Consider the following 115343-nt stretch of genomic DNA (forward strand, 5'->3'; position numbering starts at 1 on the left):
ATGGTAATGCCTGGTGACAACGTTGAGATGTCAGTAGAGTTAATCCACCCGATCGCAATGGACCCAGGTCTACGTTTTGCGATTCGTGAAGGTGGTCGTACTGTAGGCGCTGGTGTTGTTGCTAAAGTAACTGCATAAGCCCAATACCATGTGTTACACTCAAATCGAAAGCTCCGGCTTTCGATTTGTACGTTAGGTCAGTAGTTCAATTGGTAGAGCGTCGGTCTCCAAAACCGAATGTTGGGGGTTCGAGTCCCTCCTGGCCTGCCACTTTTTTTTAATAAAAAAGCTTAATTCTGGCTGAGTTGTCATATAATAAGTCGCGAATTCTACGACGAGTAAAAAAATGTCGAATGATAAATCGCGTGACGCATTAAGCGACGCGCCAATCCCTCAAAGAAATAATGTTGCAGAAGTTGTAAGTTCTGGTTCACCGCTAGATGTTGTCTTGTGGTTGATTGCTATAGCTTTATTAGTCGGTTCAGCATTGGTAAATCAGCATTTACCTGCCTATTGGGCGCCAGCAAATGATATTTGGGTGCGTGTTGGGGTGATTTTGGCTTGTGTCGTAGTCGCTTTAGGTTTATTATACGCCACCCATCAAGGCAAAGGCTTTGTGCGTTTATTGCAAGATGCGCGAATTGAACTGCGTCGAGTGACCTGGCCAACAAAACAAGAGACGATCACGACATCGTGGCAAGTTCTCTTAGTTGTACTTGTTGCATCATTGGTTTTATGGTGTTTCGACTACGGGTTAGGTTGGTTTATTAAGTTAATTATTGGGTAAGAACGCGATGAAACGTTGGTATATTATTCATGCCTATTCAGGCTTTGAAAAACAAGTGATGCGTTCGCTTAATGATCGAATTCAGCGTAGTACTGTTGCTGAGAGCTTTGGTGAAGTCCTTGTTCCTACTGAAGAAGTGGTGGAAATGAAGGATGGTAAGAAGCGTAAGTCTGAGCGTAAATTCTTTCCTGGCTATGTATTGGTCGAAATGGAAATGAATGATGATACTTGGCATATTGTAAAAGAGTGTCCAAAAGTTCTTGGTTTTATTGGTGGTACACCAGAAAAACCAGCGCCGATTTCACAACGTGAAGCTGATGCGATCCTTGCTCGTGTACGTAATACAGGTGAAGCACCTCGTCCTAAGACGATGTTTGAACCTGGTGAAGAATTGCTCGTTGTTGACGGTCCGTTCACTGACTTTAAAGGGGTCGTGGAGGAAGTTCAATACGAAAAGTCACGTTTAACGTTGACGATTAATGTATTTAATCGACCAACTCAGGTTGAACTCGAGTTTCGCCAAGTCGAAAAAACGGTTTAATCTGCGTCGGTTGAGAAGCGCCCGATCTGATCGGGCATTGTTGTTCTAACACTTCGGTGTTGTTTAATTTTTTGGGGAGCCTAGCGGCGTCTGTACCCAGAGGTAATTTTCAATGGCTAAGAAGATTGACGGCTATATCAAGCTGCAAGTTCCAGCTGGTAAAGCAAATCCATCTCCACCAATTGGTCCTGCATTGGGTCAACGTGGTGTAAACATCATGGCATTCTGTAAAGAATTCAATGCTGCTACACAAAAACTTGAAGTTGGTTTGCCAATTCCTGTCGTGATCACTGTGTACAACGATAAGTCGTTCACTTTCATCATGAAAACTCCACCTGCATCTATTCTTCTTAAGAAAGCTGCTGGTATTCAAAAGGGTTCTTCTGTACCTAACAAAACTAAAGTTGGTAAGTTGACTCGTGCTCAGTTAGAAGAAATCGCGACTACTAAAGAACCAGATTTAACTGGTGCTGATTTAGACGCTCGTGTGCGTACCATTGCTGGTTCTGCACGTTCTATGGGCTTGGAAGTGGAGCTATAAGACATGGCAAAGTTAACTAAACGTCAAAAAGCCATTGCTGCTGCTGTAGAAGCAAACAAAGTTTACACTTTGGAAGAAGCAGTACAAGTTCTTAACAGCCTTCCAGCTGCGAAGTTCAAAGAATCTTTAGATATCGCTGTAAACCTTGGTGTAGACCCACGTAAATCTGATCAGGTTGTTCGTGGTGCTACAACTTTACCTGCGGGTACTGGTAAAACTGTACGTGTTGCAGTATTTGCTCAAGGTGCTGCTGCTGAAGCTGCGAAAGCTGCTGGTGCTGATATCGTTGGTTTTGATGACCTTGCTGAAAGCATTCAAGGTGGAAACCTTGATTTCGACGTCGTTATTGCTGCTCCTGATGCAATGCGCGTTGTTGGTAAGCTTGGTACAATTCTTGGTCCACGTGGCTTAATGCCAAACCCGAAAGTGGGTACAGTAACGCCTGACGTTGCTAACGCGGTTAAGAATGCTAAATCAGGTCAAGCACGTTACCGTGTAGACAAAGCGGGTATCATCCACGCTGCTATCGGTCAACTTGGCTTTAGCGAAGAAGCAGTACGTCAAAACGTTGAAACTTTAATTGCAGACTTGAAAAAGTTAAAGCCTGCAACGTCTAAAGGTGTATACGTTAAAAAGATCACTTTGAGCTCAACTATGGGTCCTGGTTTGATCGTTGACGTAAGCAACGTTTCTAAGTAATTAGTAAGAATTTTGAAGCCCTGAAAGCTCCCTCTCTTTATAGGAGAGGGTTGGGGAGAGGTTTTATATCCTCATCCCTACCTTCTCCCTGAGGGAGAAGGGGTTTTTAGGCAAACTTTGAATTGATAAATGAATGTTTATCAGCGTCAAAGACCTCAGGCGAGAAATATTTTCGAATGTTTTTCTTAATCATCCAGTCTGAGTAGACGCGGTGGTGTGATTTGTTGCTCCTCCGCGTGTAAGTCTGAATAGGGCTTACGAATTGGGAGTGCACTCGTATGAGTGCATAAATCACCGTTAGGAGGTTTTACGATGGCTCTTCTTATCGAAGACAAAAAACAGATCGTTGCTGAAGTAAGTGAAATTGCTTCTACAGCGTTCGCTGCCGTTGTTGCTGACTACCAAGGTTTAACTGTTGAGCAATTAACTGCTCTTCGTGTTGAAGCTCGTAAACTAGGTGTTGCTACACGTGTTGTACGTAATACTTTAGCTAAACGTGCTCTTCAAGATACGCCATTCGCTATCTTGAATGACGACCTTGTTGGTCCAACAATCTTAGCATTCTCAACTTCTGAAGACGACATGGGTGCAGCTGCACGCTTGTTCGAAGAATTTGCTAAAACTAATAAAGCATTTGAATTAAAGGCTGCTGCATTTGAAGGCAAACTTTATCAAGGTGCTGACGTTAGCGTTATCGCGAATCTTCCGAACCAAGAAAAAGCGCTTACTATGCTTGCCTCTGTTCTTCAAGCTCCTATTTCGAAATTGGGTCGCTTACTTACAGCGCTTCAAGAGAAAAACGGGTCAGAAGCTGCTTAAGCTTAAATCTACTTTCACACCATTCAATATCCATTTGGAGTTACTCTCATGGCTTTAACAAACGAAGAAATCTTAAACGCAGTTGCTGAAAAAACTGTTCTTGAACTTGTTGAACTTATTTCTGCTTTCGAAGAAAAATTCAACGTATCTGCTGCTGCTGTAGCTGTTGCTGCTGGTCCAGCTGCTGCTGCTGTTGAAGAACAAACTGAATTCAACGTTGAGTTGACTTCTTTCGGTGCTAACAAAGTTGCTGTAATTAAAGCAGTTCGTGAAGCTACTGGCCTTGGTCTTAAAGAAGCTAAAGATCTTGTTGAAGGCGCTCCTGCAGTTCTTAAAGAAGGCGTTTCTAAAGAAGAAGGCGAAGAACTTAAGAAGAAGCTTGAAGAAGCTGGTGCTACAGTTACACTTAAGTAATGCTGTAGGGAGTCGATTTTTTGAAAATCGGCTCCAAAAAATGGCTGATGGCTCTTGGGTCATCAGCCTTTTTGCGTTACAATAATCGGCTCGTTTTTTGTTAGTTTTACGTTTAACGTGCGTATTATTTAGGCAAAACACATAAAATCAAACGCTTACCAATATTTTTTTGCTTATAAAAATATTGTTAAGCGTTTTAATACCACTAAAAATTGCAGCATTTGTAAACAGTGGTGGCCATATCGGCCTGCGTAATTCCTTCTAGACCCGTTCTGCAGGCGGGTTTAGTTTACTTTCCGAGGACTCCAGATGGCATACTCATATACCGAAAAGAAACGGATCCGTAAGAATTTTGGTAAATTGCCCCACGTAATGGAAGCACCGTACTTACTTTCGATTCAGGTCGATTCGTACCGTACATTCTTACAAGGCGGTAAAACTCCAAAAAATCGCGAAGATATCGGTCTCCAAGCCGCATTTCGTTCAGTTTTTCCTATTGAAAGTTATTCTGGCAATGCTGCTTTAGAATTTGTTGAGTATAGTCTTGGTAAGCCTGAGTTTGACGTACGTGAATGTATTTTACGTGGTTCAACTTATGCAGCACCAATGCGCGTAAAAATTCGTTTGATCATTAAAGATCGTGAAACGAAATCAATTAAAGACGTTCGTGAACAAGAAGTTTACATGGGTGAAATGCCACTCATGACCGATAACGGTACTTTCGTTATCAACGGTACAGAGCGTGTAATCGTATCTCAATTACACCGTTCACCAGGTGTATTCTTTGACCATGACAAGGGTAAAACCCACTCAAGTGGTAAAGTGTTGTATTCAGCACGTATTATTCCTTACCGTGGTTCATGGTTAGACTTTGAATTTGATGCCAAAGATTTAGTCTTTGTACGTATTGACCGTCGTCGTAAATTATTGGCAACGGTGATTTTACGTGCCTTGAATTACAGCAATGAACAGATCTTGAATTTGTTCTACGAAAAAGTGCCTGTATATCTTGATATGGGTAGCTATCAGATTGACCTTGTTCCAGATCGCTTACGTGGTGAAATGGCGCAATTTGATATCTTAGACAATGATGGTAAAGCGATCGTTGAACAAGGTAAACGTATTAATGCGCGTCATGTACGTCAAATGGAAGCTGCTAACTTAGCGAAGCTTTCTGTACCTGATGAATATTTATATGAGCGTATTACAGCTGAAGACATTCCATTGAAAAATGGCGATGTAATTGCTGCGAATACTGTACTTAGCCATGAAATCTTGGTGAAGTTGGCTGAAGGTGGTGTTAAACAGTTTAACATCCTATTCACCAATGACATCGATCGTGGTTCTTTCGTTGCTGATACATTACGTGCAGATACAACAACAGGTCGTGAAGAAGCACTTGTTGAAATCTATAAAGTAATGCGTCCAGGCGAGCCACCAACCAAAGAAGCTGCTGAAAACTTATTCAACAACTTGTTCTTCTCTTCTGAGCGTTATGACCTATCTCCAGTGGGTCGTATGAAGTTCAACCGTCGTTTGGGTCGTCCTTACGAAGTGGGTACGGATCAGAAGTCTCGCGAAGTTGAAGGTATTTTATCGCACGAAGATATCATTGATGTACTGCGTACATTGGTTGAAATCCGTAACGGTAAAGGTGAAGTCGATGATATCGATCACTTGGGTAACCGTCGTGTACGTTCTGTTGGTGAAATGACAGAAAACCAATTCCGTGTTGGTTTAGTCCGTGTTGAACGTGCTGTTAAAGAGCGTTTAAGCCAAGCAGAAACAGATAACTTGTCTCCGCAAGATTTGATCAATGCAAAACCAGTTGCTGCTGCAATCAAAGAATTCTTTGGTTCTAGCCAGTTGTCTCAGTTCATGGATCAAAACAACCCATTGTCTGAGATTACACACAAACGTCGTGTATCTGCGCTTGGTCCTGGTGGTTTGACACGTGAACGTGCGGGCTTTGAAGTACGTGACGTACATCAAACTCACTATGGTCGTGTTTGTCCAATTGAAACGCCTGAAGGTCCAAACATTGGTTTGATCAACTCGCTTTCTGTTTATGCAAAAGCAAACGATTTCGGTTTCTTGGAAACACCTTACCGTAAAGTTGTTGATGGCCGTGTAACTGATGATGTTGAATATTTATCTGCAATTGAAGAAGTAGGTACTGTCATTGCACAGGCCGATTCTGTTGTTGATAAAGATGGTCACTTGACTGAAGAAATGGTTTCTGTACGTCATCAAGGTGAATTCGTACGTATGTCGCCTGAGCGCGTAACACATATGGACGTTTCTGCTCAACAGGTTGTTTCTGTTGCTGCATCATTGATTCCATTCCTAGAACACGATGATGCGAACCGTGCATTGATGGGTTCGAACATGCAACGTCAGGCTGTGCCTACCTTACGTGCTGACAAACCGCTTGTTGGTACAGGTATGGAAGCAAACGTAGCACGTGACTCTGGCGTGTGTGTGATTGCTGACCGTGGTGGTGCGATTGAATATGTAGATGCATCTCGTATCGTTATTCGTGTCAACGAAGATGAAATGATCGCGGGTGAAGCAGGTGTAGATATCTATAACCTGATCAAATACACACGTTCAAACCAAAATACATGTATCAACCAAAACGTTATCGTAAACTTGGGTGACAAAGTTGCTCGTGGCGATATCTTGGCTGATGGTCCATCGACTGATATGGGTGAACTTGCGCTTGGTCAAAACATGCGCGTCGCGTTCATGACATGGAACGGTTATAACTACGAAGACTCGATCTTACTTTCTGAGCGTGTACTTCAAGAAGACCGTTTAACCTCGATTCACATTCAAGAATTGTCATGTGTAGCGCGTGATACTAAGTTAGGTGCAGAAGAAATTACTGCCGATATTCCTAACGTTGGTGAAGCTGCACTGTCTAAGTTGGATGAGTCTGGTATTGTTTACATCGGTGCTGAAGTGACTGCAGGTGACATCCTTGTTGGTAAGGTAACCCCTAAAGGTGAGACTCAGTTAACACCAGAAGAAAAGCTACTTCGCGCAATCTTTGGTGAAAAAGCAGCTGACGTTAAAGACTCTTCTTTACGCGTTCCATCTGGCACTAAAGGTACGGTGATTGACGTTCAAGTCTTCACACGTGATGGTTTGGAAAAAGATGAACGTGCTCAAGCAATTGAGAAAGCTCAGCTTGACGCATACCGTAAAGACTTGAAAGAAGAATACAAAATCTTCGAAGAGGCAGCACGTGAACGTATTGTTCGTTTGTTGAAAGGTCAAGAGTCTAACGGTGGTGGTTCAACTAAACGCGGTGATAAACTTTCTGAAGACGTATTGTCTGGTTTAGAGCTGGTTGATTTACTTGAAATCCAACCGACTGATGAAGCAATTGCAGAGCGTCTAACTCAAATTCAAGTGTTCTTGAAAGAGAAGAGCTATGAAATTGATGAGAAGTTTGCAGAGAAGAAGCGTAAACTTTCTACAGGTGATGAATTAACCACTGGCGTATTGAAAGTTGTTAAGGTTTACCTTGCTGTTAAACGTCGTATCCAGCCTGGTGATAAGATGGCGGGTCGTCACGGTAACAAAGGTGTTGTATCAAACATCTTGCCTGTTGAAGACATGCCGCACGATGCGAATGGTGTACCAGTCGATATCGTATTGAACCCATTGGGTGTACCGTCACGTATGAACGTGGGTCAGATTCTTGAGACTCACTTAGGTATGGCGGCCAAAGGTCTGGGTGACAAACTCGAAAAAATGTTGAAAGAGCAGCGTACAGTGTTAGAACTACGTGACTTCTTAGACAAGATTTATAACAAGGTTGGTGGTGAGCAGGAAGAGCTTGATAGCTTGACTGACGCAGAAATCTTGGCACTTTCAGGCAACTTACGTGCTGGTGTTCCATTGGCAACACCTGTATTTGATGGCGCTGAAGAAAGCCAGATCAAAGACTTGCTTGAACTTGCTGACATCTCACGTACGGGTCAAACAGTATTGTTTGACGGACGTACAGGTGAACAGTTTGACCGTCCTGTAACTGTAGGTTACATGTACATGCTCAAATTGAACCACTTGGTTGATGACAAGATGCATGCGCGTTCAACGGGTTCTTACTCACTTGTGACTCAACAGCCGCTTGGTGGTAAAGCACAATTCGGTGGTCAGCGTTTCGGTGAGATGGAAGTATGGGCACTTGAAGCATACGGTGCAGCATATACTCTCCAAGAAATGCTTACTGTGAAGTCGGATGACGTCGAAGGCCGTACACGCATCTATAAGAATATTGTAGATGGTAACCATTATATGGATCCGGGTATGCCTGAATCGTTCAACGTATTGACCAAAGAGATCCGTTCTTTAGGTATCAACATTGAACTGAAAAATGGTGACTAAAAAATCTCCCCCAACCCCTCTTTAGGAAAGAGGGGAGAAAGTCCTCCTTTGTAACGGGGGATTTAGGGGGGATTATAGATTCCCAAATTTCAGTAAAAACAATATTTGTGACCCAGTCGGGTGAGCTTAGCTTCCCGACACACGGAGAAAAAAATTGAAAGACTTGCTCGATATCATGCGTAAGAAAACGGATTCAGAAGGTCATGCACCTGTTGAATTTGACCGTATCCGTATTGGTCTTGCGTCGCCAGAGATGATTAAGTCATGGTCTCACGGTGAAGTTAAAAAGCCTGAAACCATTAACTACCGTACTTTTAAACCTGAACGTGACGGTTTGTTCTGTGCCAAAATTTTTGGTCCAGTAAAAGATTACGAATGCTTGTGTGGTAAATACAAGCGTATGAAATATAAAGGCGTCATTTGTGAAAAATGTGGCGTTGAAGTAACAACTGCGAAAGTTCGTCGTGAACGTATGGGTCACATCGAGCTTGCTTCTCCAGTTGCACACATCTGGTTCTTGAAATCATTACCGAGCCGTATCGGTTTACTTCTTGATATGACATTACGTGATATCGAGCGCGTATTGTATTTCGAATCTTATGTTGTTACTGATCCTGGTATGACTCCGTTTGAAAAGTATCAACTTTTAACAGACGAAGAATACTACAATGCACTTGAAGAACACGGTGATGAATTCGCTGCGAAAATGGGTGCAGAGGCAATTCAAGATCTATTGAAAGATATCGATCTTGAAGCAGAGATTGCGCGTTTACGTGAAGAAATTCCTCAAACAACCTCTGAGACGAAACTTAAGAAATCGTCTAAGCGTTTGAAATTGATGGAAGCTTTCAACGATTCGAACAACAAGCCAGAATGGATGGTGATGAATGTACTGCCAGTACTTCCACCAGACTTACGTCCGCTTGTACCACTTGAAGGTGGTCGTTTCGCGACTTCTGACTTGAACGATTTATATCGTCGTGTGATTAACCGTAACAACCGTTTGAAGCGTCTTCTTGACCTTGCTGCACCAGACATTATCGTACGTAACGAAAAACGTATGTTACAAGAGTCTGTAGATGCATTGCTTGATAACGGTCGTCGTGGTCGTGCGATTACAGGTTCGAACAAACGTCCATTGAAATCTTTGGCAGATATGATCAAAGGTAAACAAGGTCGTTTCCGTCAAAACTTGTTAGGTAAGCGTGTTGACTATTCTGGTCGTTCGGTCATTACCGTTGGTCCTACTTTACGTCTTCACCAATGTGGTCTTCCGAAGAAGATGGCACTTGAGTTATTCAAGCCATTCATTTTCGCGAAACTACAAGCCTCTGGCCAAGCAACAACCATTAAAGCTGCGAAGAAAATGGTTGAGCGTGAGACGCCAGAAGTTTGGGACGTTCTTGCTTCTGTGATTCGTCAACATCCAGTCATGTTGAACCGTGCGCCAACACTTCACCGTTTAGGTCTTCAAGCATTTGAACCTATTCTGATTGAAGGTAAAGCGATCCGTCTTCACCCACTCGTTTGTGCTGCGTTTAACGCCGACTTCGATGGTGACCAAATGGCGGTACACGTTCCATTGACACTTGAAGCACAGTTAGAAGCGCGTGCCTTGATGATGTCGACCAACAACATCTTGTCACCTGCAAACGGTGAGCCAATCATCGTTCCTTCTCAGGACGTTGTCTTGGGTCTTTACTACATCACACGTGATGCGGTAAATGCCAAAGGTGAAGGCATGGTGTTTGCGGATACACACGAAGTTAACCGTGCGTTAGCGACGGGTAAAGTTGCGATCCATGCACGCGTAAAAGTACGTGTACACCAAACTGTAATCGATGAAAATGGTCAGCGCGAAAAGCAAACTATTATTGTTGATACAACACCAGGTCGTTGCTTGTTGTGGGAAGTGGTTCCACAAGGTTTAAGCTTTGAATCGATCAACCTTGAGATGACCAAGAAAAACATCTCTAAGTTAATCAACTCTTGCTACCGTAAATTGGGCTTAAAAGATACTGTTATCTTTGCTGACCAATTGATGTATTTGGGCTTCCGTCAAGCGACGCGTTCAGGTGTATCTGTAGGTATGGAAGACATGCTTATTCCACCAAATAAGCACACCATTATCGACAAAGCTGAAACTGAAGTTCGTGAAATCGAACAACAGTTTGAACAAGGCTTCGTAACTGCGGGTGAGCGCTATAACAAAGTGGTCGATATTTGGGCACGTACCAATGACCAAGTTGCGAAAGCGATGATGGACAACTTGTCTTATACACTTGTTAAAAACAAACAAGGTGAAGATGAAAAACAGAAATCATTCAACTCGATTTATATGATGTCTGACTCGGGTGCCCGTGGTAGTGCGGCGCAGATCCGTCAGCTTGCTGGTATGCGTGGTTTGATGGCTAAGCCAGATGGCTCGATCATTGAGACACCAATTAAAGCAAACTTCCGTGAAGGTTTGACGGTACTTCAGTACTTCATCTCAACACATGGTGCACGTAAAGGTTTGGCCGATACGGCATTGAAAACTGCGAACTCTGGTTACTTAACTCGTCGTCTTGTAGACGTAGCACAAGATTTAGTGATTACTGAATCTGATTGTGGTACAGCTGGCGGCTTGGTGATGACACCATTCATTCAAGGTGGTGACGTTATCGAACCATTACGCGATCGCGTATTAGGTCGTGTAACTGCTGAAGATGTACGTCGTGCATCTGATGATGAAGTGGTACTTCCACGCGGTACCTTAATTGACGAAAAAATTGCTGCTCAGCTTGAAGAAGCGGGTGTCGATGAAGTTAAAGTACGTTCAGTTATCGCATGTGAATCTACATTCGGTGTGTGTGCACGTTGTTATGGTCGTGACCTTGCACGCGGTCACTTGGTGAACCCAGGTGAATCTGTCGGTGTAATGGCTGCACAGTCAATTGGTGAACCAGGTACACAGTTAACAATGCGTACCTTCCACGTAGGTGGTGCTGCGAGCCGAACTTCTGCTGCAAACAGTGTTCAAGTCCGTAACAAAGGTACTGTACGTTTCCACAACGTGAAAACTGTACAACATGCTAAAGGTCACTTGGTGTCTGTTTCACGTTCAGGTGAAATTGGTATTGCGGATGACTTAGGCCGTGAGCGTGAGCGTTATAAACTTCCTTATGGTGCAAGCATCTTGTTGAAAGATGGTGAAGCTGTAGAAGCTGGCGGTATCGTAGCGACTTGGGATCCACATACACATCCATTGGTAACAGAAGTTGCGGGTAAAGCACGTTTCAGCCAAATCGCTGATGGCGTAACTGCAACATCTAAAACTGATGATGCAACAGGTATGACCACTGTTGAAATCTTGCCTGTAACAGCTCGTCCTGCTTCTGGTAAAGATTTACGTCCAGCAATCGTGTTAGATACAACCGATGGCGGCGAACAGTTCTACTTCTTACCACAAAACACGATCGTTACTGTCCGTGATGGCGCAACGATTGGTGTGGGTGATGTACTTGGTCGTGTACCACAAGAAACCTCACGTACCCGTGATATTACCGGTGGTCTTCCACGCGTAGCTGACTTGTTCGAAGCACGTAAGCCGAAAGAACATGCGATTCTTGCAGAAGTATCAGGTGTTGTAAGCTTCGGTAAAGAGACCAAAGGTAAGAATCGTTTAGTGATCAGTCCGGATGATGGCTCTGAGATTTATGAAGAGTTAATTCCAAAATGGCGTACGATCAACGTGTTCGAAGGTGAGCATGTGAACCGTGGTGAGACCATTTCTGATGGTCCACAAAACCCACATGACATCTTACGTTTGAAAGGCGAAGTTGCGTTAACGAACTACATCGTGAATGAAGTTCAAGACGTTTACCGTCTCCAAGGTGTAAAAATCAACGATAAGCATATTGAAGTTGTTGTACGTCAAATGTTGCGTAAAGTTGATATCACTGATGGTGGCGATACAAGCTTCATCAAGGGTGAGCAAGTGGATTACATCCGCGTTGTTCAAGAGAACCAAGCTGTCTTGGCTCAGAACAAGTTCCCTGCGAAGTTTGAACGTCTGCTTATGGGTATTACCAAAGCATCGCTTTCTACAGACTCGTTCATTTCTGCTGCATCGTTCCAGGAAACAACACGTGTGTTAACTGAAGCTGCTGTAACAGGTAAAGAAGATGATTTACGTGGCTTGAAAGAAAACGTTGTTGTGGGTCGTTTGATCCCAGCAGGTACAGGTCTTGCGTATCACTTAGAGCGTCGTCGTCAAGAATCAGAAGCTGCTGAATTTGAACTTCATAACGATTTCAGTGAAGTTGACCAAGCATTTAGTCAAGCGTTGAACTCAGACCAGTTCTAAGTCTTAACGAATTAAAAAGGCACCTTCGGGTGCCTTTTTTTGTGGAAAAATACAGCAGTTGTTACAAAAACACATTACAGCATCAGTATTTGATTACTTAATCAAAGTAAACAGTTCATTAAACAATACTATCCTATGCACATCTGAGAGAGGAGTAGTACGAATGAAAAAAATGATGATGGTTGCAGGCGTTGCTTTAATGTCAAGCACGCTTTTTGTGGGTTGCCAGAATGCGAGTCCAGAAAGCAAACGTATTGGTTCTGCTGCAATTGGTGGTGGTGCAGGCGGTGCGGTAGGTAAGCACGTTGGCGGTAATTTGGGCGCAGGTCTTGGTGCTGCAATTGGCGCGGGTGTTGCTGCGAATGCCAAAGGCTCAAATAGTAAAAATACCAGAAACAGTGCGATCGGTGCTGGCTTAGGTGCGGTGATTGGTGGTGCAGTATTGGGTGGTGACTCTGGTGCTGCGGTAGGCGGCGCACTGGGTGGTAGTGCTGGATCTGCTTATGGTGAGAAAAAAGGCAAATACTAAGCCTGAGCTTAAACTTGCTGATGACAGTGCTGCCGATTTAACGATTTAAATCAGGTTATTTCTATCGCTGTCATTTTAAAAGCGCCTCTCTCAGTGATGAAACTAAGATTGCTGAGAGAGCTTTAAGCAGAAATATTTAGTATTTATCTAGTCTATTTGCTATTTTTTAAGCATTCTGAATACACCAAATTTTTAATTCAGTATATCCAAATTATTTCTACTTTTATGTATTTCCCAGTGCTAAGCCGCTTTAATTGGCTGGAGCCGACCATCTACCTTTACAAAATATCAATCGATTGGGACATAGCGATAACACAATGTGATCAAATTTCCCATAAAAGAAGATTATGCTTTTCTATAGAACGTATAGAAGTGAGTATAGTCATGAAAAAAACAATTGGTTTAGTTTCAACTTTAGTGTTATCGGCGGTAATGTTCACGGGCTGTCAAAATATGAGTGCCGCTGACCAGCGTATTGGTACAGCAGCCCTTGGTGGTGCTGTCGGTGGCGGTCTAGGTAACCATGTTGGTGGTGGATTAGGTGCGGGTGTTGGTGCCGCTGCGGGTGCGGGTGTTGGTGCCAATGCGAAAGGCGCGAATAGTAGCTCTACCACCAGTAGCGCGATTGGTGCTGGTATAGGTTCTGTGGTGGGTAAAGCAATCTTTGGTGGTGACTCAGGCGCTGCAATTGGTGGTGCAATTGGTGGTGGTGCTGGTGCCGCAATCCAAGAGAAAAAGAGATAATTTCTGATCATCAGATTCAAAAATGCCTGCAAATGATTGCAGGCATTTTTATGTGAATGGAGCTAAGCACTGGCTTTGGGTTTTTTACGACGGATATAAAGCACCTTTTCGACTTCTGCGATTCGTGTTCCTGCATCATCCACAATATTTAATGTGTAATGGCGTAGAACCGGCTCATGGTTCTCAGCCAACTTCTTGATTTCAATGATTTCATCGCGACCTAATTTAATCTCAGCATACACTGTATTACGCCCCGGTGAGAGAAAATTAATGGTGGCACTTTTATCCCAGACAATATATTTATGCCCTAAATGATGAATCAGAATCAGCATATAAAAGGGATCGACCATCGAATATAGACTACCGCCAAAATGTGTCCCGACAATATTTCGATTACGTCGAGTCAGTGGCATTTTGACCCGGATGTAATAATCATCCAGATCAATGGTTTCAATCTCAATACCTGCACCGCGATAAGGTGAGTAATGATTCAGCATAAATTTGGATATCGCGGGAATGGTTCGAATTTTTTTGAAAAAGTCTTTCATGGTCAATTTTTTTTCTTGCAACTCTATTCATACTCCATAAGTATCATTTTTATTGCATCGCTGGCAATGGCTGTTTTATGAACAGCCGATAGAAAACAAAATGGGAAAAATTATGCAAGCACAAGTCAAAACAGTCACAACATCGGATCAGCAAACATTATGTGTCAAAACATGGGGAGATGAGAAAAAAACGCCTTTGGTTTTAGTACATGGTTATCCAGATAATCAGGAAGTTTGGGAGCCGATCATTGAAAACCTGGTCAATGAATACTATGTGGTGACTTATGATGTGCGTGGAGCAGGTCTGTCTTCGATTCCTAAACGCATCAAAGATTATCGTCTGCCACGTTTGTCATTGGACCTTCAAGAAGTGGTTGATGCTGTGATCCCAGGCCGTAACTTTCATATGGCAGCGCACGATTGGGGCTCGTTACAATCTTGGGAATCTGCGACTGAACCAAAATTAAAAGGTCGCTTATTATCTTATACGACGATTTCAGGTCCTTGTTTAGATCATGCTTCTTTGTATCTGCGTGAAAAATTTAAATCAGCACCAAGCAATGTATTAAAAATGCTGACCAAATCTTGGTATATCGGTGCTTTCCATTTACCTTTCGTTGCACCAACGGTATGGACATTCTTTAGCCCTGAGAAATGGGGCAAGATTTTGAGTGGTTTGGAAAAGAAGAAAGATTTACCTCTGAATGCCAATATTGTGGCGGATGGTAAATACGGTATTAACCTGTATCGCGCCAATTTTATTCCTTCATTGACTCAACCACGTCAACGCTATGCGCAATGCCCTGTACAAGCGATCGTATTACAGCGTGATGCTTTTGTGAGTCCAGAGTACATTACGGAATCGATGCCAAAATGGGTGGAAAAATTTGAATATGTTGAACTTGATGCCAACCATTGGGCTGTATTGAGTCAGCCAGAAAAAATTGCTGAACTGATCCGTCAATTCGTGCAACGCCAAGCTGCTTAATGCTTTAGTGGATTTATTAAGCTAAAAATCACTTGAGATGCAGCACAATTCGGCGATATTTTCAGCTTCATGATTATGAATCTGCTAGAATATCGCCTTTTCTTTGCTCCTGAATTTGTTCATGAATGCTGTCGTAATTGCGATTGCCGTGATGTTTATCTTGTCACTGGCACGAGTTTCTGTTGTTCTCACTTTGGTGATTTCAGCCATTATTGGAGGCTTGGTCGCTGGTCTAAGTCTTTCTCAAACTGTAGAAGCATTTAATGCTGGCTTGGGCGATGGTGCTGAAGTTGCTTTGGCTTATGCGGTATTAGGTGCATTTGCATTGGCACTTTCAAAGTCTGGATTGCCAGATTTACTGGCGCATAAACTGATTGGTTTATTGGGGATGGAAGCAGGTAAAAATCAACAGAAAAAGGTGAAATATCTGTTATTAACCATTCTGCTGATTGCTGCAATCTTTTCTCAAAACCTGATTCCTGTGCATATCGCGTTTATTCCAGTCTTGGTTCCACCTTTATTAAAAGTGATGAATCATTTAAAGCTGGATCGACGTGCGGCAGCATGTGTGATGACCTTGGGTTTGGTGGGAACCTATATTTTCCTGCCTGTTGGTTTCGGCGCGATCTTCCTTGAACAGATTCTGATGGGCAATATCAACAAGATTGGCGCAACTTACGGCTTGCATGTGGAACGGGGCATGATGCCAATCGGTATGGCGATTCCAGTCTTAGGGATGGTGATTGGTACTTTGGTGGCGGTATTTATTAGCTATCGTAAGCCGCGTATTTATGTTGATCGTTCAATTACGCCAGTCAAAACCATTGACCTAGATAAGCCACTGAAAGTGACTACCCAAGCAGAATATGATCTTAAAGCTGATGCTGAAGAACTCAAACAAGAAGCTGAGAATGTACCGTATATCTCCAAAAAAACCATGTTTATGGCTATACTGGCGATCGGTTTAACTCTGGTTGCACAGTTGTATTCGGGTTCGATGATCCTCGGTGGCTTAGTCGGCTTTGCTGTGTTATCTGCTTCTGGGATTTTTAAATGGCAAGATGCTGATGACGTATTTGTACAAGGGATGCGTATGATGGCGCTAGTGGGCTTTATCATGATCTCTGCAGCAGGTTTTGCCTCAGTGATGACCCATACAGGCGATATCACGCATCTGGTCAATGGCGTGGTGCATATCATCGGAGATAACCATGCATTAGCCGCGTTCCTAATGCTCTTTATAGGCTTGTTCGTGACGATTGGTATTGGTTCATCATTTTCAAGTGTGCCTGTACTGGCGGTGATTTATGTCCCTTTGTGCGTACAGTTCGGCTTCTCACCATTGGCAACGATTGCTTTAATTGGTACTGCTGCGGCATTGGGTGATGCGGGTTCACCTGCATCTGATTCGACCTTAGGACCTACAGCTGGTTTAGGTGTAGATGGTCAACATGATCACATTTGGGATACGGTTGTGCCGACTTTTATACATTTTAATATCCCATTGCTTATTTTTGGCTGGATTGCCGCAATGATTTTATAATGAAAAATGGCTCGTTAAGAGCCATTTTTTATGCTTATATATTTTTTAGTGTTAAAATATAAAAATAATCAGTATTTGACATTTTTTGTCTCTTTTTTAATCTAATTTTATAATGTGTTTTTAATATTAAGTTTTGCGTAATTATATTTTTAAATTCACCTAAAATGAATTTTTCTAAAAACTTTATTTGATATTTTGGAATACCTTATCCCGATAAAAATGCTAGGTTTTATAGTGATTTAACTTGATTGAAATAGTCTGAATTAATGATTTTTACATATTTTAACAATTATATTTTATTAATATTCAATATATTACAAAATAGATTTAAAAGGTCGGAATTAATAAGTATTGCATAATGTAAAAACCCGTGTTTATTATGTTGAACAAGAACATAAATTGTTAAAGAGGTTGTTTAAATGTTAAAGAAAGTATTGGTTGTTGCATTATTGGGGTTATCTTCAACTGCATTTGCAGGGGGTTTTCAAGTTAAAGTGGGTGCGAGTGTTATTAACCCGACTGCGGATACAACGTTGGCCCCAGGCGCAACGGTTAAAGGTGATGATGAGTTTGCATTTACACCGTCAGTTGAATATTTTTTTGGTGAAACACCGTTCTCAGCAGAATTATTATTAGCAACTCCAATTAACCATGACGTATTATTAAATGGTGAAAAAGTTGCTAGTGTTCGTCAATTACCACCTACGATTACAGCAAAATATAATTTCAAAAATTCAACTCGTTTTACACCTTATATCGGTGTGGGTGGCACAGCCTTCATCCCTTGGAATGAAAAGGGTGTAGCGAAAGATGTGAAAGAAGCATTTGGTTTTGCTGGTCAGTTGGGTTTTAACTTCCAACCTGCAGATGCTAAAAACTGGGGTGTTTATGTCGATGTACGTTATGCAGATATTAGCCCAGAAGTGACATTGGTGGATGGTACTAAATTTGATTTAGATCTCAATCCAGTGGTGTATACATTAGGCTATAGCTACAAATTCTAAGTCAGTGAATGATTGAAGAACCTCACCTTGTGTGAGGTTTTTTATTTTTGCAATTTGAATATAAAACCGATACAGGCTTCAACACTTGAGTTTTGTATGCTGAGACATAAGCTTAAATAAAAGTGAATGATTCATGATGAAAAAATTGATAACGACAGCATTATTACTGACACCCTTATTCTTTTTGTCCCAAGCTCAGGCAGCCAGTTTCTCTTGTCAGGCTGCCAAGCTAAAAGCTGAGCAGCAGATCTGCAATGACCGCAGTTTAAATGATGCCGATGTCAAACTCGCGACGACCTACCAAATTATTCTGCATGCTTTACCTATGGGTGGGCGTGATGCAGAGAAAGATCAACAATTTAAATGGCTAAAACAACGTAATTCCTGTGCTGCCAATAGCCCTTGTCTGAAGCGTGCTTATGCACAAAGACAGCAACAGTTAGATCAGCTTCTACAAACACGCGTCTTGAGCCAAGGCCCATTCTAATTGTAACTTTTGTGCGATTTTTAGCTTAAAAATAAGCATCAAGGATTGAAAAATCCAAGATATGCACCATTCATAAATCATTCCAAAGATATAAGCACAGATAAGGAGTGATTTATGAGTGAGCAAGTCGCACAGAATTATAGTTTCCAAGCTGAGGTTGCTCAGTTATTGCATTTAGTGACCCATTCACTGTATTCCAACCCTGAAATTTTCTTACGTGAATTGATTTCAAATGCATCAGATGCTTGCGATAAGTTACGTTTTGAAGGAATTAATCACCCTGAATATTATGAAAATGATCCAGACTTACGTGTTCGCGTAACTTTAGATAAAGACCCTAAAACTTTAACGATTTCAGATAACGGGATTGGTCTGAGCCAGCAAGAAGCCATTGATAACTTAGGGACCATTGCAAAGTCAGGTACCAAAGACTTTATGTCTAAGCTGACCGGTGACCAAAAGTCAGATGCCCAGTTGATTGGTCAGTTTGGTGTTGGTTTCTACTCAGGTTTTATTGTTGCCGATAAAATTACCGTTGAATCGCGTCGTGCAGGGCTGGATGCAGCTGAAGCTGTGCGTTGGATCAGTGGTGGTACTGGTGAGTTTGAAGTTCAAACGATTGAGAAAGCAACGCGTGGTACTGACATCATCTTGCATTTACGTGATGATGCACTGGATTATTTAGAGTCGTGGAAAGTTAAACAAATCATCAATAAATATTCTGACCACATCAGCTTGCCAATCGAAATGCAAAAAGAAGTGTGGCAAGAGGAAGAGGTCGCTGAAGGTGAAGAACCGAAAGGCGGTCAAATGGTCAAGACGGATGAATGGGAAGCGATTAACTCTGCCAGTGCGTTATGGACGCGTAACAAGAATGAAATCACTGATGAGCAATACATCGAGTTTTATAAAAACCTGAGCCACGATTTTGCAGAACCTTTGGCGTGGGCACATAATCGTGTTGAAGGTAGCACCGAATATACCCAGTTACTGTATATTCCAAGTCAGGCCAAACAGGATTTATTTACTCGCGAAGCAAAAGCAGGCATCAAGCTGTATGTAAAACGCGTATTTATCTTGGATGAAGCTGATAACCTGATTCCAAATTATTTACGTTTTGTTCAAGGTGTAGTTGACAGTGCGGATTTACCGCTGAACGTCAGCCGTGAACTTTTACAAGAAAGCCGTGATGTGAAAACCATTCGTGAAGGTAATGCGCGCCGTGTATTGACCTTACTGGATGGTTTAGCAAAATCGGAAGATGAGAAAGACCAAGAGAAATTTAAAACCTTCTACACTGAATTTGGCTCAGTATTGAAAGAAGGCTTAGGTGAAGACACGGGCAATCGTGAACGTATCTTAAAATTATTGCGTTATGCAACTTCAAATCATGATGAGATCAGTACTTCTTTTGCTGATTATAAGTCACGCATGAAAGAAGGGCAGAAAGCGATTTATTACGTGACTGCGGATAATTTAACGGCTGCGAAAAATTCGCCACAACTTGAAGTGTTCAAGAAAAAAGGCATTGAAGTGTTACTGATGGCGGACCGTGTTGACGAGTGGGCCATGAACTTTGTATTTGAGTTCGATGGTACGCCATTGCAGAACGTGTCTAAAGGTGCAGTCGATCTTGGTGATCTACAAGATGCTGAAGAGAAAAAGGCCTTAGAGCAAGCAGCTGAACAGTTTAAGCCTGTGGTGGATCGTTTAAGTACATCGTTAAAAGACAAAACCAAAGAAGTTCGTGTGACCACGCGTTTGGTGGATTCTCCTGCATGCTTAGTCACCAGTGAAGGGGAGCTTTCACCACAGCTGATTCGTATGTTGAAACAAGCAGGGCAAGCTGTTCCTGAAATTAAGCCTACTTTGGAAATCAATCCTGAGCATCCGTTGGTGAAAAAATTAGAGAACTCAGCGCAGTTTGATGATTTGGCCAATGTGATCTTTGATCAGGCTGTAATTGCAGAAGGTGGCTTACCAGAAGATCCAGCAGCTTATGTTAAACGTATTAATAGCTTGTTATTGAAATAATTGTTTTGATCACAAAAAACCTCTGCTTAGGCGGAGGTTTTTTGTGTGTATGGATAACTTTAAAGTTATCCACAGTGGTGTTGCTATTTTCATCAGAAGTGCGCTTCAAAGCTCATTTGATAGCTGAAATGATTGTCCTGTTTATCGGCAGGAACATTTAAATAGTTCAGATCATTTTGCATATATAACCAGTTACGCCAAATCGGACGTTTCCAAGAAAAATAAGGACCCCATTGATTGACGCGAAGTTCTTTCTTTTCATAATCACCTTCACTGACAATGCCATAGCTGAGGTTATCTTTGGAGAGCAAATGCAATTTTTGGAAAGTCCGATTACGCCAAGTGTAGTCTTCATCTTGGGTCTTCGACAGATTGAATTGAGTCGAAAATAGTGCTTGTTGCTGAAACTTCTGGGTTAAATTTAGATTGGTTTCGGCATAGTTTTTACTGCTTGAGCCATAACGAAAGATCTGTGCCGTATCCAGATTCAGTCCTGAATGTAAGTCCCATTGCTTCTTGGCAAGAAATTGCACATAAATATCAGTATTGGAGTTCGAACCTAAGTCCAGATCATTGTTAAAGGGTAACCAACTTGAAATCGTACTCCAGCTCGCGCTGACGGGATTGGGCGTATTGATATTTTTATGCGATGGGTGCTTGCTGGTTTTACCAAGCTTTTTTAGGAGTGGAGGCTGTTGTGCACGTTGCCATAACGAGTCTTCACCAAAAACGGCCATCAATTCCTGGCTTAGTTGTGCATCACTGAGTTGATCTTCAGGTCTTTCTGTTGCAGCATCACAAGTAAGCGTTTTTTTAGCTTGTTTTTGAGTATGAGGATGCCAAGTCTTTTGATCTAAAAATACATGTGATGCACGGGTGAAATGCCTGCTGAGCGGTAAGAACATTGGAAAGAAGGGTGTAAGTAGCTCACCGAGGCAAAGATTGCCTACAATCAATAAATACACAGCCAGAGCGTATCGTTGATCCATGTTAAAGTGAAGAAAAATAAAAGAAAACAAGCATAGCAGTTTAAGCTTAATCATTTATTTACTGAACTTAATTTTTTTAAATAAAAATGCCCAATCGGAATTCCAACTGGGCATGATGACAGATCATTTCAGTACTAGAATAAAGTCTCAAGCCGAACGAATGTACTCACAAAATGATTACGGTCTTCTCGATGATCATTAAAATAATTCAGATCGCCTTGTACATAGAACCATTCACGCCAAAGCGGTTGTCGCCAGGACACAAAAGGTCCCCAACTGTTTAAACGGAGTTCATCTTTGTTGTAGTAGCCACCGGTATAGATGCCATAATTGAAGTTGTTATGCGCAAAGAACTGGTGTTGACGGAAAAGACGGTTATCCCACCATAGATCATCATCCTGCTTGTCCGCGTAGGTCAAACTGAACTGATTGGAGATAAAGGGTTGATTTGGACGCGCGTGGATCAACTCTAAATTGGTGCGCAGATAATTTTCACTTTTGCTGCCATAGCGATAAATTTGTTCTGCATTAAAGCGGAAATCATTGCGTAGATCCCAATGTTTTTCCGCTCTTAGGCGGGCATAAATATCGCTGCCTGAACGAATACCAAGGTCAGCATCGGTTTCAAAAGGCAGCTTCTTGGAAAAATTTGACCAACGTAAGGCTAAGGAGCCGTTACTGTCTCTAGTTTGTTTGGAGTCAAACTTTTTATCCGGATCCGAATTGGGCTGGTTATTGGTATTGGCAACATTATTTTTAAACTCATCGTCTAAAGAGTCATCCCCAAATACCACGCTGACTTTTTTCTCTAAGGTTGGTAATTTAATTTTACCGCGAATACGTGGCTTAACTTCATAACCATCATGCTCATTCCAGTAGTTATCTAGCATCACCCGAATGGTGGCTGAGGCCGGATTTTCAGGATCGACATCACCAAACCAATCATCAATTTTGACTGAAGTACGATCCGCCCACTCGCGGATGCTGCGTTGCTTTTTATCCGCCCAAGTTTTGTCTTCAGTTTCGGCAGTCGCTGGGACCGTGGATTGATTGGATTGCGCGGGAAAGATCGTTGGCGTGGCATCGACCCAGCGTGGAATATAGTCTAGGGCATTTTCAGCATTATCTGCTGCAGTTTGGGTCTGCTGCTTTTGAGCATTGGTTTCTGCATTTGCAACACTTAAAGAGCCAATTGACAGTGTGAGCAAAGCAAAAAAGATACGCGATGGCACCATTTGCTGTAAATTATTCATAATAAAGACTTATATATTGTTCTTATGTTAACTTTTGATGATTAAGGCAATAAAATCAAGTATTAGAAACAAAAAACAGCAATTTAGCTGTATAAAAATGCTAGAAATCATAAGGGCTTAGTGAAATAAAAGTAGACTAGCTGATCCAAATCCTTTTGGAAAAAACAGCCAATAGTCGAGTTACAGCATAAGACTGCCTGAATTAAAAAGTATAGCTCTGCCTGATTTAAGATGATTCAGGCAGAGCGCTATTTTCGAGTGCCTGATACAGGTCATGTACCGAAATGGGTTGCGGTAAACGGCTAATGACTTGACGAATCAATTGCCATGTATAGCCATCGGTACGATCGAGTAATAGATATGGATAGGCTTGATCTTCATTGGACAGCTTCACACGTTCTAAGCCATGGATGACACGTATTTTTTGTCGCTCTCGTAGCAAAATCACCGGCGTAAAGAAGGTCGCAGCAGTTTCATCAAAGGGAATGAATTTCTGTATGTTAATAAAGGATGCCGGAATATATGGATAGACACGTTGATCACGCTGCCAGACCAAAGTGCCATTCATGATGCATTCATTAAACAAGGTCTCATGTTGATGATAATGTTGTTTAAAATTATTCCAGCTCGTTTGATGAATAGAACTGGTTCGAGTATGACGTTGATCGGTATAGGCCTGTAAAATCGTGGTTGCATATTCAACACTATGCGTCCCGACCAAGACCACGTAATGTGAAAATTGGCCTTGTGCATAAAGTTGCTCAGCAATAAAAATTTGTGCTGATCCCCAAAGTGGTTGTGCTTCATTCTCAGCTTTGAGATAGAGCCAATCAATTTTTATATTCTGATCGATCTCGTTATGCAGATCGACCCGATATAGCGATGGAAAGGTGCGTGCATCAATCCGCTCCAATCTACAGAGTAAGCCATCTAAACTAAAATCATTCAATGCCAATGGTTTGGCTTTGTTAAGATGTGCAGAAGCAACAGGACTTTGTCTAAAACTTGGTTTGACACGTGCTGTGGCTTGAGCAGAAGGTGTGATCTGAGCCGGTTGAATTTTTTCTTGAATAATGGCATTGAGTTGCGACTGAAACTGAGCTGTTTGTTCCTTAATAATAGATAGGCTATCTTTATTTGCAGCTTTTTCAGCATCATCAGCTTGAATGGGGTCTAATATTGGGATTAAATTCTGTAATTCGTCGTCTGTTTTAACATACTCATTGGCATGGTGCTGTAACCATTGTAAGGCATCTTTAGATGAGTTGAGCCAAGGGCTTTTCAGGAATGAGAGTGCAGGGCGAATCACCCAAACTTGCCAATGCTGTGCTTGACGTAATGCGGCCCAGCCCATATCTGCCGAAGCAAACAAGGCATTTTCTACGCGTCCCATAAAGTTATAAGTACCGCGGTAAGTCAAGGTGTAGCCATAAAGCGCTAAGTCATCGGCAGAGAATTCTTCATTCAGAATAAATTCTTTAAATGGGCTGAGCTGATCCTGAAAGTGAGGATCGTCGCAAGATGCGCAAATGTCTTTGATGCGTTGTTTTGACTTCGCAATTTCAAAAAGTGATGTTTTATCATCATTCAGCCCGTCGACGAGGGTTTTGAGCTCATCAACCAAGAGTGCTTTCTCTAATACGTCCATCGATTGTTTCCTTAGAGATAGGCTTGAGCCTGTTTTTAAATCATGAATTAGGACAAAGTGACAGCAATTTCAAACAGGTTGTAATCAGTTATAGTCGATAAAGTATGCTGTCTTATACGTGTGACAAGTGCTTTGATCTTCGGATCTATTTGTAATTTGACCTGTGTTAAAAGAGATCGCCACACAACATTTTCATCACAAAAGATTGTCACTTTATGACGATTATAGAAGAAAAGGAGGTAAAATCTATAGCGGTCAAGTTAGTATAAAATCTCATTTACGTATTCTAAATCGAGATATAGATCATGGTTTCTCTTTGAAAATAAAAACATTTTAAAATAATGAATCGAATAAATAGATCATAAGATAAAAAATTATCTATAAATTTATGGATGAGTTGTGATCACTTTCACATATCTATTGGTGAAAAGCTCAGCAAATGAAAATATGTCATTATTGAAATAATCATGACTGTCGATAAACGGTATTTATTCAAAGATAAAAGACTGAAACCAAAGGGGAATATGAAAATTTAAAGATTAAAAAACCGCTTTCATACAGAGGTGAAAACGGTTTTAGGATTAATCCAGCTTAATGCTTAATTTCGCATTGATCATCATGACATTGAGCTGCATCGGTTTGCTCAATTTCTTCAGTTGATTCTGACTGTGCTTGCTGCATCGCCTGTAAGAAAATCTCACGAGGTTGAGCACCTGAAAGTGCCAGTTTTTGATCAAAGACAAAGAATGGTACGCCAGTCACTTTGAGTTGTTCATGGGCAATTTGCTCATCATGACGCACAAAATCTGCAAGTTCATCCGAGTCCAGTACATATTCCACTTCGGCATTGTCTAGACCGATACGTGAGGCAATTTCTTCAACCACTTCACGCTCACCAATCGCCAGACCTTCGGTCATATAAGCATGGAAGAATGCTTCTTTCGCTTCATTTCCTAAACCCTTACTTTGTGCAAGGTGAATAATGCGGTGTGCATTGAAGCTATTGCCTGAATTGGCTTTCTGCCATTGAAAGTCGATACCTTCTACTGCGGCCATGGCTGCAACATTACGTTCCATTTCTTCCATTTCAGCATAACTACGACCATACTTTTTGGCTAAGCGTTCAGTATTTGAGGTGTCGTGTTTTGCAGGTGCATTTGGATCCAGTTCAAAGCTATGCCAGTGAATGTCTAATTCAATACCAGCTTCTTCAGCCACATGTTCAAGACGTTTTTTACCGATATAACAAAACGGACAGACCACATCTGACCAAATATCTACACGCATGGTGGATCTCTTCAATTCTCGTTAAATAGATAATAGGGGCGAACGTGTAGAATTTAAAGCGATGAAAATGTAATGCTCCGTTACGACAAGTGAAATAAAAAGGACTATAACTGCATGTGTTTTATCAATTAAACTCAGATCCAGAACATAAAAAAATATAATGATACTTGGAGGCAATATGCGCCGTTTTTTAATCTTTGTGACTGTTGTAGTCCTTTGTATTGGTTCATTTTTCTTTTATCAGCATAGCCTGAAACAGCGTGCCATCAATAATCAGCAGATGTTTGAGGTGGTTATGTCTGAGAAAATGCGTGAACTTTATGATCAGGCACAAGACTGGTCGACGCCTGTGCAACTGGATATTCATGATGATCGATTATCTGGCGATTATAAATTGATGTCTGAGTTTCTACTGAACTACTGGATGCAAAATGTAGAAGCGCGTAATCACTATTTACGTGAGCTCAAAGCCGCCAATTGGGATACCTTTTTAGATGTTGAGCGTCTGGATCAGGACCGTAAGCAGAACTATAAGGACACGGAGCAGATGTTTGTGCAGGTGCGTAAAGCATCCGCTGAATATGAGCAGGCACGGCAACAAATCCAGACCAGTTCTATGCAGCAGGCAAAAAGTCTGGCGATCCAGAATGAAATGAGAAGTTCGCTTCAAGCCAAATTGGAGAATAATCTGAAAGCAGATAAAGCGCATGATATTTTCCCAATCGAGCAGCAAATCATTGAAAAAGCACAGGCCATGTTCGATATGCTGAAGAAATATCAGTGGCAGAGGAAGGATAAAATGATCTTGTTCCGCGAGACGGCTCAAGTGAAAAAATTCAACACACTTTATCAAGATGTGCTAAAGCTGAATGCCAAGATGGAGAAGATTAAACAGAATAATGCTGAGGTTTTAGAAGAAGAACTGTAATTAAGATCGATCAGGTAGTTTTCAGCGTAGACATCGAAGAGGTAGACCTCAACACTATGAATTTATGGCAGCTGTTTCATAAAGTAAAACCATTTGTGCTCCCCTATAAGTGGCTGGTTGCAGTCACTTTAGTGCTGACCTTGATTGGCGCATTAACCGCACAAGTGAATGCGCTGACCTTGCAATATGCAGTCGATCAGATCAATGCGGTGGTTGAGTCAGGTCAGGGCTTAAATGCAGGCTGGCATATTCTGCTCACCATCAGTGTGATTTTATTGAGCAAAGAAGTGCTGAATATTTTTCTTCAGTTTGGACAAAAGTTTTTTGGCGAGAAATTACGAATTTTGATTTCACAAGATGTGGCTCAGTCGATCATCGTGAAGTTTCTACAATACCGTCTGGCCTTTTTTACCCAAGATGATAACCAAGCAGGAAAATTACAGACTCGGATTGATCGGGGAATTGGTTCGATTACCCGATTGGTACAAATCTTCTTTATTGATATTTTTCCCTTGTTTAGTAGTGCCATTATCGCCCTGTGTCTGATGTTCTATGCCAATTTTTGGATTGGTTTGGTGGCGTTGAGTATTGTACCAATTTATTTCTGGATTACCTTTAAGCAGGCGCAGAAACTTAGTGGCACACGACGTAATTTACGTGATGGTCGGGAGCGTAAAAGCCAAGGTACTTTAAGTATCATTCAGTCGATCACGGTGATTAAGTCATTTAACCGTGAGCAAATTGAGGCGGAAAAACAGCTGACCTTGCAAAAACAACTGACCGATGACCAGATGCGAACCCGCCAACTCAGTTTTCTGTTTGATGGCTTAAAAACCTTCATTGAACAGATCGGTGTCGTGTTTATTATCATTCTAACGGCTTATTTTGTTCTGGTTGGTGATATGAGCATTGGCATGATCATGTTCCATATCTTGCTCTTTAATAATGTCTCAGCACCGATTCGCTCCTTACATCGTATCTATGATGAGGTAAATGATGCGATGATTTATGCGGAAAGCTTTTTCAAAATTTTAGAAGCCGATAATGAAATAGAAACCTCTGGGCAGCTGAAACCACAACCCCTGACAGGCAAGTTTGAACTCAAGCAGGTGAACTTCTTCTATCCGAATGGTTTCCATGCGCTGAAAGATATCAATCTCACCATACAACCCAATAAAATCACGGCCTTGGTGGGCTTGTCTGGTGCGGGTAAATCAACGTTGATCAGCTTGCTGGACAAATTCTATTTACCACAGTCTGGTGAGATTCTACTGAATGGCTCTTCGTTAACGGAAATTGACACCCAGTATCTACGTGATCATATTGGTTTAGTTCTGCAAAAGAATCATATTTTTCAGGGTACGATTGAGGAAAATATCCGTTATGGCAAGATGGATGCGACTCAGGATGAAATCATTCAGGCTGCGAAGAAAGCCTCGATTCATGAGCAGATTCTCAAATTACCATTGGCCTATCAATCCGATGCGTTATTACTCTCTGGTGGACAGCAACAGCGTATTGCGATTGCCCGCATGTTCCTGAAAAACCCACCGATTATTTTTCTGGATGAGCCGACAGCAAGTCTGGATGCGATTGCAACCGAACAGATCAAGCATAGTCTGGATGAGATCAAGCAGGGGCGGACGGTGATTATCATTTCACATAGCTTGTCACAGATTATTGATGCCGATTATACCTATGTGATGCAGGATGGCAGGATCGTGGAACATGGTGAGCACCATCAGCTTTATCAGCAACAAGGGGTGTATAAAGATATCTTTGATGCGATGGCCAAGAGTCTCAATATCGAAAAAATTTCCAAGACTTTTGAGGGAGATGATGAAGAGGAAACCCATAGTTAGCCGCTCTTCATCATGCGATTTGAAATGGTTTAGCTGACGACTAGTCAAAAATTTTGTCTGCGGCTTGGAATGGCAGGCTCACCACATCAATTGCGACTGCAAAAGGCAAAAGCACCAGTTTTTCTAAAGGATTCAGCCCTGATTTGGATTTATAACTTTCCTCTTTCTGAGTATAAATGGTGACTTGATAGGGTTTACTTAACGCCTTTAACGAGCTGAGATTGTTTGCTACTGGATAGACCACGCCTTTCAATTTAAGATCAAAACAGAAGCGTTGTGCCTGCATACGCTCATCACTTGATGAAGAACATTCTTTGGCACCATTTTCAATAAAAAACTCAAGGTCTTTCTTGCTTAAGTCTTCTTTGAGTTTCACATAAGAAAGCGGCAAAGTACCTGAAAAATGACCATCATTTTTTTCGGAATAGAAATTGAGATCACGGGTGATTTGAATATTTTTAGGATCAAGCTTACTGATCAGAGTAACGAACTGAGTCCCGCCCTGAGTGAGGATATAACTTTTTTGTTGGCCTGCAATCACGATGCTGTCTTTAGGCAAGTTGGTAGCATTTTGTGCAGGTCGGCCAAAAGCCACCACATTGTCTTCAATCAAAGTTACTTTTGTGGTTCGAGTATAGCTTCGATTGTCTTTCTTGATCAGGGTTGAGGTGGCACAACCAGTAGAGAGTGCGGCTATTGTTGCTAGTGCAATTACTGACTTTGTTTGTGATGTAAACATCCATGTATTCCTTATATTTTAAAGCTTAGATCTATGTCTTCGATTTGATTTGTCATCATTTTATGCTGAGGAATGATCCTATTAAGGCTGATAAATAATACCCAGAACTTTAGAAGGCAAGACAATTGCATCAAGCGTTAAAGTAAAGGGAAGCAGCGGTAAATGAGCCAGTTTTTCTTTAGTCGATAACTGAACTTTAGCACTTTTATAGTCAAGATATTGAATTTTAACTCGGTAAGGCTTGGAGAGTGGTTGTAGTGATTTAAGGTTACTCACCACAGGATAAACAGTGCCTTCAAGACCGAGTTCAAAGCTATGTGGTTTTTGCGTATCGATACAGTCACAGGGAGCAACACCATATTGCTTAAATAGAGCTTGCTCTTTTTCACTGAAATTTCCATTTGGTGGAGTATAAGTAAATCTAAATTGGCCTCTAAAACGATTGCTATCGGGAGCGGGTGCAATAAAATCTAAATCACGACTGATCTGAATATACTGAGGATTAAGCTGGTTAAGCAATTGCACAAATTCGGCTCCGCCTTTGTTAATCACATAGCTATATTGTTTTCCTGCAATGATAATGCTATCTATCGGTTCATTGGGCAGGGCAATAGCGGGTTTACCAAAGGCAATCACATCATCTTCGATGAATGTTGTCCATTGATGACCAGATTCATATTTTGTAAATAAATCCCGTGTAGTTTCACCAATGACTCGGTTACTTGAACAGCCTGTAAGAACTAATCCAGATAATAAACAGCAAATGAACATTTTATGATTCAATATTTTAAAATTCATTCTTTCTTTTAGGAACTGGTTGGACGAGAAAAACCACTATAAACAAAAATCTAGGGAATATGAACTACACGCTTAAATTTGTCTGACTGGTAAAATATTCTATGGGCTGAATCCAGATTTGGATGATCTTTACCGTTTATCTGACCTCTACTGAATCAAATCACACTTTGTTGTAGCCTATTAGATAACTGCTTTTATTTAACTCATTATCTTCTTATGGATGAGGGATGTTTGGAGCAAACGATGAATTTTCTAAAACGATCCGCCCTGATCACTATATTGGCTTTTATGGGCATACCTGTCGTACAGGCAAATGATGAAGTGACCTCTTTGCCGACCATTCGTGTGATGGCTGAATCTGAATTGCGTGAAGAAGTGGGATTTGTGCCTTACCAGGAGGATAAGCAAGTCCGCCAAGCACTGCAGCATCGTGTCTATAAAATTCACAATGATATGCAGAATGCAGGTGTAAGTGAAAGTCCACTGGTGGTGAATTACCAACCTATGGCAGCACAGCCTGATCTGTCTCAATTTTCACCAGTATTACAACAATATATTTTAGCGGTTGCTTCTGGTTTACAGTCTTCGGACCCAACCAATGGCATTTTTAAAATGCTAGAACCATTAAATATTAATCGAAATAATATTGATGGAATTCGTAATGGTACGATTAAGTTGAATGCCGATGATATTTTGAGATTACAGCAGCAAATTCAAGATGGGTTAAGAGGCTTTAAACAGCCATATTAAATTATCTGATTGAATAAATTAAAAATCCCCGCAATATGCGGGGATTTTTTATTATTGCTTCAGATAGCGTTCAAAAATAGTCGAAAAATCATAGTCTTCAATTTGTTTACGTCGCTCGGTAAATTTGTTCTCAACCTGAAGAGTAGTCTGCGAAATAATATCTGGTAAATTCAATAATACCTGTTCTGGCAGTTCACGCAGCGAGAACATACTGTTTACGGCTTGCTGGGTTTGAACCAATGTGGTGTATTGGCGCTCGATTTCTTTACATGTTTCGCCAATACTAAACAAGGCTTTATATAAGTCGCGTACTTTTTCGATTTGTGCTTTCTCAATATCAATTGAATAAGCCGCACCACCCAATTGGAATTTGATCTCGACATCGCGATCAATGGTTCCGGCGGTTTCAAGCAGTACGCGGCTAATTTGGTAGTGTTTATAAGGATAACGATTGAGGGTTCTTTTCTTACTCACCGCACTGGTACCATCAAGGTGGATAAATGCCGTGTTGGTAAAGCAATATTCATCTGTTTTTGCTTTGATGAGGAAGAAGATTTTTTCATTGTCTTCATGGAAAATATAGTCATCAATATCCGTTTTATCATAATCTTGAGGTTCAATAATCTTACCGATATCACTGGTTCCCATTAGATCGGCTGCCATATTTTTAAACATTGTTAGAACCTTATTATTTGTTGGAACTGCGATCATAATTTGCCGTGTATTGTTCTGTCTACAGTGGGCATTTGTATTTTAAGAATTTGATACAACGATGAAACGAATTTCTATCACATAAAAAAATCCCCGCTTAGCACGGGGATTTTTCGTTTATCTCAGTGTCGATTAAACACGTTCGATAATGGTCGCGATACCTTGACCAAGACCGATACACATGGTCGCAAGACCGATTTGTGTATCTTGTTGTTCCATCACGTTCAACAAGGTTGTTGTGATACGCGCACCAGAACAGCCCAATGGGTGACCCAATGCAATCGCGCCACCATTCAAGTTGATGATGTCTTGTTTGTCATAAACGCCTAGGCCTTTCATCACTGATAAGCCTTGAGCAGCAAATGCTTCGTTTAACTCGATGGTTTGGATATCCGCCATGGTTAAACCCGCACGTTTCAGCGCTTTTTGAGTTGCAGGTACTGGACCATAACCCATGATTGCAGCATCACAACCCGCAATCGCCATTGAACGAATCACAGCACGTGGTTTTAAACCCAATGCTTGAGCACGTTCAGCAGACATCAGCAACATTGCAGATGCGCCGTCAGAAAGCGCAGAAGACGTTGCTGCTGTGACTGAACCACCTTTAGGATCAAACACTGGTTTCAATGCTTTGAATGCTTCAAGGTTGGCATCAGCACGAATGACTTCGTCGATGTCGCAAAGGATTTTGAAGCCATTAGCATCATGACCTTCAACACCAACGATTTCGTTCTTAAAACGACCTTCTTGTGTTGCAGCCCAAGCACGACGGTGAGATTCAACACCGAATGCATCTTGTTCATCACGTGTAATACCATTCATACGACCTAACATTTCAGCGGTTAAGCCCATCATGTTCGATGCTTTGGCATAGTGTTTAGATGCTTCTGGGTTCAGGTCGATGCCGTGCATCATACCAACGTGGCCCATGTGCTCAACACCACCAATGATGAATACATCACCTTGGTTGGTGGCAATCTGTGCAGCAGCCGTGTGGATTGCTTGCATTGAAGAACCACAAAGACGGTTTACTGTTTGACCGCCAGCAGTTTTTGGAATGTCAGCCAATAAACCAATATTACGAGCAATGTTCATCCCTTGCTCTAAAGTTTGGTTGACACAGCCCCAAATTACATCTTCAACTTCGTTGGTATCAAACTGGTTACGAGCAACAAGTGCACGTACTAATTCAGCAGATAAACTGTCGGCACGTACATTGCGGAACATACCGTTACGTGATTTGCCCATGGCAGAACGAACGCCATCAACAATCACAACGTCACGTGGATTTAAAGTAGCCATTCACGTCGCTCCTTAACCGTAGAATTTTGTGTTGTTAGCAGCCATGTCACGCAACATTTGTGGCGCTTCATAAGCCTTACCTAAGTGTGCATATTTGTCGCAAAGCGCAACGTATTCAGCAACACCTGTTTGGTCGATGTAACGGCATGGACCACCACGGAATGGAGGGAAACCTACACCCATGATCATCGCCATATCTGCTTCAGACGCAGTAGCAACGATGTTGTCTTCTAGGCAACGAACAGTTTCGTTACAGAAAGCAAGCATCATACGGTCGATGATTTCTTGGTTGTCAAACTCGCGTTTTTCACCAGTCACGAACGGTGCAATAATTTCGTATGCTGTTGGATCAACAGTTTTCGCTTTCTTACCTTTCTTGTCTAACACGTATTTGTAGAAACCAACGTCATTCTTTTGACCAAGACGTTTTGCTTCATACATCGCTTCGATCGAACCTTTGTAGTCTGGCTTCATACGGTCAGGGAAACCTTCTGCCATCACTTCTGCACCATGAACACCTGTATCGATACCAACAACATCGATCAAGTATGCAGGACCCATCGGCCAGCCGAATTTCGCCATCACATTGTCCACTTGTTGGAAATCTGCACCATCTTTTACAAGCAGGTCGAATGCACCAAAGTAAGGGAACAATACGCGGTTAACCAAGAAACCAGGGCAGTCGTTAACAACGATTGGTGTTTTACCCATTTTTTGAGCAAGTACCACAGTTGTTGCGATTGCTTCTTCAGAAGTCTTCTCACCACGAATCACTTCAACCAATGGCATCATGTGTACTGGGTTAAAGAAGTGCATACCCACGAAGTTTTCAGGGCGTTGTAATGCTTTCGCTAAACGAGTAATTGAAATCGTAGAGGTGTTAGATGCAATGATCGTGTTTTCACGAACATGTTTTTCAGTATCAGCAAGTACGATTTCTTTTACTTTTGGATTTTCAGTCACGGCTTCGATCACGATATCCACTTCTTTAAACTCGTCATAGCTTAAAGTTGGACGGATGCGAGCAAGTGTTTCACCCATTTGTGCAGGTTTCATTTTCTTGCGTTCAACTTGCTTGGTCAGCAAGCCATTTGCTTCTGTCATACCCAATGCAAGTTGTGGGTTACCAATGTCTTTCATGATGATTGGTGTGCCTTTGCTTGCCGCTTGGTAAGCAATACCACCACCCATGATACCAGCACCTAATACAGCTGCTTGGTTAACAGGATGAGCACCTTTCTCATATTTTTTCGCAGTTTTCTTCACCACTTGGTCATTGATGAATAAACCAATCAATGCACCCGCTTGTGGTGTAATTGCCGCTTTTGCAAAACCTTGTGCTTCAGCTTTTAATGCTTCATCACGTGTTAAGCTTGCACCTGCTTGTAAAGAATCAAGCAATAGCTTTGGAGCAGGGTATTGTGCAGGATTTGCTTTTGCAAGGACCGCACCTTTCGCCGTATTGAACGCCATCATTTGTTCAAGCGGGTTCAATTTAATCGCATCTAATTTTTCTTGACGCTTTGCTTTCCAGTTCAAACGACCAGCAAGCGCCTGTTTAACTAAATCAACAGCAGCTTCTTGAAGTTTGTCAGCAGCAACAACCGCGTCTACCGCACCATCTTTTAGTGCAGCAGCTGGTTTTTTAGGATTCGCCATTGCCATCCATTCAACGGCATTGTCGATACCAATAACACGGCTTAAACGTACGCTACCACCAAAACCAGGATAGATACCGAGTTTGATTTCTGGTAAGCCAACTTGCGCTTGTTCTGACATCACACGATAGTCACACACCAAGCACATTTCAAAACCACCACCAAGTGCTGTACCATTGATTGCAGCAACTTTAGGTAGATCTAAATCTTCAAAGCTGTTGAAGACATCATGTACAGGCATAAGCCAATCAACAATCGCTTGCTCACCCGCAGCGAAGTTATCGCCAAATTCAGTGATATCAGCACCAACGATGAAAGTTGATTTGCCAGAGGTAACAACTAAGCCTTTAATATCGTTATTGGCTTTCACTGCAGCAATCGCTGCTTGGAAGTCTTCGATGGTTGCACGGTTAAATTTATTAACCGACTCACCTTGTAAGTCAAAGCGGAATTCTGCAATTCCGTCCGCAAGCATTTGGACGGTAATGGCATTGCCAGCGTGGATCATGCCTGATCTCCCTTGTTGTGGAGGATTCTGAGTGGATGTCATAAAGCGTATGTGCAGTTCAGCACACAAAAAATGCTTCGCTAATCTTACGATAACTATATCCAAAAAGGACATAACAAGTTGTATCAAGCCGTGACGCTAGGGTCATCAATTTATTGTAAGCTTAGACTTGAATTGCTAAAGCATGAATAAAAATAAATTTTTTGGGAAAAATAGAATGTTTACTCTTTGATTGTGATGGGAAAACTGAAAAGCGCTTTTGTCCGATTTAGGTAAAGCAAATTGGTATTTAAGTGGACAAATTTGCTAGAATAGCCAGCTTGTTTTGAGTGCGATTTTGAGATTTGGTTATCAAATTGGCATTTGGTTTTCAGCTAAGAAGATAGAGTAATCTATGATTAAGTGGATCATATTAGCGATTTTTATCATTTCGGCTTTGTATATTCAGCGCCGTGGTAAAGTAAAGCATTCGTTTTATCGTCAGTTTTTTGACCATTCTACGATTCTCGCACCCATTAACTTTTTAATGTACATGTTTTCTAAAGTGCCGAATCAGCCGTATATCGACACCCAGCATTTTCAGGATCTAAAAGTTCTGGATGAAAATTGGGAAATGATTCGTGATGAAGCTAAAGCGTTGTACGACAAAGGTGGTATTAAAGCTTCAAGTAGCTATGATGACTTGGGCTTTAACTCATTCTTTAAAACAGGTTGGAAGCGATTCTATCTGAAATGGTACGACTCGGCACATCCATCAGCGGCCGAACTTTGTCCAAAAACAACAGCTTTGTTAAAGACATTGCCAACGATTAAAGCAGCAATGTTTACTGAGCTGGCACCAGATAGTCGTTTGGTTCGTCACCGTGACCCGTATGCAGGTTCATTACGTTATCACTTAGGTTTAATCACACCGAATGATGATCGCTGCTTTATCGATGTTGATGGTGAGCGCTATTCTTGGCGTGATGGTGAGAGTGTAGTTTTTGATGAAACTTATATCCATTATGCTGAAAATACCACAGACCAAAACCGCATTATTTTCTTCGCAGATGTAGAGCGTCCATTAAAGACCCGCTTTATGGAGAAATTTAATCACTGGTTTGGTAAAAGTGTGATGACGGCTGCGAGTTCACCCAATGAAGCGGGTGACCAAACAGGTGGTTTAAACAAAGCATTTGGTTATATTTATCAGATTCGTATTAAAGCCAAAGCTTTGAAGAAATCGAACCGTTCCCTGTATTACTTTTTGAAGTGGTTCATCATGCTCGGCCTATTCTTCCTCATTTTTATTCGTCCTTATGTATTTTAAGTTTGAATAATATGAACGCCCGAAAGGGCGTTTTTTTTATGGAATTTGGCTTAGAATATTTTTAATTCATAACAATTCACTTTGAAAATCTATGCAAACGTTTCGTTCTAAAATTGATTGGTGGTTCTGGGGGATCGTGATTGCAACAACAGGCTTGTTACTGCAATTTTTATGGACGATGTATGTGAAAGGCACCATGCAGGAGTATCCTGAACATGCCGTCCTATATTTTCTGACCATTGCATTATTATGGTGGCCAATTTTCAATACCCGCTATCTGGTGACCGAACAACACTTAACGATTCATTCAATGCTATTTAAATGGCAGATCAATCAGTCAGATATTACTAAAATCTCCACGAGCCATAATTTAATTTCATCTCCTGCTTTATCCTTAGATCGTTTACGTATTGATTATCAGAAAGATGGTGTTGTTAGTCATATTCTGGTGTCACCTAAGAATAAGCAAGCTTTTTGTAAGGCCTTAAATCAAACCCTTTCGTAGCATTAAATCACTTATAAACTTGGCGCTTACATGATATTCACATTTAAGGCTTGAAAAAAATTGGGCAAACATCACATCATGTGATGTAAATAGAGAGAATAGGCATGTCGTGAACCCAAACGCTCGAGAACACATTGAAAAAATACTGACGCATATGACTCAGTTACCTGGCGTTTATAAAATGCTGGGTAAAGATGGGGAGTTACTGTATGTGGGTAAAGCCAAAAATCTAAAAAATCGTGTGTCGAGCTATTTTGTAAAAACCATCGAGCATCCGAAAACACAGGCCTTGGTTGCCCGTATCTATGATATTGAAAGCTTGGTGGTACGTTCCGAAACCGAAGCCTTATTGCTTGAACAAAACCTGATTAAGCTGCACCGCCCGCCTTATAACATTATGTTGCGGGATGATAAATCCTACGTCTATATCTTTGTTTCCTCAGACAAGCCCTATCCTCGAATCGCCAGCGGACGAGGTAAGGGCAAGCATCAAATTGGTAAGTTTTTTGGGCCCTATCCAAGTGCCTACAGTGCGCGCGATACGCTTTTAGTCTTACAAAAACTGTTTAATGTACGCCAATGCGAAAACAGCTATTTTTCACAGCGCAAACGTCCGTGTCTGCAATACCAGATTAAACGCTGTACCGCGCCTTGTGTCGGCTTGATTAGTCCTGAAGAATATAAAGAAGATGTTGATAACTCGATTAGGTTCCTTCAGGGCGATACCAAAGAGCTGAATCAAGAATTGATTGGGAAAATGGAACAGGCGGCTGAAGCACTGGAATTTGAAAAGGCAGTGTTCTATCGAGATCGTTTGTCTTTACTTCGTGAAGTACAGGCACAGCAAGCGGTGTTTAAAATCAAAGGTGAAGCCGATATTCTGGCGATTGCTTATCAAGCCGGGGTGACCTGTGTCCAAATTATGTATGTGCGGAATGGACGAATGCTGGGAGGGAAAAGCTATTTCCCAGATATGTTGAGTGATGATTTGGGACAGATGCTCAGTGACTTTATGGCCAACTTCTACTTCCAAGTTGCCGATGAAGTGCCGACAGAGTTGATTGTGAATGTTGATGTGCCAGATCAGAAACAATTGGAAGAAGCGTTACAGCAAACTTTTAATAAAAGGGTACAGATTAAACATAAAGTCCGTGAGACTCGAGCCGAATGGTTAGAGTTGGCTCAAATGAATGTACAACATGCGATTAAAGGTAAGCTCAGTAATCATTTAGAGTTAACTGAACGTTTTCATCAGCTTGAACAGGTGGTGGGACGTCCGATTGATCGGATTGAATGCTTTGATATTAGTCATACCATGGGCGAAGCACCCATTGCTTCCTGTGTAGTGTTCGATCAAGGTGGATCACGAAAGAGAGACTATCGTCAATTTGCCATTCAAGATATTACGGGGGGCGATGATTATGCTGCCATGCGGCAAGCCCTGATCCGTCGCTATAAAAAGAATATGTTGCCTGATCTTCTGTTAATTGATGGAGGTAAAGGGCAATTGCATATGGCGATGGAGGTTATGCAAGAGCTAGAGCTGGATGCCTTTATGATCGGAGTATCTAAAGGTGAAGGTCGTAAGCCGGGATTGGAAACACTACATTTTACCGATGGCACCAAGATTCAGCTTCCAGAAGATCATAAAGCGCTACACCTCATTCAACAGGTACGTGATGAAGCGCATCGTTTTGCGATCACCAAGCATCGTGCCAAACGAGATAAACGTCGCAGTAGCTCTGTATTAGAAGCCATTCCCGGACTTGGACCAAAGCGTCGTCGTGACTTATTGACCCATTTTGGTGGGATACAAGGGGTACTCAGAGCATCGGAAAAAGAGTTGATGTTAGTCCCGGGGTTAGGTGAGGTTCTGGCGCGGACGATTTATAAAATCTTACATGAGTAATTTGACCGATTGACACAATCTTCCCTGTATTGCGGTGTAAACGATCATTCACAAATGGCGAAAAACATTCAAAGATAGTGTATTTCGATGATAAAGGAAAAATGATGTCCTTGCTTCCGCTCTATCAACAGGTTGAACAACAAGAATGGATCGATATTCCATCAGGTTGGCTACAAGGCCGAACAGTGTTTGGCGGGTTGATTGCCGGACTGATGATCCAAAAGGCGCTGAGTACGGTACAAGATGCAGCAAAACAACTGTTAAGCTGTAACATCACCTTTGTTGGCCCGGTGCAACAAGGACGGGCCAGACTCAGTGCTGAAATATTACGTGAAGGAAAATCAGTCACGACTTTAGAAATCCGACTCTGGCAGGATGATGCGGTACAAAGTATTTTGGTGGCCAGTTTTGGTCTACAACGTGAATCGCGGATTCATGTGCAAAACTTACCTACAGTTCCTGACTATCCAACGGCCGAACAACTGGATAAAACCTTCTATATTGAGGGGTTAATGCCCGAATGTTTACAGCAATTTGAATTGTGTTGGGCAGAAGGGAGTTATCCAATGGCAGGCAGTAAGGTGCCTGATTTTGGTGGTTGGGGGCGGTTTTCACCTAGTTTGCACCCAAACCGTAATATGCAAATGGCAGATCTGTTTGCACTGATGGACGTCTGGCCACCTGGGGTATTACCAATGTTTAAAACGCCTGCACCAGCGAGCTCATTGAGTTGGCAGATTACCTATTTGCAGCCGATTGTGGATCAAATTCAAGATTGGTTTAAATACAAAGTCGTGACTGAATATGCAGAACATGGTTATTCGACGGAATATGCGTATATCTGGGATCGTGAAAACCGCTTAATTGCGGTACTTAGACAGACAGTTGCCGTTTTTGCCTAGTCGACACTGCGGTGCATTTCGTATAAAGTTGCTTACACATGGATAATCTCGGCACATCCTTTGTGCGACATGCATATTTGATGCGAACAACATGGCGGTGTTTATGAGTACAGGGCAAATCCTGAACATTCCTAATATTTTAACTTTGGCACGTATTGCCCTAATTCCTGTTTTCTTGGTGATTGCTTATTGGCCACCGGCAATTGGAATTGCTGAGCATCATGGGGGAATGATGCGTCATCTGATACTGACAGCGGTATTTGTACTTGCTGCGGTGACAGATTGGTTGGATGGCTATTTGGCACGAACTTTAAATCAAAGTTCTGCTTTTGGGCGGTTCCTTGATCCAGTAGCAGATAAGTTGATGGTTGCCGCCGCACTGATTGTATTGGTGCAGTGGCAGCCGAATATTTCAATGGCTTTTGCTGCGATTGTAATTATTTCGCGAGAGATTACTGTTTCTGCGCTACGTGAGTGGATGGCAGAGTTAGGTGCTCGTACCAGTGTTGCGGTTTCAACTGTTGGAAAATACAAAACAGCTTTCCAAATGATTGCGATTAGTGTGTTCTTATTGAACTGGAAACCATTGGAAATCTGGGCCTATGCTTTACTGTATGCCGCAGTGATTCTCACCCTATGGTCGATGTTTATTTATCTGAAAGCAGCATGGCCGTACTTAAAACAGCCTTAATCGTGTTACAAAGCTAATATTTAAAAAGCCTTCTATAAAGAGGGCTTTTTTATTGCCTGATGAATGGCTAGACAAGAAAAAAGCCCATACAACGATGAGCTTAGTTCTCTGAGGAAAGCCATGCTCTTTTGGGAGAGTATGCTGAAGAACATAATCATAATATGAGAATTTGCTGAAATTTACAACCGTGTAAAATGTAAATGTTTTTTAATATTCTCAAATCGGGTTGCCTTGGCTCTCAGACAGCGTTGCAAATTTATGTTCAATTTGAGTCGCATTATTTTGCAAGATTTCAATTAACTTTTGAATGTTGATGAAGTCAAAACGATTCTTTGAAGCCACTAATGTGAGTGCAATCGGCGCCTCTTTGCTGGAGAAACGGATCGGCACAGACAAACTGCACAGTTGAGGATCGATTTCACCTTGGGATAGGTAGAAGCCCTGTTTTTTGATTTTCCGCATGTGTTGGATGAATTCATCCTGAGTCTGCGCAAATCCAACTTGTGCCAATTCTTTTGAAAACTGCTGATAATAGGCTTGAATACGTTGCTTGCTTAAATGCGCAATCACGATCTTGGGCGAAGCACCGACGTAAACGGGTCGTGGACAACCTCGGCCAAAAGAGAGTAATTCGGCATCTTTAAAGGTCTCATGATGTAGGTCGATACAATAATCATGATTTAAATAGGTTAATAAGCAGCACAGTTCGGTGCGTTCCACGATATCGCGCATAAAGGGAATGCTGATTTGAATCAGTGGGTCAGTGCTGTGAGAAATATAATCTAAAACGGCAATTTTAGAGCCGAGTGTATAGTCACCCGATGTGCCACTAATCCGCTTTAAGATGTCCGTCGAAACCAGTTCTTTGAGATAACGATAAGCGGTAGGTTTGGATAGCGCAAGCTCATCACAAATGATATCGACATTGATAATCGGACGTGAAACTGAAAATAAATCCAGCACAGTAAGAATTTTACCAAAACTCGAAATGGCCATGATGGGACGCCTACTCCTTACAAAATAACGTGAAAACCGAACTTTTATTGCTTTATAACAGAAAAGCGAAAGGTCGTGTATGTACTTTTAAACCTGATCATCCGAGATCAATCGTTTAGCATGAATACTGAGAAAAATGATAAATTTTATAGTGATTATTTTAAATTAAAATGAAAAATTATCAAATGGTGATAATTTATGTTGACTAATTTACTCGATTTTGAAAAAATAAGCTATGCAATGTCTTATGTGGATAATTATTTTTAGGTGAAAATGCCTAAAAATGCTAAGTATTGCAGATCACTCCTTATATCCAGTTTCACTCATCGCACTTGCCCTGATCTGAATGCTTTCAAATCAGTCTGGACAGCTTGTCACTTTTTTAGTGATGGTATGCGTGATTAAACTGACGCTGAACTGAGACATATTCATGCTATTTAAACAGCTGTTGGCTTTTAGACCGAGTCGACTTGACCTCATCTTTGCCTGCAAAACCTTTGTAGCAGGTATGCTGGCACTGTTTATTTCGTTTGAGTTGGATTTGATTAATCCGATGTGGTCGATTGGTACGGTGTTGATTATTGCCAGTCCCTATTCGGGTATGGTGTCTTCAAAATGTGTGTATCGCTTAGTCGGAACGGTCGCAGGCGCCATGATTGCCTTGTTTCTGACCCCTCATTTTATTAATACCCCTTGGTTGTTTACCATTATTTTGTCCTTATGGGTGGGCTTTGCACTTTATGTCTCTTTGCTCGACCGGACACCACGTAGTTATGTATTCATGCTAGCGGGTTATTCAACCGCCATGATTGTGTATAACGCGATTACCTATATTGATAGCTATAATATTTTTGATATTGCCTTGGCGCGTGTACTTGAAATTTCCGTGGGGGTGATTTCAACCGCCGTGGTTTCAGCAACCTTTTTCCCTGTGCATGTCGGTGCAATGATTAAACAGCGGGTCAATAAAACCCTGAATGATTTGGAAAGTACTTTTGAAAAGCTGATTACTGTTCAAGAAACGCCAGAAGACTATACACAAATTTTGTCGGTGATTACCCGTGATACAGCTGATATTCATGCTTTAGCCGTACATTTGGCTTATGAAAAAGGTGAGTTAAAGGGCATGACCAAAACCTTGCAGGAAATGCTGCATCAGGTGTCATTGGTGGTGGCCAATCTGGTGGCTTTATCGCAAAGGGTGAAACAATTGGAACAAATGCAACTGAGTAATCTTAGGCCGCATTTAAATCGTATCCGCCAAGATACCTTGGCTTTTTTAAAGCAAGAGCGCATTGTCCAATCCAGTGATTTGCAGGGTTTACCGATAAAATTCGAAGAAGATTTTGCCGAGCTGATTGCACAAGCCACAGCTGAACAGCAAATTGTATTGGGTGCCTTGAAGATGGATGTTCGTCATTTTATTGCCAATATGTTGGCGGTGAAATTGATTTGGCAGCAAATTCAGCAAGGCAACAAAGAGATTCCAGCTGAAATTACTGCAATCACCACCAAGTATCCGAGTTTGCATCGCGATCATGGCATTGCCGTTCGTGGCGGCATCAGTGCGGTGTTAATTACCTTTATTGTGACCGCAGCTTGGATTCTTTCGGGTTGGAAAGCAGGCTTTATGATGGCTCAAATGGGGGCGATTACTGCCTGTATCTTAACGGCCTTGGATAATCCAGTGCCTGTATTACGTATTTTTATCTGGGGCAGTATTGTCTCGGCGGGTTTAGTTTTCATCTATGCTTTTGGAATCTTTCCACATATCACTCATTTCTGGCAATTGGCACTGGTACTATTTCCAGTATTCCTTGTTGCTGTGACCATGATGGCCAATCAAATGCTGATGCCTGTGGGGATGGTGCTCGGGATTAATACCATGATGGGCTTGAACCTACACAACAAATATACCATGGATGCTGTCTCTTATCTGGATAGTTCCTTTGCCATGGTGTTAGGCGTTTTGGTCTCCCTGATTGTGATTGATTTGGTCCGTGCTGTTTCACCAGATACCAGTGCAACGCGAATTTTAGCTTTGCATTATCAGGCGATGCGCCAAGCTTTACATCTGTCTTATGGCACTGATTTTAAAATTCATTTACGTAGTATGTTGGACCGTGTCGGGGTGTTAAATACCAAGATGGTACAAAATCCAGACGTGAAAACAGCGATTCACAATGCATTGGTTGAAAGTAGTTCGATTGTTGATTTAGTCCGTTTGCAAGAAATTAGCCAAAAATTGCCACAGTTATTGGAACTACAAAATGGCTTGAACCAGTTACAACAGCAGTTGGCAGATTATTTTCAGAGCCAAGAAAAGCAACTTTCAATTCATCATTTTCCGATTCAGATTGTGCAACAAATAGAATGTTTACAAGACATCTCTCAACAGATTGAAGATGTGCAGTTGCGGCAACGGCTGCTCATTTCACTGAATAATATTTGTGAAAGTATTGGTCATGTCTCAATAGAACAGATGTATTCGGACAGCTATGGTTTAGGGGTATCTCATGGGTGAAATGAATCTTTATGGGGTTTATATCCCAATCCTTTTGGTACAAGCCATTGTTGCTTATGTGCTGTTTAAGCTACTCAGTCCCTTGGTTGATCGTTTGGTCATCAAAGGCTGGATTGCATTGCCCAGTATTTTCAATTTGTGCTTTTACTTGGGTTTGATGCTACTGGTGCATTGTCTATTTGTTTGGCTGTGGGCCTGAGGTTTTGGACGAAATGCTCATTCTAAAATTTAATGATTTAAAGAAAGGTGGTAGAGGTAATAAACATGAGTGCATTTGATGTAAGAAAAGTTATACGTCCAATTGTATTGCTGGTTGTAGTTGTGATTGCCGTTTACACCATCGTGCATTTATGGAATTACTATAATGCAGCACCGTGGACACGTGATGGGCGTGTCCGTGGTGATGTGATTCAAGTTGCTTCGGATGTGAATGGTTTGGTGACTGAAGTCTTGGTACAAGATAACCAGACGGTAAAAAAAGGGCAGGTGCTGTTCAAGATTGATGTCGCGCGTCAAGCCTTGGATGTTGAACAAGCCAAATCAGATCTTGCCAAAGCCAAAGCCGGTTTAGCACAAGCACATGCAAATTTAGCAGGTTCGAAAGCGAGCTTAGTGAAAACTGAAGCCAATATGAAACTGGCTGAGAAAAATGCAGCACGCTATGCCAGCTTAATGGATGGTGCGATTTCTAAACAAGAGCAAGATCAGGTTTTTGCGACTCGTGATCAAGCTGTTGCTGAGCGTGAGCAGCTCACCGCCAGTATTGAGCAAGCCAATGCAGCCATTCAACAGCAGCAAGCATTAATCGAAGTGGCAACCAGCAGCTTACATTTGGCTGAGTTGAATCTTAATCGTTCTGAAGTGGTTGCACCTGCGGATGGCACCTTGTCGAACTTTGATTTGCGGGTTGGTAATTATGTGAAGGTAGGACAGGCAGTTGCTGCTTTATTAGACCGTCATCAGCTCTATGTCGTCGGTTATTTTGAAGAGACTAAACTGAACCGTATTCATGTGGGTGATGCTGCAACCGTACAGTTGATGGGAGATAAGCAACGTATTCGGGGCCATGTACAAGGCATAGCAACGGGGATTGAAGATCGTGAACGTTCTGGCAGCTCGAATTTATTGGCCAATGTGAATCCAACCTTTAGTTGGGTGCGTTTGGCACAGCGCGTACCAGTGAAAATTGTATTGGATGAGCAGCCGAAAAATCCATTGGCCTTTGTTTCTGGGCGTACGGCAACAGTTAGAATTATCGAGAAGTAATTCAATTAAGGTTAAAAATTTTATTTTATTCGTGAAACGTGCTTTGAGTTTGACATCATCGCCTAGTGGTATTCATAGCACTAGGCGATTGAATCTTATGGGGGATATTTTTAAGGGGTAATTCCAACTGGGTTGCGATACCAGCTCTGAATCAATAGCGCCGCTGCAAAGCTATCAGCCGATAAACGTTTTGCCTGACCTTTACTTTGATAAAATTCGAGTTCTTCTCTGGCTTCCCGTGTGGTTAAGCGCTCATCTACCATCCATGTTTCAATATTGGTTTGGTGGCGTAAACGACGGGCGAATTTTCGCGCTCGGGCAGAGAGCTCAGATTCACTATCATCCATATTCAGTGGTAAACCCACGATAAATAAATTCGGTTGCCATTCTTTGACAATCTTTAATAATTTATCCCAGTCTGGAATACCATCTTTCATCGGAAATAATGGTAGGGGATTGCTACTTTCAATACTGGATTGACCCATCGCCATCCCCATTTTTTGGGTACCAAAGTCAAATGCCATGATGGATTGGGGTGTTTGTATATCAGGCATGACCAATCTCAGAAGCAAACCAAGTGCGGTCTACCCCAATTTTTTTGTAAGCGGCATCCCAACGATCGTGATAAGGCAAATTAAAAATTAAATCCATATCCGACTCACAAATCAGCCAATCTCCCCGTATCATTTCTTCTTCGAGCTGATTCTTACTCCAGCTGGCGTAACCCAAAGCAATTTGATAACGCCCTACACCTTCGTTATGTGCAATTGCATCCAAAATGTCTTTACTGGTGGTGATACAGACATTTTCACCAATCGCAATGGATGAATGCCATGTCGGCTGACCAGTATGCAGCACAAATCCAGCTTCAGGGCGCAAAGGACCGCCTTGCAATACAGCATGAGGATGTACGTTATCTGCATCAATCTCTAAATCATTGAGTAATTCTTTGATTTGTAAGTCTGAAGGTCGGTTGATAATAATGCCTTGAGCGCCGTCTTCGTCATGGCGAGCAATATAGATGACTGTATTGGCAAAAAAGTCATCTGCCATGTCTGGTGGAGCGATGAGACAACGGTGAGTTAAATATTGTTTCGTCACCTAGGCGATTCTCCATCAATGTATTGTGTTGATTTATCTATATAGGTTCTTTTTATCAACATACAAGAGTTAATCGGATTTCGCCAATCTTTTTCTGAAATTTTATCGCTTTAATTAGGCCGTTTGGAACTTAAGCTGACGCAGTTGGCGTGCATGCTGTAAGGTGGTTTCGCTAATTTCGACCCCGCCAGACATGCGGGCCAATTCGAGGATACGCTGTTCCTCTCCCAACTCGATGATGGTACTGCTGGCTGGATCAGTCTGTTGTTTTTTCACCAATAAATGTTGATCTGACTGTGCTGCAACTTGCGCCTGATGTGTGATACACAATAATTGGACATGTTGTGCCAGATCAGCCAGTAAGCGACCCACCACTTCTGCTGTGCCACCACTGATCCCCACATCAATTTCATCAAAGACCAGCACTTCTGCATCTGTTTTCTCTGCATTCATCACTTGCATGACCAGTGCAATACGAGATAACTCACCACCTGATGCAACGCGTGCCAATGGTTGCGGTGGAATCCCTTTATTTGCAGTAAAGAGAAGCTGAATAAAGCTCAGACCTTCAGCATTAGGATCCTGTGGTTCAAATTTAAATTCAAAATGTGCTTCAGGTAGTGCCAATGGTTTAACTTGTTCAGTCAGTTGTTTCGCCAATGGAATTGCGGCCGCACGTCGAATATCATCTAGATGTTGCGCAGCTTGTATAAATGCCTGATAGGAAGCTTCAACTTGTTCGGCCAGCGTTTCTGGATCTTCAAGTTGATGGAGTTGCTCTAAATCGTGCTGCCAAGTTTGATATTCTTGTTTCAGTAATTCCGGTTGAGTGCGATGTTTACGTGCTAGACGATGGAACACTTCGAGGGTTGCATTCAACTGTTCCATGCGCTCAGGGTCAAAGCTTTGACGATCAATAAACTGACGCAAACTCGCGGTTGCATCGTCTATTTCGCTTTGTGCATTTAATAAAGAGTTATAAATATTGGCTAACTGTTCGCTCCGACCTGCATGAGATTCTAAGCGACGGATGATTGAGGCAACTTCTTGAGTGATATTTTGCTCCGCTTCATCCAAGACATTGAGGCTATAACTACAGTCCTGCATGATATGTTCATGATGGCTGAGACGATCAAACTCTTGTTCTGTTTCGCGATAATCGGTTTGAATAACCTCTTCAAGCTCTTCTATTTGGGACTCTAGGCTTTGTATTTTTTGAATACGTGTCGCTTGCGCATCTAAAGCGGCTTGATGTTGACGAATATTTCGTTGCCATGTGCTATACGCTTCACGTACTGCTTGTGAAGGTTCTGCGAAATTATGATAACGGTCTAGCCAGCGTCTCGGATAAGGCGGTTCGAGTAACTGTTGTTGACTATGTTGACTATACAGTTGTACCAGTAAGCGTCCGATTTCTTTCAACTCGGCCAAACTACTCGGACGTCCATTAATCCACGCTTTGCTGCGGCCAGTAGCGAAAATCACACGTCTTAAATGGATTTCACCAGAATCATCATCCAATTCATGTTCGGTGAGCCAATGTGCTTCCGCACTTTTGGGCTGATAACTAAACACAGCGGTAACATCGGCTTTGTCTGCACCATAACGCACATAATTGGTATCAGTGCGTTCACCTAAGCACGCTGAAAGTGCATCTAACAGTAATGATTTGCCCGCACCAGTTTCACCAGTCAGCACATTGAAGCCTTGTTCAATGTCTAAAGCCAGATGGTCGGCGAGTGCAAAATTAATTAAAGTTAAATGGGTGAGCATAAACGCATCCAATGCACGGAATCTTTTGCTTAAAGATAGAGAAGTTTTAAAGTGACGACAAGAGCGGAATACAGGATTTTCCTGATTTACTGAGGAATTACTGATAGTTTGTAAGTTTAAGAGAAAGTTTCACTTTGTATTTCTTAATCGTGACTAGAAAAGTGGTTGGTCTTATGCTTAGCCATTGCGATAAGTAAAAAGTTGCTTGTCTTGCGTGTGGGTATACTTAGCTTTGTTAATCCTCGCCACTCGCAGCATATGAGCTATATATGGCGCAAGGTCTAAATTCACGTTATTTATCTTCGCCACTCACAGCAAAGCTGTTCGTCTTGCGCCCAGACAAAGCGTTGCTTTGTTAATCTGGGCTCAGGTATGAAAATTGCTATGTTTAGTCTAGAAAATGGATTGATTAGTTGTCACGGCACAATTAAACTACGTCCAGCATAATCTAATATAAATGCGGCATTATTTGGAGAGTACGCATGAGTTCAGTGCAATTTGATCATGTAACGGTCATTAAGAAATCGAATGTGTATTTTGGTGGGGCGTGTATTAGCCATACTGTACAATTTGAAGATGGTACAAAAAAGACTTTAGGGGTTATTTTACCTACTGAACAAGCTTTAACGTTCGAAACACATGTTCCAGAGCGTATGGAAATTATTTCTGGTGAATGCCGTGTCAAAATCGCAGATAGCACTGAAAGTGAATTATTCCGCGCAGGTCAGTCTTTTTATGTACCTGGAAACAGCATGTTTCACATTGAAGCAGATGAAGTACTCGATTATGTTTGCCATTTAGAAGGTTAACCTATTCCTTCTTAAATCGAGTACACTACGCTCAAAGAAAATCCTGTAAAGTTGCTTTGCAGGATTTTTGTTTTTTTAAAATTCCCTAATATCCTCTTGATAAAAGAGGAGCTTCTAAACGAGGTCGTTCATGGCAAAACCCGAATATTATTATGGCGTTCATTCAGTGGAGTCATTGTTGGAGTTGGAGCCTGAACGCGTTTTGACTTTATTTACATTGAAGGGTCGTGATGATCAGCGTTTGCAAAAAATTTTGCAGTTGGCAGAACCTTTTGGGATCAGTGTACAAAAAGCCAGTCGTGATAGCTTAGAAAAGCTCGCAGGGCTACCATTTCATCAAGGTGTAGTGGCCGCTGTGCGTCCACATCCAACCTTAAATGAAAAAGATTTGGATGAGATCATGCAACAGTCGCCAGATGCATTGTTGTTAGCACTTGATCAAGTGACTGATCCGCATAATCTGGGCGCATGTATTCGTACTGCGGCTGCGATGGGCGTTCAGGCGGTGATTGTTCCCCGTGATCGTTCAGCCAGTTTAACCCCGACAGCACGTAAAGTTGCAGCAGGCGGCGCTGAAAAAGTCAAATTTATTCAAGTCACTAACCTCGCTCGAACCCTAGCGCATTTAAAAGACACGACCCATACCCGTGTGATCGGGACGATGCTGGATGAGAAAGCATTGCCGATACAACAATGTGATTTCAAAGGTCCTGTAGTGATTGTTATGGGTGCAGAAGATACAGGCCTTCGTCCAATTACTCAGTCACAATGTGATCATACCGTTTATATTCCAATGTCTGGTGATCTACAAAGTCTGAATGTGAGTGTGGCAACAGGTATGGCACTTTATGAGGCGTGTCGTCAGCGTAGTGCTGTATAATTTAGCCAAATGTTGGCAATGTAAACTCAGATGACCATCCGTACGCAAGGCTATTTCTTTGTCTTTATTACCATGTGTATTTGGGGCGGATTTACCATTTTTTCCCGTCTCAATGCACATTGGCATGTCAGTGTCTGGGATCTGGTGGCAATGCGCTTTGCAATTGCCTCTTTGATTCTACTTCCAGTCTTAATCTATAAAAAAGATTTTGCCTTCTTATGGCATCCGCGTCCTGTTATTTTGGCGCTTATTGGCGGCTTGATTTACTGTTTAACGGTCTATACCGCCTTTTTACATGCGCCTGCAGCCCACGCCGCTATTTTTCTTAATGGCTGTATTCCCTTGTGTACCGCTGTAGCGGCTTATCTGTTGTTTAGACAGCCTTTTGATAAACACACTTGGTTCAGTCTATTGATCATGATGGCGGCTTTGATGCTGATGAGCTATTTGATGCTGCATCAGCAAGCTTCGGCATTGGGTGTTGGAGATCTACTGCTTTTTATTAGTGCGATATGGTGGGGGATTTTCACGGTACTGTTAAAGCAGTGGAAGCTATCTGCGTGGCATGCAACCGCTGGCGTGGTGATTTGGTCTGCAATCATTTATTTACCGATTTATCTTTTATTTATTCCCAAGCATTTTCAAGATGCTGCACCGATCCATCTGCTGATTCAAGGGCTTTTTCATGGCATCTTGGTGGTGATCGTGGCTACTTTAAGCTATGTGGCAGCGATTGAGCGTTTGGGGGCATTTAATACGGGGAGTATTGTGACCTTGGCACCGTTTATTGCCGCAGTAGTAGCAGTCCCTTTATTAAATGAGCCACTCAATGCTGCAATAGTTTGTGGTTTGATTGGGATGGGAATTGGTGCTTTGCAGCCATGGCGATGGCTACGTAAAGACAGCTTGAGCGTACAATTAGAAAAAAAGAAACAAGGTTAAGCGCTGTGTTCTGCACGTTGTAAGTAGCTGAAATGCAGCGGTTTGAGCTGCTGGTGCAAATGTTCTAACAGACCATCATTGATCACGATATCATCTGCCAACTGTTGTTTTTGAGTACGCGACATTTGCGCAGCAATGATTTTTCGGATTTGTTCTTCACTTTGCCCATCACGTTGGCTGGCACGTTGTAGTTGTGTTTGCTCATCAGCATCGACCAGTAAAGTATGTTGGACCAGTTCATGCTGATTGGTTTCAAACAGTAGGGGCGAAACCAAGATCACATATGGGCTTTCAGCTTGTTGTAATTGCTGAATAATCGACTGACGAATGGCCGGATGGGTAATTTTTTCTAGGTCTTGACGTGCTTCTGGAAATTGGAAGATATGTTCACGCAGGGCACGCCGATCGAGATTACCATCTTCCAATAAGACCCAATCCCCAAAAGCATCTTGAATTGACTTTAAGGCCGGTTGGCCGGGTTCAACCACTTCTCGTGCTACGATATCAGTATCGACTATGGTAATTCCTTGGGATTCAAACCATTGTGTGGCTGCCGACTTACCACTTCCAATACCGCCTGTAATACCCAAGATAAAACGCATATTAACCACCTAGATAAACTTTCATAATCTGATCACCCCATAAAAAGGCAATCCAACCTGCAATCGCAATATAAGGACCAAATGCAAAAGGTTGATTTTCACCGCGCACTTTTATCAAAATAATACCAATAATTGCGCCAAGCATTGAAGAGAGTAGCACAATTAAAGGCAGCAGCATTGGCCCCATCCAAGCGCCTAAGGCTGCGAGGAGTTTGAAGTCACCGTAGCCCATACCTTCCTTGCCTGTAATTAGTTTAAAAATATAATAAACAATCCAAAGGCATAGGAAACCAATTAAATAACCCCAAATTGCGGCGCCGGCTGTAGTATAAATCGCATAGCTATTTATTCCCAAACCTAACGCGGCTAAGGGTAGGGTAAAACGATCAGGCAAAAGTTGGGTATCAAAATCAATAAAAGTTAAGGCAATCAGTACCCACGTTAAGATTAAGCCAAACAGCATTTGGATGGTTGCACCAAATACGGCGACCACAACCAAAGAACAGACCATCGTGAGTAATTCAATTAGTGGATAGCGAATACTAATTGGATTCTGACAAGTCCCACATTTGCCACGAAGTACTAACCAACTGAGCACTGGAATATTTTGATACCAACGAATGGGCGAGTCACATTTTGGACAGGTTGAGGCTGGTTGGCTTAAAGTCAGTTTACTTTGATCGATGATGGGTTGTTCTGGGTGTAACAGCATTTGACATTCTTGCTGCCACTCCTGTTCCATCATACGAGGGGTGCGAAAAATGACAACATTTAAAAAACTGCCAATACATAAACTAAAAAGCCCAACTGCAAGGTAAAGTGCAGTTAGGTTCTCGATAAAATAAGAAAATAAAGATTGCATTTAAGTACCAAATTATCCGACAACTGAGCCCATTTGGAAGATTGGTAAATACATCGCAATCACCAGACCACCCACTAGTACACCAAGAATCGCCATGATTAAAGGCTCCATCATTGAAGTTAAGCCATCCACCGCATTGTCGACTTCATTTTCATAATGCGTTGCGACTTTATCAAGCATGCTGTCTAAAGCACCTGACTCTTCACCAATTGCCACCATTTGAATCGCCATAGAGGGGAAACGATTTGAAACACGCATCGCAAATTGCAGTTGTTGACCTGTTGCGACATCTTCGCGAATTTTCATCACTGCTTCTTCATAAACGACGTTATTGGTTGCGCCAGCAGTAGATTCAAGTGCATCAATCAGCGGAACCCCAGCGGCAAATGTCGTCGCAAGCGTACGACTATAGCGGGCAATAATGGCTTTGTAGACCAAATCCCCGAAAATAGGCGCTTTCAGTGCCATTTTGTCCAATAAGTCACGGAATTTCTTACTCCGCTTTTTTGCCTCCATGAAAGCGGCAATGATCGCACCAATGACGATGATCAAAATGAACCAATATTCTTGCATCCACTTTGACATTTCTACCACCATTTTGGTAAAAGCGGGGAGGTCAGCGCCAAAAGAACTAAATAAATCTTGGAATACGGGGACCACTTTGACCATCAAAATAATTGTCACCACCACAGCCACGACTATCACCGAGATTGGATATTTCATGGCTTTTTTAATTTTTTGCTTGAGTAATTCACTTTTCTCTTTATAAATCGCGACGCGATCTAACATGGTTTCAAGCGCGCCCGACTGTTCACCCGACTCAACCAAAGAGCAAAATAAATTATCAAAATACTGTGGATATTTTTTCAGTGCACCAGCAAAGGTATTACCCCCTTCGACTTCGCCTTTAATCCCGAGTACCACCTCACGCATGGATGGATTTTCTAATCCTTCCGCCACAATTTCAAAACCTTGAACTAATGGGACACCCGCTTTCATCATCGTCGCCAATTGGCGGGTAAAGATCGTAATATCGAGTGTGGTGACTTTTTTCTTCATCAGACCTTCGAGAATATTCTTACGTTTTTCCCGAATGTTTTTGATGGTCACGCCTTGTTTACGCAAAGTGACTTTTGCCAAGGCCATATTGCGTGCTGGTAATTCCCCTTTAATTTTTGCTCCTTTCCGGTCGACCCCTTCATAAGCAAAAGTTGGCATCATTTGCGCTTTTTTAGCTGCCATGATTATTAATCCTTTTTATTAATTTTATTCACTAGTCACTCGGTTGACTTCCTGCAAAGAGGTAATTCCTCGCATGACTTTTTTCAAACCTGAACGACGGAGATTGTTAAAGCCTGCTTGTTCTGATGCTGCTGCAATTTGTATTGCATTACCATCCTCCATAATCAATCTGGAAATTTCAGGTGTAACTTTCATCACCTCATAAATCCCCACACGGCCTTTATAACCTTCGCGACATTCAGCACAACCGACAGGTTGAAAAATTGTAAGCTCAGGGTTCGCCAAGTCTTGCTCAGTAAACCCAAGCTCCAATAGACTTTGTCTTGGTATTTCAATGGCTTCTTTACATTGATTACATAAACGACGCGCTAAGCGTTGCGCAATCACCAGATTGACAGAAGTTGCAATGTTGAAAGAAGGCACCCCCATGTTACGTAAACGGGTTAGGGTTTCTGGTGCGCTATTGGTATGCAGGGTTGACATCACCATATGACCCGTTTGTGCGGCTTTAATGGCAATTTCAGCCGTTTCCAGATCACGAATCTCCCCGACCATGATCACGTCAGGATCTTGACGTAAAAACGCTTTCAGCGCTGCAGAGAAGGTAAGTCCTGTTTTCGGATTGACGTTGACCTGATTAATCCCTTCCAAGTTAATTTCAACTGGATCTTCGGCGGTCGAAATATTAGTGTCTTCGGTATTCAGGATATTCAAACCTGTATACAAAGAAACGGTTTTACCTGAACCCGTTGGACCTGTGATGAGGAGCATGCCCTGTGGCTTATCTAGGGCATCCATAAATAAGGCTTTTTGCTCATCCTCATAACCGAGTGCTTCAATCCCCAACATGGCACTGGATGGATCGAGAATACGTAACACCAACTTTTCGCCAAACAGGGTGGGGAGTGAGTTGACACGGAAATCGATGGATTTGGTCTTGGAAAGTTTAAGTTTAATACGCCCATCTTGTGGCATTCGTTTTTCAGAAATGTCCATTTGAGACATGACTTTTAAACGTGAGGCGAGACGGGTTGCCATTTGTAAGGGGGGAGTGGCGATTTGACGGAGTACACCATCAACACGGTAGCGTACACGATACATTTTTTCATAAGGTTCAAAATGTAAGTCGGATGCACCCATACGAATCGCATCAATCAACAGCTTATTGATATATTTGACAATCGGAGACTCATCGCCTTGTGGCGTGTCATCCTCTTCTTTGTTTGGATCTTGGCTTACATCAATGTCGAGATCAAAGTCTTCACTTTCACCAAAATCGAAACTACCAGAATCTCCAAACTGCTGTTCAATCAGTTTTTCGAGTTTTATGTGCTCAACAATGATGGGCTCAATATTGAGTTTGGTATTAAAGCGAATGGCATCTAACGCTTCAATATTGGTGGGATTGCTGGTCGCGACATATAAAATTTGCCCACGTTGTAGTAATGGCGCAACTTTATGCTTCTGAATGAGTTTGTTGTCTGCCAGATCGCGAGGTAGCAAAGCCGTATCGTATACAGCCAGATCGAAAAGTGGTTCACCGAATTCGGCTGCAATCGTTTCAGCAATGGTTAGGGGAGATAAACGATGCTGTTCAATCAGATGTACAACGATGTCTTGTTGTGCTTTTTTAGCCGCGTCAATTGCGGTTTGCATAGTTGTGGTGGACATGTGTCCATCTTCAACTAACCGTCGAATAAACCCCGAAAACTTTGGAGACGTATGTAATCCTGACATCTGTCCGCCTTATGACAATAAATGTTTATAATATGTATTCTAAAAATTATACTTTTGTTATGCAAAAATACTACTACAGAAAGTGTTGTTTTTGCCTTGATTCATAGCGAAAACTTTGAACTGATCGAGTTTTTTGCAAATTAATTTTCTTTCATTGAATTAAATCTTGCCAATAATCAAATCAATTCAATTGTGGCAAGCTTTAAATTTTACACTGAAACACCATAATATTATGACGGTAGGAGAGCAGCTTTTACTGATCTTCATGATTTTTAGTCATTTATACACCAGTAAAAGAAAAAACTGAATTTTATAAAAATCCGTGTAAAATATGCAGCATTTTTGAGAAATTAACAGTGGGTGGGCGAAGTATGTCGAACTCGAGCATTACTCCTTGGGTTGTTGGCAATTGGAAAATGAATCCAATGCATGCGAATGCTTTCCAATTAGTAGAAGAATTTAAACAGTTATTACAACAGGAAGATATTGCAGCTGAGCAATGTCATATTGGTGTTGCGCCAATTGCAATCGCGTTAAGCGGCATTCAGACACAATTTAAAGATGCAGTGAGAACGATTTATACGGTTGCGCAAGATGTTTCTCGTGTCGCAGGTACAGGTGCCTATACAGGTGAAGTGAGCGCCGAACTGTTAAAAGACAGTGGCATTGAATTTGTTTTAATTGGGCATTCTGAACGTCGTGAATTATTTGGCGATGATGTCGAAATTTTAAAAGCTAAATTACAAAATGCATTAACTGCTGGTTTGACTGTTATTTATTGTGTGGGCGAAAGCTTAGAGCAACGTGAACAGGGTGCAGCAGAACAAGTGGTATTACAACAAATTTGTGATATGGCAGCTGTAGTAAAAACTGAACAATGGCAAAATATTGTGATAGCGTATGAGCCTATTTGGGCAATCGGAACAGGGAAGACGGCTTCTCCTGCTGATGCTCAAGCCATGCATGCAAAAATTCGTGAAGGTCTAAAGCAAATCACGGCATTTGGTGCTGAGATGGCGATTCTTTATGGCGGCAGTGTAAAAGCTGAAAATGCAGTTGAATTGGCGGCATGTCCAGATATTAATGGCGCTTTGGTCGGTGGTGCATCTTTAAATGCGCAATCGTTTTACCAAATCGCAAAAGCATTTGCACAAAGCAAATAACGAGGAATTGAGATGTATAGTTTTATACTCGTTGTACACATCATTTTGGCAATCTTAATTATTGCTTTGGTTCTGGTACAACAAGGTAAAGGTGCAGAAGCAGGCGCATCATTTGGTGGTGGTGGTGCTGCTACCGTATTTGGTGCTTCGGGTGCGGGTAACTTTTTAACTCGTTTAACCGCGATTTTTACCGCTTTGTTCTTTGTCACTAGTTTAACGCTCGCCGTATTTGCTAAAAAACAAACGACAGATGCATATAGTTTAAAAACTGTTCAGACATCGATGTCTGCACCAGCGACATCGCCTGAAACTTCACCAACTGCACCAAAAACAACTGAATAAGTTGAATTAGCGCTTTCCTTTTTGCGTTTAAGGGAATAGAATGCGTCCCACAATACTGCGGTGGTGGTGGAATTGGTAGACACGCTACCTTGAGGTGGTAGTGCTTTCGGGCGTGGGGGTTCAAGTCCCCCCTTCCGCACCAAGCTTAATAACCAGTAAGTTTGGTGTGTGCAGTGTTTGTATTGTTGCGGGATGGAGCAGTCTGGTAGCTCGTCGGGCTCATAACCCGAAGGTCGTTGGTTCAAATCCAGCTCCCGCTACCATTTGATTAAGGTGCAACTTAATCAAGCAAATATGAAAAAACTTAAATTGACTTTTTTTCATATTTGTATATAATTTTTGCACGTTGATGCGGGATGGAGCAGTCTGGTAGCTCGTCGGGCTCATAACCCGAAGGTCGTTGGTTCAAATCCAGCTCCCGCTACCAAGTTTCTAAAAAGAGGCTCACAATAAGGTGGGCCTTTTTGCACAGTGGGCATTGCTTTTCTGTGTAACATAGGGGCGATTTACGCCCTTTTTTATTGGTTGTTTAGCTATATCGTGTAGTTGTTCGACATCAATTGGTCAAATAGTCGTGCTTCACTATACGGTTAAGATTGATTGGCTCGTATGAGAGCGACGAGAGTAAATGAAATTATCAAATAAATCTCAAGCATTGCATGATCTAATTGCACCAGCTGTAGCTGCGTGTGGTGTAGATTTGTGGGGAATTGAATTCCTACCACAAGGTAAACGTTCTTTATTACGCATTTATATTGATAAAGCGGTCGATGAGAATGTTGAACCTGTCTTAACAGAAGATGGTGAAGTTGAACTCGGGCGTGGTATTGGTGTTCAAGATTGTGTCTTAGTGACACAACAAGTGGGTGCAATGCTTGATGTCCATGATCCAATTTCGGGTGAATATGCTTTAGAAGTTTCTTCACCAGGTTGGGATCGTCCATTTTTCCAATTGAACCAACTACCTGCCTATATCGGGCAACAAGTGGCTTTACGATTAATTGCTGCTGTCGAGAACCGTCGTAAATTTCAAGCCAAATTACTTTCTGTAGACTTAGAAAATGAAATGATTCAAGTCGAAGTTGAAGGTAATCATGTGCTTGAAATTGATAGTAATAATATTGATAAAGCAAATTTAATCTATCAAGACTAATATTAACTTAATTTTATAAGAAATCGGTAGGTGACTTATGGGCCGCGAAATTCTTACCGTTGCAGAAACGGTTAGTAATGAAAAAGGTGTTAGTCGTGAAGCGATCTTCCAAGCGTTAGAGCAAGCACTTGTTGCGGCAACGAAGAAAAAGTTTTACGAAGGTACACGTTCAGAAGAAGCTCAACTCCGTGTTGAGATTGACCGTAAAACGGGTGATTACCGTACTTTCCGTCAGTGGACTGTGGTTGCGGATGAAGATCATGAAATGCCAGCATGCCAAGACGCGATTTCTGATTTAGACCCTGCTCAGTGGTCAATTGGTGACGTGCGTGAGTTGGAAGTTGAATCAATTGAATTCGGTCGTATTGCTGCACAAATTGCAAAACAAGTCATCGTACAAAAGATTCGTGAAGCAGAACGTGCACTGGTTGCGGATGCTTATGAGTCTAAAGTCGGTGAGTTGATCTACGGTGAAGTGAAAAAGCAAACTAAAGATGGCTTTATCATTGATCTGGGTGACAACGCTGAAGCTTATTTAGCACGTGAAGAAACCATTCACAAAGAAATTTTACGTCCTAAACAACGTATCAATGCGATTTTGTATAACGTGAATCGTGAAGGCCGTGGCGCACAATTATTATTGTCTCGTGCGCGTCCTGAAATGCTGATTGCATTGATGAAAAAAGAAATTCCAGAAATTTCTGAAGAAATCATTGAAATTAAAGCGGCGGCGCGTCAACCCGGTGTTCGTGCTAAAATTGCAGTGAAAACCAATGATCATCGTATCGACCCAGTGGGTGCATGTATTGGTATGCGTGGTACACGTATCCAAGCGGTGCAACAAGAGTTGAACGGTGAGCGTATTGATGTGGTGGTGTGGTCTGATGACCCAGCACAATATATTGCAAGTGCATTAGAGCCAGCTGATGTATCAGGTATTGTTTTGGATGAAGATGCACGTAGTGCAGATATTATCTTTGCAACCAATGATCAGTTAGCGCGTGCAATTGGTTCGCAAGGACAAAATGTTCGTTTAGCATCGGAATTGACGGGTTATAAACTCGACATGATGTTAGAAGAAGAGTATCGTGCTCGTCAGCAAAATGAAGCACAACAATATTTAGATATGTTTGTTACACGTCTGGATATTGAGGAAGACTTGGCAATGGCATTGGTAGAAATGGGCTTTACTTCACTCGAAGAGATTGCTTATGTACCAGCTGAAACATTCGACGAAATCGAGCTTGAAGCAGATTTAGTGGAACTGTTACAAAGTCGTGCGAAAGAAGCTGCTTTGACGGATGCATTGAAACAGCAAGAAAATATTCAAGAGCCAAGTGCAGAACTTCTCGGTATGGAAGGTATGACGACTGAGATTGCGTATGCATTGGCGGCGCGTGGTGTGGTTACTGTTGATGATTTGGCAGACCAAGCAACTGATGATATCTCTGATATCGAAGGTTTAGGTCATGACAAAGCGGGTCAGTTAATCATGAAAGCACGTGAATCATGGTTTAACTAGGAGATAATAGATGACGGACAAGTCGATTCAAGAGTTAGCGCTCAGCGTAGAACGTCCTGTAGAGAAACTCCTAGAGCAGGTTCGCGAAGCAGGTCTACCACAGCGTAAAGCAGATGACATTATTACCACTGAACAGCAAGATACTTTGGTCAATCACTTGAAAAAAGTACATGGTCAGGAAAGTGGTAACACAGGAAAAATTGCGTTGAAACGTAAAACAACGAGTACTGCTAAAGTTACAAGTACTTCAGGTAAAGCAAAAAGCATTAATGTTGAAGTTCGCAAGAAACAAGTTTTTGCTAAACCAAATCCAGAATTACTTGCAGCTGAAGCAAAAGCGCGTGTAGAAGCAGATGCAAAAGTACGTGCCGAGCAAAAAGTACGTAATGATGCTGAGCAAACTGCACGTCATACGGCTGAACAAAAAGCCAATGCAACTTTAGAAGCAATGCGTGCAGCGCATACTTCTGATAATGCAGCTCAAGCACCAGCAAAAACTGCTGTTGTGGTGAAAAAGCGTAATAGCGACAAGGTGATTAAAGCCCCTGTTATTCGCCCGACAGAAACACCAGAGCAAAAAAGAGCACGTGAAGAGCAAACTGCTCAGTTGAAAGCGACTGAAGAAGCAGTACGTCGTAAAGCAGCTGAAGAAGCGCAGCAACGTACACTTGAGCAAATGCGTCAGATGGCATCAAAATATTCAAATGATGATGCGACTGCAACGATTCGTGTGATTGATGATTCGCCTTTAGCCGCAGGTCTTGTTGGCCAAGCGTATGAAGATTCCTTTAATAAGGAAGACCGTGAAATCAAACGTGGTGGTGCAACTGCAAATCCACGTGCTGGTAAGAAAGGCGGTCGTGGTGGCGATGCTCAATCTGAACAAAGTTTTAGCAAGAGCCATCATAAGCGTGGTTTGAAAACCAGCCAAGCCAATAAACATGGTTTTGAAAAACCAGTTAAAAAGCAAATTTATGATGTTGAGATCGGTGAGAAAATCATCGTTGCTGATCTAGCACAAAAAATGGCGGTTAAAGTTCGTGAAGTGATCAAGACCCTCATGAAGATGGGTGAGCTTGTTACTCAGAACCAAGCCATTGATCAAGATACGGCTGTACTTGTCGTTGAAGAATTGGGCCACAATCCAGTTTTAGTTTCGGATACGCAAGCCGAAGATAACTTATTGGTTGCTGCTGAAGAAGCACGTGGTGAGCAAACAACTCGTCCGCCAGTTGTAACGATCATGGGGCACGTTGACCATGGTAAAACATCGTTACTGGATCGTATCCGTCGTTCTAAAGTGGCTGCGGGTGAAGCGGGTGGTATTACTCAGCATATCGGTGCTTATCACGTTGAAACTGAGAAAGGGATTATCACCTTCCTCGATACACCAGGACATGCTGCGTTTACATCAATGCGTGCACGTGGTGCAAAAGCGACTGATATCGTGGTCCTTGTTGTTGCTGCTGATGATGGTGTTATGCCACAAACAGCTGAAGCAATTGACCATGCGCGTGCTGCAGGTACGCCGATTATTGTTGCCATCAACAAGATGGATAAAGAATCAGCTGATGTAGACCGCGTATTAAACGAATTGACCACCAAAGGTATCGTACCTGAAGAGTGGGGCGGTGATGTTCCAATTGCAAAAGTATCGGCACACTCTGGTGCAGGTATCGATGGCTTACTTGATTTAATCTTGATCCAAGCTGAATTGATGGAGCTTAAAGCTTCAGCTGAAGGCGCGGCACAAGGTGTTGTAATCGAAGCACGTGTCGACAAAGGTCGCGGTGCAGTAACGTCGATTCTGGTACAAAACGGTACATTGAACATTGGTGACTTGGTACTTGCAGGTTCATCTTATGGTCGTGTTCGTGCGATGGTTGATGAAAATGGTCAACGTATTACTTCTGCAGGTCCTTCGATTCCAGTTGAAATTTTAGGTTTACCTGATGCGCCAATGGCGGGTGATGAAGTTCTTGTGGTGAATGATGAGAAGAAAGCACGTGAAGTTGCTGATGCTCGTTCTGACCGTGAACGTCATAAACGTCTAGAGCGTGCGAGTGCAATGCGTCTTGAGAACATCATGGCATCTATGGGTAAAAAAGATATTCCTTATGTGAATGTCGTACTCAAAACTGATGTACGTGGTACTTTGGAAGCGTTACATGTTGCGCTTGATGAGCTTTCTACTGATGAAGTTAAAGTCCGTGTAATCGGTTCTGGTGTTGGTGCGATCACCGAGTCAGATGTCACTTTAGCTGAGTCTTCAGAAGCGGTATTATTAGGTTTCAACGTACGTGCGGATAACACTGCTCGTCAAAAATCTGATCAAGATGGTATCGATATTCGTTACTACAGCGTCATTTACCACTTAATTGATGATGTGAAAGCTGCAATGAGCGGTAAGCTTGCACCAGAACATCGTGAAACGATCTTGGGTGTTGCTGAAGTACGTGAAGTATTCCACTCAAGCAAGTTTGGTGCAGCAGCGGGCTGTATGGTGCTTGAAGGTGTATTACACCGTAACAAACCAATTCGCGTATTACGTGATGATGTGGTTGTGTTCCAAGGCGAGCTTGAATCTCTTCGTCGTTATAAAGAAGTGGTTGAAGAAGTTCGTGCTGGTATGGAATGTGGTCTTGCAGTTAAGGGTTATAAAGACATCAAAGCACAAGATAAGATCGAAGTGTATGATGTTCAATTGATTAAACGGAGTCTTTAATGGCGGGTAGCCAACGCTTAAAGCGCATGGCGGATTCAGTACAACGCGAGTTGTCTGAGCTTATCCGTCAGGAGCTTAAAGATCCACGTCTGGGTGGTCTTGTGACCATCTCAGCCGTGAAAGTCAGTGCAGATATGGGATATGCTGAAGTATATGTCACTGTAATGGGTCGTGAACTGGGTGATGATCAAAGTGAAGCAGCAAATAAAGAAACTTTAGATGTCTTGAATAAAGCGTCTGGCTTCTTGCGTCATGAATTGAGTCGTCGTATCAAGACACGTATTACGCCAAGATTGCGTTTCCATTACGATAAGACCAATGCCTATGGTAACTATATGTTTGGTCTGATTGCTGAAGCGGTTAAGGATTTGCCTGAACAAGAGCAAGATGAACAAAAGTAAATCGATATAAAAAAAGCCACCTTCGGGTGGCTTTTTTATGCTTGATGCGATTAATCTTTTTTCAATGGATGGCGACGATAACGTTGCCAAGGCAATGGGCGATTTAAAGCTTCTGGTACATCACCACTGGTTGAGCGTAAGCGTAAGTGAATGGCTGCTTGTGCCATCAAATTTGCCGATACTGGCGCAGTGATAAATGCAAATAGAGTAATTAAAAGTTCAGCAAAACCAAAACGACCATGCATTGCAGCGAAAATCATGGCTGCGATCAGAAAGCTACCAAGACCTAAAGTACTGGATTTGGTCGGTGCATGCAGGCGCATAAATAAATCGGGTAGGCGGATCATGCCAATCGAACCGATCAGCATGAAGAACGCACCAAACACCACAAAAAATGAAACGACAATCTCAAGAATCAGTTGCATGGCATTGCTCCTTAATCAATTACATGGCCCGTTGTGAAATAACGGGCAAGTGCAGCAGTAGAGACAAAGCCAAGCATGGCAACCAAAAGTGCACCTTCGAATAGATTGGTGCTGACCCAATAAATGCCTAATACTACAATCAGACAGGTCGCATTTAGAAATAAAGTATCGAGTGCCAAGAGTCGATCAATCACTGAAGGGCCCGCAATCAGGCGAATCAAGCACAGAAACATAGAGATGGTAATGGCAATTAAACCGATACCCAATGCATAAGGCAAAATGGTCATTTATTTGCTCCTTCTGTAATCTTGACATCAAAGATTTCGATTAAAGGCGTTTCATAGCGTTTTTTAATCTCTTGAATATCCAGTTCAGTATCATCTGAACTGAGTGCATGCACCAGAATATCCCCACGTTCCTGATCAATTCCTGCTGAAACTGTTCCGGGTGTAGTGGTGATAATCATCGCCAGCAAAGTATTCACTTGTTCATGTTCAGTTTCTAAGGGTACGCGATACCATTTAGGGTGTAATTGATCCATTGGACCAAGCACCATTTTGGCAACACGGAAGTTGGAAATGACAATATCCCACAGCACGACAAAGACTAGTTTAATGGCAGGAAGCCAATGAATATGTGGCGTTCTGGCAATAAATGGACTGACTAAACGGGCAATCACCACTGCCAGAATCACTGCCATTAAGATGTCAGTCAGATCCAGGCTATGTGCCAGCATCAACCAGCTTAAAAAAATCAGAACAGACACAAATGGATGGGGGAACCAACGCTCAAGCAAAGATAATTTTTGCATTAGTGATCCTCCATAGGCTTTAACTGTGTGCTATTCGGAATAGTCGGTGCTTCGAGGACTTGCTCTGCAATTTGACGTTGCTTATATTCAGAAATATGTTCGCCTTGTAGAGTTGGCTTAGAAATAATATCTGGAATCAGCAAGGCATTCGGATCTTCAACCTCACCGCCATATTTGGTTTCAGGTAAATAGCTTGGATCATAAGGCTGTACGCTGATCGGACGACCTTGTGCATCATGTTTCAGAATGGTCTGGTTATAAAGCGCATGATTCTGAATTTGCTGTGCTGTTGCAAGCGTATAGTTCTGAATCGGTGCAGCACAAACCACATAAAGCATTAATGCGCCAAGTAAAATATAGATCGCAGTATCATTACGCTTCGGTGCAAGCTCGGGTAGGGCTTGATACTCAGCATAAGCCGCTTGTTTCTGATCTTCTTCAGGTGGTGTTGCACGCCAGAACAGGATAAAGCCAACGCGTGTCATGGCAATGATGCTGAGCAAGCTCACAATCAGAATCACTGCGATGATCCAGCCTTGATATGGTGTCTCAGCAGTGGCTTGCAGAATAAAGACTTTACCTAGGAAGCCGCTGAATGGGGGTAAACCTGCCATCATTAAGGCGATGGTAAAGTAAGTAAAAGCAGCCGCTTTTTCCTGTTTGATTCGCGGTGCAACTTTTAAATGATCTTTAAAAGCACCACGTTGCGAAGTCATCCAGCCACAGAACAAATAGAAAGCTGCTGCGATCAAGGTACTGTGAACTAAATAATACAGCGCTGCGGCCCATGCCTGTGTATTGAACATGGCAATCGAAATCAGCAAAGTACCAATCGATGACAACACCATGAAGCCAACAAAACGGCGCAAGCGTTCAGCGCCAATTGCACCAATCACGCCATAAAGGGAGGTCACCAAGCCAATGATCAATAAGCAGTTCTTGAAAATGCTTTGTGCCATGGCATCATCAAACACAGTGCCATTCACACGTAAAATGGCATAAATACCCACTTTGGTCATAATAGTGAAAATCGCAGCGACAGGTGTGCTTGCAACCGCATAGGTTTTCGGCAACCAGAAGCCAACAGGCAACATTGCGGCCTTAATGCCAAACACCACAAACAGCAGGAGTCCACCTGCAACGGTAAGTTTGTGCTGATCGCCATCTAAGCTTGATACCAGACGACCGACATCTGCCATGTTCAAGCTGCCGACACTGCCGTAAATCATGCCTAGACCAATCAGGAATAGGGCAGAGGCAAGCAGGTTAATGGTGACGTAATGCACGCCAAGCTGGAAACGTGGACGACCCTGACCGTGCAATAACAGCACATAGGAAGCCATCAACAGGATTTCGAAGAAGACGAATAAGTTGAATAAGTCGCCTGTCAGAAATGCGCCCGTGATTCCCATGAGCAGGAAATGCACCATGGTATGGAAATAACGACCACGCGTATCCCAGTTCTCGCTGGCGTACCAAATCACGGGTACTGCAAGAATATAGGTCAGTACCAACATAAAAGCGGAGAGGCGATCAAGGACTAAGACAATCCCAAATGGCGCCGACCATTCACTGAGTTGATAAACCGTAATTTGGCCTGTGCTAGCGATACTCAGATAACTGATTGCCGTGATTAAGCCTAAAACTGCCGAAGCAATACTAATCCCGCGACGCCAAGGTTGACGCCAATCTTGCTTTAAAGAACCCGAACCTGGATTGCCCAATAACACCAGAATAAAACTGGTGAATGCTGGAATTAAGATACTGATAATTGGAGCGTGAGCGTGCCAGAAACTGTAAAAATCAAACATTATGGCTCATCCTCACGTGGGTCATAAGTCAAAGTGGGTTCTTCTTTCGAGTCGACATGGTCTGTACCAGATTCATAACGACTGCGTAAGGCAAGTTGCACGATAAAGGCGGTGGTGGCAAAGCCAATCACAATCGCCGTTAATACCAGTGCTTGAGGGAGTGGATCGGTCACTTTGGTGGCCTGAGTCAACACGGCAGGTGCATTGATTTGCAGGCGTCCCATGGCAAACAGGAATAAGTTCACGGCATAGCCAATCATGGCTAAACCAAGGACCACTGGAAATGTTCTGGCACGCAGAATCAAATAAATACCTGTTGCGGTGAGTAAGCCAATCCCTGACGCGAGTAAAAATTCAATACTAATCATTTTGATTATCTCCACCTGGGATCGGACCAGCCATACTAGAGTGACGAGAGTCTCCGAGTACGGAGATCAACAACATGGCAGCACCCACAACGGTAATGTAGACCCCTGTATCAAATGCGACTGCAGAGGCAAGATGCATTTTTCCAAGCAATGGCGCTTCGACATAAATATGTGCACTGGTGAGGAAGGGGCGAGCCCACAACCACGCGAGAATACCGGTGAGACCTGCAATGGTTAAACCAGAACCAATCCATAATTCATAGAGACGACCTGATTTGGCTTTGATCATCTGCTCGGTTTGATCTTGCCCCAATACGATGTACTGAATAATCAGTGCCATTGAGGTAATCAAACCTGCAATAAAGCCACCGCCCGGAAGATTATGCCCACGCATGAAGATGTAGACACTGACCACCAATGCCAATGGCAAGATCCATGACGCCGTGATACGGAACATCAACGGTGAAGGGTTAAAACGATAGGTTAAGCCTTGGGTCATGGTAGTCCCGTGTGCACGCATACCATCCATCAGACACAGTGCACCAATGGCGGCAATGCCGAGTACGGTAATTTCACCGAAGGTATCGAAACCACGGAAGTCAACCAAGATTACATTGACTACGTTTGAACCACCGCCTAGCGGAATCGCCTGTTGTAAAAAGAACCATGAGATTGAGTTATGATCGCGGGTTAACAACAACCAAGTAATCCAACCAATACCTAAACCACCTGCGATGGCAAGACTAGCATCTCGCCAACGACGTGAACGGCTTGACTCGTACGGCGTGAGTTGCGGTAATAAAGACAAGCTCATCAGTAATAAAACAGTGGTCACTACATCAACCGTAATTTGGGTTAATGCCAAGTCGGGTGCAGAGAGGGTCACAAAAACCATCGTGACCACCAAACCGACTGCACCACTGATCAAGACTGCTTTGATACGTTCGTGATGGAACCACAGCATCATCCAGCAACCTGAGAACAGGGTCAGCCAGAGTACAATTGCCACCCAAGGTGCATGGGTCAGTTCACGTGTGCCTGTGGTTAAACCTTGGTTGAATAGCGGTAAGCCGACCATGATGATGCTAAACAACACAATCCAGAGGATATAGCTTTGCAAAGAACCATTTTCGGTCTTTTGCTTAATCTTGCGGCTGATGAGTAATAAATTTTTCAAGAATAGATCAAACAGAATCTTGCCTTGGAATTTTCCAAGATAAGGATCTAAGTCGATTTTACGAATGCGCCCATCTTTTGCTAGTGCAAAGTAGAAGATTGATCCACCGATTAAGGCAATTAGACTCATGATCAGGGGGGCGTTGATGCCATGCCAAATCGCAAGATGAACGCCTTCAAATTCAGGCTGTGCCAAACTTGCACGAGTGACGCTGTTGACCATTGTCCCTGCAAATAGGGCAGGGAGAATACCCACTAAAATACATAAGGTTGCCAAAATAATGGCAGGTAAGCGCATGCCTAAATGTGGTTCGTGTGCCTCTTTATTCGGTACGTGTTTGCCAATCGGGCCATCAAAAAACACACCATGAACGAGACGAATTGAATAACTGACTGCGAAAATACCGGCTAGGGTTGCGACGATGGCTGAAATCACCATCACTGGACCAGACAAGTTTGCCAATAGCTCAGTAAAGAACATTTCTTTCGAGATAAAGCCATTGGTCAGTGGTACACCCGCCATTGAGGCAGCGGTGATCATGGTGAGAGTGCCTGTAAATGGAAGCAGTTGCCAGATGCCACTGAGCTTGCGTAAATCGCGTGTGCCAGTTTCATGGTCAATAATCCCTGCAATCATGAACAATGCCGCTTTAAAGGTGGCATGGTTGATGATGTGGAAAATTGCGGCAGCAACCGCCAATGGCGAACCAATACCGAGTAAACATACGATTAAGCCCAAATGGCTAATGGTTGAATAGGCCAAAAGTCCTTTCAGATCTTCTTTGAAAATTGCAAAACCTGCGGCCATACACAAGGTGAACAGACCGACAAAAGTCACGATATTGTGATACAGCGCAGCACCAATAAAAATAGGAGCTAAACGCGCCAACAAGAAAATCCCTGCTTTGACCATGGTTGCAGAATGTAGATAGGCTGACACAGGGGTCGGCGCTGCCATCGCATTCGGTAACCAAAAATGGAACGGGAACTGGGCACTTTTGGTGAATGCACCTAACAGGATCAGCAATAAGGCTGGAACAAATAGCGCATGTTGCTGAATGGTATCCTTCATCAACACCAATTCATCAATCTGATAAGTGCCAGTGATTTGTCCAATCAGCACAAATCCACCCAGCATGGCCAAACCGCCCATGCCTGTAATAGTGAGAGCCATACGGGCGCCACGTTGAGCTGCCTCGTATTGACTCCAGTAACCCACCAATAGGAAAGAGGAGATACTGGTTAGCTCCCAGAACACCAATAAGATAATCAGGTTATTTGAGAGCGAAATCCCCAGCATGGCTGCCATAAACAGCATTAATAATTGGTAGAGTTTACTCAGAGAATTCTTAGGGCTGAGATAGTAATAGGCATAAATATAAATCAGGGTGCCGATACCGCTAATCAGCAGACCAAACAATAAACCTAATGCATCTAGGCGAAAACTCAGATTAATTCCAAGCTGTGGAAGCCAGTCCCAGCTTTGTTGCAGGGTATTGCCCTGCAGAACCGTTTCTGCTTGAGTTAAAAGTAAAATAAAACAACTAAGGCTGATGCCAATCGCCCCAAGTGCCGTCACGCCACGCGAAATACGCTGTAATTGTGAGACAAGGGTGGTGCCGAGTATGAGCGGTAATAAGATAATAATCGGTAGCACACTGGTATCCATGTCGATGATTTAGGTCGAAGACCTAAGGGGTGAATTTTCTTTCAAGACTTACAGGCACTCAAAGAGAATACCAAAAACTTTAAATCTTGAAGCCCAATCAAGTTAACGGAGGCAGCAAGTTGTATTGCACAACTTGAAAATAAAAAATACGATTTATTTTACTATAAAATATCAGCAAAAATCTGATGTTATTACATGAAACAAACAACATCATTTGATTGAAAACATTTCAATTTCTGTTTTTCGATACGCCTTTATAACGGGGTTTCTTGCGGTGTATCATCTATCTTGAGCAGGTGGAGTAAATTGTTCTTTTCTTGTTCGTTTAAATCCTGAATTTGTTGGAATAAATCATCGACTTTGCTGGTCAGTGGATCGGCTTGCAGCAAGGTTTGCGCTTGCACGGAATGTGCTGTTTCGGTCTGGGTGAGGCCTTGATATAAATTTGAAAGCTGTTGTTGAGATGCCTCTAAGTTGAGTTGGTAAACACCTTTTTGATCTAATTTTAAACACTGGTAATGTAAAGCATGCTCAAGCAAGGCATCTCGGTTGCCTGTGACGATGATTTGTAGACGTGGAAAAGCTTGATGTAGGCGCTCCAAAATTTCCGCACAGTGATTCTGATCGAGTTGATGGTCAACTTGATCAATCAGCAAAATCCCTTCACCTTCTAAACATGGATCAAAGCAATGCTGATTCAGCAAGCAAAGCCGACGACTAATGTCTCCAACTAATGCAATCCAAGTTTTGAGTGAAGCAGATAACTGTTGAAAGGGAATCAACTGATCGTGATAACGCACCATTAATTGTAACTTTGGCACATATTGAATATAAATATCGCTTAATTCAGGGAAAACCGTATGTAAGCTGTTTTTCAAAGCATAAAGATTGGGTGCAGAGAGTTGCTTCGGATGATTAATCAGTTCTTGTTGTAATTCTTGCAGCACTTCTGATTGATTTTGTTGATTAAAATCATTGCCCATCAAGCGCCTAACAATATGGGCTGAATGTGCATTTTCGACATCGCTGATTTCACGTAGCCACTCAAAAAAACGGGCAAACGTTGTATAGGGTACAGCAGTTAAATCATAGGCCGAAATTTCCTGTAATGTCCCTGGGGTATTTTTGCTTTGTAAATTGATGTCTTGCACGAAGCGTTCGGCAGGATAATAGGCAATCAGTGGAAGTCCGAATAAAGGATCTTGCAGTCCTGTTTTCTGATATAGCGTGACCATCTGATCAAGCTGTTGGGTCTCCACTTGGCTAATCCCAACGCCTTGACTGTTAAATGTTTTATAGAGTTTCCATGTACAAGCTTGCGTATCGGTTTGTTGTGATGAACTACTTTCAGCCAAAGAGCCACTCAGTTCACTGCTCATTCTGACTTGAATTTGAATTTTTGCCTGTAAGCGATTCAGCATAATATCTTGATCAGCAATTACTACGCCTGCAGTACGAATATCCTTATAGCGTGCAGAAAACCAAGTCAGGCTTTGATAGATATTTTTTAAAATCGTACTTTTGCCTGTGGCTTGATCACCCAAAATCAGGGTAATAGGAGATCGCTCAGGTTGAAATTCGAGATTTAAATCTCGAAACATCCCGATGTGTTTAAATAGAACCGATACAAGTTGCATAAGCTGACCTCAATCATAAGCGCTTTAACCTGCTGACTGACGAAGACTTGCGGGGGCGCACCGTTTTAATTGTTGTATTAAGTCGTATAAATGATGAATATTTAAACTTACTTTAGCACGCGTACAAGCCACGTAAAGTAGTCTGAGCTCTTCATCTGTAATTTTATGTTCTAGTCCATTTATTTTAAATTGGTAATCGTCTTCGATATGTACCCGATTCCATTCCAAACCTTTGGCTTTATGCGCGGTTGAAATCACATAATCTGCCTGTTCAATTGGCGTGATTTTTGCCAGTGCCTTTTTCAGTGGATCGGTACCATGGTCATCAACTAGCTTGACTAAAGGTTTGATATCACTGCCATCATTGGTTTCACAATATTCGTGTACATCATGCCAAGAGTTAAACCACGCCAACTCAGGAACATCGGTAATCCGTTTACCTTGTTTCAATAGACTTGCAGCATCGACAAAACGACTCAGTTTCTGCTGGTCCGCTTGTAAGCCGACTTTATCACCGTTGACCAGACCAGAAAGTAATAACTCCATTGCACGGGCATTAGTCCGACATAGAATCGCATCGCGCATCTTGGTATGTGGCTTATTCACCACACTAGATTTTTGGTTTGGATTACCAAGTAGGGGCACGGTTTCATTTAATGCGCCAAGCAAGCTGTTGGCGACATCTGCAATGGCATCGCCAAAACGGAAAGAGGTGGTTAAACGACTTTCAGGCAATGGCATTTGCTGCATGGCATTGATTGCACCACGCCATGCATAAATTTGCTGGTGTGCATCACCAACATAAATCACTTGGGTACTTTTTTGACGCAGTAAAATACCAAGCATCAATGGATCGGCATCTTGTGCTTCATCAAACAATACATAATCGGCAGGAATATTCGGTTCCGATAAAGCCCAAAGCTTTAAGTAGATATCGTGCCCAATACCTGCTTGATGATTGGGATCAATCGATTCGAGCCAACGGCGTTCTACCGCAGGGTAAAGATGCTGTTGTAAGGCGTCGATATCGTCTAGATGTAACCAGCTTGGTGCTTGAATATGCCGAGGAGCAGGATACTGTGAGCTGGTTGAACAGAAATAGCTCACGGCATTGGCAACCAGACTGGCCAAGCGGCTCGGCATCAGTACATATTTTTCATAACGCCCACCCATGAGACGACGGAGCGTAATGGGTTCCAGTCGATATTCTTTGGCAATGAAACTTGGGCTTAAGCGCGGTAAGCGTAATTTGTCGGTCACGCCACGCGGTGCACTGCGAAATGCCAGCGAGTGAAAGGTTCGACAGTTTACATTGCCGTGAAATTTATTTTGTGCTTCTGAAGCGATGGCTTTGTTAAATGCCAAGTACATACCACGCCGTTCAGGCATGGCATCACTGATCATCTGCAAGGTTGTGGTTTTACCTGTGCCAGCATAGGCAATCACTTTAAAGGATTGACCGAGACGAGCATTGTCTATGGCAATGGCTTGCTCATAGGTGGCTTTGGGTTTCTCTATATTTGACACAGGCTCTGATTACGCTTCTTGACTACGGTTGGCTTTTTCAACTAAACCCGATAAACCTTGGCGACGAGCTAGCTCATCGAGCACCACTTGCGGGTCAAGATCGAAGTAACCCAACATCACAATACTATGGAACCATAAATCAGCGACTTCATAAATCAGATCGTGTTTATTTTCCAGTGAAGCAAGAATGGCATAGTCTTTGGCAGCGATGATACTTTCAATGCTTTCTTCGCCGACTTTTTCTGAAATTTTATTAATGCCTTTTTTATACAGACTGGCGATATAAGAACTATCCGATTCAGCTGTTTTACGCTCCTGCATTAAGCGACCTAAATAGCTGAGTACATCGACTTGTTCACTTTGACCATGATCATGTGCTTCGGTTTTTGCTGCTGCGCCATAAATCGCCGTTGGATCTTTGAGCTGAGCATCAACAATTTCCCAGCCTTGTGGGGTGAGTTTACGATAGAAGCAAGATTCACGACCTGTATGGCAGGCAATGCCGCCATGTTGTTCAATTTGTAGAATAATCACGTCGGCATCGCAATCCAGACGAATTTCATGCACGGTTTGAAAGTGTCCTGATTCTTCGCCTTTATGCCAGAGTTTTTGACGTGAACGTGAGTAATACACGGCCTGATTTTTTTCAGCCGTCAGTTGTAATGCCTCGCGATTCATCCAAGCAACCATTAACACTCGACCAGTTTGATGATGTTGTGCAATGGCAGGAACAAGACCATTGGAATCAAATTTAACTTCATCTAACCAGTTTGACATGAGTGAAAATCCATTGAGTGGAGAGCAGCTAGTGTAGCGGTTGTGGCAAGGGTTGGCTATGCTTGTTGGGTAAAAACATTTAAGAATGCGGGCGAATATAGGTATTCATTAGCTGATTTTGTTCTTGTTTTAAAGAGGCAAAAGAGAGTGTAAAAAGTAGAATTGTGCTGTAGGGATAACTGGCCCAAAACCAAGCATTAATCAAGAAAAAACTCACTGCGATTAATAACCAAATTTTTAATAATATAAGCAAATATCGTTGCCTGACTGTCGCTAATAAAAGAAATGGAATACAGTCGAATAAAATGACCCACCAAAAATGAGGTCCTGAGATGAGTCTTCCCACTGAAGATTGGGGACTGACTTGCCATTCAATAAGTTGATAATGAAAGTTTAGAAAACAAAGCAGGTTAAAAAGGCTAGGGAGTAAGAACCAGCAGCCTTTGCGAATTGCCTTGCCTTTATTCTGTCGATACAAAGCCCATAAAAAACTATATTTCATATTATGTGTCTTATTTTTATTGATGAATTTTGATTTTCTTTAACTATTGATGTAGTTCGAAATTTCAATCAGGTTCTGATCGGGATCTCTTAAATAAACCGATAAAATTTTCCCCATCGCACCAGTTCTTTCGATTGGACCTTCAACGATGTCAATGTTCTGCGTTTGAAGATGGGCAATAACCTGATCTAATGGGGTTTCGGCAATAAAACATAAATCTGCTGAACCCGCTGTTGGCTGTAGAGCTTTAGGTTCAAACTCTTTACCTACTTGATGCAGGTTGATTTTTTGATTGCCAAATTGCAGTGCTTTGCGGTTTTCAGCAAAAGTAATTACTTCAAAATTCAGGGCAGATTGATAAAACTGACAGGTGATTTCAACATCGGCTACAGTTAACACCAAATGATCTAAATGACGAATTTTCATATTAAACCGCTCTTATTCATATTCAGGTAGAGATGCAGTTTTAGCATTGAAAGCATGATCTTTCTCAGCATATTGCGCCACTTGTTGGTAATCAAGTTGCTCAAACAGACCTGTTTTTAAGCCTGAAATGGTGATTGCCATTTCTTTACGAAAATAGGGGATTTGATACATCCACGGAAAGGTCAAGTCACGTAAGCCACCTGCCCACCAATGATCAGATTGATACAGCGGAGTGAGTAGGCGACTTAAAAATTGATAGAACTGGGTCGAGGAACGACGATGTTGATGATAGTGCTGCCACAGTGCTGACCAATCAATTTGCTGATTTTGTTTTGCTGCGTGTAGTGACTGTGAAAAGGCCCATGCATCCAACAAAGCCATATTGGCTCCTTGGCCCAGTTGAGGACTCATGGCATGGGCAGCATCACCGATGACACCAATTCGGCCTTGTCCAAATTGAGACATCACCACATCCCGATATTGAGCAGATAACCAGTGTGGCTGATGATGTTGATTCGACAACAGCTGTTTGAACCATTCTGCGACATCAGGCCAACGATCTGACACTTGCTTTAACCATTGCTGTTTAGCTGACTCATCTGTTAAGAATGATTGTAGTTGTGAGCTTGGCAAACTCCAGAACACACTGGAAAGTCGTTGTTGCGGTGCGGTTGGGATTGCACCTGTAGGTAATATACCCATCATGATTTTAGAGCGGTCATAGAACTGATGTAGGATTGCAGGATCAAGCGTTGGACATTCAGGTACGATGCTCCATGCCGCCCCCCAAGGATAGGCTTGATCAACTTTGACCCATGCCTGTGGGCGTAATTGACTGCGTGCACCATTGGCAATTAATACAGCATCGAAGCAGGCATCAAAATTTTGTTGCTGCTGAGAACCGAAGAGACGAACTTCATTTTGCTGTTCTTGAATACGTTCAATGCTATGACCCATTCGCCATGTCACATGACTGGCATATTCAGCCAGTTTGTGGGTCAGCACATGACATAAGGTAGCACGATGAATACCGAGGCCATAGAGATTGCTGCCTGCCTGATGATAATGGCTATTCACCAAGAGTCTTTTATTGGGAAGTTGACCTTCCAATCCTGTGACTTTGGCACCCAACTTTAAAGCATGTTCAAGTACACCGAGATGTTCAAAAACGGCTAAGCCGGCAGGCTGTAACAACAGACCTGCACCGACAGGGGAAAGTTGATCCGCTTGTTCAAAAATAGTGACACGATTGCCTGTACGTGCAAGCAGGATTGCGGTTGCCAATCCTGCGGTGCCAGCGCCAACAATGGCGAAATGAGGTGTTTTCATTCTTTGTTCTTTTAAAGTGTTTATAGATCAGTCAATCATGATCTTAACTGATCTCAGGGATTTTTTTAAATGAAATCTATCGCGATACAAGGCTCATGTTCATCCTATAGGCATTGAGTAAACGTCAGAGTAGATTATTTTAACTGATCTTTGCCTGTGGTCATTTTGATCAGGGTACGATCTTTCTTGATATAGTGATGATAAAGTGCCGCAGCTGCATGCCCTAAAATCAGGATCCAAATCAGCCATTTTCCAAGAATCTGCTTATGAATGAAATCAATCGGTTTCTCGAACTGTTCAAAACTTAGGCCCATGCCTTGTGCCACCCAGCTCTGGAACAGGGCTGTATGTTCAAATTTCGGAATCTCAAACAAGAAGAAAAACTCAGTATTGACGCCTGTGCCTAAATAACCTGTGAGCGGGGCAATGATCATGATGGCATACAGGGCAAAATGTCCTGCATGTGCCGCAAAGTTTGCCAAGGGACTGGCAGGTTCTAAATGGGGCTGTGGATTGGTCAAACGCCAGATAATGCGCAGACTAATAATCACGGCAATGCTGATACCGACAGAAAGATGAAGTTGTAAAGCCGTCCAGTTCTCAGGTGTCCCTTTTTCGGTAAACCACTGGCGGTAGTAAACACTACAATAAGCAAGTAAAAACAGGATTGCTGTTGACCAGTGCAGCCATTTCGCAATCGAACCATAGTTATTGATGCTATTTCTTAAACTCACGCTTCTCTTCCTTTAAAAATCTGTGTTGATGCACCTCAATGTTAAGTCGATGATCGTCTATCTAGTTAAAGATGAAAAGTCTTTGCCTGATGTGGATGGAGATCTTGCCTAAAATGTAATGGTTCTGCCAAAATTTCAGAAAGTATGTAAATGGGCGAAAGTGTTAGCTAGAAATGTTCAATTACATAAAAATAAAGGCCGTATCGATGGATACGGCCTTTGCTGTGTATATCTACTTATTTAGCAATGCGCCACAGTGCAATCAAGCTACTTAGTACAATCAGAATGACGGAGATAAACCATGGGCTAATAATCGCGATAGTCAACAAAATAAGCATCGTGCTACCAAATATCCAGCTACGACGTTGCTGTTGTTGCATTTGTAAGCGCATTTGTTGGATTTCACGAAGTTGTTTGTCATGCCAAGCTGATTGGTTTTTTAGACCATTTAAGCTGTCAATCAATAAACCTGGAATATCTTGGGCGCCGAGTAACAGGTCTGGAATCTGCTGCCCCAGTTCTTTTACGTTTTTGACGGGGTTCATATTGGCTTTGACCCATTCGGTTAGAATCGGCTTTGCCAGTTTCCAGATATCCAGTTGCGGGTAGAGATCAGTCCCTAGACCTTCAACGTGTACCAGTGTTTTCAGCAATAACATCAATTGCGGTGGAATTTCTAAATGGAAGCGACGAGCAATATCCATCACTTGGATCAAAATGCCTGCAAAATCGAGTTGATCCATTGGTTTGGATACCATTGGACCAACGGTACGGCGCATTTCGCGTGATAAGGCATCTTGATCTGTACCCGGTGGAATCCAGCCTGCCTGATGCACAATTTGAATCAGTTGCATGAAGTTGCTATTCATCACTGCCAGTAGCATCCGCGCAATCGTCATTTGATCATGCTTGGACAATTCACCCATAATGGCACAGTCCAACGCAATAAAGCGTGGATTGCTTGGGTTAATGGTTTCAACAAAGACATTGCCTGGGTGCATATCGGCATGGAAGAAGTTATCGCGGAACACTTGGGTGAAGAAGATGGTTAAACCCTTTTCAGCCAGATCCGCACGATCCATACCTAAACGATCAAAAGTGGCCGTATCAGAAATAGGGACCCCAGTAATACGCTCAGCCACCATCACATCTTTACTGTCCATATAGACTTCAGGCACATACATCATGCTTGAACCCGTAAAGTAATGGCGCATACGGCGGGTATTATCCGCTTCTAAACTGAGATCAAGCTCATTTAAAATGATTTGACGATAGTCTTGAATAATTTCAGTCAGATGCAGCGCACGCGCTGCTTCTAAACGATTCTCTAGCCAATCCCCTAGCCACGCCAAGATTTCAAAATCTTGCAAAATTTGACTGCGAATATCGGGACGAGTGACTTTTACCACCACTTCACGGCCATCATGTAAAGCGGCGGTATGTACTTGGGCAATCGAGGCTGCGGCAAGCGGTTGCTCATCAAAGCGTGAGAATAAGGTTGATACATCTGCTTTGAGCGATTCTTGAATGCGCTGTTTTGCGAGTTGAGTGTCATAAGGTTTGACGCGATCTTGCAATAATACCAGCTGTGATAATACTTCAGGTGGAATCAAATCACGACGCGTAGACAGCAATTGGCCGAGCTTAATCGCTAAGGGCCCCATATCCTCTAAGGCTTCTTTCAGCTTAAGCGGATTCTTTTTCTCACGAGTCGACCAAGCCGCAGGATGCATTTTAATTAGGCTTAATGCATGACGTGCTTTTACTGGTAATTCTTCCGCAGGGAACAAGGTATCAAGGCGATAGTGTGCTGCAATACGCCAGAGTTCTAGTAACCGTGTAACATGCGGAATCATATAAAGTCTTACCTAGTCTTGTGTGGGGTGTTTGGATGGATTGAATTGAGCATTGAGTTGTTGAAGTTTTGCCTGTAGACGATCAAGCTCTTGATTGAGTTGACGTGTCTCGCGATTGAGATCGTCCATCTGCCAACGTGGGGCAAATAAACCGCTATCTTCTTTTAAGGCATCTTCAACAAAAAATAAATGACTTTGTAGTGAACGTTTCAACTGCTTCGGCACACGTTGAATTTTACCCAACTCATGTGCCAATTGAGGGCCAATCCATGGCGATAAATGCGCTGCGAGATCAGGCTCAGCCTGTTGCATAATTTTTTGAATATCTTGCAATAAGTGATAATCACCTTGCAGTGGAATATTACCAATTTGATCCATATCACTGAGCAATAATTTAACCAGTTCCACTACATTTTCAACATGGAGTGTTGCAGTTGCATCCGTGATTTTATGTTGAGGATCAAATGGGCGTTGTTCAAAAATAGAAGAAGTTTGACTCTGTCCCGTCACGGTCGGTTCTAGGCGAACTCTATTTTCATCAAAAAACACATCAACCGAGAGTTGTGGACTATCGATCACAACACGTAATAATTGACCTTGTAACTGATTGATTTGAATACGAGTGATCGCATCCAAATCAATCACATGATGAATGATACGTTCGACTGCACCGAGTGCTAAAATCGACCACATATCTTAAACCTTAAAGTTTGAATCCGCGGTGAACAGCAACGATACCACCAGTTAAGTTGTGGTAATCACAGCTTTGGAAGCCCGCATTTTCCATCATACCTTTGAGGGTACGTTGGTCTGGATGCATACGAATTGATTCAGCAAGATATTTATAGCTTTCAGAATCATTGGCAACTAATTTGCCCATAATTGGTAATGCGGTGAATGAATAAAGATCGTAGAGCTTTGAAAATGGTTCAAATACAGGTTTGGAGAATTCGAGAATGAGTAAACGACCACCTGGCTTCAAGACACGGTACATGGCTTGGAGTGCCGCATCTTTATCGGTCACATTACGTAAACCAAAACTGATGGTCAATAGGTCAAAGCTGTTGTCTGCAAATGGTTCGAGGGTTTCAGCATTGGCCAGTACGAAATCAACATTGGTACAGCCTGCATCAATAAGACGATCACGCCCCACATTCAACATGGATTCATTAATATCTGAAAGAACCACATGACCTTGAGGACCGACTTCACGGCTAAATACTTTCGCTAAATCGCCTGTACCCCCTGCGATATCCAGCACGTGTTGACCACGACGAACACCTGACATATTAATGGCAAAACGTTTCCAAATACGATGGATACCAAATGACATCAGGTCATTCATGATGTCGTATTTGCTAGCAACCGAGTGGAACACTTCTGCAACTTTTTGTGCTTTATCATCACTATTTACGGTTTGATAGCCAAAGTGTGTGGTTGCACCGACATTGCCAGTATTGGCACCACGCGGTAAGTTATATTTTGGGATTGAAGCTGTTGAGGTCTGTACTGCACCTTGTTGGATAGGCTGCTGCTGACCTTGAGGTGTGCCTTGTGGAAGGGGCGTGTTTAAGAAAGGGCTGACTTTGTCTGAACTTGGGTTTTGCTCAACTTCTGGGGTGGGCTGTTGGTTTTCGTTAGACATAGTTTTCTCCTAAACTTTCGCTCTAGCGGCACGAATCAGCAAGCATGATGACAGATTTTGTATTTTTTTACAGGCTTTCACATGTAATTGTTATGAATAATATACAGAAAGTCACTTTCTCAAAAGTGTTTTTAATCGCGTTGTTGATTTGAATAAATAGCGTGCTCTGAGCTACTTGAGAATAGCTCAGAGAGTGAGACATGTATTAATTGCGGAATGGATTCGGGTGTCCTGCATGAACGCGATCAATGATCTCACGCTCTTTTTCAGTAAAGGTTTGAATAAAGACAGCAGCTGATTTCATTGGTTTCATTGCATCGAAACCTTCTTGGATAAACTCGTACATGCCGTCGAATTTATATTTATGTGCCAAGCCTTTACACATTTTAAAGGTCGCATACATCATGGTTGAACGCATATATTTATCGAGTGTTACACCCAACTCATCGAGTAAACGTAATTGTTCATAGCGTACTTCACCTTGATCAAGTTTAACCAACGTATCGCGCATGATCTCATCGGTAAGTGGCGTATCGGCAGGATAGTCGGCTAATAACTGCTGTGCAACTTGTTCATCTAATTGAGTCGCTAACACAGCCAGACTAACGGATTTGGTTCCTGTCTTAATCCCATTTTCAGGGACAAACTTTTCGACTTTATGTGCGAATTTTAATAAACGTTCGATTTGTTGTGCCAAAGCATCGAAATCGGGTCCACCATAGAGGCGTTTGAGGAAGTATTGTGCCATCAATTGGTTTTTAGGGCGAGCAAAAAATTCTTGGTGAGTATGCGCAATACGCTCTTTCATCCAGGTTTGAACTTCATGTAAACGTTGTTCAAGCACAGCATCATTATGATAATTAAAAGCTTTGTATTGGAGTAATAGATCATCAAAGGCAGAGAGTTTTGACATATATAAACTTAATTAAAATAAAACAGTAAAATCATAGGCTGCATCATAACGGAGAACCATGACAGCATAAACTCTAAATGTTTAATAATTGGTCACTATAACAGTACACCTAAATGAATCTACAGAAACTGTACAAGGGTTTTTCTGGGATCAACCTAGTTTTGGCTATACTCATTTTTAATATTAATAATTAGCCGCTTAGAGCAATATATGAGTAAACAACAGCCAGTATTTGAATTGCGTGATGAAGATGAACTTTCTTTAGAATTGATTGAAGCACAATACGCCTTAAAAAATAGCCGTGATAAGAAAAATGCCAAAAGTGTACTGGTTTTAGTGAGTGGAATTGAGCTTGCTGGTAAAGGTGAGGCGGTTAAACAATTACGAGAATGGTTAGATCCTCGTTATTTACGTGTGAAAGCGGATGCTCCTCAGCTCTTGTCAAATAATCAAACCTTCTGGCAGTCTTATACCCGTTTTATTCCTGCGGAAGGGCAAATCGTGGTGATGTTTGGTAACTGGTATAGCGACCTTTTAACTACCGCGATGCATGTGTCCAACCCTTTGGATGAAAATTTATTTGATGCTTACATTGAGCAAATGCGGGCATTTGAACATGATCTGCAAAATAACCACGTTCATATCGTCAAAGTCTGGTTTGATTTATCTTGGAAATCGCTACAAAAGCGTTTGGATCAGATAGACGCTTCTGAGCAGCGTTGGCATAAATTGCATGGTTTGGATTGGCGTAACAAAAAGCAGTACGACACCTTACAAGGTTTGAGTCAGCGCTTTACCGATGATTGGTATATTGTCGATGGTGAAGATGAAAAACACCGTGATCAATGTTTTGCTCAGTATTTACTACAGACTTTGCAAGAGCTGCCTGAGCATCAAACCAAAGTCACGCAGAAATGGCAGCAAGCTGCGATACCCAAAGCCTTACTTGAACCTGAAAAAGCCAGTTTAGAAAAAGAAGACTATAAAGACGAATTAAGTAAGCTCACCAAAAAAGTGGCAGATAAGTTACGTTATGACGAGCGTAAAGTGGTGATCGCCTTTGAAGGGATGGATGCGGCGGGTAAAGGCGGCGCGATTAAGCGCATCGTGAAAAAACTCGACCCTAGAGAATATGAAATTCATACTATTGCAGCCCCTGAGCGTTATGAGTTACGCCGTCCATATTTGTGGCGGTTTTGGAGCAAATTGAATGATGGTGGCAAGATCACCATTTTTGACCGTACTTGGTATGGTCGGGTATTGGTTGAGCGGATTGAAGGTTTCGCTTCTACAGTTGAGTGGCAACGTGCTTATAACGAAATTAACCGCTTTGAAGAAAACTTAGTAGATAGCCAAACCGTGATTGTGAAAATCTGGTTGGCAATTAGTAAAGATGAGCAAGCGCTACGTTTTAAAGCACGCGAACAAACACCGCATAAGCGTTTTAAAATTACTGAAGAAGATTGGCGTAACCGTGACAAATGGGATGATTATCTTAATGCCGCAGCAGATATGTTTAAACGAACCAATACGGATTATGCACCGTGGTATGTGATTGCAACCGATGATAAGTATTCAGCGCGAATTGAAGTATTAAAAGCAATTCTAAAACAACTCAAGGCGGATTAATCTGCCTTGAGTTGTGCTGCATTTAAATTAATGGTTATTTGCCAATTGTAGCGCTGTACGCCGTTGTTGGCGGAAAACAATTAAGGTGGCAATGAAGCTGGTGATTGCGGCAAACATCAGCCAGAAGGCGGGCATACTTTTATTGCCTGATGTTTGTACCAAGAAAGTGGCAATCATTGGGGTCAGCCCACCAAAAATAGAGGTGGCGAAGCTATAAGCCACCGAGAATCCTGCAATTCGCACTGAACTTGGCATCATTTCGGCCAGCGAAACTACCAAAGCACCATTATAGAAGCTATAGAGCAGTGAGAACCACAATAACACCATCAACATATGGGATAGGCTAATGGTATGGGTCAGCCATGTGAGCAGTGGATAAGCACTGATAAAAATCAATACAGTCGTGGCGATCAATAACGGTTTACGTCCAAATTTATCCGAGAGATGCCCACCAATCGGTAACAAAATAAAGTTGCTCAGCCCGACCATAATGGTGGCAATTAAACTTTCGCTACGGCTTAAATTTAGAACCTCTTTGCCATAGGTTGGGGTATAGACGGTAATGAAGTAAAACATGGTGGTGGTGGTGGCAACCATACACACACCAGCCAATACAATTTTCCAGTTTGCTGCTAAGGTGCTCAGAATCTGTCGTGTGGTTGGATGTTCTTTGCGTGAGGCAAAGGCTTCTGTTTCAGCCAGTGATTTACGCAACCAGAAAATAAAGGGAATGATGGCACAGCCGATAAAAAATGGAATCCGCCATGCCCAAGCATCAACTTGAGCTTTGGTAAACACTACACTGACGATATAACCCAATACGGCTGCAAAAATGACGGCAACTTGCTGACTGGCCGATTGCCAACTGGTAATAAAACCACGGTTATGTGGCTCTGCAATTTCAGCTAAATAAACAGATACACCGCCCAGCTCAACTCCTGCGGAAAAGCCTTGGGCCAAACGACCCACGAAAATCAGCACGGTTGCGGCAAATCCAATACTGGCATAACTAGGCGTGAAGGCAATAATTAATGAACCGAAGGCCATAATGCTCAGGGTTACCATCAGACCACGACGACGACCGATGCGATCGACATAAGGCCCAAGTACCAAGGCACCGATTGGCCGCATCAGAAAACTGACAGCAAATACGAGGAAGGTTTTCATCAGTGCGGCATAGCTGCTGTCTGAATGGAAAAAGGTTTCACCTATGGCTTGTGCATAGAGTCCGAACAGAAAGAAGTCGTATTGTTCAAGGAAGTTCCCGCTGGTCACGTTAAAAATTGAACGGACCCGAGAAGGAGATTGGCTAGTTTGCACAACGACGCTCCATCATCTATTTATCATCGAGATGTGGAGATTAAAAATACAATCTTGATTGAAACTTAAAAAATTAAGTGAATATTAACGTATTTGTGTGGTTTTTTTATTGATCTGTTACATCACTGTAAACACCAACATCTTACAGTGATGTGCAGAGGTGGTCTAAATTGTATCAAGCCACAATGGTACTACAACTTTTTTGCTGAATACGTTTGGCAAGGTTATAGCAATCTTGCACATGTGCTTCGGTGATTTTACGCATCATGAAATAGCCTAAACTAGCTGCAACAAGTTGCCCGCCTAAAGGAATAAATTTAGTCACTTGTTTAGTGGCGATTTTGGTAAAAAAACCATTAAATGATTTTTTCATGGCAGTACGTGCCACCACAAAACCTGAAAACTCAAAACCACGTTTACGTAGTTCATCCCAGTGAACTTTTTTAGTTTCAGGATCATAAACACTGATATGTTCAGGTGCTAAGCCAAAACGTGCATTAATATCTGGAATGATTTGTGTCAGCATGCCTAAATCGACCACAACATCAAAAAATGGAATCGGTACAATCGCTGCACCCGCTGACCAATAGGCACGCTTCTTGGCGAGCTCCAAACATTCATCACGAATCTGTTCCAAGTTCAAACTTGGGTCAATTGCATCAGGAATTTTTTCAATTTTCATAAAGTTATACCTAAAGTCTATCCCTTGATAGTACATTCAATCGTATTGAGTGGTGAAATTCAAAACAATTTTTTTATTGGATTGTGTGTTTAGCGTGACATAGTGATCTGAAGTTGTATAGTGATGATGATAGACATTTTGGTAGAGCAAAATGGTGATTTATTGATGGGGTTATATTAACGCATGGGTATTCATGTTATTCAAAGTCAACGCCTTGACGTGTTATTGCAAGGTGTGATGGCATCAATCACTCAGCCGAGTAATTCACCCTTTCAGGTGTTTAAAACCCAGCATTTTATTGTCCCAAGTCCCGCACAAGAACAATGGCTGACGCAAAAAATTGCGGAACAACAAGGCATGACCGCCAACTATCAATTTCACCAACGCATTCGTGGTTTTCAGTGGTATGCCTATCAACAGGTATTGGAGAATAAAGAACAGGTTCGGAAAGCCAATATTCCACGTTTGATTTTAAAGTGGCGTATTCATCAAGCTTTACAGCCTTTTATTCAACCCGAACAGAATACTATTGCGAATGAGCACCCTTTATATTCAATTGTGCAACGGATTTATGCCAGCGCCGATCAACTGCAACAAGGCACTGAAAAACAACTTAAAAAACAAAGTATGTTGTATTGGGTGGCGGAGCAGGTTTCACAACTGTTTAACAACTACATGATTTATCGCGGTCATTGTCAACGCGGCTGCCAAAGCAATTGTACCTGTGCGGGGAATTGGCTGGCGACTTGGGGACAGAACAAAGCCTTAAATATCGAACAATTGATTGCGCAAACAGATCAACAAACTTCAGCCTTTAGCTTACAACAAACCGAACAATTAGAAGCTTGGCAGCGTTGGTTGTGGCAAAACTACTTTCATGATGATTTTGTTGAAATACAAAGCATTGATGCTGATTTCTGGCAGCTGCTAGACAATCAGCAGACACGATCACGAGCTTTGGCACAACTGCCGAGTCAGGTGGTTGTATTTACAATTCTGGATTTACCACCGAGTCAGCTGCAATTTTTACGTCGTTTGGGGCAGTATCTGGATGTGGTGATTCTGCACTATAACCCATCGCAGGAATATTGGGCCGACAGTGTTGATCCTCTTTGGAAAAAGCGTTATGACCTCGGCGTGAAAGAGCGTTATATCGCCAAACATCCCCATGCCAGTGATGCAGAAATTGCCGCATTTTTTGACAGTTTTAGTTTAGGTTTTAATGCTTTAAATCGAGAATCTCGGCATCCCTTACTGACTCGTCTGGGTAAACAAGCGCGTGACCACTTTTCGCTGTTGTCACAACTGGCAACAGGAGAGGAGGGGAAATGGGTTGATGCCTTTGTAGAGCAGTTTCCTGAAACGCTACTGGGTAAGATTCAGTCTGATATTTTCTATTTAGCTGAACCTCAGGCTCAGCAATATGAACTTGCGCCTGAGGACGAGTCAATTCAGATTCATGTTTGTCACTCCAGTGTGCGACAGCTCGAAGTCTTAAAAGAGCAGTTGCTGCATTGGCTGTCTCAAGCAGATACGACACCGCGTCGCCCAAGTGATGTGCTGGTTTTGACCCCGAATCTAGCCGAGCTTGAGCCTTTAATTCGCAGTGTCTTTCCAGCGGTTGCAAATGAACATCAAGTATTTTTACCCGTTAAAATTGCAGGGGTGGCGCAGTTAGATGCCTTAAATGCTTGGCGTGCAGTGCTTGGACGTTTGCAATTGACCCAAGGGCGTTTTAGTCAGGATGACTTTGCTGATTGGTTAAATTTAGCTGCGACCCAACAACGTTATGGGTTGGATTACACACAGGTACAGCGGATTTTAGCGTTATTGGGTGAGGCTGGTTTTAAGCGAGGGTTGGATGCTGAACATTTAAAACAGAGTCTCAGTGCTGATGACCAAGACTACCGCTATAGTTTTAAATTTGCCCTCGATCGTTTGGCGCTTGGGATTGCCGTGCCAGCCCATGTGATGGTGCAAGACATCTTAAGTTATGCGCTGGTGCAACCCAGCGATTTTGAACTGATTGGGATTTTGATTCAGATTTATCACGAGTTATCGGCACGGCGAGACTGGTTGGTGGCACATGAGCAAGGACAGCGTTTGCCTGTTGAGGTCTGGTTGCAACGGATCAAACAGGATGTACAAGAGTTTGAACAAGCCGATGTGGTGGCTTTAAAAGCAATCCGTGAAATTATTCAGAAGCAAGAGCGGATGCTGACTTTGGCCAGCTATTATGAGGATGCCGAAACCCAATTACGTCAAATTTCCTTGCCTTTGCCTTATATTGTTGAAGAAATTCAACGCACTTTAGAAAGCCAGTCCGCACAAGTTGAACCGACAGGACAAATTACTTTTAGTCAGATTGGACAGATTCGTCCGATTCCTTATCGGCTGATTGTGTTGTTGAACTTGGATACTGGCAAATTTCCAAATCGGGACAGTCATATTCCGTTTGATTTGATGGATGCACTGCGTCAGCAATTGGGTGATCGCTCTCGTTTGGAAGATGATCAAGGGGCATTTTTGGATGCCATCCTATTGGCACAAGAACAGGTTTGGCTGTTTTATAATGGCTTTGATCTCAATGATGGCGAAGTCAGAGAGCCCTCCAGTGTGTTGCAGGGCTTCCGTGATCATTTGGCTTTGATTGTCAAACCAGTGCCCTCTAAATCTCTCCCTGACGGAGAGACTTCATTTGAAGACAGTCTTCCTTTATCCGAAGCGGACTTGGCTGGATTGGAGGCATTACAAATCCCAGCACAGCTTTATCCACTGTACCATTTACATCGGTTACAGCCTTTTGATCCACTCGGCTTTGTTTCGAATCGGCCTGTGCGCTTCCAAGATCAATGGTTTAAGGTCGCCTCACAGATTCAGCAGGTGAAAGGTGAGCGGCAAGCATGGGTCAATACCGCCTATCCTGTTGAACAGAATGAAATGATCATTTTGGAGAGCCAGCAATGGATTCAGGATGTTACTTTCCCTGCGCGATTGTATTTAAAAACCTTAGGTGTGGAAAATTTAACCGCACAAGGATTGGTCGATCAATCTGAACCGTTATTACTTGATGGTTTGGGTAAATATGCCATTCGGTATTTTTTACAGCAGCAGGATGAGTCGATATCACCGAGTATTTTGCAAGATCAGTTGCCCGTTGGCAAAGTTCAGCACAGTGCTTGGCAGCAAAGTCGCTTAGAGCAGCAACGTTTGTTGGAGCGCTTGCAGCAATATGCCCCAGCACCGACTGAAACCACGCAACGGGTTTGGCGCGTCTCGAAACAATTACAAATCGCGTGTGTGACCCCGAAACAGCTGAGCCAAGATTGGGTCAGTTTGGATGCTTCCAGTGCACGTGCCAAGCGCTTTGCCAAAGTCTGGCTGGAATATCTGCTTTGGCTGGCGCTAATCAAGAGTGATGCAGCCACAGCGAAGCGCCGAATTGTGGTGTTTAGCGATCAGACCGTGATTTGTGAAGGCCTAAGTTCACAACAGGCACAGCATTATTTAAATGCATGGTTACAGCTTTGGCACGATGCACAGCAGCAGCCTGTGGTCTTGCCTGCAGCCTTAGTGTTAAAGCCTTTAGAAAAGGGCAAGCAATATGAGTGGATTGAGCTGGATGCAACTCAGATTTTAACTGAAGACAGTCAAAAGCAAGTATTAAAGGACTGGAATGATACGGGGGATTTCTCGGGTTTTGATATGACTCAGAATGAAGCCTGTAAATTGCACCGCGATTGGCAGTTCATTTTGCAAGAGCAAGATGCAACCGCTTTATTGCAATATGCCTGTGATCATTATTCCTATGCGTTGTATCAACCGATTTTTGAATTTTTACGGGTGGAGTAAGACATGAGCACGCAGAAACCAGTGTCTTATCAGCCGATTGGCGATATTCAATTTGAGGGCTTACATCTGATTGAAGCCTCAGCGGGGACAGGTAAAACCTATACGCTATCCAGTTTGATGGTACGGATTTTTTTAGAAAAATATCTGCCCAATCAGGTGATTGCCACCACCTTTACTCGTGCTGCAGCCGCAGAACTTAAAACGCGTATCCGTCTACGTCTGGTTGAAATCCTTGAGTTTTTAGAACCTTTTCGTGAGGTATTGGAACAAGATATTCAGGCCAAGGCATTACAAGAGTCTGATCCATTAAAACAACAGGTCTTACAAAACTTTGCACCGCGGATTGCCTATGCCTGTGAACGGCTCAAATTGGTCATCGATCAATTGGATGAATTGTTTGTTGGAACCTTGGATAGTTTTAGCCAAAAGCTATTGCGTGAGTTTGCCTTTGAAAGTGGCAAAATTGAACGCGCAGAAATTACTGAGGATGCCAAAAGTTATACCCGTCAATTGATTCATGATGTGTTGCGTGAGTGGATTCAGACCCAACCCCAGCAAGTGATCAATGCGCTGTATAGTGTGGGGGGGCTGAAAAGTGTCGATCATTTTGTCGGGATGGTGGAAAGTTCGCTGAATTTTAGTTCGGCACAATTTAAGCTCCCTGCCATGCCTGAGATTGACTTAGCTCAGTTGCAGCAGTGGCAACAGCACGCACAGCAGATTGACCTGAGCAGCTTGGCTGAATACTTCCAGTTAGAGGGTGCCTATTATGGGCATATTAATGGCGCTTCTTTCCGCAACAACGCCTTTCATAAACTGTTTACAGAATCCTTGCCACCATTATTAACTGCACTCAACAGCCCAGAGAATATACAGATCTTTGATGACTATTTTGCCGATGCGCGTGATGCGGTATTTAAGTTTTTAGACAAACTCGAAGGGCAAAAAATTTTTAAGAAATGTCCTGCGGAAATTGTCGAGGGCTTCTATCAACATCCATGTGTGTTGCAATTGCAAAAGCTGTTTCAAGCTGTACAGCAGACTCAGCAAGAATTTGAGCAGTTACAGGTCTATTTAAAAGCCTATTTGTGTGTTGAAGTCAAAAAGCGCTTGCCGCAAGTGTTGCAGCAAAAAGGGGAGACTACTTTCGCCCAGCAAATCAAGACCTTGTCTGAAGCCTTAAAAGGCGAGCAAGGACAACGATTTGCGGTGTTTGTACAAGCACGCTATCCCTTGATTCTAGTGGATGAATTTCAGGATACCAACCAAGACCAAGATGATATGTTGGCCAGTATCTGGCGCCATCCTCAGCGTTATCAAAAAGGCTGCATGATTATGGTCGGCGACCGTAAGCAGGCGATTTATGGTTTCCGTGGTGGAGATATGCTGACTTTCCTGAATGCCTATCAGGATATTATGGCCAAACAGGGGCGTGAGTATAAGTTGATTCATAACCATCGTTCAGTCAAAGAGCTGGTGGAAGTGGTGGATCTCCTGTTTCAGCGCCAGATGGATTTTGGTGAGCAGGTCAGCTATGACCCGATTCAAGCGGGCTCACGTCCACATCCTGCTCTTATTGAAAATACTCAACTCAATCCTATGCCTTTGCGCTGGCTGCAATTGCAAGAGGGCAATGAGCAGGCCACACAGGTGGCGTGGCAGATTCAGCACTTACTCAACCAGTCTTATTTACAGCAATTGTACCTAGAGGGTGATGTCCCGACTGCGATTGATGAAGATGATATTGCCATTCTTTCGCGTAGTCATCGTCAACTGGATGAGGTGCAATATGTGCTGGAACGCATGGGGATTCGGGTTAACCGACCTTCGAAACGCAGTGTGTTTGATTCAGCCATTGCACAGGATGTGGGGGCCTTGTTGACGGCGTTGCTTCATCCTTATGATGAAGCCAAGCTCAAACGGGCTTTACTCAGCCGTTTATTTGGCTTTGATCTCGCTCGATTACTGGCCTTAGAGCAAAGTGCAGAAGGCTTGAGTGATTATATTCAGCAGTTTGATGATATTCGTGAAATGTGGCTGAATCAGGGCTTTTTATCGGCATGGCAGCGTTGCCTAAATCAGTTTGGTCTTTGGCAGCAATTGGTTGCCACACAAAGTAAAGACAATGAACGTGCCGTGGTCAATTTACGCCATCTCACAGATCTCTTGAGCCAGCACAGTGAACATGTTCAAGGGATGCAAAACCTGTATCACTGGTATTTAAAACAATTAAATTCGCCAAGTGACCGCGATTGGGAGCTTGAACACAAGCTGTCGAGTGAAGCGGGTGTGCAACTGATGACGATTCATCAGTCCAAAGGCTTGGAGTTTAAAATCGTGTTTTTACTGGGGGCGAATAAGGCCTTTGCTGAAGCGCAGAAAACACTGAATTTTTCTACCACTGAAATCCAGTTGCCTGAGACGGGTCAAATACGGACGCAACGGGTGGTGGCCGTGGCGGATAAAAATTTTTTACTGCAAACTGAGCTGGATCAACATCAGCAACGCGCTTTAGCGGAACAAAACCGGTTGTGGTATGTGGCGCTGACACGTGCCAGCCATCGGGTCTATGCGGTGTTTGAACCAGAAAAAGGCGATAAAAATAAGTTTTCAGGCTTGGCTTTTTGGAAGAATCAAGGCGATCACTTTCAACATCCTTATAGCGTCGATGCTGCGCTGATTTTAGAGCGACCACAAGCCTTACAGATGCAACAAACCCAACAACAGCGTGTGCTGTTGGCCCAAACACTACCGACACAACGTTTTTATGCACGAGGGAAAACCAGCTTTAGTTATTTGGCACAGCATTTAAAGCATAAGGCGACTCGCACTGATCGATTGGCCAATATCGATACCGATTTTGAGCAAGCAGAAGATGAACTGAATCTTGCAGAATTGGAAGATAAAGCCACGGCTCAGCCAATTGCTTGGATTAAACAGTATTTCCCGAAAGGGACTTTGGCGGGCAATTTCTTGCACGAGATTTTTGAGCAGATTGATTTTCAGCAACCCCACATGTGGGTGGAAGAAATTCGCCGTCGTTTTAAAAATACCTATCAAGGTTTATGGTTAGAGCTGTTACAGCAGTATCAATTACATTTTTCAGAACAAGAGAATGCTGAGCAGCAACTGTATCAATGGATTGCTGATTGGCTTGGTGAAGTATTACATACGCCACTCAATCAGGACTTTCAGTTAAATCAATTAGCAGCAGGACAATACTTGTCTGAATGTCCATTCTATCTGGCTTTATCTGATCGAGTGCTGGCGATGCAGCGGGTACAGCAGCTATTTGAGGAATACGGCATCGAAATGCCTGAGTTACTTGAAGCTAAATCTGCCCGTTACTTGAATGGCTCAATTGACTTGGTCTACTTCGATGGTCAGCGTTACCATATCGCCGATTATAAGAGTAATTATCTGGGGGCAGCGCAACTGGATTATCAGGCTACTCAAATTGCAGAAAGTATGTCGCTGTCGAGTTATTGGTTACAAGCGGCGTTATATCTGGTGGCATTACATCGTTATCTATCGGTGAAATTGCAGGATTATGAGATGCAGCAGCATTTGGGTGGTGCATCTTATCTGTATTTACGCGGCATGAATGGGCAGGCGCAGCAAGGCTGTTTCTACTGGAAGCCTGAGGATGAGTTTATCTTGCGTTTGGATGCAATACTTGGATATTTTTCTGAGGATAAAGCTGGAAAAATGGTGTAGATAAAGTGCGTGATTTTAAATTAAACAAAAGCTTAGCTTGTGAATAACTCTGTTTATAACCTTGTGGACAAGCGTGTGGGTAAGTTTGAGGATAACTCTGTGGACAAACAAGTTGATGATCAGTCAGCACAAATGACATGGTTAAATATGTGGAGTGACTATCTCTCACAAGCACCATTTTCTCAATCTACTCAATCAGTTAACGCTGCACAGGTACTACAACAACTGGTTGAAGCCAGTTTACAAGGCGACAGTTGTATTGAGGCTGATCCAGCACAGATTGAAGCACTGGCTGATTTAGCAGTTTCTAGTGAAATTGCAGTGACGCAAGTCGCGCCGTGTGTCTATGATCAGCAGGGCTTGGCATTATACCGATATTGGCATCTAGAGCAACGCCTCGCACAGCAGATTTGTCGATTAAAGCGACAAACGATTCAGGTTGTTGATACCGAACATTATCAAGACTTACTCAGCGATGAACACCAGCAGGCTGCACTGAAAATGGTGTTGCAACAAGGTCTGAGCATTATTACCGGCGGGCCAGGGACAGGTAAAACCTATACTTTGGCACGTATTATTGCAGCCCTCAACCAGACCATTCCCGATATTCGTATTGCCATGGCAGCGCCTACAGGCAAGGCTGCACAACGTATGCAGGAAGCATTACAGAACTCATTTAATGATCCAAAATTATTAGCATCAGGTCTCATCACTGATGAGTTGCGTAATCAAACCACACAGACCTTGCACCGTTTACTGGGCATGGGCAATCGACAAATACCACGCTTTCATCTCAAACAACCTCTACCCTATGATGTGATTGTGGTGGATGAAGCCTCAATGCTGGATTTGAATTTGGCAACCCTGTTATTCGAGGCAGTCCCAGATCAATGCCGACTTATTTTGCTTGGTGATGCCAATCAATTGGCTTCTGTTGATGTCGGCTCGGTTTTGGCTGATTTACAGCAAGTACAGGCATTGGCTGAAAATCGAGTCCAGCTACAGACCAGCCGTCGTTTCTCTGGTGAAGCCAAGATTGGACAATTCGCACGATTTATTCAGGCACAGCAACATCTAAGCGACCCCGATTTAGTCTTATCAAAACTAGAGACGGAAATTGTTCAGGCTGCACCTTTACAAGCCATTTGCTTGAATAAAGATATGCCTGACCTGATCCAGCTGGAATATCTACCCGAGCAGCAGGAGGTGGATATTGAACCTTATCAACATCAGTTAATGGCTGGATTTCAGGGCTATGTGGATGCTTTGAACGCTTATATCAATGCAGATGAACCTGCCGAACAGATTCAGAACGTGATTCAAGCCTTTGATGATTATCGAATCTTGACTGCAGTTCGACATGGGCCACTGGGGATTGAACAACTGAATCGTTATGCCGGACATTGGCTCAATCAGCAACTCAAACAAATCGCTGTTGGAGACTGGTATATCGGGCGTCCTGTAATGATGAGCTATAATGACTATCAGCTTGGAATTTCCAATGGTGATATCGGAATCTGTTTTAAACATCGCACCCAGTCACAGCAATTTGAAGTCTTTTTCCCGAGCTTAAATAAGTGGATTGCAGCACATCGACTGCCACGCAGTATGCAAACCGCCTTTGCTTTAACTATTCATAAATCACAAGGCTCGGAATTTACCCATACCGCGATTGTTTTAGATGCGCATGCCGAGAAGCTGTTGAGTCAGGAATTGATCTATACCGCAGTCACCCGTGCTAAAAAAGTGGTGAGTATTTTGGCTGATTCAAAGGCTTTGCAGCAGGCATTGACGATACGGACTGTTCGGCGTAGTGGTTTAGTGCAAAAGATCAATTTGAACAGATTGTGAACTTATTCTTTAGAATTCACTATTTTGTAAGTAAAAGCTTACAAGGATTCGAGATATTGTCGCTAGAGCAAGCGCAAGGTTTTTGAGATTATGTACACACAAAGAGCCTAGCATGGAAAGCTAGGTAAATCGCAAAAATATAATAATAACGTCGTATGACAGCGAACTTACAGTGAAGTAAGTGATAAAAGAGGAAACTTACAGCCGCTAAGCCTTGTAGTTTTGGGAGAGACTACAGGGCTTTTTTATTTTCATGTCAAAATTCACTATAAAATCAAGATAATCCATATACTATTTAGGGTTTTTGAGCATAGGTGAATATTCACGCTTTAAAAATCTGCATTGGTTTTACTTCAATTGCGTCTTCAAATAAAAGGAAGAAATATAAATCTTCTTGTCTGACAATTTTTTGTTATTATTAAGTTAAATGTTATACAGACTTGTACGTTTTTTCTTACACAGAGATAAGAGAAATGCTATTTTTCTCCATAATTGATTCTGACAGAATAGTCGGTATAGAGAAAGCGAATATGTGTTAAAAACAATAAAGAAAAGGATGGGTGATGAGCATTCAGAGGGTTTGAATGGTGTAAGAAAAAAGAATAAAAAACAACAAAAAAGAATAATGATAAATCTAAGCGCAAAAGCCCAAGTTTAACTTGGGCTTTTTTATGCGCGGCGTTTTGGTTGTGGATGCTTAAACTAGGTCGGCTTCAGTACGATCGGTTGCAAATAGGGAGCGACGTTGATTTTTTGGAATCTTTGGGCAGTTGGTTGAGATTTGATAAAGTGTTTTTGCCAAGGCTGGTAAGTGGGTACCTACCACAGATTTGCCTGTGGTTAAGAGCGATACACTGATATCCCGTTCAGGGTCAGCCCAACACAGAATATTCGAGAAGCCAATATGACCAAAAGCCTGTCCTGTCATTGGACCAAATAGACCCACAGGGTTGCTGCCAAGCATTGGACCCAGCGCATAGCGCATTGGAGCTAATAAGGTACGATCTAAGCTAACACCAGAGGTTGGCAGGGTGGAGCGGAATACAGTTTGAGCACTCATAATTTGTTTGCCCTGATATTCTCCGCCACTTAATAGCATTTCAAAAAAACGTCCTGCTTGTTCAGCACTGGTATAGATGTTCCCCGCAGGGCAAATGGTGTCCATGAAACGGGTATCATTGGTGACATCGACTGCAAGCTGTAGACCGCCACCGAGTACATGATTGAGATAATGATCTGTACCTAAACTTGGATGGATACCTGTCGCATAGTTCAAGGCAACATCAGCGCGATATTCAGGTTTTAAACCATAATTGAAATAATCCAAGCCCATTGGTTTTTCAATATTTTCAGCCAAAAACTCTCGAACGCTTTGACCTGTTACACGTTGAACGATTTCACCCAGAATATAACCTGCGGTAACAGCATGGTAGGCAAGATGAGTCCCTGAAGGAGAAACGGGTTTGGCGGCACAGAGCAGTTTTAAAATATCATCTTGGTTAAACAGAAGTTCTGGTGTGACTTCAGTGTCGATACGTGGAATACCACCACGATGGGAGAGTAGATGGAAAATCGTGGCACGACGTTTACCATTCACGCCATATTCCGGAATGTAATAACTAATCGGATCAAGTAAATTTAGCTCACCACGTTCATCCAACATATGAATCAACATCGCCGTGACCATTTTGGATGCAGAGAACAGGCAGACTGGTGTATCTGGGCTGCCGATTTTGGCATTGGTTGCTAAGCCATCTGGGGAGTTGCCTTGCGCATAGCCGATGCTACGATTTAAAAGAATTTTCCCCTGACGACGTAAACATAAAGTAATGAGTGGATAATTGCCTGTTTTATATAGACCTTCAACACTGTTCCATATCTTTTGAATCTGTCTCTCAGTCATACCACCCGATTCGGCTGAGACTTCTTCTTTACTGCGAATCACTTGATTTAAGTCATGTGGTACATAACAGGTATTGGTTGATAAAATTTTCACGATTCCCTCGCAATATTTTCGTTTTCTTTCTTCTCTGTCATAAATTGAAAACAGAACAAGGGTAGTGTGCCTATTTTGTTCAATGCTGTCAGCTGCCGAATTGCCGGCAGATATAAAACAATTTTGCAATATAGCGATAGATCACTTAAAATGGGCGCCTTGCTGTAGTGATGCACGGCAGTCGGTTGGTTTCAACTGATCATTATCATTTTATTTTTGTAAGCATCTCGGAGAAATCGAATGGCTTTAACTAACACTGATCGCGCAGAGATCATCGCTAAATTTGCTCGTGCTGAAAACGACACTGGTTCACCTGAAGTACAAGTTGCTTTATTGACTGCTCAAATCAATGATTTGCAAGGTCACTTTAAAGAACACAAACACGACCATCACAGCCGTCGTGGTTTGATCCGTATGGTTAACCAACGTCGTAAATTACTTGACTACTTAAACGGTAAAGATCACGGTCGTTATGTTGCTTTGATCGGCGCATTAGGTTTACGTCGTTAATTCGATTTTACTTTGTTTTCGCTATTTCGCATGTTGCTATGCTTTATTGCTGAAAAGAGAGTTTCATCTAATTTATCTTAGATGACTTTAGAAGGGGCGCTTGTTCGCTCCTTCTTTGTGTTTAAATTTATTTAAAATTTTGATCTAGTGCGATGGCTTCTAAGCTTTGTCATTTATCTACACAGCAGTTGTAGTCTGAATGCCAAACCTTAGGGGTCTCACTAGAATAAAACTAGGAAAATATAATACATGTCAATGTTTAATATCGTTCGTAAAGAATTCCAATTTGGTCAACACCAAGTTGTTTTAGAAACGGGTCGTGTTGCACGTCAAGCAAATACAGTTTTAGTTACCATGGGTGGCGTGACTGTTCTCGTTGCGGTTGTGGCTCAGCCTAAAGCAAAAGCGGGTCAAGATTTTTTCCCGTTAACTGTTAACTATCAAGAAAAACAATATGCAGCTGGTCGTATCCCTGGTGGTTACGGTAAGCGCGAAGGCCGTGCGTCTGAAGCTGAAACTTTAATTTCACGTCTGATTGACCGTCCAATCCGTCCATTGTTCCCAGAAGGTTATTTCAACGAAATCCAAGTGACAGCGACTGTTGTTTCTTCGGATAAGACGATGGATGCAGATATCGCTGCAATGTTGGGTACTTCAGCTGCATTATCGATTGCAGGTACACCATTCCGTGGTCCGATTGGTGGTGCGCGTGTTGGTTTAATCAATGGCGAATACGTACTTAACCCGAACTTTGAACAACTTGCACAATCTGATCTTGACCTTGTGGTTGCGGGTACAGAATCTGCTGTGCTTATGGTTGAATCTGAAGCGAAAGAACTTTCAGAAGATCAAATGTTGGGTGCAGTTCTTTTCGGTCATGACGAAATGCAAATTGCGATTCAAGCAATTAAAGAGTTTGCAGCAGCAGCAGGTGCAGTTGAATCAACTTGGGTTGCGCCAAGCAAAAACGAAGCACTTCTTGAGCAATTAAAAACTGCTTTTGAAGCGAAAATTTCTGAAGCATATACGATTGCAGTAAAGCAAGATCGTTATGCAGCACTTGATGCGCTTTATGCAGAAGCAGTTGCACAGTTTGTTCCTGAAAATGACGAAACTGGTATTGCGGATGAAGTAAACGAATTATTTGAAGATCTTAAATACCGTACTGTACGTGACAACATCTTGTCTGGTAAGCCGCGTATCGATGGTCGTGATACCAAGACTGTTCGTGGTATTGACGTTCAGGTTGGTGTACTAGGTCGTGCGCACGGTTCTGCATTATTCACACGCGGTGAAACTCAAGCGTTAGTTACAACGACTTTGGGTAATACACGTGATGCGTTGATGGTTGATACGCTTTCTGGTACCAAAACTGACAACTTTATGTTGCACTACAACTTCCCAGCATATTCTGTAGGTGAAACGGGTCGTGAATCAGGTCCTAAACGTCGTGAAATCGGTCATGGTCGTTTAGCACGTCGTGGTGTTCAAGCTGTTCTTCCTGCGGCTGACCGCTTCCCGTACGTGATTCGTATCGTATCTGATATTACTGAATCTAATGGTTCATCTTCTATGGCTTCTGTATGTGGTGCTTCATTGTCACTTATGGATGCTGGTGTACCATTGAAAGCACCAGTTGCGGGTATCGCAATGGGCTTGGTTAAAGAAGGTGAGCGTTTCGCAGTTCTTTCTGACATCTTAGGTGATGAAGATCACTTGGGCGATATGGACTTTAAAGTTGCGGGTTCTGCCAACGGTATTACTGCACTTCAAATGGACATCAAGATCGAAGGGATCACTGAAGAGATCATGGAAGTGGCATTAAACCAAGCATTTGCTGGTCGTATGCACATCCTGAATGAAATGAACAAAGTCATTTCACGTGCACGTTCAGAAATCAACGCACATGCGCCGACGTTTGAAGTGATCAACATCAACCCTGATAAGATCCGTGACGTGATTGGTAAAGGTGGTGCAACCATCCGTGCGATTACGGAAGAAACTAAAGCGGCGATTGATATCGAAGATAACGGTACTGTACGCGTGTTTGGTGAAACTAAAGCGGCTGCGAAAGCTGCGATTGCGAAAATCCAAGCGCTTACTGCAGAAGTTGAACCAGGTACAATCTATGCGGGTAAAGTTATTCGTATCGTTGAATTTGGTGCATTCGTCAATATCATGCCAGGGACTGACGGTTTGCTTCACATTTCACAAATCTCAAATGAGCGTATTGCGAATGTGACTGACGTATTAAAAGAAGGTCAGGACGTTAAAGTACAAGTTGCTGATGTCGACAACCGTGGTCGTATCAAGTTGACAATGAAAGACATTGAACAAGCTTAATGCTAGCAAGCATTTTGCTTAAAAAAAGCGCATTGTTTTAACAATGCGCTTTTTTATTAAGTGAATGATTGTTAAGAACATAAAAAACAAAAACTATAAACATAAAATTTCTTGATATTAGACATTAGTCTAATGCTTTAATTGTGTGCCTCACAATTAACGTAGAATTCCCCAAATTTCCGTGCCTGCCTGCGTTTATGTGGTTTTAGATAGACAGTCGGAAGTCTATTTGTTCATCTCAATATGAAGGAATATCGCACATGCTTGTCGATCATGTCGCCACAGGTCAAGATGACCAACAGCCTCCCAAGAAACCAAAGTTTTATCAGATTCTCTATGTGCAAGTGATCTTCGCGATTGTCGCGGGGATATTGTTAGGTCATTTCTTCCCAGAATTGGGTGAAAGCTTGAAGCCACTCGGCGAAGCCTTCATTAAATTAGTTAAAATGATTATTGCTCCTGTAATTTTCCTGACTGTTGTGACAGGGATTGCAGGCATGAAAAACCTCGGCAGTGTAGGTCGGGTGACCGCGAAGGCCATGATCTACTTCCTGACATTTTCAACCTTGGCCTTGATCGTAGGATTGATTGTCGGGAATGTGATTGAGCCAGGTCACGGTTTGAATATTGATCCAAGTAGCTTGCACAGTACCAAAGTTGATGAATATGCTGCCAAAGCACATGAGTCGACCATTACCGGCTTCTTGATGAACATTATTCCAGATACATTGGTCAGTCCATTTGTATCCGGTCAAATTCTTCAAGTCCTGTTTGTCGCGGTATTGTTTGGTTTGGCGTTGGCAAAATCAGGTGATTTAGGTCGTCCAGTCACAGATTTTCTACAGCAGCTCACTACGCCAGTATTTACCTTAGTCGGTATGTTGATGAAGTTTGCGCCGATTGGTGCATTCGGTGCCATGGCCTTTACCATTGGTGCTTATGGGATCAGTTCAATCGGTAATTTGATGTTATTGATTGCGACCTTCTACATTACCGCTTTGCTGTTCGTGATTATTATTTTGGGCGCAGTGGCTCGCTATAATGGTTTCTCGATTATTGATCTGATTCGTTATATTAAAGACGAACTTTGGTTGGTACTCGGAACAAGCTCATCAGAAGCAGCATTACCGTCATTGATGGCAAAAATGGAAAAAGCGGGCTGTGAAAAGTCGGTGGTTGGTCTGGTGATTCCAACGGGTTATTCATTTAACCTTGATGGTACCAATATTTACATGACATTGGCGGCATTGTTCATCGCCCAAGCCTGTAATATTGAATTAACCCTCACGCAACAAATCACGATTCTATTGGTCGCGATGCTGAGCTCTAAAGGTGCAGCAGGCATCACAGGTGCAGGCTTTATTACTCTGGCTGCGACACTGTCGGTTGTTCCTGCAATTCCAGTCGCAGGTATGGCATTGATTCTGGGTATCGACCGCTTTATGTCAGAATGCCGTGCATTAACCAACTTGGTGGGTAATGCTTGTGCCACAATCGTGGTGGCAAAATGGGATAATGCGTTGGACAAAGAGCAACTTGACCAAGCCCTTAAATATGGTGTGGTTGAAAAGAAAGAAGTGTAATCTTCCTGAGATTCGGAAAAGCCTCCATGCTGTGCATGTGAGGCTTTTTTATTGGATGTCGTTTCAGTCCTGTAATAGCCGTAGCTTTTTATCTGGCTTCGTGGCAGCATTTCTATCGCCATTCTAATCTCTATTGTCCTATGCAACTTTATTATTTTTATCGTCATAACAGTGAAAATACGATTTTTATCAGTGCGGAACAACAAACAGAACATACGCTTGAATTTTTATGGGTGGATAGTCTTAGACAAGATCTGGTGAATCATACAGAGGCTTGGCAGAAGAATATTTATGAGCATACAGAATTGGTACTGAATGAATTCCATTTGCGGGATTTACTGAATATCGAGCATCCTTGTGCATTTGATACGGTGGAGCAATATGACCTGTTGGTATTCCGCAAACTGATTAGCCCAGATGACCAGATTTTGGCAAATGAGAGTGCTTTAGAATCGCATGAAAGTGTTTTTGGTTTGGCGACCACACCCATGAGTTTTATCTTAACCCCCACGGTTTTGGTGAGTGTGAGAGAGCAGGGCAATCAGGCGGTAGAGAGCTATATTCAGCGTATTCAGACCATTATGGGACGACCGAGTACCGAGCAGAATAAACCACGTAAGTTAGCCAGCACCCCCGCAGATTTATGCCTACGCTTATTGAATAGCATGATTGATGGTTATTTGAATTTACGCACGCCGTTAACGCGTCGGGTTGAATATTGGCAACAACAACTTTTACAGGGCAATCGTCGTTTTAAGCAATGGCATCAATTGTTCCATGAAGATATGGCCTTTCAGCAAATCGAAAATCTCTGCGAGGAGCAGATCGAAACGCTGCAGGAATTTAGAGATGAACTGGTCGATAATTATCATCATGTGGTCGGTGAACATAAGCACAAAGCGCAAGATATTCTGTTGGTACGTCTGAACGATTTGATGAGTCATGTGGAGCGGGTGCAAAAGCATACTTTGCGCTTAAGAAATGCCATTCAATCGGCCATCGATTTGCATTTCTCTGCTATTGCCAATCAAACCAATGAAAACATGCGCATCTTGGCGATTATTACCGCCATCTTTGCACCACTGACTTTATTGACTGGGGTCTATGGTATGAACTTTGAGTTTATCCCTGGGCTGAAGTCACCTGTTGGCTTCTGGATCATGCTGGGTGTGATGCTGATGAGCACAGTATTTTTACTGTATTATTTTTATCGACAGCATTTGGTTGGACGCGGTGAGCGCAGTGTGATTGATTTACTGGCACAGCAGCATCGGCAGCGTAATTTTAATCTGTTGTGGTTTTTGGATTATGAACCGATTAAGCAAACGCTGAAAGAAGTGGAGAAAATGACCAAGCTGAAATAGGATGGGCTTGGTCATTTACAGGATGGCTTAATGAAAATGCTTGAGCTGTTTACGCAGCTGTTGCACTTCATCGATTAAATCCAGCATCACCGCTACGGCTGATAAGCTTGCATCGAAGTCACGTTGTAAACGGTAAGCACGTCTAGCCCGACTGACATCTTCACCAATAAACTGATAGCTTTGCGGTTCCACAGAAATCTGCAAAATATCGTAATCAATCAGTTTTAACACCCAGTCGGTACTTTGACCGCATGCCTCAGCGAAGTGCTCAAGATCAAGTGCCAATTGTTCATCAATGATTTCAACTTGGCTATGACCGTCATATTGAATTTCTTTGTATTGAATGGTTGTCATGATCTTACTCCTTATGAGGCGCGAGGTCGGAATGAAGCAAAGGCATCGGCAAATTGTTGGTAGGCCTGTTGCTCTTGCTCATTGTGCACTGGCGGTAAAACAATATTAATAATCAGGTATAAATGTCCCGCAGTTTTGTTTGGAATGCCTTTGTCTTTTAAACGCAGTTGTTGCCCATTCTTGGCATTTTTTGGTAAGTTAACTTTGAGCTGCCCAGCAGGGGTACTGAGCTCGATGCTTTGCCCTATACCAGCTTCCCAAGGACTGACATCAATGGTTTGATACACATCGGCACCTTCGACACGAATTCTATCCGTGTCTTTGTATTGGATTTCAATGTATAGGTCACCATTTTCGCCGCCATTAATACCACTCTGACCTTGACCATTTAAGCGAATTTGTTGACCTTCCTTCATTCCTTTTGGAATTTTAACCTCTAAGGTTTTACGTTGTACCTCAGGTTCACCATAAACGTTATAAGTCGGAATCTGTAGGGTAATTTGTTGGGTTGAACCGTGATAGGCAATATCTAAATCAACTTGAATGCTGGCGTGCTGATCTTCACCACGATAGCTACGTTGTTGACGCTGAGAGCGTTGCTGCCCTCCACCAAAGCCAGAACCAAAACGGCCAAATAAGTCCTCAAATCCACTAAAGTCAGTACCATCGCCTGAACTTTGGCGATAGAATTGTGAACCGTCAAAACCACTTTGATTGCCTTGTCCAAAATTAGAGAAACCTTGTGGATGATCCAGCATCTGGTCATATTCAGCTTTTTTGGTACTGTCACTCAACGTGTCATAGGCGACATTGATCGCCTGCATTTTGGCTTCAGCATCGGCTTCTTTGCTAATGTCAGGATGATATTTACGTGCCAATTTTCGATAGGCTTTTTTGATTTCATCTGCTGAGGCGTCTCTTGAAACACCTAGCTCTTCATAATAATTTTTTGCCATGATCTATAATAAATATAATGATGTGTTTGTTTTATTATGAAACGAATCCAAGAGATTTCAATGGATTCGATTGTATAAGACTTGTTCTGTTTGGCTAAAAATGTACATCGTTAAGGTTTTTAATGTGGACTTGATGTCAATTTTATATAAAGGTATCGACCAGTCCATAAAGGGCAATCAAGATCAGTAGAACACCACATAATCCCAGAATCTTCGGATAGATGCTGCTTTGAGATAGGCTACGAAAGAACAGATACACCAAAGACAGGGTTAGGAAATCCAAGACAATCCACGTCACAGTCAGTAGGCTTAAACTGAAATTGATATTCGATGAGATGTTAATAAACTGCGGGAAAAAAGCCGAAAAGAAAATAATATCTTTCGGATTGGAAATTCCCACGAGAAAGCCTTTTTTAAAGCCGCCACTTTGTGCTGACACAGTTTGGATGGCAGTTGGATGTGGTGCCTGAAGCACTTCTTTAATAATGCTATAACCCAGATAGGCAATATAAAGGCAACCTAATATGCGAATGGCTTTTAGGTAGTTTTCATCAATGGTGAGAAAACCCTTGAGAATGAGTACGGAAATAAAAATCAGGATTAAAGAGGCGAGGTTGGTTCCAAAAATTGTCTCTAGTGCTTTTTTATAGCCACCCTTAAGGCCAGCACTGGCGACCAAAATCATCACAGGACCAGGCGTGGCAATCAGTACAACCACACTGATGATAAACAGCAAGTATTCGAAGTAATTCATAAGTCAAATTTTAGGTCTATGTTATTGGGAGATTTGAAAATTGTTTTAGCGCATAGACCTTAATACAAAATAAAAAAAGACGGAAGTCCGTCTTTTTTTATTTTTTAACATTTAGTCAATTAACTTAAATGTTCACCGAACAAACCTAAAGCTTCTTCTGCTGTAAATTCATAACGTGTATTACAGAACTGACAATCCATTTGGATTGGGTTTTGCGCTTCCAGTGTTTCATGGACTGCAGTAACACCAATTTGGATCAAGGCATTGGCACAACGTTCTTTGGAACAAGTACAACCAAATTTTAACTGTTCGACCTCAGGCAAACGCACTTCCTCTTCGTTATACAAGCGATAGAGAATTTCATTTGCTGATAGATCAGTCAGCTCTTCCGGCTTAAGGGTTTCAGTGAGCATGGTCAAACGTGGCCATAGATCTTCATCAACCAACTTTTGCTCTTCTTCATCATTACGAGGAAGTAATTGAATCAATAGACCACCCGAACGTTGGTTATTGGTTGCCAATACAATGTGGGTTGGGATCTGTGCAGACAAATCGTAATACTGTGTCAAACAACCTGCCAAGGTCGGTTGATCAAGTGGAACGATCCCTTGATAGCGTTCGCCGTGTTCAGGTTCAATGTTGATGAACAGCACTGGATTGGTTAAAGCCGCAAGCACAGTACGACTGTCGCTACCTTCAACGAAACGAGGATCTTCTTCGTAATCCGCCAATGCGCGAACTTCACCTAAATGGTTGCACTCAGCCATGGCCCATTTAAATGTTCCATTTGCTTGGATCTGTAAGCTAATACGACCACGAATCTTGAGTGTACTGGCAAGTAAGGCTGTTGCACTGAGCATTTCACCTAACAGGCTTTGTACCGCAGGCATATATTCACGTTGCGCCAAAATCGTTTGAAGCGCTTCTTCTAAATGCACTACTTCACCGCGAACAGGGCAGTCTTCGATAAAAAAGCGTTGGCGTAAATCAGACATATTTTTCTCCAGTACCCCCTAAGGGGAAAACAAAGCAACGCTTTGCCTTGTAAAGCACTTCAGGCTTTATAAAAAGGTGCATGGTTATGCAGTCAATAATGGTGTCAGTTTGCCAAAACTCAAGATGTTTCATTGAGGGAATTTGCATCACTTTGTGTGTTTTGATCATTGATCAAGCGATCTAATCTTAAAGTTTTTGTGTTTTCAAACAAATACTCAAGCTCTGCAATCGCACTAGGATAGTTTTCAAGGACATCTTGTTGATCATGGGACCAATGTTGCTGCATGAGCAGCTTTTCATCGTCCTGTTTAAAACGCTCAATTTGAATATGTGCATCTTCAACGGAGAGACCCGTTTCAATCAATGCCTGTTGTGCCATATTTAACGATGAAGCATAGGTTTCACGCCAAATATGTTGTATGCCTAAATCATTGAGTAAATGCGCATGATGGCGGTCACGTGCTCGTACAAACAGGGTTAAATCTGGATAGTTCAAACGTAGATGCCGCGCCAGATTCATACTGTCTTCAACATCATCAATTGCAATAATCAATAATTTACAATATTCAATGCCTGCAGCACGTAAGTTCTCGACTTGGGTGACATCGGCATCAAAGAAACGGTGCCCATATTGTTCGATAAAATCAGCGTCGGGTTGATTGCTATCAATGACACTGAATTGTTTGCTTTGAGCGTGTAAGGCCCGTGCGATGACTTGTCCAAAACGGCCAAAGCCCAAAATAAGAATCGGGTGTTGAGGGACATCGTCAATCTGTACTGACACCCTCTTCTGCAATTTTGGTAAAACTTTTGAATCAAATAACCAATACAGCAGTGGGGTCATTAGCATTGAACCACATACAATGAGTAAGGTCAGTTGCAGAAGATCTTTGGTCAGCAAGTTCTCGCTTTCTGCCAGTTTGAGTAAAATAAAACTGAGTTCACCACTTTGAGCCAAGATGATTGCAAACAGGGTACTGAGCTTGGCATGACGTTGTTGGTAATAGCTGATTGCTGTAACAACAGCAGCCTTGATCACAACTAAACCAAAGATTGATGCGATGATCAATAATGGTGTTTGGATAAGGGGTTGCAGTGAAAGCCCCAAGCCGATGGCCAGAAAAAATAGACCTGTTGCAGCATCTTTAAAGGGTTCAAGAATGCGTTCAACTTCACTTTTAAATTCTGTCTCTGCGAGTAATAAGCCTCCCAGAAATGCACCAATTAGAATATGGATATTTAAAATATCCATGATGAGGATGACAGAAAGAAAGACCAGTAAACTGAGGACAGGAATCAAATGAATACTGTGTTTACGGGCTAAAAAACGGAATGCCGGACGAACTAAATAGCGGCTGGCTAAGAATAATCCTGAAAATGTCGCGATGATTGCTGCAAAATAGGCAATGCCATGCCGTGTAGAAGCAGTGTCTTCAAGTAATGGAAATAACACAATCAAGATGACGGCAACAAAGGCTTGAAATTGCAAGGTTGCTAAAGTCGCTTGTCCTAATTTGTTATTGAGTTGCTGTTTTTTTTCTAGGAGTTGTAATGGTAAAGCGACTGCGGATAGCGCTAAAGCACATCCGAGAATCAGACTGGTTAGCACATCATTAAACAGTAAAAAACATGCGCCAATCACAACAAGAGTAATGATTAGGAGTTGTAATCCGCTGTTTTTTAGAATGCCTCTACGCTCGAGCCAAAGTTGTTGTGGTCGAAAAGCAAAACCGACAAATAACATGATTGCAATCATACCAAAATGTAGCAATTGCTCGATGAACTGAGGATTTTCAATCAGACCCGAAACACTGGAGCCAAGTAACAGTCCTGCAATCAGATAACCCAGAACAGTATTGGCGGCATAGCGTTTTGCTAATGGAACAAGAATTAAAGCCGCAGCCAGTAAAAAAATAATCGGTAGCAGTAAAGACATTGAATGCCTCAAATTTTTCTATTTTGTCTAGACTAACTCAAATGAGTCGTCTGTAAAAATATGATCTAAAAAGATGATATTGGAAAACGTTCGATGACTTGAACACGCTCAGACTAAGCCTCTAATTAAACTCTTGCGGATCAACATCAATCGATAGCCTTAGTAGATGCTGGCGAGGTAAGTGTACGACGTGTTGCCACCATTGGCGCAAATAAAAATGCAGTTTTGCTCGATCGCTAGACAAAATCACCATATGTGCACGATAACGGCCTGCTTTACGTTCCATCGGTGCGGGAATCGGTCCCCAAATGTCGACTAAATCTCCAGCCATTGTCCGTAATTGTTGTGCAATATCCGCTAAGAATTGCTGACTATAATCCCGATCTTTAGATTCAACCCGAACCAATACCGCATAGCGATAGGGTGGAAGGAGTGCGATTTTACGATCAGCCAGCATTTGTTTGGCGACTGTACGGTAGTCATGCTCAATTAAAGTGGTCAACATCGGGTGATCGGGGCGTAGGCTTTGTAAATAGACACTGCCTTTATGCTCGCCTCGACCAGCACGGCCGGCGACCTGTACAATCAGTTGTGCGGTACGTTCAGGCGCGCGCGGGTCAACACTGAGCAAGCCTGCATCAATATCTAAAATCGCAACGAGCGTCACATGTGGGAAATGGTGACCTTTGGCCAGCATCTGTGTACCCAACAAAATATTGGGTTTATTTTGCTGAATGTGATCATAAATTTTCTGCCAGCTACCCACTTTGCTGGTACTGTCACGATCGACCCGAATCACTTCATGGTGTGGGAATAACTCTTGTAAGTGTTCTTCAAGTTTTGCTGTGCCTGCACCAATGGTTTTTAAGCTTTGTTTCTGACATGCAGGACAATGATCAGGCAGGCGATTGATGGTGCCGCAGTGATGGCAATGTAAATAATGATAGGGCTGTGAATGCAAAGTAAAATGCGCATCACAATGTGGGCAGTTGGCTTGCCAACCACAGCTTTCACACATCAGGATCGGTGCATAGCCGCGTCGATTTAAAAAGATCAGCACTTGTTCTTTACGCTCCAAAGTATGCTTGATCTGTTCAATCAGGGTTTGACTGAGTCCGTGCTTCTTTTTTGCGATTTTTAAGTCTACGACATGCATCTTTGGCAGTACCGCCACGCCCGCCCGTTGATTTAACTCAAGCAAATGTAACTTGCCCGATTCTACCAAGTGATAACTGTCGATACTCGGTGTGGCAGAGCCGAGGATGACGGGGCAATTCTGCAAATGTCCACGATATAGGGCCACATCACGGGTATGGTAGCGAAAACCTTCTTGCTGCTTAAAAGAGAGATCATGTTCCTCATCCAAGATAATTAAACCCAGCTGAGGGAGTGGGGTGTAAATTGCAGAACGTGTACCAATAATAATCGAGGCTTTGCCCGTTTGCGCATGTTGCCACGCCTGCATGCGTTTTGAATCATTTAAGCCTGAATGTAGTAAGGCAACATCACAATGAAAGCGTGACTTAAAACGAGCGACCGTTTGCGGGGTTAAGCCAATTTCAGGTACCAGTACCAGCACCTGTTTACCTTGTTTTAATACCTCATACATGACTTGCAAATAGACTTCAGTTTTACCACTGCCAGTCAAACCATCCAATAAAAATGCTTGGTATTGATGCTGCACTTTGAGGATCTGTTGAATCGCTTTCTTTTGATCTTCGTTCGGTGTCAAAGGTACTTGCGCCAGTTGTACGGGCGTTGGGGTAAAATCATGCGGTTCAAGGCAGCATTCAACCAAGCCCTTTTTCTCCAAGGCTTTTAGGGTTGAGGTTTCTACACCACTTAGATTGAGCACATTTTCAGTGGTGCCATTGGGATGCAGTTTGAGAACCTGATAAGCATCATATTGTTTTTGTGAACGTTTTAATAAGGTATTGGGATCATCATGGGGAATGATCTTCCATAAATGAAACAGAATATCCAAGGCACGCCCTTGTCTTAATAAGGTAGGTAGAGCGCTTTGCATCACTTCACCAATCGGGAATTGGTAATATTGTGCTGACCATGTCAACAAAGTTAAAACTTGTTGGTCTAGAATCGTTTCCTGATCGAGTAATTCTGTGATGGCCTTAAGTTTGAATTGTCCTGTAAATACTTCGTGAGGATCTACTTTTTCAGTAATAATTCCCACGAGGTTTTGCCGCCCAAAAGAAATGGCAACGCGTGCACCGATTTGTGCCTGTGCATATTGCTCAGCACTGACTGTATAGTCAAAGGTGTCATACACATAGACGGGTATCGCGACTCGAATACGGTAGAGAATAGCGTTAGAATTTTGGCTAGGCATATAGGCTTCATTCATGGGTAAAATGGCATGACTGCATGTCATGGAATTATGCTAAAGTGCGAAGTGTTATGTCGATGAATTTCTTGTGAAACGCTCAGGTTTCACTTCAAACACGGATGCAACGGTAACAACAACTATTTTGGGACAATTAGAACAGAACCATGCCTGCTTATCAATTTACTGCGCTTGATGCCTCAGGAAAGCAACATAAAGGTGTGCTGGAAGGGGATTCTGCACGCCAAATTCGTCAACAGTTACGCGATAAAGCATGGACACCCATTGCAGTCGATGCGGTTGAGCAAAAAGACAAACAGCAACAACGTTCATGGTTTAAAAAAAGCTTTAGTGCCTATGATTTGGCATTAATGACCCGCCAGCTTTCTGTGTTAGTTGCTGCAGGTATTCCATTGGAAGAAGCCTTGCGTGCAGTGAGTAAACAAAGTGAAAAATCACATGTGCAAAACCTATTAATTGCCGTACGCTCTAAGGTTCTGGAAGGACATTCACTGGCGAAAAGTATGCAGCAATCGGGACGCTTTCCCGAACTGTATATTGCCACCGTTGCTGCAGGCGAGCGCTCAGGCCATCTTGATTTAATCTTAGATCAGTTGTCGGACTACACCGAAAATCGTTTTGCCATGCAGAAGAAAGTGCAGGGTGCAATGATCTATCCGATTGTACTGATGCTGATGTCTTTCGGGATCGTGATGGGTTTGATGACCTATGTCGTACCTGAAATCGTCAAGACCTTTGAACAAAGCAAAGAAGCCTTACCTTGGATTACGGTTGCCTTGATGAAAGCCAGTGCCTTTATTCGACATACTTGGTTGGGCATGCTTATTCTGGCCTTTATCGCGATGATCTTGTTTACCCGTTTTTTAAGAACCACGGCAGGACATTATGCATTTGACCGATTAACGCTCAGACTGCCACTATTTGGTAAACTTTCGCGTGGTATAAATGCGGCACGTTTTGCCAGTACCTTATCGATTCTAACCCGTTCAGGGGTGCCTTTGGTTGAAGCCCTCCGTATCGGTGCTGAAGTCAGTAATAACTGGGTGATTCGTGATGCGATTGAAGTGGCGATGGAGCGTGTAACAGAAGGTGGTAATTTGGCAACGCAATTGGAGCGTTGCGGTTATTTTCCACCAATGATGGTACAAATGATTCGAAGTGGTGAAGCGTCTGGTGAGCTGGATCGGATGTTGGATCGGGCATCGACCATGCAAGATCGTGAGGTCACTACCTTTATTTCCACATTACTGGCGTTACTCGAACCCTTGATGCTGATTTTTATGGCAGCAATTGTATTGGTGATTGTGATTGCGGTAATGTTGCCAATTATTAATATGAACAATATGATTTAATGAGTGACATGTAAGAGATGAATATGAATAATTCAATGAATAAGCACAATGTTGAACAAAGCTTGAATCCTGCCACTCGAAGCATAGCTTCTCGTCTTACGACCCGACCGAGCGCTGCTCGGTTTAATCGGGTCTCAGGATTTACACTCATTGAAGTGATGGTTGTTATTGTAATTCTTGGTGTTTTGGCTGCACTGATCGTTCCGAACGTGATGGGTCGTGGTGAAAAGGCCAAAGTGGATACCACCAGTATTACCTTAAAAGGTGTTGCGGGTGCTTTAGATCAATATAAGTTGGACAATGGTCGTTACCCATCGATGCAAGATGGTGGTCTAGATGCGTTGGTGAATCAACCTGCTTCTGCAAAGAACTGGTTACCGGGTGGTTATGTCAAAGGTGGCTATCCAAAAGACAGTTGGGAGAATGATTTACAGTATGTGATCCCAGGTCGTGAAGGTCGTGCATTTGATTTATATTCGTTTGGCGCGGATGGTAAAGAAGGTGGCGAAGGCAATGATGCGGATATTTATTATCAGCCATAATGCTTGAATAAAATATCACTTCACTTTTGTATTAAATAAATAGAGAGTGAAGTGATAATGTTTCTTAATTCAATAAAATAACATAACTATTTGAAAAATATAAAATGAATAAAATATTAAATATGTGAGAGTTATAATAAGAATTATTCCCATATTTGATAGTTACAAGAAAAAGAAATTATGCAGAAAAATAGACTATTTCTTTAGATCAAAGCTTTGCATAATAAATTAAAGCCATTGAAAAAAGATGTGGAGAAATCAGATGAAAGCATTCTTTATGTTGGATGAACTGAATCAGTTTCATTGGGCAATGCTTAAATCTGTATTGCTCATTTTAAGTTTATTGCCTTTTAGTGAAGCTGCTTTAACATTGTGGCAAGCTTCAGAAGGAAGTAGTCAAATCATGATCGGCTTTTTTGCACTGAGTATGTTGAGTGCATGGTTTGTATTGTGTTTTTTAAGTGCCTTAAAAACCAGTGTCTGGGATAACCATGAGCTGATTTCTAAATATGAACAGCTTGTATTTAAAGCCTATCGATATATTCCGATGCTGTTTTTATCGAGTCTCGTGGCGTATTTATCGGTGCAATTATCGATTAATTTCTAAGCCGAAGATATTCAAAAAAACGTAGACCAAAGATCTACGTTTTTTTATGGTCTAAAGTTAAATTGGTCGCACCAAGAGCATTGTCATTTTACGCACGATAGGTAGCACCAAGAGCAGCACAGGAAATGCGATCAGCCAAGAAATTCCCCATGCCGACATCCACGTTGCAAAAGAGAACTGCTCAAAACCCATACTTCTGAGCGTACTAATACAAGACACAATAAAAGTCATAATAATGGACAAGAAGAAGGGTAAAACAATGGATGCGTAACGATTAGGAATTTTTTGAAAATTAAAAGAAGAAGATTTTGAACTCTGCATTTTTTACTCCGTAAACCAACAAACGCCAGTGCCTGATCAAAGATAAAAATATCTTGATCAAATAGCTCCAAGCCTTGTTGGAGATATGTTGGCACGTTGATTAACGTAAACGTTTACGGCTTTATGATCAGCAAAATTAATTTAGCATGAAGTTGCTCAATTGAAAATAAAAATAAGCGTATTTATTGAGTCGGATAGATTCGCTATGCTGCAACTGGGCTTAAAAAGAGAGAAAAGGAAAAAGCATGCAACAGATCGAATGGAATGACTTTACCAAGGTTGAATTACGTGTGGGTAGAATCATTCAAGCGGAAGTGTTTCAACAAGCGCGAAAACCCGCTTATATTTTGCAGGTGGATTTTGGTGAAGAGCTGGGGATCAGAAAATCCAGTGCACAAATTACCAAGCTGTATCAGCCTGAGAGTTTGATTGGAAAATTGGTGGTTGCTGTGGTGAATTTCCCGAAAAAGCAGATTGGACCGATTCAGTCCGAATGTCTGGTGACAGGTTTTCATAATGCAGACGGGGATGTCGCGCTTTGTGTCCCAGAGTTTGATGTTCCTCTGGGCACAAAGTTACTGTAATTTATCGACGTGATTTGAAGCTAATATCAACTTTACGTGGACGATAGATCCAGCCTACGATTAATAAAAGCAATGAGAAAATCAAGATTGGGTAATCACTTAAACGATTGTAGAGTGTTTGCCCTTGCATGGCAGGTAATTCGCCACGTAACACGGCTTCTTGATCCATTGGCGCCTGTTTAACAATATGACCATGCTGATCGATAAATGCGGTCACACCTGTATTGGTGGCACGAATAAACCAACGACCATTTTCTTTGGCACGCATCTGTACCATTTGTAGATGTTGCCAAGGTCCCGCCGTCCCCGTGAACCATGCATCATTTGACACGGTGATTAAGAAGTCACTATTAGCGGCATTACGACGGGTCAGGTTTGGATAGGCTACTTCATAGCAAATGGCGGCTGCCAGTGCATGACCTTTTACAGTCAGCGGTTTTTGATTGGCTTCACCGCGTGAAAAACCACTCATGCTGACATCGTTCTGCATCGCAGGCAGTACCCATTTCAGCATGCCTGACAATGGAATATATTCGCCAAACGGTACTAAACGTTGTTTCTTATACAAGCCAAAGGAGTCGCTACCCGATGCCATAATACTGTTGTAATATAACGGCTCACCCACTTGCTGCGATTTGGCTAGATCCCAATAGGGAATACCTGTGACCCAAGCGCTATCGGTTTTCTTGGCTTGTGCCGACATTGCATCTAAGAACTCTTGAATATCGGTCTGGAACATTGGAATTGATGATTCAGGCCAAACGATGAGATCACGGCCCCATTCTGCGCGCGTCAGAGTGGCATAGATTTCTAAAGTTTTAATCTGATATTCAGTAAGCCATTTCAGATCTTGCGGAATATTCCCTTGAATCAGTGAAACACTCAGCGGCTTTGCTGCTTTAGGCTGCACAAATTGAATAAAACCAGCGCCCCAAGCACCTAATACGAGAAGTGCAGAAGGAATGGCCCAGAACCAACGACGGTTTAAAATCTCAACCAAGGCACAGGCCAATACAATCACGACAAATGAAACGGCATAGACCCCGAATAAAGGTGCATAGCCATCGAGTAAGCGTTCAGTAAAGGCATAACCTGCAAATAACCATGGGAAACCTGTGAATACCCAAGTTTTGGCCCACTCAAACAACACCCAGAGTGGCGCGAAAGTCAGCGGTGTTTCTGGGAAAAAGCGACGATACAACCAGGTTTGAAATGCGGTAAATAAGCCCATTGCGGCTGCCATAAAGACAATCATCAAAATGCTTAGAAAGGCATTGGTATCGCCATAGGTATGGATTGAGGTATACAGCCAGAACGCGCCGACAAACCATAAACCAAAACCATAGGCCCAACCGAGCGCAAAAGCTTGGCGTGGACTACGTTGACGTAATACCGCATACAATAGTGCAGGCGACAGAATCGCAAGCCACCAAAAGTAATAAGGGGCTAAAGCCAAACTAAAGATTGCACCTGAAATCAGTGCAATCAATAGGGGGAAAATAAAAGGAAGCTGAGTGTGTGTTTGAGATGGATTTAACAGCTTCTCAAAATAGGTTCTCATTGACGGACAGCTCGAATCAGATGGATAGTGCGTGCATCTGCTTCAATAATGGTAAATTGCCAATCGCCAAGCTCAATGGTTTGACCTTGTAAATCGCTCACTAAACCAATCTCTTGCAGCAGTAAACCGCCCATAGTTTCAACTTCATCGTCAGAAAAATCTGCATCTAAAATAGTGTTGAAGTGTTCGATTGGTGTAAGTGCCTGCACAATCCAAGTATTGGCTGTGGTCGGGTCATTGTCTGGGACGATATACAGTGCTTCTTCATCTGCAATATCGTGCTCATCTTCAATTTCACCGACAATCTCTTCGAGAATATCTTCGAGGGTAACCAAACCAGAAGTCGAGCCATATTCATCGATAACAATCGCAATATGGGTTTGGGTATTTTTCAACATGCGCAACACTTGGTCTGAACGTGCACTTTCAGGTACAAATACAGGCTGACGCATCAATGAACGAATATCGACTTTGACATTGCGCTCGGTTAAGAAGGGCAATAGATCTTTTGCTAATAAGATACCAACGACATTATCCGTTTGATCCGCAGAGAATACTGGAAAGCGTGAATGTGCAGAATCAATCAACACATGCAGAATATCAAGTAATTGATCATCTTCCTGCAAGCTGATAATCGCTGTACGCGGCGTCATGACTTCTCGAATCTTGGTTGCTGGCAGATCGAGAACACCCTCAAGCATAGCAACAGTATCTGGCTCTAAAAAGCGACGTGAGTCTTGAACTAACTTGAGTAATTCATCGCGGGTTTCAGGTGCGGTACCTAACCATTTTCTTAAGCCACGCATACCCCACGATGGACTGGATTCCTCGACCATGATCTTTCCTAAAGACTCTCTATATCAATTAGATGATTTTCATCATACCGAAGATAAAGCGGATATGCATCAATAATACTATGTAAAAAACGTACAGTTTTTCAAAACACTGTTGATGATTTTTATATGAGCGGTTTATGCTAAAATGTGAATCTTCGAATATTTGAGTTTTATGATGTCTGAACAACCAAAACTTCCTGCTGTTCAAATCAATACGCGAGGTTTACGTTGCCCTGAACCTGTGATGATGTTGCATCAAGCCATTCGCAAAGCCAAGTCGGGCGATATTGTTGAAGTATTGGCCACAGATCCGTCTACATCATGGGATATTCCAAAGTTTTGTATGCATCTCGGACACGAGTTGGTGTTAAAAGAAGAAAGCCAAGATGAAAATAGCAATACGGAATATCGTTATTTGGTGCAGAAGGGTTAACTGTCATTTCAGCCAAATAAAACAAAAGCATAAAAAAATCCGAGTCTAAACTCGGATTTTTTATTTTGAATTACATATTCGGATAGTTTGGACCACCGCCGCCTTCAGGGGTTACCCACGTAATGTTTTGTGATGGATCTTTGATATCACAAGTCTTACAGTGGACACAGTTGGCTGCGTTGATCTGGAAGCGTTTAGAACCGTCATCATTTTCCATGATTTCGTAAACACCTGCAGGGCAGTAGCGTTGAGCTGGCTCATCCCATTTCGGTAAGTTCACGTTCACTGGAATTGAAGGATCAGTTAACTTCAAATGAGCAGGCTGGTTTTCTTCATGTACGGTATTGGATACGAATACAGAAGATAAACGGTCAAAAGTTAACTTGCCATCTGGTTTTGGATAGTTTGGCTTAAACGTAGAAGCATCCACTGTTTTAAGCACGGCAAAGTCTTGTTTAAGATCATGCAAAGTGAATGGCACTTTAAAGATGTTTTGATCGATAAAGTTAAATGCACCACCCACCCATTGACCAAACTTGTGCATCGCTGGACCAAAGTTGCGTGAACGATATAACTCTTCTTTTAACCAAGAATTGTTATATTTGTCAGTATAAGCGGTCAACTCTTTGTCGAAATGGTCGTCGCCTTCGAGTACGCGTGCAATCGCAAGATCACCACCTTTGGCAACACCCGCCGCAATCGCTTCAAAGACTGCTTCACCACACAACATACCTGATTTCATTGCTGTGTGAGAGCCTTTGATTTTTGCGAAGTTCAAGAAACCAGCATCATCACCAATTAAGCAACCGCCCGGGAAAGTGAGTTTAGGCAATGCATTGAAGCCGCCTTTCACCACAGCACGTGCGCCGTATGAAATACGTTTGCCGCCTTCAAGGAATTGCTTGATGGTTGGGTGTGTTTTCCAACGTTGCATTTCCATGAATGGGTACATGTGTGGATTTTCATAAGATAAATCTACGATCATGCCCATGGTAACTTGATTGTTTTCTGCGTGATATAACCACCAACCACCAGTAGAACCTGTTTCAGACAAAGGCCAACCAGCGCCATGCATCACTA

At 42.5% G+C, this 115343-nt stretch carries 96 protein-coding genes, 4 tRNA genes and 1 pseudogene (1 of these 101 running past the window's edge); 53 read left to right on the forward strand and 48 right to left on the reverse strand.

All coding sequences use genetic code 11. The annotated features are described in order from the left end of the window. From MN869_RS08360 to MN869_RS08415, 12 genes and pseudogenes are all read left to right on the forward strand, one after another. Window positions 1-138 (forward strand): annotated as a pseudogene (locus tag MN869_RS08360) (elongation factor Tu); the annotation flags it as partial. Window positions 139-194: 56 nt separating this feature from the next. Then, window positions 195-270 (forward strand) — tRNA-Trp (locus MN869_RS08365). A 76-nt stretch (window positions 271-346) separates the two neighbouring features. Continuing rightward, on the forward strand, window positions 347-787 hold the full coding sequence (gene secE / locus MN869_RS08370; RefSeq protein WP_004802225.1) for a preprotein translocase subunit SecE: 441 nt from the start codon (window positions 347-349) through the stop codon (window positions 785-787). Between the two features lie 7 nt (window positions 788-794). Further along, window positions 795-1328 (forward strand): transcription termination/antitermination protein NusG, encoded by a 534-nt coding sequence (nusG, locus tag MN869_RS08375; protein WP_171551596.1) that lies wholly within the window; start codon window positions 795-797, stop codon window positions 1326-1328. A 112-nt stretch (window positions 1329-1440) separates the two neighbouring features. Then, complete coding sequence (gene rplK / locus MN869_RS08380) at window positions 1441-1869, forward strand: 50S ribosomal protein L11 (protein ID WP_004637639.1); 429 nt, start codon at window positions 1441-1443, stop codon at window positions 1867-1869. Window positions 1870-1872: 3 nt separating this feature from the next. Then, window positions 1873-2568, forward strand: a complete 696-nt coding sequence (gene rplA, locus MN869_RS08385; protein ID WP_004656290.1) for a 50S ribosomal protein L1 — start codon at window positions 1873-1875, stop codon at window positions 2566-2568. 312 nt (window positions 2569-2880) lie between these two features. Continuing rightward, window positions 2881-3387, forward strand: a complete 507-nt coding sequence (gene rplJ / locus MN869_RS08390; protein ID WP_004802230.1) for a 50S ribosomal protein L10 — start codon at window positions 2881-2883, stop codon at window positions 3385-3387. Window positions 3388-3435: 48 nt separating this feature from the next. Further along, on the forward strand, window positions 3436-3801 hold the full coding sequence (gene rplL, locus MN869_RS08395; RefSeq protein WP_004802232.1) for a 50S ribosomal protein L7/L12: 366 nt from the start codon (window positions 3436-3438) through the stop codon (window positions 3799-3801). A gap of 309 nt (window positions 3802-4110) precedes the next feature. Beyond that, window positions 4111-8199, forward strand: coding sequence for a DNA-directed RNA polymerase subunit beta (gene rpoB / locus MN869_RS08400; protein ID WP_171551595.1), 4089 nt, complete (start codon window positions 4111-4113; stop codon window positions 8197-8199). A gap of 154 nt (window positions 8200-8353) precedes the next feature. Further along, entirely contained in the window at window positions 8354-12547 is a 4194-nt protein-coding gene (rpoC, locus tag MN869_RS08405; protein ID WP_171551594.1) for a DNA-directed RNA polymerase subunit beta', read from the forward strand. 163 nt (window positions 12548-12710) lie between these two features. Next, window positions 12711-13076, forward strand: a complete 366-nt coding sequence (locus MN869_RS08410) for a DNA transfer protein p32 (protein WP_241334155.1) — start codon at window positions 12711-12713, stop codon at window positions 13074-13076. Window positions 13077-13460: 384 nt separating this feature from the next. Further along, complete coding sequence (locus tag MN869_RS08415) at window positions 13461-13820, forward strand: YMGG-like glycine zipper-containing protein (protein WP_004802240.1); 360 nt, start codon at window positions 13461-13463, stop codon at window positions 13818-13820. A gap of 62 nt (window positions 13821-13882) precedes the next feature. Here the strand turns inward: MN869_RS08415 and MN869_RS08420 are convergent, their stop codons facing one another. Next, window positions 13883-14368, reverse strand: coding sequence for a DUF4442 domain-containing protein (locus MN869_RS08420; RefSeq protein ID WP_243307243.1), 486 nt, complete (start codon window positions 14366-14368; stop codon window positions 13883-13885). A 112-nt stretch (window positions 14369-14480) separates the two neighbouring features. Between MN869_RS08420 and MN869_RS08425 the strand changes: the two genes are divergently transcribed. The 5 genes from MN869_RS08425 to htpG all read left to right on the forward strand — a co-directional run bounded on the left by MN869_RS08425 (window position 14481) and on the right by htpG (window position 20424). After that, window positions 14481-15356 (forward strand): alpha/beta fold hydrolase, encoded by an 876-nt coding sequence (locus MN869_RS08425; RefSeq protein WP_243307032.1) that lies wholly within the window; start codon window positions 14481-14483, stop codon window positions 15354-15356. 121 nt (window positions 15357-15477) lie between these two features. Next, window positions 15478-16899, forward strand: coding sequence for a Na+/H+ antiporter family protein (locus MN869_RS08430; RefSeq protein WP_243307034.1), 1422 nt, complete (start codon window positions 15478-15480; stop codon window positions 16897-16899). Window positions 16900-17318: 419 nt separating this feature from the next. Continuing rightward, window positions 17319-17903, forward strand: coding sequence for an OmpW family outer membrane protein (locus MN869_RS08435; RefSeq protein WP_243307036.1), 585 nt, complete (start codon window positions 17319-17321; stop codon window positions 17901-17903). A 136-nt stretch (window positions 17904-18039) separates the two neighbouring features. Next, window positions 18040-18390: a hypothetical protein gene (locus tag MN869_RS08440; RefSeq protein ID WP_243307244.1), complete on the forward strand. Its 351-nt coding sequence runs from the start codon at window positions 18040-18042 to the stop codon at window positions 18388-18390. A gap of 114 nt (window positions 18391-18504) precedes the next feature. Next, complete coding sequence (gene htpG / locus MN869_RS08445; RefSeq protein ID WP_243307038.1) at window positions 18505-20424, forward strand: molecular chaperone HtpG; 1920 nt, start codon at window positions 18505-18507, stop codon at window positions 20422-20424. Between the two features lie 92 nt (window positions 20425-20516). On the opposite strand, the gene MN869_RS08450 is transcribed toward htpG, so the two are convergent. The 4 genes from MN869_RS08450 to MN869_RS08465 form a co-directional block, all read right to left on the reverse strand. Further along, complete coding sequence (locus MN869_RS08450; protein ID WP_243307039.1) at window positions 20517-21413, reverse strand: selenocysteine synthase; 897 nt, start codon at window positions 21411-21413, stop codon at window positions 20517-20519. Window positions 21414-21547: 134 nt separating this feature from the next. Then, window positions 21548-22666, reverse strand: a complete 1119-nt coding sequence (locus MN869_RS08455; RefSeq protein ID WP_243307042.1) for a hypothetical protein — start codon at window positions 22664-22666, stop codon at window positions 21548-21550. 226 nt (window positions 22667-22892) lie between these two features. Beyond that, window positions 22893-24314, reverse strand: coding sequence for a hypothetical protein (locus tag MN869_RS08460; protein WP_243307045.1), 1422 nt, complete (start codon window positions 24312-24314; stop codon window positions 22893-22895). 591 nt (window positions 24315-24905) lie between these two features. Beyond that, window positions 24906-25601, reverse strand: a complete 696-nt coding sequence (locus tag MN869_RS08465; RefSeq protein WP_243307047.1) for a DsbA family oxidoreductase — start codon at window positions 25599-25601, stop codon at window positions 24906-24908. A gap of 178 nt (window positions 25602-25779) precedes the next feature. On the opposite strand from MN869_RS08465, the gene MN869_RS08470 reads away from it, so the two are divergent. Then, entirely contained in the window at window positions 25780-26529 is a 750-nt protein-coding gene (locus MN869_RS08470; protein WP_243307056.1) for a hypothetical protein, read from the forward strand. 56 nt (window positions 26530-26585) lie between these two features. Further along, window positions 26586-28391, forward strand: a complete 1806-nt coding sequence (locus tag MN869_RS08475; protein ID WP_243307058.1) for an ABC transporter ATP-binding protein — start codon at window positions 26586-26588, stop codon at window positions 28389-28391. A 40-nt stretch (window positions 28392-28431) separates the two neighbouring features. Here MN869_RS08475 and MN869_RS08480 read toward each other — a convergent pair whose 3' ends face one another. Next, complete coding sequence (locus tag MN869_RS08480) at window positions 28432-29130, reverse strand: hypothetical protein (RefSeq protein ID WP_243307066.1); 699 nt, start codon at window positions 29128-29130, stop codon at window positions 28432-28434. Window positions 29131-29211: 81 nt separating this feature from the next. After that, a complete protein-coding gene (locus MN869_RS08485) occupies window positions 29212-29928 on the reverse strand; it encodes a hypothetical protein (protein WP_243307075.1) in 717 nt (238 codons plus the stop codon). A 243-nt stretch (window positions 29929-30171) separates the two neighbouring features. On the opposite strand from MN869_RS08485, the gene MN869_RS08490 reads away from it, so the two are divergent. Next, window positions 30172-30678, forward strand: a complete 507-nt coding sequence (locus MN869_RS08490) for a hypothetical protein (RefSeq protein ID WP_243307077.1) — start codon at window positions 30172-30174, stop codon at window positions 30676-30678. A gap of 51 nt (window positions 30679-30729) precedes the next feature. Here MN869_RS08490 and MN869_RS08495 read toward each other — a convergent pair whose 3' ends face one another. The 3 genes from MN869_RS08495 to fadB all read right to left on the reverse strand — a co-directional run bounded on the left by MN869_RS08495 (window position 30730) and on the right by fadB (window position 34860). Beyond that, window positions 30730-31353, reverse strand: a complete 624-nt coding sequence (locus MN869_RS08495; protein WP_243307079.1) for a PH domain-containing protein — start codon at window positions 31351-31353, stop codon at window positions 30730-30732. Between the two features lie 168 nt (window positions 31354-31521). Next, window positions 31522-32694, reverse strand: coding sequence for an acetyl-CoA C-acyltransferase FadA (gene fadA / locus MN869_RS08500; protein ID WP_243307081.1), 1173 nt, complete (start codon window positions 32692-32694; stop codon window positions 31522-31524). 12 nt (window positions 32695-32706) lie between these two features. Continuing rightward, on the reverse strand, window positions 32707-34860 hold the full coding sequence (gene fadB / locus MN869_RS08505) for a fatty acid oxidation complex subunit alpha FadB (protein ID WP_243307090.1): 2154 nt from the start codon (window positions 34858-34860) through the stop codon (window positions 32707-32709). A 394-nt stretch (window positions 34861-35254) separates the two neighbouring features. Between fadB and lpxO the strand changes: the two genes are divergently transcribed. The 5 genes from lpxO to pgsA all read left to right on the forward strand — a co-directional run bounded on the left by lpxO (window position 35255) and on the right by pgsA (window position 40176). Then, entirely contained in the window at window positions 35255-36169 is a 915-nt protein-coding gene (lpxO, locus tag MN869_RS08510) for a lipid A hydroxylase LpxO (protein WP_004802281.1), read from the forward strand. Window positions 36170-36260: 91 nt separating this feature from the next. After that, the gene (locus MN869_RS08515; RefSeq protein ID WP_243307092.1) at window positions 36261-36674 is read left to right on the forward strand and encodes a PH domain-containing protein; all 414 of its coding nucleotides are present in this window, start codon (window positions 36261-36263) and stop codon (window positions 36672-36674) included. Between the two features lie 109 nt (window positions 36675-36783). Next, a complete protein-coding gene (gene uvrC / locus MN869_RS08520) occupies window positions 36784-38583 on the forward strand; it encodes an excinuclease ABC subunit UvrC (protein WP_243307094.1) in 1800 nt (599 codons plus the stop codon). A 104-nt stretch (window positions 38584-38687) separates the two neighbouring features. Continuing rightward, window positions 38688-39485 carry a thioesterase family protein gene (locus tag MN869_RS08525; protein WP_243307096.1) on the forward strand — a complete coding sequence of 266 codons (798 nt, stop codon included), beginning with the start codon at window positions 38688-38690 and terminating at the stop codon, window positions 39483-39485. 103 nt (window positions 39486-39588) lie between these two features. Then, window positions 39589-40176, forward strand: coding sequence for a CDP-diacylglycerol--glycerol-3-phosphate 3-phosphatidyltransferase (gene pgsA / locus MN869_RS08530; RefSeq protein ID WP_004802289.1), 588 nt, complete (start codon window positions 39589-39591; stop codon window positions 40174-40176). Between the two features lie 216 nt (window positions 40177-40392). Here the strand turns inward: pgsA and MN869_RS08535 are convergent, their stop codons facing one another. Further along, entirely contained in the window at window positions 40393-41172 is a 780-nt protein-coding gene (locus tag MN869_RS08535) for an IclR family transcriptional regulator C-terminal domain-containing protein (protein ID WP_243307098.1), read from the reverse strand. A gap of 430 nt (window positions 41173-41602) precedes the next feature. Between MN869_RS08535 and MN869_RS08540 the strand changes: the two genes are divergently transcribed. From MN869_RS08540 to MN869_RS08550, 3 genes are all read left to right on the forward strand, one after another. Further along, a complete protein-coding gene (locus MN869_RS08540) occupies window positions 41603-43696 on the forward strand; it encodes an FUSC family protein (RefSeq protein ID WP_243307101.1) in 2094 nt (697 codons plus the stop codon). Further along, window positions 43689-43895, forward strand: a complete 207-nt coding sequence (locus MN869_RS08545) for a DUF1656 domain-containing protein (protein ID WP_004802293.1) — start codon at window positions 43689-43691, stop codon at window positions 43893-43895. The genes MN869_RS08540 and MN869_RS08545 overlap by 8 nt, the downstream gene beginning before the upstream one ends. 65 nt (window positions 43896-43960) lie before the next feature. After that, on the forward strand, window positions 43961-44962 hold the full coding sequence (locus MN869_RS08550) for an HlyD family secretion protein (RefSeq protein WP_243307103.1): 1002 nt from the start codon (window positions 43961-43963) through the stop codon (window positions 44960-44962). A gap of 110 nt (window positions 44963-45072) precedes the next feature. Here MN869_RS08550 and ruvX read toward each other — a convergent pair whose 3' ends face one another. The 3 genes from ruvX to recN form a co-directional block, all read right to left on the reverse strand. After that, window positions 45073-45516, reverse strand: coding sequence for a Holliday junction resolvase RuvX (gene ruvX / locus MN869_RS08555; RefSeq protein WP_243307106.1), 444 nt, complete (start codon window positions 45514-45516; stop codon window positions 45073-45075). After that, window positions 45509-46063, reverse strand: a complete 555-nt coding sequence (locus MN869_RS08560; RefSeq protein WP_004802298.1) for a YqgE/AlgH family protein — start codon at window positions 46061-46063, stop codon at window positions 45509-45511. The genes ruvX and MN869_RS08560 overlap by 8 nt, the downstream gene beginning before the upstream one ends. Window positions 46064-46177: 114 nt before the next feature. After that, on the reverse strand, window positions 46178-47836 hold the full coding sequence (recN, locus tag MN869_RS08565; protein ID WP_243307123.1) for a DNA repair protein RecN: 1659 nt from the start codon (window positions 47834-47836) through the stop codon (window positions 46178-46180). A 482-nt stretch (window positions 47837-48318) separates the two neighbouring features. Between recN and MN869_RS08570 the strand changes: the two genes are divergently transcribed. The 3 genes from MN869_RS08570 to MN869_RS08580 all read left to right on the forward strand — a co-directional run bounded on the left by MN869_RS08570 (window position 48319) and on the right by MN869_RS08580 (window position 50467). Beyond that, window positions 48319-48645 carry a pyrimidine/purine nucleoside phosphorylase gene (locus tag MN869_RS08570; protein ID WP_004802302.1) on the forward strand — a complete coding sequence of 109 codons (327 nt, stop codon included), beginning with the start codon at window positions 48319-48321 and terminating at the stop codon, window positions 48643-48645. 130 nt (window positions 48646-48775) lie between these two features. Further along, entirely contained in the window at window positions 48776-49525 is a 750-nt protein-coding gene (rlmB, locus tag MN869_RS08575) for a 23S rRNA (guanosine(2251)-2'-O)-methyltransferase RlmB (RefSeq protein ID WP_004802304.1), read from the forward strand. A gap of 30 nt (window positions 49526-49555) precedes the next feature. After that, on the forward strand, window positions 49556-50467 hold the full coding sequence (locus MN869_RS08580) for a DMT family transporter (protein ID WP_243307125.1): 912 nt from the start codon (window positions 49556-49558) through the stop codon (window positions 50465-50467). On the opposite strand, the gene coaE is transcribed toward MN869_RS08580, so the two are convergent. The 4 genes from coaE to pilB are packed head-to-tail and all read right to left on the reverse strand — an operon-like array spanning window position 50464 to window position 54910. Then, window positions 50464-51069: a dephospho-CoA kinase gene (coaE, locus tag MN869_RS08585; RefSeq protein WP_243307127.1), complete on the reverse strand. Its 606-nt coding sequence runs from the start codon at window positions 51067-51069 to the stop codon at window positions 50464-50466. The two genes, MN869_RS08580 and coaE, sit on opposite strands and share 4 nt — an antisense overlap. A gap of 1 nt (window position 51070) precedes the next feature. Next, complete coding sequence (locus tag MN869_RS20400; protein WP_171551567.1) at window positions 51071-51931, reverse strand: A24 family peptidase; 861 nt, start codon at window positions 51929-51931, stop codon at window positions 51071-51073. Window positions 51932-51943: 12 nt separating this feature from the next. After that, window positions 51944-53173, reverse strand: a complete 1230-nt coding sequence (locus MN869_RS08600) for a type II secretion system F family protein (RefSeq protein ID WP_171551566.1) — start codon at window positions 53171-53173, stop codon at window positions 51944-51946. Window positions 53174-53197: 24 nt separating this feature from the next. Beyond that, on the reverse strand, window positions 53198-54910 hold the full coding sequence (pilB, locus tag MN869_RS08605) for a type IV-A pilus assembly ATPase PilB (protein ID WP_243307130.1): 1713 nt from the start codon (window positions 54908-54910) through the stop codon (window positions 53198-53200). 371 nt (window positions 54911-55281) lie between these two features. Between pilB and tpiA the strand changes: the two genes are divergently transcribed. The 9 genes from tpiA to MN869_RS08650 all read left to right on the forward strand — a co-directional run bounded on the left by tpiA (window position 55282) and on the right by MN869_RS08650 (window position 62216). Beyond that, window positions 55282-56073 (forward strand): triose-phosphate isomerase, encoded by a 792-nt coding sequence (tpiA, locus tag MN869_RS08610; protein WP_171551564.1) that lies wholly within the window; start codon window positions 55282-55284, stop codon window positions 56071-56073. A 12-nt stretch (window positions 56074-56085) separates the two neighbouring features. Then, a complete protein-coding gene (gene secG, locus MN869_RS08615) occupies window positions 56086-56415 on the forward strand; it encodes a preprotein translocase subunit SecG (RefSeq protein WP_243307133.1) in 330 nt (109 codons plus the stop codon). A 57-nt stretch (window positions 56416-56472) separates the two neighbouring features. Next, window positions 56473-56557 (forward strand) — tRNA-Leu (locus MN869_RS08620). A 44-nt stretch (window positions 56558-56601) separates the two neighbouring features. Beyond that, window positions 56602-56678: transfer RNA gene (locus MN869_RS08625), tRNA-Met, on the forward strand. Window positions 56679-56765: 87 nt separating this feature from the next. Next, window positions 56766-56842 (forward strand) — tRNA-Met (locus tag MN869_RS08630). Between the two features lie 201 nt (window positions 56843-57043). Continuing rightward, complete coding sequence (rimP, locus tag MN869_RS08635) at window positions 57044-57568, forward strand: ribosome maturation factor RimP (protein WP_004802320.1); 525 nt, start codon at window positions 57044-57046, stop codon at window positions 57566-57568. 37 nt (window positions 57569-57605) lie between these two features. Continuing rightward, a complete protein-coding gene (gene nusA, locus MN869_RS08640; protein ID WP_004802322.1) occupies window positions 57606-59090 on the forward strand; it encodes a transcription termination factor NusA in 1485 nt (494 codons plus the stop codon). Between the two features lie 10 nt (window positions 59091-59100). Then, complete coding sequence (gene infB / locus MN869_RS08645) at window positions 59101-61815, forward strand: translation initiation factor IF-2 (protein ID WP_004802324.1); 2715 nt, start codon at window positions 59101-59103, stop codon at window positions 61813-61815. Beyond that, the gene (locus MN869_RS08650; protein ID WP_004774100.1) at window positions 61815-62216 is read left to right on the forward strand and encodes a ribosome-binding factor A; all 402 of its coding nucleotides are present in this window, start codon (window positions 61815-61817) and stop codon (window positions 62214-62216) included. The genes infB and MN869_RS08650 overlap by 1 nt, the downstream gene beginning before the upstream one ends. A 50-nt stretch (window positions 62217-62266) precedes the next feature. Here the strand turns inward: MN869_RS08650 and MN869_RS08655 are convergent, their stop codons facing one another. The 17 genes from MN869_RS08655 to MN869_RS08735 all read right to left on the reverse strand — a co-directional run bounded on the left by MN869_RS08655 (window position 62267) and on the right by MN869_RS08735 (window position 79822). After that, on the reverse strand, window positions 62267-62641 hold the full coding sequence (locus MN869_RS08655) for a Na+/H+ antiporter subunit G (RefSeq protein WP_004802326.1): 375 nt from the start codon (window positions 62639-62641) through the stop codon (window positions 62267-62269). A gap of 11 nt (window positions 62642-62652) precedes the next feature. After that, complete coding sequence (locus MN869_RS08660; protein ID WP_004656203.1) at window positions 62653-62928, reverse strand: monovalent cation/H+ antiporter subunit F; 276 nt, start codon at window positions 62926-62928, stop codon at window positions 62653-62655. Beyond that, on the reverse strand, window positions 62925-63452 hold the full coding sequence (locus tag MN869_RS08665; protein WP_243307141.1) for a Na+/H+ antiporter subunit E: 528 nt from the start codon (window positions 63450-63452) through the stop codon (window positions 62925-62927). The genes MN869_RS08660 and MN869_RS08665 overlap by 4 nt, the downstream gene beginning before the upstream one ends. Beyond that, window positions 63452-65263 (reverse strand): monovalent cation/H+ antiporter subunit D, encoded by a 1812-nt coding sequence (locus tag MN869_RS08670; protein WP_243307144.1) that lies wholly within the window; start codon window positions 65261-65263, stop codon window positions 63452-63454. Before MN869_RS08670 ends, MN869_RS08665 begins: the two co-directional genes overlap by 1 nt. Beyond that, entirely contained in the window at window positions 65263-65631 is a 369-nt protein-coding gene (locus MN869_RS08675) for a Na+/H+ antiporter subunit C (RefSeq protein WP_004656199.1), read from the reverse strand. Before MN869_RS08675 ends, MN869_RS08670 begins: the two co-directional genes overlap by 1 nt. After that, window positions 65624-68476: a monovalent cation/H+ antiporter subunit A gene (locus MN869_RS08680; protein WP_243307169.1), complete on the reverse strand. Its 2853-nt coding sequence runs from the start codon at window positions 68474-68476 to the stop codon at window positions 65624-65626. Before MN869_RS08680 ends, MN869_RS08675 begins: the two co-directional genes overlap by 8 nt. A gap of 254 nt (window positions 68477-68730) precedes the next feature. Further along, a complete protein-coding gene (locus tag MN869_RS08685; protein WP_243307171.1) occupies window positions 68731-70113 on the reverse strand; it encodes an AAA family ATPase in 1383 nt (460 codons plus the stop codon). Window positions 70114-70137: 24 nt separating this feature from the next. Next, window positions 70138-71640, reverse strand: coding sequence for a UvrD-helicase domain-containing protein (locus MN869_RS08690; RefSeq protein WP_243307175.1), 1503 nt, complete (start codon window positions 71638-71640; stop codon window positions 70138-70140). Between the two features lie 9 nt (window positions 71641-71649). Continuing rightward, a complete protein-coding gene (gene hisIE, locus MN869_RS08695; RefSeq protein WP_243307186.1) occupies window positions 71650-72417 on the reverse strand; it encodes a bifunctional phosphoribosyl-AMP cyclohydrolase/phosphoribosyl-ATP diphosphatase HisIE in 768 nt (255 codons plus the stop codon). 79 nt (window positions 72418-72496) lie between these two features. After that, window positions 72497-72919 (reverse strand): hypothetical protein, encoded by a 423-nt coding sequence (locus MN869_RS08700; RefSeq protein WP_243307191.1) that lies wholly within the window; start codon window positions 72917-72919, stop codon window positions 72497-72499. 39 nt (window positions 72920-72958) lie between these two features. Further along, the gene (locus MN869_RS08705) at window positions 72959-73345 is read right to left on the reverse strand and encodes a VOC family protein (protein ID WP_171551557.1); all 387 of its coding nucleotides are present in this window, start codon (window positions 73343-73345) and stop codon (window positions 72959-72961) included. A gap of 12 nt (window positions 73346-73357) precedes the next feature. Beyond that, window positions 73358-74674, reverse strand: coding sequence for an NAD(P)/FAD-dependent oxidoreductase (locus tag MN869_RS08710; RefSeq protein ID WP_171551556.1), 1317 nt, complete (start codon window positions 74672-74674; stop codon window positions 73358-73360). Window positions 74675-74808: 134 nt separating this feature from the next. Then, window positions 74809-75408, reverse strand: coding sequence for a cytochrome b (locus MN869_RS08715; protein ID WP_243307195.1), 600 nt, complete (start codon window positions 75406-75408; stop codon window positions 74809-74811). A 236-nt stretch (window positions 75409-75644) separates the two neighbouring features. Continuing rightward, window positions 75645-77264, reverse strand: a complete 1620-nt coding sequence (locus MN869_RS08720; RefSeq protein WP_243307197.1) for an AarF/UbiB family protein — start codon at window positions 77262-77264, stop codon at window positions 75645-75647. Window positions 77265-77276: 12 nt separating this feature from the next. Continuing rightward, window positions 77277-77957, reverse strand: coding sequence for a hypothetical protein (locus tag MN869_RS08725; RefSeq protein ID WP_171551553.1), 681 nt, complete (start codon window positions 77955-77957; stop codon window positions 77277-77279). 10 nt (window positions 77958-77967) lie between these two features. Then, complete coding sequence (gene ubiE / locus MN869_RS08730; RefSeq protein ID WP_243307199.1) at window positions 77968-78909, reverse strand: bifunctional demethylmenaquinone methyltransferase/2-methoxy-6-polyprenyl-1,4-benzoquinol methylase UbiE; 942 nt, start codon at window positions 78907-78909, stop codon at window positions 77968-77970. Window positions 78910-79114: 205 nt separating this feature from the next. Then, the gene (locus MN869_RS08735) at window positions 79115-79822 is read right to left on the reverse strand and encodes a hypothetical protein (RefSeq protein ID WP_243307206.1); all 708 of its coding nucleotides are present in this window, start codon (window positions 79820-79822) and stop codon (window positions 79115-79117) included. A gap of 210 nt (window positions 79823-80032) precedes the next feature. On the opposite strand from MN869_RS08735, the gene MN869_RS08740 reads away from it, so the two are divergent. Beyond that, window positions 80033-81451, forward strand: coding sequence for a phosphate--AMP phosphotransferase (locus MN869_RS08740; RefSeq protein ID WP_243307208.1), 1419 nt, complete (start codon window positions 80033-80035; stop codon window positions 81449-81451). Window positions 81452-81478: 27 nt separating this feature from the next. Here the strand turns inward: MN869_RS08740 and MN869_RS08745 are convergent, their stop codons facing one another. Both MN869_RS08745 and MN869_RS08750 read right to left on the reverse strand, forming a co-directional pair. Continuing rightward, complete coding sequence (locus tag MN869_RS08745) at window positions 81479-82771, reverse strand: MFS transporter (RefSeq protein ID WP_243307210.1); 1293 nt, start codon at window positions 82769-82771, stop codon at window positions 81479-81481. Between the two features lie 175 nt (window positions 82772-82946). Continuing rightward, window positions 82947-83453, reverse strand: a complete 507-nt coding sequence (locus tag MN869_RS08750) for a hypothetical protein (RefSeq protein WP_243307212.1) — start codon at window positions 83451-83453, stop codon at window positions 82947-82949. 183 nt (window positions 83454-83636) lie between these two features. Between MN869_RS08750 and MN869_RS08755 the strand changes: the two genes are divergently transcribed. The 3 genes from MN869_RS08755 (at window position 83637) to recD (ending at window position 92873) form a co-directional block, all read left to right on the forward strand. Beyond that, window positions 83637-87305 (forward strand): exodeoxyribonuclease V subunit gamma, encoded by a 3669-nt coding sequence (locus MN869_RS08755; protein WP_243307214.1) that lies wholly within the window; start codon window positions 83637-83639, stop codon window positions 87303-87305. Between the two features lie 3 nt (window positions 87306-87308). Continuing rightward, entirely contained in the window at window positions 87309-91022 is a 3714-nt protein-coding gene (locus MN869_RS08760) for a UvrD-helicase domain-containing protein (RefSeq protein WP_243307216.1), read from the forward strand. Window positions 91023-91121: 99 nt separating this feature from the next. Beyond that, window positions 91122-92873, forward strand: a complete 1752-nt coding sequence (gene recD / locus MN869_RS08765; protein WP_243307248.1) for an exodeoxyribonuclease V subunit alpha — start codon at window positions 91122-91124, stop codon at window positions 92871-92873. Between the two features lie 697 nt (window positions 92874-93570). Here recD and MN869_RS08770 read toward each other — a convergent pair. Beyond that, window positions 93571-94869, reverse strand: coding sequence for a serine hydrolase domain-containing protein (locus MN869_RS08770; protein WP_241304834.1), 1299 nt, complete (start codon window positions 94867-94869; stop codon window positions 93571-93573). A gap of 240 nt (window positions 94870-95109) precedes the next feature. On the opposite strand from MN869_RS08770, the gene rpsO reads away from it, so the two are divergent. The 4 genes from rpsO (at window position 95110) to MN869_RS08790 (ending at window position 100669) form a co-directional block, all read left to right on the forward strand. Next, window positions 95110-95379 (forward strand): 30S ribosomal protein S15, encoded by a 270-nt coding sequence (gene rpsO / locus MN869_RS08775; RefSeq protein ID WP_004656162.1) that lies wholly within the window; start codon window positions 95110-95112, stop codon window positions 95377-95379. 255 nt (window positions 95380-95634) lie between these two features. Continuing rightward, entirely contained in the window at window positions 95635-97722 is a 2088-nt protein-coding gene (gene pnp / locus MN869_RS08780; protein ID WP_171061149.1) for a polyribonucleotide nucleotidyltransferase, read from the forward strand. Between the two features lie 260 nt (window positions 97723-97982). Beyond that, on the forward strand, window positions 97983-99305 hold the full coding sequence (locus MN869_RS08785; RefSeq protein ID WP_004802372.1) for a dicarboxylate/amino acid:cation symporter: 1323 nt from the start codon (window positions 97983-97985) through the stop codon (window positions 99303-99305). Between the two features lie 140 nt (window positions 99306-99445). Further along, entirely contained in the window at window positions 99446-100669 is a 1224-nt protein-coding gene (locus MN869_RS08790) for a magnesium transporter CorA family protein (RefSeq protein WP_004802374.1), read from the forward strand. A gap of 27 nt (window positions 100670-100696) precedes the next feature. On the opposite strand, the gene MN869_RS08795 is transcribed toward MN869_RS08790, so the two are convergent. The 6 genes from MN869_RS08795 to MN869_RS08820 all read right to left on the reverse strand — a co-directional run bounded on the left by MN869_RS08795 (window position 100697) and on the right by MN869_RS08820 (window position 108027). Then, on the reverse strand, window positions 100697-101023 hold the full coding sequence (locus tag MN869_RS08795; protein WP_004802375.1) for a chaperone modulator CbpM: 327 nt from the start codon (window positions 101021-101023) through the stop codon (window positions 100697-100699). An 11-nt stretch (window positions 101024-101034) separates the two neighbouring features. Beyond that, window positions 101035-101979: a DnaJ C-terminal domain-containing protein gene (locus MN869_RS08800; RefSeq protein ID WP_241304835.1), complete on the reverse strand. Its 945-nt coding sequence runs from the start codon at window positions 101977-101979 to the stop codon at window positions 101035-101037. Window positions 101980-102121: 142 nt separating this feature from the next. Further along, a complete protein-coding gene (locus MN869_RS08805) occupies window positions 102122-102733 on the reverse strand; it encodes a LysE family translocator (protein WP_241272356.1) in 612 nt (203 codons plus the stop codon). A 119-nt stretch (window positions 102734-102852) separates the two neighbouring features. After that, on the reverse strand, window positions 102853-103728 hold the full coding sequence (hslO, locus tag MN869_RS08810; protein WP_005200437.1) for an Hsp33 family molecular chaperone HslO: 876 nt from the start codon (window positions 103726-103728) through the stop codon (window positions 102853-102855). A gap of 119 nt (window positions 103729-103847) precedes the next feature. After that, entirely contained in the window at window positions 103848-105665 is a 1818-nt protein-coding gene (locus MN869_RS08815) for a cation:proton antiporter (RefSeq protein ID WP_243307234.1), read from the reverse strand. Between the two features lie 121 nt (window positions 105666-105786). Next, window positions 105787-108027, reverse strand: a complete 2241-nt coding sequence (locus MN869_RS08820) for a primosomal protein N' (RefSeq protein WP_241304882.1) — start codon at window positions 108025-108027, stop codon at window positions 105787-105789. A 146-nt stretch (window positions 108028-108173) separates the two neighbouring features. On the opposite strand from MN869_RS08820, the gene gspF reads away from it, so the two are divergent. From gspF to MN869_RS08835, 3 genes are all read left to right on the forward strand, one after another. Next, window positions 108174-109379: a type II secretion system inner membrane protein GspF gene (gene gspF, locus MN869_RS08825; RefSeq protein WP_005200431.1), complete on the forward strand. Its 1206-nt coding sequence runs from the start codon at window positions 108174-108176 to the stop codon at window positions 109377-109379. Window positions 109380-109396: 17 nt separating this feature from the next. Further along, entirely contained in the window at window positions 109397-109921 is a 525-nt protein-coding gene (gene gspG / locus MN869_RS08830) for a type II secretion system major pseudopilin GspG (protein ID WP_081400826.1), read from the forward strand. Between the two features lie 262 nt (window positions 109922-110183). Beyond that, entirely contained in the window at window positions 110184-110528 is a 345-nt protein-coding gene (locus tag MN869_RS08835) for a hypothetical protein (RefSeq protein ID WP_241286971.1), read from the forward strand. A 57-nt stretch (window positions 110529-110585) separates the two neighbouring features. On the opposite strand, the gene MN869_RS08840 is transcribed toward MN869_RS08835, so the two are convergent. Next, entirely contained in the window at window positions 110586-110849 is a 264-nt protein-coding gene (locus MN869_RS08840; protein ID WP_241304837.1) for a DUF2798 domain-containing protein, read from the reverse strand. Window positions 110850-111094: 245 nt separating this feature from the next. Here MN869_RS08840 and MN869_RS08845 point away from each other — a divergent pair, with 245 nt between their 5' ends. Beyond that, window positions 111095-111433, forward strand: coding sequence for a tRNA-binding protein (locus MN869_RS08845; protein WP_032812754.1), 339 nt, complete (start codon window positions 111095-111097; stop codon window positions 111431-111433). 1 nt (window position 111434) lies between these two features. Here the strand turns inward: MN869_RS08845 and lnt are convergent, their stop codons facing one another. Beyond that, complete coding sequence (gene lnt, locus MN869_RS08850) at window positions 111435-112994, reverse strand: apolipoprotein N-acyltransferase (protein WP_241304838.1); 1560 nt, start codon at window positions 112992-112994, stop codon at window positions 111435-111437. Further along, the gene (locus MN869_RS08855; protein WP_004802396.1) at window positions 112991-113830 is read right to left on the reverse strand and encodes a CBS domain-containing protein; all 840 of its coding nucleotides are present in this window, start codon (window positions 113828-113830) and stop codon (window positions 112991-112993) included. Before MN869_RS08855 ends, lnt begins: the two co-directional genes overlap by 4 nt. 175 nt (window positions 113831-114005) lie before the next feature. On the opposite strand from MN869_RS08855, the gene tusA reads away from it, so the two are divergent. Beyond that, window positions 114006-114263: a sulfurtransferase TusA gene (gene tusA / locus MN869_RS08860; RefSeq protein WP_004802398.1), complete on the forward strand. Its 258-nt coding sequence runs from the start codon at window positions 114006-114008 to the stop codon at window positions 114261-114263. A 70-nt stretch (window positions 114264-114333) separates the two neighbouring features. On the opposite strand, the gene MN869_RS08865 is transcribed toward tusA, so the two are convergent. Beyond that, on the reverse strand, window positions 114334-115343 hold the 3' portion of the coding sequence (locus MN869_RS08865) for an electron transfer flavoprotein-ubiquinone oxidoreductase (RefSeq protein ID WP_241304839.1). The gene runs 703 nt beyond the window's last position; only the last 1010 of its 1713 coding nucleotides appear in the window; its start codon lies beyond the right edge, outside the window; it ends in the stop codon at window positions 114334-114336.

This window comes from Acinetobacter sp. NIPH1876 (assembly GCF_022808535.1).
Taxonomy (GTDB): domain Bacteria; phylum Pseudomonadota; class Gammaproteobacteria; order Pseudomonadales; family Moraxellaceae; genus Acinetobacter; species Acinetobacter higginsii.

Bases quoted from the DNA above. Each gene is read 5' to 3' on its own strand.
- secE (WP_004802225.1), top strand. From the start codon at position 347: ATGTCGAATGATAAATCGCGTGACGCATTAAGCGACGCGCCAATCCCT.
- nusG (WP_171551596.1), top strand. From the start codon at position 795: ATGAAACGTTGGTATATTATTCATGCCTATTCAGGCTTTGAAAAACAA.
- rplK (WP_004637639.1), top strand. From the start codon at position 1,441: ATGGCTAAGAAGATTGACGGCTATATCAAGCTGCAAGTTCCAGCTGGT.
- rplA (WP_004656290.1), top strand. From the start codon at position 1,873: ATGGCAAAGTTAACTAAACGTCAAAAAGCCATTGCTGCTGCTGTAGAA.
- rplJ (WP_004802230.1), top strand. From the start codon at position 2,881: ATGGCTCTTCTTATCGAAGACAAAAAACAGATCGTTGCTGAAGTAAGT.
- rplL (WP_004802232.1), top strand. From the start codon at position 3,436: ATGGCTTTAACAAACGAAGAAATCTTAAACGCAGTTGCTGAAAAAACT.
- rpoB (WP_171551595.1), top strand. From the start codon at position 4,111: ATGGCATACTCATATACCGAAAAGAAACGGATCCGTAAGAATTTTGGT.
- MN869_RS08410 (WP_241334155.1), top strand. From the start codon at position 12,711: ATGAAAAAAATGATGATGGTTGCAGGCGTTGCTTTAATGTCAAGCACG.
- MN869_RS08415 (WP_004802240.1), top strand. From the start codon at position 13,461: ATGAAAAAAACAATTGGTTTAGTTTCAACTTTAGTGTTATCGGCGGTA.
- MN869_RS08420 (WP_243307243.1), bottom strand. From the start codon at position 14,368: ATGAAAGACTTTTTCAAAAAAATTCGAACCATTCCCGCGATATCCAAA.
- MN869_RS08425 (WP_243307032.1), top strand. From the start codon at position 14,481: ATGCAAGCACAAGTCAAAACAGTCACAACATCGGATCAGCAAACATTA.
- MN869_RS08430 (WP_243307034.1), top strand. From the start codon at position 15,478: ATGAATGCTGTCGTAATTGCGATTGCCGTGATGTTTATCTTGTCACTG.
- MN869_RS08435 (WP_243307036.1), top strand. From the start codon at position 17,319: ATGTTAAAGAAAGTATTGGTTGTTGCATTATTGGGGTTATCTTCAACT.
- MN869_RS08440 (WP_243307244.1), top strand. From the start codon at position 18,040: ATGAAAAAATTGATAACGACAGCATTATTACTGACACCCTTATTCTTT.
- htpG (WP_243307038.1), top strand. From the start codon at position 18,505: ATGAGTGAGCAAGTCGCACAGAATTATAGTTTCCAAGCTGAGGTTGCT.
- MN869_RS08450 (WP_243307039.1), bottom strand. From the start codon at position 21,413: ATGGATCAACGATACGCTCTGGCTGTGTATTTATTGATTGTAGGCAAT.
- MN869_RS08455 (WP_243307042.1), bottom strand. From the start codon at position 22,666: ATGAATAATTTACAGCAAATGGTGCCATCGCGTATCTTTTTTGCTTTG.
- MN869_RS08460 (WP_243307045.1), bottom strand. From the start codon at position 24,314: ATGGACGTATTAGAGAAAGCACTCTTGGTTGATGAGCTCAAAACCCTC.
- MN869_RS08465 (WP_243307047.1), bottom strand. From the start codon at position 25,601: ATGCGTGTAGATATTTGGTCAGATGTGGTCTGTCCGTTTTGTTATATC.
- MN869_RS08470 (WP_243307056.1), top strand. From the start codon at position 25,780: ATGCGCCGTTTTTTAATCTTTGTGACTGTTGTAGTCCTTTGTATTGGT.
- MN869_RS08475 (WP_243307058.1), top strand. From the start codon at position 26,586: ATGAATTTATGGCAGCTGTTTCATAAAGTAAAACCATTTGTGCTCCCC.
- MN869_RS08480 (WP_243307066.1), bottom strand. From the start codon at position 29,130: ATGTTTACATCACAAACAAAGTCAGTAATTGCACTAGCAACAATAGCC.
- MN869_RS08485 (WP_243307075.1), bottom strand. From the start codon at position 29,928: ATGAATTTTAAAATATTGAATCATAAAATGTTCATTTGCTGTTTATTA.
- MN869_RS08490 (WP_243307077.1), top strand. From the start codon at position 30,172: ATGAATTTTCTAAAACGATCCGCCCTGATCACTATATTGGCTTTTATG.
- MN869_RS08495 (WP_243307079.1), bottom strand. From the start codon at position 31,353: ATGTTTAAAAATATGGCAGCCGATCTAATGGGAACCAGTGATATCGGT.
- fadA (WP_243307081.1), bottom strand. From the start codon at position 32,694: ATGGCTACTTTAAATCCACGTGACGTTGTGATTGTTGATGGCGTTCGT.
- fadB (WP_243307090.1), bottom strand. From the start codon at position 34,860: ATGATCCACGCTGGCAATGCCATTACCGTCCAAATGCTTGCGGACGGA.
- lpxO (WP_004802281.1), top strand. From the start codon at position 35,255: ATGATTAAGTGGATCATATTAGCGATTTTTATCATTTCGGCTTTGTAT.
- MN869_RS08515 (WP_243307092.1), top strand. From the start codon at position 36,261: ATGCAAACGTTTCGTTCTAAAATTGATTGGTGGTTCTGGGGGATCGTG.
- MN869_RS08525 (WP_243307096.1), top strand. From the start codon at position 38,688: ATGTCCTTGCTTCCGCTCTATCAACAGGTTGAACAACAAGAATGGATC.
- pgsA (WP_004802289.1), top strand. From the start codon at position 39,589: ATGAGTACAGGGCAAATCCTGAACATTCCTAATATTTTAACTTTGGCA.
- MN869_RS08535 (WP_243307098.1), bottom strand. From the start codon at position 41,172: ATGGCCATTTCGAGTTTTGGTAAAATTCTTACTGTGCTGGATTTATTT.
- MN869_RS08540 (WP_243307101.1), top strand. From the start codon at position 41,603: ATGCTATTTAAACAGCTGTTGGCTTTTAGACCGAGTCGACTTGACCTC.
- MN869_RS08545 (WP_004802293.1), top strand. From the start codon at position 43,689: ATGGGTGAAATGAATCTTTATGGGGTTTATATCCCAATCCTTTTGGTA.
- MN869_RS08550 (WP_243307103.1), top strand. From the start codon at position 43,961: ATGAGTGCATTTGATGTAAGAAAAGTTATACGTCCAATTGTATTGCTG.
- ruvX (WP_243307106.1), bottom strand. From the start codon at position 45,516: ATGCCTGATATACAAACACCCCAATCCATCATGGCATTTGACTTTGGT.
- recN (WP_243307123.1), bottom strand. From the start codon at position 47,836: ATGCTCACCCATTTAACTTTAATTAATTTTGCACTCGCCGACCATCTG.
- MN869_RS08570 (WP_004802302.1), top strand. From the start codon at position 48,319: ATGAGTTCAGTGCAATTTGATCATGTAACGGTCATTAAGAAATCGAAT.
- rlmB (WP_004802304.1), top strand. From the start codon at position 48,776: ATGGCAAAACCCGAATATTATTATGGCGTTCATTCAGTGGAGTCATTG.
- MN869_RS08580 (WP_243307125.1), top strand. From the start codon at position 49,556: ATGACCATCCGTACGCAAGGCTATTTCTTTGTCTTTATTACCATGTGT.
- coaE (WP_243307127.1), bottom strand. From the start codon at position 51,069: ATGCGTTTTATCTTGGGTATTACAGGCGGTATTGGAAGTGGTAAGTCG.
- MN869_RS20400 (WP_171551567.1), bottom strand. From the start codon at position 51,931: ATGCAATCTTTATTTTCTTATTTTATCGAGAACCTAACTGCACTTTAC.
- MN869_RS08600 (WP_171551566.1), bottom strand. From the start codon at position 53,173: ATGGCAGCTAAAAAAGCGCAAATGATGCCAACTTTTGCTTATGAAGGG.
- pilB (WP_243307130.1), bottom strand. From the start codon at position 54,910: ATGTCAGGATTACATACGTCTCCAAAGTTTTCGGGGTTTATTCGACGG.
- tpiA (WP_171551564.1), top strand. From the start codon at position 55,282: ATGTCGAACTCGAGCATTACTCCTTGGGTTGTTGGCAATTGGAAAATG.
- secG (WP_243307133.1), top strand. From the start codon at position 56,086: ATGTATAGTTTTATACTCGTTGTACACATCATTTTGGCAATCTTAATT.
- rimP (WP_004802320.1), top strand. From the start codon at position 57,044: ATGAAATTATCAAATAAATCTCAAGCATTGCATGATCTAATTGCACCA.
- nusA (WP_004802322.1), top strand. From the start codon at position 57,606: ATGGGCCGCGAAATTCTTACCGTTGCAGAAACGGTTAGTAATGAAAAA.
- infB (WP_004802324.1), top strand. From the start codon at position 59,101: ATGACGGACAAGTCGATTCAAGAGTTAGCGCTCAGCGTAGAACGTCCT.
- MN869_RS08650 (WP_004774100.1), top strand. From the start codon at position 61,815: ATGGCGGGTAGCCAACGCTTAAAGCGCATGGCGGATTCAGTACAACGC.
- MN869_RS08655 (WP_004802326.1), bottom strand. From the start codon at position 62,641: ATGCAACTGATTCTTGAGATTGTCGTTTCATTTTTTGTGGTGTTTGGT.
- MN869_RS08660 (WP_004656203.1), bottom strand. From the start codon at position 62,928: ATGACCATTTTGCCTTATGCATTGGGTATCGGTTTAATTGCCATTACC.
- MN869_RS08665 (WP_243307141.1), bottom strand. From the start codon at position 63,452: ATGCAAAAATTATCTTTGCTTGAGCGTTGGTTCCCCCATCCATTTGTG.
- MN869_RS08670 (WP_243307144.1), bottom strand. From the start codon at position 65,263: ATGTTTGATTTTTACAGTTTCTGGCACGCTCACGCTCCAATTATCAGT.
- MN869_RS08675 (WP_004656199.1), bottom strand. From the start codon at position 65,631: ATGATTAGTATTGAATTTTTACTCGCGTCAGGGATTGGCTTACTCACC.
- MN869_RS08680 (WP_243307169.1), bottom strand. From the start codon at position 68,476: ATGGATACCAGTGTGCTACCGATTATTATCTTATTACCGCTCATACTC.
- MN869_RS08685 (WP_243307171.1), bottom strand. From the start codon at position 70,113: ATGCAACTTGTATCGGTTCTATTTAAACACATCGGGATGTTTCGAGAT.
- hisIE (WP_243307186.1), bottom strand. From the start codon at position 72,417: ATGTCAAACTGGTTAGATGAAGTTAAATTTGATTCCAATGGTCTTGTT.
- MN869_RS08700 (WP_243307191.1), bottom strand. From the start codon at position 72,919: ATGAAATATAGTTTTTTATGGGCTTTGTATCGACAGAATAAAGGCAAG.
- MN869_RS08705 (WP_171551557.1), bottom strand. From the start codon at position 73,345: ATGAAAATTCGTCATTTAGATCATTTGGTGTTAACTGTAGCCGATGTT.
- MN869_RS08710 (WP_171551556.1), bottom strand. From the start codon at position 74,674: ATGAAAACACCTCATTTCGCCATTGTTGGCGCTGGCACCGCAGGATTG.
- MN869_RS08720 (WP_243307197.1), bottom strand. From the start codon at position 77,264: ATGATTCCGCATGTTACACGGTTACTAGAACTCTGGCGTATTGCAGCA.
- MN869_RS08725 (WP_171551553.1), bottom strand. From the start codon at position 77,957: ATGTGGTCGATTTTAGCACTCGGTGCAGTCGAACGTATCATTCATCAT.
- ubiE (WP_243307199.1), bottom strand. From the start codon at position 78,909: ATGTCTAACGAAAACCAACAGCCCACCCCAGAAGTTGAGCAAAACCCA.
- MN869_RS08735 (WP_243307206.1), bottom strand. From the start codon at position 79,822: ATGTCAAAACTCTCTGCCTTTGATGATCTATTACTCCAATACAAAGCT.
- MN869_RS08740 (WP_243307208.1), top strand. From the start codon at position 80,033: ATGAGTAAACAACAGCCAGTATTTGAATTGCGTGATGAAGATGAACTT.
- MN869_RS08750 (WP_243307212.1), bottom strand. From the start codon at position 83,453: ATGAAAATTGAAAAAATTCCTGATGCAATTGACCCAAGTTTGAACTTG.
- MN869_RS08755 (WP_243307214.1), top strand. From the start codon at position 83,637: ATGGGTATTCATGTTATTCAAAGTCAACGCCTTGACGTGTTATTGCAA.
- MN869_RS08760 (WP_243307216.1), top strand. From the start codon at position 87,309: ATGAGCACGCAGAAACCAGTGTCTTATCAGCCGATTGGCGATATTCAA.
- rpsO (WP_004656162.1), top strand. From the start codon at position 95,110: ATGGCTTTAACTAACACTGATCGCGCAGAGATCATCGCTAAATTTGCT.
- pnp (WP_171061149.1), top strand. From the start codon at position 95,635: ATGTTTAATATCGTTCGTAAAGAATTCCAATTTGGTCAACACCAAGTT.
- MN869_RS08785 (WP_004802372.1), top strand. From the start codon at position 97,983: ATGCTTGTCGATCATGTCGCCACAGGTCAAGATGACCAACAGCCTCCC.
- MN869_RS08790 (WP_004802374.1), top strand. From the start codon at position 99,446: ATGCAACTTTATTATTTTTATCGTCATAACAGTGAAAATACGATTTTT.
- MN869_RS08795 (WP_004802375.1), bottom strand. From the start codon at position 101,023: ATGACAACCATTCAATACAAAGAAATTCAATATGACGGTCATAGCCAA.
- MN869_RS08800 (WP_241304835.1), bottom strand. From the start codon at position 101,979: ATGGCAAAAAATTATTATGAAGAGCTAGGTGTTTCAAGAGACGCCTCA.
- MN869_RS08805 (WP_241272356.1), bottom strand. From the start codon at position 102,733: ATGAATTACTTCGAATACTTGCTGTTTATCATCAGTGTGGTTGTACTG.
- hslO (WP_005200437.1), bottom strand. From the start codon at position 103,728: ATGTCTGATTTACGCCAACGCTTTTTTATCGAAGACTGCCCTGTTCGC.
- MN869_RS08815 (WP_243307234.1), bottom strand. From the start codon at position 105,665: ATGTCTTTACTGCTACCGATTATTTTTTTACTGGCTGCGGCTTTAATT.
- MN869_RS08820 (WP_241304882.1), bottom strand. From the start codon at position 108,027: ATGAATGAAGCCTATATGCCTAGCCAAAATTCTAACGCTATTCTCTAC.
- gspF (WP_005200431.1), top strand. From the start codon at position 108,174: ATGCCTGCTTATCAATTTACTGCGCTTGATGCCTCAGGAAAGCAACAT.
- gspG (WP_081400826.1), top strand. From the start codon at position 109,397: ATGAATATGAATAATTCAATGAATAAGCACAATGTTGAACAAAGCTTG.
- MN869_RS08835 (WP_241286971.1), top strand. From the start codon at position 110,184: ATGAAAGCATTCTTTATGTTGGATGAACTGAATCAGTTTCATTGGGCA.
- MN869_RS08840 (WP_241304837.1), bottom strand. From the start codon at position 110,849: ATGCAGAGTTCAAAATCTTCTTCTTTTAATTTTCAAAAAATTCCTAAT.
- MN869_RS08845 (WP_032812754.1), top strand. From the start codon at position 111,095: ATGCAACAGATCGAATGGAATGACTTTACCAAGGTTGAATTACGTGTG.
- lnt (WP_241304838.1), bottom strand. From the start codon at position 112,994: ATGAGAACCTATTTTGAGAAGCTGTTAAATCCATCTCAAACACACACT.
- MN869_RS08855 (WP_004802396.1), bottom strand. From the start codon at position 113,830: ATGGTCGAGGAATCCAGTCCATCGTGGGGTATGCGTGGCTTAAGAAAA.
- tusA (WP_004802398.1), top strand. From the start codon at position 114,006: ATGTCTGAACAACCAAAACTTCCTGCTGTTCAAATCAATACGCGAGGT.